Genomic DNA, 112525 nt, shown 5'->3' on the forward strand with positions numbered 1-112525 from the left:
CTCGCGCTTCGTCTCGCGCATCGACCCGCTCACGTCGCGGATGTTGACGACGACGACGTTCTTCTGCTTCCTCTCGATCACCTCCGGCTGTCGGTAGCGCTCGTCCTCGCGGCGGAACGGCACCTGCTGGAGCCCCTCGCGGCGGATGCGTTCGTCGACCGGGTCGCGCTCGACGCGCGCGACGAAGTCGTCGAAGTCCGCGTACTCGTCGAGGTCGACGCCCTCGTCCTCCAGGTCCGCGATCGCCTCGCGGATCCACGCCAGCGAGACCAGCACGTTCTCCTCGCGACAGAACTCGAAGACGGCGCGCGCGTCGGCGCCGGCGACCCGGCACGCCTCCCGGACGTACCCCTCGTCGAAGTCGGTGGCGAGCTTCCGCTTGAGGCCGCGCTTGAACAGCTGCTCGAAGTCGAGCGTCGAGTTGGGTCCCGCCCGCGTCAGCTCGGTGAAGTCGCCCTCCACCTCCTCGACGACGCGTTTGCCCTTCGGCTCCAGATCGAGCCCGAGCTCCTCGTCGAGCTCCCGGGCGAACTCCTCGGGGTCCATCTCGTAGTAGCCGTGCTCGCCGCCGTCCTCGCCCGGCTCGCCCTCCTCGTCGCCGTCGCCGTCCGCGTCGCCGGGGTCGCCGGGCACGTCGACGGGCTGGCCCGGCTGGGGCGTGCCGTCCCCGCCCTGTCCGACGCCGCCCATGTCGCGCTGGTCGTACTCGAACGACGGGAGGTCGACCAGCTTCACCGGGATCCGAACGGCGTCCCGCGAGGAGCCGGAGAGGTCGCCCTCGCGGATGAACTCCGCGAGGTCCGGGCGACGCTGTTCGCCGATCTCCCGGAACCGCTCGAGGTCCTCCCTCAGTCCCATCGGCCCTTCACCTCGCGCATCACGTGTCTGCTGGCGAGCTCGGCCGACGCCTCGCTGTAGCCCTGTTCGGTCGTCATGTGGTCGATCGTGGCCTCCTTGATCCGGGCGGTCTCCGTGTTCGCGGGCGGGTCGTCCCACTGGGCGGGGTCGAGGTCGTCGTGGATGCGGCGGACGTCCTCCCACGAGTGGGCCTCCAACACCGCACGGATCACCGGGACCGTCGAGAGGTCCACGTCCTCGACGGCGAACTCGTCGTCGCGGTTCTCCCAGGCGTAGCGGTTCAGCGCGGTGATCACCGTGTCCCGGCGGAACGCCTCGACGGCCTCGCTCGGCTCGTTGCCCGCGTAGTCGTCCTCGTCGAACCGGCCGAGGTGCTCGGTCTCGAACACCTTCAACAGGAGCGGGTCCGGGTCGACGGCGCCGCGGTCGGTGTCCACCTGCTCGCCGGCGTCCCACGCGAACACGTGCTCGACGTACTCGGCGACCGTCTCCTCGGCGACGCCCTTGTCGGAGAGCACGGCGTCGAGCACGTCCGCCTCCTGCAGTTCGAACGCGTGCTCCTTCACCGTCGCCAGCCGGCCCTCGTACTCGGCGATCTCCGCGCGCGAGAACACGGGCGCCGTCGACAGGTCCTCGGCCATCGCGTGGAGGACGTCCTCGGGCGTGAGCACGTCCTCGACCGGGAGGTCCGGGTGGGCGCGGCCCGTCTCGCCGTGGAGCAGGTCGGCGATCGTGTCCCGCGTGTACGTGACGGGGACCCCGTGGGCGCCGTCCTCCCCGTCGAACTCGTACTCGTCGGCGTCGACGCGCTCGTCGCCGTCGCGGACGAACCCACGGTCGAACAGCAACGCCTTGTCGATCAGGCCGATCGACGCGGGCAGGTCCTCGGCGTCCAGTCGGGTGACGACGGCGTACATCGCGGCCGCCTCCAGCGCGTGGGGCGCGAGTTCGCGCTCGCGGACGCGACCGCGGTCGTCGCGCAGCCGGACGGTCAGCGGCTCGGCCATCCGCTCGCGGAGCCGCTCGTGGGCGGCCTCCGGGTCGGCCGCGTCGATCTCGGCGTCCCAGACCGCCGTCTCGTCGGTCAGCTCGCGGTGGATCAGCTCCGTCTCCAGACTGACGCTCGTGAGATAGCGGAACTCGTGCCGGTCGAGCCGGCGCTTGAGCGCCTTCAGCGGGTCGCGGTCGTTGCGGTCGGCGAACTGCTCCAGCTCGGCGTCCAGGTCCGGGTTCGAGATGACGACCAACTGCGTATCCAGATCCATCCCGATGCCCTTGTCGAGCTTCACCCGCTTCTCGTCGGGCACGTTCAACAGCTTCCGCAGCAGGTCGGCGTGCTGGCTGGCGTCCTCGACGACCGTGAGCAGGCCGTTGCCCTGCGAGAGCACGCCGTCGTAGCTGAACGCGCGCGGGTCCTTGCGCCCGCGGGCGTTGAGCTCGCGGAGCATCCCCGGCATCCACGAGCCGACCAGCCGCTCCTTCGGGGAGCCGTCGTCCTCCGCGTGGAGGACGCCCACACCCCTGCCCACGTCGACGACGTAGTTCTTCACGCGGAGGTGTCGGCGGTCGGTCACCGCCGAGAACAGGTCGGGGCGGCCGGCCCGCCGGTAGCGCTCCTCGAGGATCTCGAACGCCTCCCGGCTGAACGGGTCGAGTTCGGAGTCGGCACGGATCGGGATGTGGTCGTCGTGGGCGCCGTTGAGCGCGTCCACGAGATCGGCGCGGACCGCCGGCGGAAACACCGACAGCGGGTTCGCCTGCACCGGCGACTCGTACCAGTCGTCCTCGGCGTCGTCGCCGGCGGCGTAGCTGAGGCTCCGATCCTCGTCGCGGGCGGCGATGTTCCACTCGACGGTGTATCGGCGCCCCTCCTCGGTCTTCGAGTACGCGCGCAACCCGTTGATCAGGCACCGCTTCAGCTCCGACTTGCCCGTCGCCGTCGGCCCGTCGAACCAGTGGATCTTCTCCTCCTTCCCTCGTCCGGCGGCGACGGTGCGGAGGTCGTCGACGAACGCGTTGAGCACGCCGGTGTTGCCGAGGACGGCGTGCTCGCCGTCGTTTTCGGGGTCGTCGAAGAAGCGGTAGCGCTCGCGCTCGACGCCCTCCTCGACGACGGTGCGGGTGCCCATCGACTCGACCGCCGAGAGGAGGTATCTGGCCGCGTGGCTGGCTACCCCGGGTCGCTCGAACGCCAGATCGACGAACTCCGCGAGCGAGCGCGGCGGCTCGTAGGCGCCCTCGAGCGCCTCGTCGGCCCGCGCGAGGTAGTCCGTCGACTCGGTCATCTCGGTCATCTCAGTCCTCGAGCTCGCTCTTGGCGACCTCCGCGCCGGCGAACTCCAGCACCTCGCGGGCGCCCTCGGCGGAGTAGCCCTGTTCGGTCAGGGCGTCGACCCACGCGGCGCGCTCGTCGTCGTCGAGCTCCCCGGCCGACACCAGCGCGGAGAAGTTGATGTTGTGCTTCTTGTCCTCCCACAGCTTCCGCTCCAGGGCGCGCCGGAGCCGGTCGTTCTCCTGCGGGTCGAAGCTCGACCCCTCGCGGGCGCGGCGACTGACCCAGTTCGCGACCTCCTGTCTGAAGTCGTCCTTCCGGTCGCCGGGGATCTCCAGCTTCTCCTCGACGGAGCGGAGGAACGTCTCGTCGGGCTCCTGCTCGCGGCCGGTGAGGTCGTCCTCGACGGTCGTGTCGTCGATGTACGCCATCACGTGGTCCATGTACTTCTCGCCCTGCCGACGGATCTCGTCGACGTCGTACGCCAGCGCGTGGCGCACGTCCTCGATGGCGCGCTCCTTGTACTCCTCGCGCACGAGTTCGAGGTAGCGGTGGTACGTGTCGAGCTTCTCCTCGGGGATCGACCCGTGGTTCTCGAGGTTGTGCTCGAAGTGTTTGAACACCGCAAGCGGCGAGAGGTACCCCCGGTCCCTGTGCCGGGAGTCCATGATCGCCTCGGCGATCTCGTCGCCGATGAACCGGGCGGAGACGCCCTCCATCCCCTCGGCGATGTCGGCCGCGCGGTCGCCGTTCTCCCTGAGCTTGCGCTCGTCGATCTCGTCGGTCTCGTCGATCTCGCCGTTGTACGCCTTCGCCTTCTGGACCAGCGAGACGGACTCGTCGGTCGGCTCCTCGACGCGGGTGAGCACGCCGAAGAGGCCGGCCATCTCCATCGCGTGCGGCTCGATGTGGATGTCGGGCACGTCGGCGTTGCGGAGCATCTTCCGGTAGATCTCCGCCTCCTCGGTGTACTCGAGGACGTACGGGTAGTCGATCCGCTTGGTGCGGTCGTTGAACGCCTCCATCTTCTCGTCGCCCTTCTTGTCCCGGTACTCGGGCATGTTCGTCCGGCCGACGATCACCTGGTCGATGTCGATCCGCGGGTTGTTGCGCGGCTTGATCGTCTGCTCCTGGCTGGCGTGCAGGAAGTCGTAGAGGAACTCCCGCTGGAGCTTCAACAGCTCCTCGCCGGAGAAGATGCCGCGGTTGGCGTTGCAGAACGCCCCCGCGTAGTCGAACGCCCGCGGGTCGTTCTCACCGTACACCGCGAGCTTCGAGTAGTTGACGTCGCCGGTGAGCTCCGTCTCGTCCTGGTTCTTCTTGTCCTTGGGCTCGAACGTCTCGATGGACCGGCGCTGGTTCTCGTCGGCAACGAGCCGGATCACCTCGACGTGGTTCTCCAACACCGCCTGCAGGTCGTCCTCGTAGTGCGCGAGCAGCTCGTCCATGTAGAAGCCCGACGCGGGGTCGAGGCTCTGCTCGTTGCGGATCGTGTACGGCGCGTCGAGCGCCCCGTTCAGCTCCTCGATCACCCCGTCGCGTTGCTCCTGCGGGAGCAACACGAGCGGGTCCTGGTTCATCGCCGAGCGGACGGTGTCGTCGGCGGGGTCCTGGTCCTCGATCACCGAACAGAGGTCGGTCCACCTGAACGTGTACATCCGCCCCTCGTCGCGGCGGGTGTAGTCCTCGAAGTAGCGTCGGACGAGCCAGTCGAAGTGGCTCTTCCCCGAGCCGACCGGACCCAACAGCAGCTTGATCCGCTTCTCCGGTCCGAGCCCGCGCGCTCCGGACTTCACCTTGTTGACGAACTCGTGGATCGACTCGTGGACCTCCCGGCCGTAGAAGGTGTTCTCGCCGTCGTGGATCGGGTCCTCCGAGGCGAGCAGGTACTCCACGACGCCCGCGTCCTCGTCGTAGCGCGTGCCGTAGTGGTCGAACATGTCGGCGACGCGCTGGTGGGCGTTGCGTGCGATCCGGGGGTCGGCTGTGACCTCCCGGAGATACCACTCGAAGGGCTTCGCCTCCCGGAGGTCCGCGGGAACCGACCGCTTGTACTCCCGGCTGAGCTCCTCGAGCGTGTGCGTTCTCGATGCCTCCCCCGGCGTCCGATCGTTCGCGTTGTCGGTCTGTTCACTCATGTGTGGGGCCACGTGCGCGGGGACGACCGCGACGGTCCCGCCTGCTGGCACCCGGTGTCGACGCCGACGCCCGCACCGCCGGCTGACACCGGTCCGGGCGCCGCCGGACCGCCGTGTCCGCTCGTGCCACTCGACCGCACGGGGATCCGGCGTGGACAGCGTCTCCAACAGAACTCGTCGTGGGGGCGGTCGGTGGGGGTCGTTGCCTCCGTCCCGTGGTCGGACCGAGACTATATGATTTGGTAGGTGTTAACACGGATAAGTCTGTCGGCAATTACGGCCGCTACCGTCCCGCCCTCGATCGGTTGTCGGATCGACCAGCCGGCCGAATACCACCGAACGACTTCGCTGCGTCGGATCGGTCGATCGCCGCCGTCTCCGTCACGGACGCCGAGCGTGTCGCCTAAGCCGTCGGACCGGCAACGCCCACCATGACCGACGACAGCGACGGGCGGGCCGAGGACGAGGACGGCGTCGGCCCGACCACGGCCGGCGACACCGAGATCGGCGGCGGAGACGAGGGGACGGACGGGGCCGCCGGGGGAGTGGGCGGGACCGGCTCCGAGAAGGCCGGGGAGGCGGCGGTCGATTCGGGGATCGACGCCGACGTGCTCGCCGACGGCTGGCGGCTGTGGAACGAGGAGCCGAGCGGTCGCGCGATCGTCGTCTTCCGACCGGACGTGTTCGACGCCGACCGCTTCCCCGCGCCGTGTCTCCCGACGGTGTACCTCACGAACGGCTCGCGGAACGCTCGGCCGGGCGCCGGACAGCGGCGAACCGACGAGTGGCACGTGACGCTGTTCCTCGAACCCGAGGTGGAGGCCGAGTCGACGACGTTCGACGACCGCGCGGCCGCGTTGGAGGGCGTCCGCGACGTGACCGAGCGGTTCGTCGCCGGCGCGATCGACTACCGCGGGGCCTATCAGGTCCCGCGGGAGGCGTACCTCGACGAACTCGACGACCTGATCGGCGGCGAGTGAGGGGGCGCCGGCGGCGGTCGTCGAGCAGCCCGGTGGCTGCGGAGTCGCTGGGGATCAGTCGACCCGCCCGGTCGCCGGGGAGTCGGGCGGCGACGCCGTTATCAGCGGCGCGCGGGATACTCCGATCGTGTCCACCGTCACGCTCATCGGAACACGGCTCGCCGCCGAGGGAACCGAGTTCGTCTACCGGGGGGAGTCCGGCGCCTGCGAGGGCTGTCCGTATCGCGGGCAGTGTCTCAACCTCGTCGAGGGACGCCGATACCGGGTGACCGGCGTCCGCGACGGGACGCAGGCGCTCGACTGTGCGGTCCACGCCGACGCGAGCGTGCGCGCCGTCGAGGTCGAGCCCGCGACCGTCACCGCGAACGTCCCCTCCCGCGGCGCGTACGCGGGCTCGAAGTCGTCGCTGGAGGGGCCCTGTCCGCACGTCGAGTGTCCGAGCCACGGACTGTGCGAACCGCTGGGCGCCGACTTCGACGAGGAGTACCGCATCGCGGAGGTCGACGGCGATCCGCCCCACGAGGTGTGCCATCTCGACCGGGATCTGACGACGGTGACGTTCGAGGCGCCGGAGAACGAGTAGGACCGCGCGACTGCGGACGGACCGCTCGGAGAACCGACTACTCCTCTCCCTCGGGCGTTCGCGTTCCGCTGGCGTTGACCGCCGCCAGCTCCTCGCTGTCGAGCTCCTGCATCGGGTCGGGGAGGTGTTCGGCCGCGGCGTCGAGGTCGGCCATGGCCTCGCGAACCGCAGCGGACTGCGGTCCGTCGCCGAGGTTGAGTTGGCGGAGGTACCCCCGTGCGAGCGCGACGTACACGCCGGCCTCCGCGAGATACGAGCAGCCGAGCATGTTCGCCCAGACGTGGCCCGGCCGGTTCACGGTCCGGTGGAACACGTACGACTCCCCGAGCGACCCCTCGATCGCGTCGACCGCGAGCGTCGACAGCCGTGACTTCGCCTCGACCCACAGGTCCAACTGCTCGCCCCAGTACCCCCGGAGGCGCTCGGCGTCGTACGCGAGGTCCACGTCGAACCGCTCCGCCGCGACGCCGCGGGCGGCGAGCGCGTCCGCGACGGCCGCGCCGGCGCTCGCGGGGTCGACGCCGTCGTCGACGCCGCAGACGACGCGGAGGGTCGGCACCTCGTAACGGCCGGCGGCGTCCCAGAAGGAGTGGAACCACAGCGCCACCTCCCCGTCCGCCGTCGCCTCCCGCATCGCGGGGGCGACGGTCCTCGTGAGCACGCGGTGCTTGCCGGCCAGCGAACCGTCGGAGTCGGCCGCGAGGTCGCGCCAGCGCACCGCGGCGGCGAGGTAGTCCATACGTCCACGTGTGTGTCCGGGGCCGATAAACACCGATGGGAGCGTCGCAACGTCGGCCGGCACGGCCCGGGCTCAGTCGTCGCGCGTGAGTCCCCCGACGAACTCGCGGAGCTCCCGTCCGTACCGCTCGGGCTCCTCGAGGAAGGGCGAGTGACCGGAGTCGGGATACACCGACAGGTCGGCGTCGGGGAGCCGCCGGTCGACCGCACGGGCGGCCTCGACGTCGACGACGGCGTCGTGTGTGCCGTGGGTGAGCATGACCGGCACGTCGAGGTCGTCCAGGAAGTCGAGGTGCGAGATCGTGCGGTCGCGCATCGCGTCGCGGACGCGGGGCGGAACCACCGCGCCGTAGCCGAGCATCCGGTAGCGGTCCTCGGGATCGAGCCGGCCGCGGACGCACAGCTCGACGAACCGGTCGAGCGCCCGGGCGCTCGTCTCGGCGTCCGTCGACGTGATCTCCGGGAACAGGTCGACGTACTCGTGTCCGAGCCAGCCGTTCGTGGTCTCGGTGCCGATCCCGGCGACGACCCCCACGAGGTTCACCCCGGCGACGCGGTCGGTCCCGCGGACGGCGAGGTAGTCGAGCGCCACGAGCGACCCGTAGGACCACCCGACGAGGACGAACGAGTCGAGGCCGAGCGCGTCGGCGACGGCGTCAACGTCGTCGGCCCACGCCTCCGGGTCGTCGTACCCGTCGCGCGGCTTCCCCGAGTCGCCGTGGCCGCGCAGGTCCATCGCGACGAGGCGGTGGTCGTCGGCAAGTCCGGACCGGAACTGCTCGCGCCACGAGCGGTGACACTGCAGGTAGCCGTGGAGGAACAGGACCGGCGGCCCGTCCCGCGGTCCCGCCTCGGCGACGTGGATGTCCGGTTCGCCCGATCGCGCGACCGTCTGTGAGCGCATCGTGGATCCGTCTCCGTCCCGTGCCGTGAGTGTTCCCCCGGATCGACGACCGCCGCGTCGACCGGCCGGGCGTCCCTTGTGATGTCGGATCGAGCTTCTGCTGTCAGCAGAACTATGTCTGTCCGGGGCCCTGTGATGGTAGACCACACCATGCCGAAAGTAGACGGGATCCACCACGTGACGGCGTTCTGTGACGAACCGCAGGTGAACTACGACTTCTTCACGAACGTCCTCGGGCTACGGTTCGTCAAGCGGACCGTCCGATTCGACGTTCCCGAGAAGATCTATCACCTGTACTACGGCGACGAGATGGGAACCCCCGGGACCATCATCACCTACTTCCCGATGACGAACATGCCGATGGAGGACGGAATGGTCGGGAAGGGGATGATGCGCTCGGTCGGGCTGACGATCCCCGAGGGGTCGATCGGGTACTGGCAGGACCGGTTCGACGACCACGGCGTCGAGTACACGATGGACGAGCGATTCGCGGAGACGGCGATCCAGTTCGAGGACCCCGACGGCCTCCCCTACGAACTCGTCACCGGCGAGTCCGACATCGAGCCGTGGACCGAGGGCAGCGACGTGCCCGCCGAGCACGCGATCCGCGGGATGCACGACGTGACGATCCACTCGTCGGACCCGGCGGGGACGATGGACGTCCTCGAGGTGATGGGCTGGGACCGCATCGGCGAGGCGACCCACCCACAGGCCGGGGACCGCGTTCGGTACAAGGCGCCGGAGGGGGCACCCTGCGGCGACCTCGTGGACGTGTTGATCCGGCCGAACGCGCCGGACGGGGTGATGGGCGTCGGGACGTTCCTCCACGTCGCCTTCCGGGTGAAGAACAACTGGGAGCAGGACGAGGTCAGCGACGCCCTGCGCGAGAACGGCTACTGGACCACCTCCCGGAAGGACCGCGACTACTTCCAGTCGCGGTACATCACCGAGCCCGGCGGAGCCGTCTTCGAGTACGCGACGATGGACCGCGGGTTCGACTACGACCAGGACCCCGACGCCTTCGGCGAGGAGATGCGGGTTCCGGACTGGCTGGACGTGGACGTCGAGCGGATCGAGGAGATACTGCCGCCGCTCGAAACGAACTGACCGGGCGCACGCGAGCACAACCCGGCGACCGTGCCGCGCCGGGGCGGATCGCACCGACACCGTTTTTCCCGAGCGCCCGTCCCCTCCGGTAGTGAACGTTCGCGGTCCGCTCCTGGAGGTCGGCGAGGTCAGAGAGGTGAGCACGCGCTACGGCGAGCGCGACCTCGTGGAGTTGACGGTCCGGCCCGACGGCGGGGCCCGCGAGGGCGAGAGGAGCGAGCCCTCGACGCGGACGGGGAGCGGAGCGACCCGTGAGCACGCCGACCCCGTCACCGTCACCCTCTGGGGGAAGTGGACCCACACCGCGGAGCACGCCGAGGAGGGCATGGAACTGCTCGTCACCGACGCCGAGCGCGACGACTACGGCGACCGCGAGGGGTACACCACCTCCTCGGAGTCGTACGTCGTGCTCGAACCGGACTTCCTCGTCGACGTGACCGACGTCCGGTCGTGGGTGCAGTGCCCGCGGATGTACTACCTGAACAAGCTCTCTGGGATCCCGCTGAACTACCCCGTCGTGAAGGGGACGGTCGTCCACGAGGTGTTCGGCGACCTCCTCAGGGGGGTGAATCTCGAGGAATCGATCGACGACCGCGTCGCGGAGGCCGGCCTCGAACTCGGGCTGCTCGGGATGGAGCGCGAGGAGGTCGCCGACGAGGTGCGGCGAAACGCCGCCGCGATCCAGGGATGGCTCAATCAGGGGACGCTCGCCACGGACGACGACACATCGGCGGGGGGCGAGAACGCGGCGGAGAGGGACGAGAGCGGGTCTGCGGACGCCGGCGACGGCGCGAACGCCTCGCTCTCGGAGTGGGACGGCGGTCCCGACGAGTCGGAGTGGCGCTCGGAGTACACCCTCATCTCGCCGACCTTCGGCATCAAGGGTCGCGCCGACGCGCTGCGCCGCGGACAGCCCGTCGAACTGAAGACGGGCAAGAACACGAAGCGCGACCCGCGCTTTCAGGACAAGATCCAGGCCGCCTGCTACGCCCTCCTCCTTCGCGAGCGCGGCGTCGACGTGGACACGGGAACGCTGCTGTACACGAAGAACACCGCACTCGACCGCGGAGAGGAGTCCGGCGACCTCTCGCCGGCCAAGGAGTTCTCGGTCGGGAAGGGCCTGCTGGAGTTCGTCGTCCGCCAGCGCAACGAGATCGCCGCCGCGGAGTTCGACGTGTCCGTCCCGACGGGGTACGAGGCCGACGCGACCTGCGAGTACTGCTTCGAGCAGGACACGTGCATGGTCGTTTCGGGCCGCCTCGATCAGGAGTCGAAGGCCGGGCAGATCGGCACGGCGCTTCCCGAGGAGGAGCGCGAGTACTTCGATCGGACCTACCGCGCCTTGGAGGAGGAGCGCCGCGAGACTCACGCCGAGTACCGAAAGCTGTGGGAACAAACCGCCGAGGAGCGCGCGGCCGACGACCGGGCGCTGATCGATCTGGTGCCCGTCTCCGAGGAGCCGATCGGCGACGGCCGCTGGCGACTCACCGCCCGCAAGGAGACCGACGCCGTCTCGAAGCTCCGCGAGGGCGACGTGGCGCTGGCGTCCGACGGCGACCCGGCGTCGGGACACGCCGAGTTGGGGCGAATCCGGAAACTGGGTGACGAGGTCGTCGTCGAGACGGACGAACCCGTGGAGCTGCACCGCCTCGACGTGTACCCCTCCGAACTCTCCGTCTCACGCATGCACACGGCGGTCCACGACTTCGTGCTCAAGGGCGACCCCGACCGGAAGGACGTGCTGTTCGGGCGGCGCGATCCGGCGTTCGCCGACCGCAGTTCCGCCGGGGGGCCGTACATCGACAACAACGACGCGCAGAACGCCGCCGTCGAGCGCGCGGTCGACGCGGAGGACTTCGCGCTCGTCCACGGGCCGCCGGGGACGGGCAAGACGTACACCATCGCCCGCATCGTCCGCGCGCTGGTGGAGCGGGGCGACCGGGTGCTCCTCTCGGCGTTCACGAACCGCGCGGTCGACAACGCCGTCGAGGCGCTGCGGGAGCAGGGGTTCGAGGACGTCCTGCGCGTCGGCACCGAGACGGGCGTCCGCGGCGACATGCAGGACCTCCGCCTCGTCACCCGGGGCGAGCCGAACGACCGCGCGGCGAAACTGAACTCGGCGCCGGTCGTCGCCGCGACCACCTCCTCCTGTGGCTCGCGGACGATGCGCGAACAGGAGTTCGACGTGGCGATCGTCGACGAGGCCTCCCAGCTCACCGAGCCGGGTACGCTCGCGGCGGTGAACCGCGCCGACCGGTTCGTCCTCGTGGGCGACCACGAGCAGCTCCCGCCGGTCGTGCGCGCCGAGAACCACCTCCGAGAGTCCCTGTTCCAGCGGCTCATCGAGGACCACCCCGACGCGGGCGTGATGCTCGACCGCCAGTACCGCATGAGCCAGCGCATCCAGGCGTTCTCCTCGCGGGAGTTCTACGACGGAAAACTCCGTCCGGCGACGCCGGAAGTCGCCGGCCAGACGCTCGCGGATCTGGGCGTCGACACCGCAGACCTCCCGCCGGAACTGCGCGATTCCGTGTCGTTCGTCGATCCCAACGGGACCCGCGAGGGCAACGCGAACCCGGTGGAGGCCGACCGCGTCGCCGAGGTCGTCGACGCCTACGTCGCCGCCGGCGTCGACCCCGACGACATCGGCGTGATCGCGCCGTTCCGCGCGCAGGTCGCCGAGATCGGTCGTCGGACCGACGTGACCGTCGACACCGTCGACCGGTTCCAAGGGTCGAGCGAGGAGGTGATCGTCGTCTCGTTCGTCGCGACGGGCGACCTCTCCTCGCCCATCTTCGAGGACACTCGCCGCGTCAACGTCGCGTTGACCCGGGCGAAGAAGGCGCTGTGTCTCGTCGGCGACGCGGAGGCGCTCGCCACCGAGCCCTTCTACGAGCGGATGCTCGAGTGGGCTCGGCGGTAGCGTCCCGGGAGGGCGTTCGTCCGCGTGGGCTGTCGTCCGCCGGTCGTGTCCCGGACGCACGCCGCTTCAGCGGGCGTCGTCGCCGTCGCCGGTGTCGGCGTCGGTGCTGTCGTCGCGTTCGCCGGTGTCGGTCGTGCGTTCGTCCCGGTCGGCGCTCTCGCCGCGACGGTCCGATCCGTCCCCGGTGTCGCCGTCCCGATCGCCGTCGGAACCAGCTCCGTTCGTCGCGACGGGGTCGACCCCGCCAGTCGACTCATCGGTCCCGCTGTCGGTCGCGGAGGCGTCCTCGGCGGCGCTCGACGGCCCCTCCGACCTTCGGTGGCGACGTTCGCGCCGCGCGCGTCGCCGGGCCACGAGATCCCCGCGCAGAGCGTCGAGCAGTTGCTCGCGAACCCCGTCGGCGGCGTCGGCGTCCAGGTCGTGGGCCACCGCGTCGCCGCCGAGCAGTCCCGAGGAGGACGCGGAGTCGCCGACGACGGACGCCAGGCGCCGCCGCCGCTGGAAGACCGTCCGCGAGACGAACACCGTCTGTAGCCGGAAGTACGGCACCAGTCGGGTGTGGCGACGGAGCACGCCCGTCCGGGTGACGAACCCGTCGGAGGCGGTCGCGTGCCCGCGGTGTGTCCACGTCAGGTGTCCCGCGAGCGGCGCCAGCGCGACGCCGACAAGCGGCGCGAACGGGAGGAGCCGCGGCAGGTCGAACGCGAGCCTGTCGACGCCGACCGCGACGGCGGTCAGCGCGAGCGCCGCGATCGCGTAGCGCGCGACGTAGCGTCGACGGGCGCGGGTCGGCGGCCGTTCGACGGTGTCGACCCCGAACGCGTCGTCGGTGGGAGCCGTGTCCGTCCCGGCGTCCGCGCCCAACTCCGCTCGGACGTCGTCGGCGAGCGCGACGACCCGCTCGCGGGTGTCGAGCGGGACCGCCGTCTCGACGCCGCCGCCGCCTCCGCCGCTCGAGCCGGGCGCGTAGCCGGCGGTGTCGACCGCCAGGCTGGCGTAGCCGAGGCGACGCATGGCGGCGTTCTCCGAGACGGTGAGCGTCTGCACCTTCGAGAGCGGGACCGTTCCGCTGTAGCGACCGAGCAGGCCGCGCTCGTATCTGAGTTCGTCGCCGACGCGCTCCAGCCGGAAGCCGTAGTAGCGGACGAACGTCAGCGCGGCGCTGACGACCCAGACGACCAGCAGGAACCCGAGGACGCCGAGCAGCCCCAGCGACACCAAGTCGCCCGGCCCCAGCGAGGGGACGTCCCCGGGCCCCACCTCGACGTCGATGATCCCGTAGCGCACGAGGAGCCGCCCGCCGTCGAACAGCAGGTCGTCGAAGAGGCTGGCGCCGACGAACGGCGCGATCACCGCGCCCGGCCGAAAGGACACCGCACACAGCGTTGCGAACCGTCGGCCAGTGAGTTCGTACAGCGTCTCCGACGCCGGTTCGGAGCGACGCGGCTCCGTCGTCGCCTCCGCGTCGCGGTCGGCGGCGACGCCGGCATCATCAGCACCCGCCGTACCGGTACCGGTTGCACTGGCACCGGTGGTGTCCGTGGTACCCTCAGCTTCGTCTCCCGGATCGCGTTCGTCCCGGTGGTCGCTCCGGCGACCGTGGCGACCCAGTTCCTCGCGGAGCCGGTCGGCTTCCTCGCGTCCGACGGCGTCGAGGGTCGCCTCCGTCGACCCCCCACCGGCCGTCTCGACGGTGACGGTCGAGAGCCCGAGCGCGCGCTGGAGGAGGCTCCGGCGCACGTCCACGTTCTGGACGCGGTGGAGCGGGATCTCCCGGTCCTGACGGGAGACGACGCCGGAGCGGACGACCAGCCGGTCCGGGAGCGTCTCGTACTCGAAGCGGTACCACCGCGCCAGCGCGATACCGCCCCCGAGGACGAACGCCGCGGGGATCGCCAGCGGCGCGATCGGGGCGGCGCCGTCGCCGCTCATCCCCAGAAACGCGGTGCTCGCGAACACCGCGAACAGCGCCAGTTGGCCGCCGGAGCGGAGCGCGCTCACGGCGGCCGAGGCGGGATGGAGTCTGGGCATCAGACGGCGTCGAACTCCGATTCGGTCGCGAGCTCGCGCAGGCGCTCGCGGAGGTCGCTCGCCCGCGCCGGCGTCAGCCCGGGGATCGTGATGTCGGCGCCGCGGGAGCCGGCCGTGTAGACGACGACCGAGGCCAGCCCCAGCGTGCGTTCGATCGGCCCGCGCCGGGTGTCGACGTGTTGGACGCGCACGTACGGTACCGAGGTGTCGACCCGGGTGAGGACCCCGCGAACCAGATACAGCGAGTCGTCGCGAACCTCGAAGCGCCACACCCGATAGCGCACGAACGCGGCGGCGACGCCCAGCGCGACGACGACCACCGCGACGCCCGCGGCCGCCGTGGGCGGTATCGGGGCGCCGATCCGACCGGCGACGACGCCGATCGCGAGGATCACGGCGCCGGGGACGAGCGCCCCGACGACCCACGCGAGGCGGACCCGCGAGTTGAGTGATTCCATACCCGGCGTTCGGACGCCTCCGGTAAACGATGTGGGGTCGCGAGGCGGTCGACCGGGGGCCGGTGGAGCGGTCCGTCGGCGAGACGCCGGTCAGTCCGGATCCGAGTCGACCGGAGTCCCCGAGTCGGCGAGCACGCCACCGACCGTCTCGGTCCCGTCGCGCCCGTCGCCGGTTCCGGACCCGTCGTCCAACTCCTCCAGCACGCGTGCGTGAAACTCCTCGAGTGCGGCGTCCTCGTCCTCGGCGATCACCGTGTCGCTGGCCGACAGCGTCGCCAGTCCGAACGCCCGCGGCGACGGCGCGTCGACCTCGTGACGGACCACCTCGACGTCACCAGCGCGGACAGATTCGAGTACCTCGCGGATCCCCGAGAGGTTGAGTTTGTCCTCGACTATCTCGCGGTACGTCTCCTCCAGCACCGCGAAGGAGTCGAGGTCCGCGGCGAAGGAGACGAGCATCTCGGCGGACACCTGCTGTTGGGCGGCCGACTTCTCGTACCCCTTGTACCGCTTCAGGATCATCAGCGACCGCGTGGCGTTGATCCGGAAGTAGCGCTGCAACAGGTCCGTCCCCTCCAGCGCCGCCCGGAACTCCGAGTACACGGACTCGGGGTCGATCGAGGCGATCACGTCGGCGACGTCGACCTTCCGGTTCAGCGGCATCGTGACCGTGAAGCCGTTGTCGGCGACGGCGACCTGCACGTTCGCGTTCGCCCGTTGGGTACAGCGATACGCCACCAGCCGCGAGAGGCCGTCGTTGAACTCGCGGCCGTAGGCGCTGTGGACGTGGTAGTGACGGCGGTACTCCGCGCGGTCGAGCACCTGCTCGACGACGAGCCGGTCGGGCGTGGAGACGCCGTCGGGCCCGAGGTACCGACGCTGCTCGTCGAACATCCGGGTGATCGCGCGCACGGCGTTCTCGCCGAGCGGGAGTCGCCTGAGCCAGCGTCGGGCGTTCGCGGGGCCGCCGGCCGCGAGCCGGTCCATCAGTTCGCCCTGGAACGCGAGGATCTCCCGCCCGAGGTCGTAGCTGAGCGGGAGCCGTTCGGAGAACCACGAGGGCACCGTCGGACGCTGGCTCGACGGGTCGACGTACACCTTCGAGCCGCGGCGGTAGCTGTACTGGTACGTCGAGCCGCCGAGCTGGAACACGTCGCCGGACTCCAGCGTGTCGAGGTACTCCTCGTCGAGCTGGCCGACCCACTCGTCGCCGCCGCGGACGTACACGTCGATCGTGAACGAGTCGGGGATCGTGCCGATGTTCGTCATGTAGATGACCCGCGCCAGCCGGCCCCGCTTGCCGATCAGCGGCTCGCCCACGTCGAACTCCTCGTAGTGGTGCTCCCCGTCGGGCGCGTCGTTGGTGTCGCGCCACACCTTCGCGTACGCGTTCTTCTCCTCCATGCCCTCGTGGTCGGCCGTCAGATACCGCATGAGCTGCTCCCACTCGGCCCCGGAGTAGTTCCGGTACGGGTACGCCGAGGCGAGCGTGTCGCGAACGTCGGCCTCCCGCTTCACGCTGTTGATCGCCATCCCGTACACCTGCTGTGCGGCCACGTCCTGTGCGTTCTCGGGGACGAACACGCGGTCGACGAACCCCTCCTCCGCGCGCTGGAGCATCACCGCACACTCGACCAGCTCGTCGCGGTCGAGCGCGATCACCCGGCCCTCGACCGTCCGCCCGAGGCGGTGGCCCGCGCGGCCGACGCGCTGGAGCAGCGAGGCGACGGACTTCGGCGAGCCGACCTGCACGACGAGGTCGACGTGGGGCATGTCGATCCCCAGCTCCAGCGAGGTCGAGGTCGTGACCACGTCCACGTCCCCCGACTTCAGCTTCTCCTCGATCGCCTCGCGGTGCTCCCTCGACATCGAGCCGTGGTGACAGCCCGAGTCGGTCTCGTCGTAGCCGTAGCGCTCGCGCAGCGTCGTCAGGACGCGCTCGGCGCCCGAGCGGGTGTTCGTGAACACGAGCGTGTTCTCGTGGTCGTCGATCAGTTCGTGGAGGCGGTCGTGGAAGCGCTCGTTCACCACGTCGCGGGGCGTGTCGATCAGGTCGTCGGTCGGGCACTCCAGCCGGAGGTCGAAGTCGCGGACGAACCGGGTGTCGACGATCTCGCAGTCTCGGGGCGTCCACGCCCCGTCGTTTTCGGCTCCGTCCTCCGCGTCGATCGTGTCGTCGCCGCCGGCGCCCGTGCTGACCTCGCCGTCTCCGGCCTCCCCTCCCACCAGGAACTTCGCCATCGTCGACAGCGGCTCGACCGTCGCCGAACAGCCGATCCGCGTCGGCGACCCGTCACAGAGGCGTTCGAGCCGCTCCAGCGAGACCGAGAGGTGGGTCCCCCGCTTGTTGTCCGCGAGCGAGTGGATCTCGTCGACGACGACGTACTCGACGCTCCGAAGCGTCTCCTTGAACTTCGGCGAGTTGAGCAGGATGGCGAGCGTCTCCGGCGTCGTGTTCAGGACGTGCGGCGGCGATTCGAGCATCGCCCGGCGCTCGCTGTCGGGGGTGTCGCCGTGGCGGATCGCCTGTCGGATCTCGGTGTCGTGGCCGCGGTCGGCCAGCTTCTCGGTGATCCCGTCGATCGGCTCCGCGAGGTTGCGCGTGATGTCGTTCGCGAGCGACTTGAGCGGCGAGACGTACAGGCAGCGGACGCCGTCGTCGAGCCCGCCGTCCGCCGCCCGCTCGCGCTCGCGTCGAAAGAGGTCGTTGAGGATCGCGGTGAACGCCGACAGGGTCTTGCCCGATCCGGTCGGCGAGGCGACGAGGCAGTTCTCCCCCTCGTCGATGAGCGGGATCGCCTCGCGCTGGGGCGGCGTGAAGAAGCCGCCGTTGTCCCCGACGTACTCGCCGAACTGCTCGACCCACCACTCGCGGACGGAGGGTTCCAGTCGGTCGAGCACGTCGCCGTCGGCGATGTCGACGGTCGCGGGGTCGAAGTCGTGGTCGGCGTCGGTCGCGGCGAGGAGGTCCCGACCGTCGGTCATTGCGATCGCAAGGGGTCGCGACGGTAAGTCGGTTGTGGGGGTCGCACGCGGGTGCCGACTTCCGGTCTCGGGACGACGCTCGAACCGCAACCACTTCCCCGCCCGACGCGGACGCACCACCATGCGCGTCACGTTTCTCGGGACGGGGTCGGCGATGCCCGTCGCCGACCGCGTCCAGACCGGGCTGCTCGTCGAGGCCGCCCCGGGCGACCGGGCCCCGCTGCTGGTCGACTGCGGCGCCGGGGTCCTCCACCGGCTCTCCCAGACCGACCCCGGCTACGAGGCCGTCTCGACGGTCCTCCTGACGCATCACCACCTCGATCACGTCTCCGACCTGCTCGCGCTGCTCAAGGCCCGCTGGCTCGCGGGCGAGGAGCGCCTCCACGTCGTCGGCCCGCCCGGGACGAAGGCGCTGCTCGACGACCTGCTGTCGGTCGGGGAGTTCGAGTACCTCGACGGCCGCGCGGACCTGAGCGTCCGCGAGGTCCACCCCGGCGCCGAGTTCTCGCTCGCCGGCCTGGATATCGAGGCGTTCGAGACGCGCCACTCGAAGCAGTGTCTCGCCTACCGGTTCGCCGATCGGGGCGACGAAGGCGGCGGTGTGGCCGACGTGAAAGCCGAAGACGGCGGCGGCACCGAGGCCGACGGCAACGATGGCGGGGACGCCGACGGCACGGCCGGCGGCGACTTCGTCTTCTCGGGCGACTCCGAGGCGTTCGCGGGGCTCGCGAACTTCGCCGAGGGGGCGCGCGTGCTCGCCCACGACTGCTCGTTCCCCGACGAGGTCGACGTGGACAACCACCCGACGCCGTCGCAACTGGGCGAGGCGTTGGCCGGCCGCGACATCGACCGGGTGTACCTCACGCACCTGTACCCGCACACCGAGGGGCGCCACGACGAGATGATCGAGGCCGTCGGCCGTCGCTTCGACGGCGACGTGCGGGTCGCCCGCGACGGGCTCCGGTTCGAGCCGTGAGCGGGGGCGACCGGGGGGAGGTCCCGTCACGAACGGGGAGGAACGACCCGTGAGCGGGAGCAACGGCCGGCCGGTGTCGCGGCCGATACGAGCACCGGAGCCCGCCGAGTTCCCTCCGTGAACCGCGACGCCCTCGGCTTCCTCACGCTCGCGGCCGTGTGGGGAACCGCCTTCGTCGCGACGAAGGCGGCGCTGGCGACGTTCCCGCCGGTGTTGTTGGCGGCGCTCCGCTTCGACATCGCCGCCGTGGCGCTGTTCGCCGTCGCGGCCGTCGCCGGCGACGGGCACCTCCGGCCCGGCGGTCGGGGCGACCTCGCGCCGATCCTCGCGGGCGGCACGTTCAGCATCGGGCTCCACCACGCCCTGCTGTTCACCGGCCAGCAGTACGTCCCCAGCGCGGTCGCCGCCACGCTGCTCGGGCTCATTCCGGTGCTCACGCCCGTCGCGGCGCGGGTGGTCCGACCCGAGGAGCGCCTCGACGCCGTCGGCGCCGCGGGCGTCCTCGTTGGGTTCGGGGGGCTCGTCCTGATCGTGGATCCGGACCTGGGGAACCTCTCCGCGAACCTCGGAGCCGTCTTCGTGTTCGGCTCCGCGGTCGCGTGGGTCGCCGGCGCGGTGACGACGCGGGAGGACGACACGACGCTCGGGCCGCTGGCGCTCCAGGCGTGGATGGCCGCGGTCGGGGCGCTTCTGCTCCACGTCGCCGCCGCGGTCCTCGGACAGTCGCCCGCCGCGGTCGACCCGACGATGGACGGGGTGGCGTGGCTCGTGTACCTCGCGGTCGTTCCCGGCGCCGGTGGCTTCCTCCTGTACTTCCGGCTGCTCGACCGGCTCGGCCCGATCCGCGCGGGCCTGCTGGAGTACGCCATCCCGCCGTTCGCCGCGCTGTTCGGGTTCCTCGTGTTGGGCGAGACGCTCGGGACGAACACCGCCTGGGGGTTCGCGTGCATCCTCGGCGCGTTCCTCCTGGTTCAGCGAGCGCCGATACGGGCGGCGCTCCGGCGACGGATCGGGTGACCGCGACGGATCGGACCGCGTGGCCACGCCGTCCCTCGAATCGTCCGTTCAGCGGGCGCTCGTGCCAACTCGGTGGGTTAATGGGTCTGAGCGACCAGCTAATCGGTATGTACGTGACGCCCACCGATCGGGCGCTCGCGATCCTCGCGGTCGGCTTCGACGACGCCCGACCGTGTTCGCCGGGGGGGCTCGAACGTGCGCTCCCCGAGTCGTCGTCGGTCACCGCGGTCGGATCGATCGCCGCGGCCCTCGAGCGCGATCTCGACGCGCTGGACTGCGTCGTCGCGGCGTTCCGGCTGCCGGACGGCACGGCGGCGGATCTCCAGCGACGACTGTCGGAACTGGAGGCTCCGCCGCCGGTCGTGCTCGTCGTCGACGCGAGCGGCGGATCGGTGCCCGCCGCGGCCGTCTCGACCCCGTTCGACGAGGTCGTCGCCGCCGGCTGCGACGACCGGGACGAGCCCCTGCCGGCACGAGTCGCGACGGCGATCGCGACCGTCGTTCCCGACGACGAGGGGCCGACGGTCGCGGACGGGTGTCCGCGGGACAGACGGTCGCTCGACGCCTGGAAGTCGACGCTGTTCGACCGGCTCCTGACCGACATCCCGATGCACGCGTTCGTCAAGGACCGTGACGCGCGACACGTGATGGTGAGCGAGGCCGCCGTCGACGAACGGATCGACCGGCTCGGCGGGGACTTCCTCGGCCGACGAGACATCGACGGCCTCCTTCCGGAAGCGGAGGCGCGCAAGTCCTACGAGGACGACCGACGGGTGATCGAGACCGGAGAGGCGATCGTGGACAAGGAGGAGTACTACTCGTCGGCGGACCGGTGGTTCCGGACCTCGAAGGTGCCGTGGACGGACGGCGACGGCGAGGTCGCGGGCCTGATCGGCGTCGCTCAGGAGATCACCGCCCGGAAGGACCGAGAGCGCCAACTGGAGATCACCCACCACGTCGTCCGTCACACGCTCCGCAACAAGCTGAACGTCATCATCGGCCGATGCGACCGCATCCGCCAGGGGGGGCGCGTCGCGGGCAACCTCGAGCGGATCGCGGACGCCGCGAGGTCGCTGACCGACACCGTCGATAACCAGCAGACGATCCTCGAGATGATGCTCGGGGAACCGGAGCAGGCCCCGACGAACCTCACCGATCTCGTTCGTCATCGGATCGAGGCCGCCGAGGCACGCCGACCCGACGCCGCCATCGACGCCGTCCTCGAGAACGACGTCGTCGGGCTCGCCACCGACAGCGCCGGCCGGGCCGTCGACCAGTTGCTCCGCAACGCGCTCGAACACGCCGACGGAACCCCTCGGCTGACGGTCACCCTCGAACGGGCGGACGACGAGGTGCGGCTGTGCGTCCGCGACGGTCCCCCGGGGATCCCGCCGTTCGAGGTCGAGGTGCTGACCGGCCGCCGGTCGATCGACCACCTCAACCACACGACGGGGCTCGGGCTGTGGATCGTTCAGTGGGCGATGAAACACGCCGGGGGCGAGGTCTCGTTCGACCGCACCGACGACGGCGGCAACGCGGTCACCCTGCGGTTCCCGCGTCCGGACGAGGAGGTGGACCTCGACCAGGTCGCGGACCCCGCCGAGCGTGATGACGTTCGAGGGCCGGCCGACAGCTAACTCGGACACCTCGCCGTCGCCGTGGGGCCGAGTCTCTCGTCCCGTTCGGTCGGCCACCGTTCCACCCGGCGGCCTCCCGCCCCGTTCCTCGCACCCGGTCCCTCACCCGATCCGCGTTCCGGGCTCCTCGCCCGCGAGGAACGCGTCCACGTCGTCCGGCCCGAACACGTACGCCGGCGATCCGAGCGCGAGGAGTTCGCGGACCTTCGCGGCCATCCCCCCGGTCACGTCCGTCGCGTCGCTGACGCCGAGCACGTCGGCTACCTCGTCGAACGCGTCGATCCGGGGGATCACCTCGTCGTCGCCGTCGAGCACGCCCGGGACCGTCGAACAGAGGCCGACCCGGTCGGCGTCGAGGGCGTCCCCGAGCGCGGCCACGATCTCGTCGCCAGAGAGGACGGTGACGCCCTCCCCGGCGTGGACGACCCCGTCGCCGTGAAGGACGGGGACGAACCCCTCGTCGAGCATCGTCGCGACCTGATCGGTCATCAGCGAGAGCTCGCCCTCGGCGTCGCGGGCGGCCGCCGAGAACGGATGAACCGGCAGGGCAGGAACGTCCTCGGCGTGCAGCCGGGAGAGAACGAACCGGTTCAGCGTCGTCATCGCGCCGTGGACCGCCATGACCCCGTCGACGTCGCGGATACCCTCGGTCGAGCTCACGCCGCGTTCGGCGGCGTGGTGGTGACCGAACGAGCCGCCGCCGTGAACGACCACCAGATCCTCCACGTCGGCGGCGGCGATCGCGGCCGAAAGCGACGCCAGCGTGTCGTCGTCGAGGGTCTCGGGGCGGTCCTTCTCGGTGACGACGGAGCCGCCGAGCTTCAACACGGTGACCATCTACGCGACCTCCACGCGGACGCCCTCGGTCGCCAACTCGGCCCGGAACGACTGCTCGCACTCGGCGGTGTAGCCGAGCGCGTGTTCGGTCTCCGGACTCGGGTCGAGCGCGACGACGCAGCCCCCGCCGCCCGCGCCCGTGAGCTTCGCGCCGTGGGCACCCGCCTCGCGGGCGGCCCACACCATCGCGTCCAGCGACCGCGCGGACACGCCAAGCGCCTCCAGCAGCCCGTGATTGAAGTCCATCAGTCCACCCAGCTCAGCGAGGAGCTCGTCGCTCGGTTCGCTCCCGGGATCGGCGTCCGCGAGGAGCCGCTCCCCCTCCCGGGTGAGGTCGCCGACCGTCTCGACGGTGTCGGCGGCGAACGCGTGCTCCTCGCGGAGCGCGCGCACCCCCGCGACGAGTTCGCCGGTGTCGCCGGCGCCGCCGTCGTAGCCGACGACGAACGGCAGCGGGGGCGCGTCGATCGTCCGGGTGTCGTCGCCCTCGACGCGCACGGCCCCACCCATCGCCGAGCAGAACGTGTCCGCCCGCGACGCCTGCCCCTCCTGCACCTCGTACTCGGCCTCGTAGGCGCGTCGGGCGACCTCCTCGGGCTCCAGTTCCGTCCCGAGCGCGCGCGTCGCCGCGTCGATCCCGGCGACGACGACGGCCGCCGACGACCCCAGCCCCGCGCCCAGGGGGATCGCGGACTCGACGGCGATGTCGAAACCGGCGCCTGGCGCGTCGGCCGCGTCGCGGGCCTGTTGGACCGCCGCCTCGATGTACTCCATCGCCGCCTCGACCAGCGACGCGGGCACGTCGACGTCCGGACGGTCGTCGATGCTGTCGCCCCAGGTGACGGTGAAGCCGTCCAACGAGAGGTCCGCCGCGTCGACGCGGATCCGACCGTCGTCGCGGGGGTCGACGGTCACCCGCGCGCGGCGCTCGACCGCGCAGGGAACCGCCGGCTCGCCGTACACGACCGCGTGCTCGCCGAAGAGGTACACCTTCCCCGGCGCGCTGCAGGTGGTCATACCCGCGACCAACACCCCCCGCCTAACAGCCGTTTCGACTCCGCGAGCCGAGCCTCGGTCTCGGCTTCGATACGTGCTGCGATACCATTATGTGAAGGGCTCTCCCGTGTCGGGCTGTGGTGTATGGCCACCGCACTACCGCGGGGGCGACGGCACCACGCTCGACGCCGCGGATCGGCGACCCGGGGAAAGAGGGACGCACGCTGTCGCGACCGGTCACCGGTCGGGTCGGCTCCGCGGTGTGATTTCGGCGCTCGGAGTCGCGTCTCACGGCGTGTCGCCGCCGTCACTCCCGAATTATCTTGTTTGATAACTCGGTCGGTGGAATTATGTCGGTCGATGTGCGACCCGTTACCATGAGTTCGACGACGCCGAACGCCGCCCCGAACGTCGATCGAAGTCGGGACGGCACGCGCTTGCGGGTCGAACTCTCGGGTGAGTTCGAGACGGCGGACGTCGTCACGGCAATGGCGCGTGCACGCCACGTCGCCGAGGAGTGTGACGCCGAGTTCGCCGTCCTCGTCGACGTTCGGGAGTTCACTCCGCGCGGAAACGCCCTCGCCGCGCTCGGCGAGTGGGAGACGTTCCTCCGGATGGCCGGCGCGACCGCGGTGGTCCGCGTCGGCCACGAGCAGGCCGTCGGCGGCGCGGACCGCCGTGCCTCGTCGATCGAGGAGGCCGAGCGGTTGATCTCCCGGTAATCGTCGTCGCCGCGACGCGCGTCCCCCGCTCACCGTCTTCCGTTCCACGTCCTCCGCCCCCCGCCCTCTGTGTCCCCTCCTCCGTCGCCGCCGTCTGCGTCCACGGCGCCGCCGACAGGACGCGTCCGACACGCGTGGATCCGGTTGCCGTGAACGAGACTCCACGGCGACCGGCGGCGCCGCCGCTGGCGACGTGATGACAAAGGAGTGATCGCGAGATCCAGCGGCCGGCTTACAGTTCGTCCTCGAAGTCCTCGAGGGCGTAGCCGGGTTCGGCGCCGCGGCGGTCGAGCGTCTCGTTGGCCAGCAGCCAGTAGACGACCGACAGGGCGCGGCGACCCTTGTTGTTCGTCGGGATGACGAGGTCGACGTTGCTCACCTGGTTGTTCGAGTCGCACATCGCGATGACGGGGATGCCGACCGTGATGGCCTCCTTGACCGCCTGCGCGTCGCCGATGGGGTCGGTGACGACCACCACGTCCGGCTCGATGTAGCCGGCGTACTCGGGGTTCGTCAGCGTCCCCGGGATGAAGCGCCCGGTGCGGGCGCGCGCCCCGATGGCGTCGGCGAACTTCTCGGCCGGGAAGCGGCCGTACTGGCGCGAGGAGGTGACGAGCACCTGCTCGGGGTCGTAGTTGGCCAGGAACGAGGCCGCCGTCCGGATGCGGCCGTCCGTCTCGCTCACGTCGAGCACGTACAGGCCGTCGTCGCGGACGCGGTGGATGAACCGCTCCATGTCCTTGGTCTTCTGCTGGGTCCCGATGTGGACCCCGGCGGAGAGGTAGTCCTCGACCGGGATGAGGAGGTCCGCCTCGTCGTCGGGCATGACGTCCTCGTCGAAGCGCGGACCCTCGTCCGCCTCCTCGTCGGCGACCGCCTCGGTCGCCTCGGTCTCCTCGGGCTGTGCCTCAGTCTCGTCGGGCGAATCCTCGGCCGCGGGCTGGGTCTCCTCGACCTCCTCCTCGGCGTCGGCCGCCTCTTCGGTGTCTGCGTCGTTCTCGCTTTCGCTCATACTGCCTCCTCCGCGATGCGGATGAGTTCGTTCAGCTTTGCGGTGCGCTCGCCGCCGACCGTGCCCGTCTTGATGAACGAGGCGCCGGTCGCGACGGCGAGGTGTGCGATGGTGGTGTCCTCGGTCTCGCCCGAGCGGTGGGAGACGACCGCGTCCAGCCCGTTGCGCTGGGCCAGCTCCACGGCGTCGAACGCGTCCGACAGCGTCCCGATCTGGTTCGGCTTGATCAGGATGCTGTTGGCCGCCCCCTCGTCGATGCCTCGCGAGAGACGCTCGACGTTCGTGACGAACAGGTCGTCGCCGCAGATCAGCGTGCGGTCGCCCACCCGGTCGGTCAGGTCGGCGAACCCGTCGTAGTCGTCCTCGTCGAGGGGGTCCTCGACGTACGCGAGGTCGTACTCGTCGACCAGCTCGGCCATGTACTCGACCTGCTCGGTCGAGGTGCGCTCGACGTCCCCGTAGCGGTAGACGCCGGCGTCGGCGTCGTACAGCTCCGAGGCGGCCACGTCGAGACCGAACCGGATCTCGAAGCCGACCGCGTCCTCGACGCGCGAGGTCGCCTCGTCGACGATCTCGAACGCCTCCGCGTCGGAGACCGCGGGCGCCCACGCGCCCTCGTCGCCCTTCGCGGCGGCGATGCCGCGGTCGGCGAGTATCTCCGCGACCGCGGCGTGCACGTCGGCGTTCGCGAAGACCGCCTCCGCGACCGACGGCGCGCCCACGGGCGCCGAGAGGAACTCCTGGATGTGGGTCGCGTCGGCGGCGTGCTCGCCGCCGCCGACGACGTTCCCCAGCGGGACCGGGAACGACCGGTCAGCGTCACGGAACGTGCCCCCGAGGTGCTGGAACAGCGGCGCGCCCAGCACGTCGGCGCCGGCCTTCGACGCCGCCATGCTGATCGCGACCGCGCTGTTCGCGCCGATCTCCGAGAAGTCCTCGGTCCCGTCGGCCGCGTGCAGCGCGGCGTCGACGTCGCGCTGGTTGCCGGCGTGGACCGAGCCCTCGAGGCGCGGCACCGCGTGCTCGCGGGCGGCCGCGATGGCCTCCATCGGCGGCAGTTCGAGCGCCTCGTACTCCCCCGTCGACGCCCCGGAGGGCGCCGCCGCGCGGCCGAAGCCGCCCGACTGGGTGAGCACGTCCGCCTCGACGGTCGGGTTGCCCCGCGAGTCGAGCACGCGACGCAGCGACACCGACTCGATCAGGGTCATCTACTTCCCCTCCCGGCGGACCGTGAACGGAAGCACTCCGGCGTCGTACTCCTCGGCCGCGATGAGGATCGGCTCGGACTGCTCGCTTTCGATCAGCGCCGGCGCGCCGTACGCCAGCTGCAGCGCTCGCGCGCCCAGGATGCGGGCCTTCTCGTACCGGTTGTACTGTAGGTTCCCGCTCATTGGTACGGGGAGACGACGTCGACCAGGTCGGTGTGACTCACCATCATCCGCCGACAGCAGTGGCGGTCCACGCCGAGCTCGTCGAGGACCTTCGACGGGTCCTCCTCGCCCTCCTTGGCGCGAGCCTTGAACTCCTCCCAGTGTTCACCGATGACGTTGCCGCACGTGAAACACCGGACAGGGATCATCATGGGTGGACCACCTCAGCGGTAGGACTTCTGGTAGCGGGCGCGCGCGCCGGGCCCGCCCCACTTCTTCGGTTCGCTCTGCCGGGAGTCGTTGACCAGCAGGGAGCGGTCGAACTCCATGAACGCGTCGCGGAGCTCGGCGTCGTTTCGGTACTGCACCAGTCCGCGCGCGATGGCCGTGCGGACCGCGTCGGCCTGCCCGGCGAAGCCGCCGCCGTTGACGGTCACGTCGATGTCGACCTCCGCGCGGAGGTCGTCGCCGGCGACGCGGAACGGCTCCAGCATCTTCAGGCGTGCCATCTCCGGTTCGACCAGCTCGACGGGCTGGGAGTCGATACGCACTCGCCCCTCGCCGTCCGTGACGGTGGCGCGGGCGACGGCGGTCTTCTTCTTTCCGGACGTGTTCGTTACCATGTGACGTTGGCCCCCAGGTCCTCGGCGACCTCGCCGAGGGTGGTGAACTTGATGTTCGACAGGCGATCGAGGGAGGTGCCGTCGAGCACCTCCGGCTCCGGCGCGCCCTCGTCGGGCGAGGTCGTCTCGGACTCGAACGGGTTGCCGATGTACACGCGGACGTTCTCGAACGCCTCGCGACCCTTCGTGGTCTTGTACGGCAGCATCCCGCGGACCGACCGCTTGAAGATGCGGTCCGGCCGCTTCGGGTAGTACGGGCCCGAGTCGGAGCCGAGGTTCGCGCGCTTGCGGTACTTCTCGAGCGTCGCCTCGGTGTTGCCGGTGATGACCGTTCGCTCGGCGTTGACGATCGCGACGCGCTCGCCGTCGAGCGCCTTCTGTGCGACCTTCGACGCGACGCGACCCATGATGGCGTCGCGTCCGTCGACGACGACGTCGGCCTCGAACTCTGCGAGACTCATCGGATCACCCGGACGTTCGTCGCTTCGGGGTTGTTCGACAGCGCTTCCTCCAGCCGGACGGCGTCGCCGGCCTGGTCGATCTTCGTCTCGGCGGTGCCGGAGAAGTCGACGGCGGCGACGGTGACGTTCTTACGGAGCACGCCCGAGCCGAGCACTTTGCCCGGCACGACGACGGTCTCGTCCTCGTTCGCGTACCGCTCGATGCGGCCGAGGTTGACCTCCGCGTGCGTGCGCCGCGGCTTTTCGAGCCGGTCGGCGACGTCCTGCCAGACGCTGGCATCGGACGACCGCGCGACCGACTTCAATTCGGCGATGAGGTTTTGAAGTCTCGGATTAGTCTTGCTACTACTCATACGGATACCTCCTGAGTGGGAGTTGTCGACTCGGTCGGTGACCGAGTCGTCGTGAGAGAACGGGAGTGCAGGGGGCAGGATTTGAACCTGCGAACCCCTAAAGGACAGCGCCCTGAACGCTGCGCCGTTGGCCAGACTGGGCTACCCCTGCTCGCGTCCCGTCGTTTGCCGTCCCACCGGATAACCCCTTCGGTCCACCCCGTCCGCGCATTGCGGTGACGGCGGATCCGCTGGCCGGTCGGACCCGACGCGGGGACGAACGTTCGGTCGGTGTGGTGGGACGACATCATCTGTTGATTAGACTGCGACCTTGTCTGCCAGTTCGTCCGCGCGGTCACGCAACGACTCGACCGCGCGGAGGGTGAGTTCCTCGACGCTCATCGACCCGTCCGTCTCGATGTGGAAGACGAACGCGCCGGGCACGTCCTCGATCTCCAGCTCCTTGCCGGGATAGCGGTTCGTGAGGTCGGAATCGAACTCCTCGGTGTGGACGAGTTCCCCGTCCTCGGTCTCGATGACGCCGCGGAGGATGTTCGGCTCCTCGTCGTCGAACTCGTCGGCGTCGCCGACGACGGACACGCGCTGCAGGTGGCGGTAGCCGACGGCCACGCCGCCCTGGTGTTTCGCGTGTTCCTTGCCGGTGTCGAGCACCGCGTCGGCCTCGAACTCCAGCCGCTGTCCCTCCTTCAGTTCGATGATGGGGACGTTCTCGTCGGCGGGCTGGACGAGGTCGTCGGACGTCTCGATGTCGCCCGAGTACGCCGTCGCCGGCCCCTCGACGTCGAGCGCGAGGGTGGCGCTCTCGCCGACCTCGTAGTCGTCGAGCGGCGTCGTCAGGGGGACGAGCCCCAGTCGGAGTCCGACCATCTCGTCGAACATCACCGACGAGTTCTCGACGAACCGGACGGTGTCGATCGAGAACGTCGGAACCTCCGAGAGGATCGTCCGGCGCAAGCCGTTCGCGACCGCGGGGGTGAGCCCGCGGACGAGCAGCCGCGCGGATCGGTCGCCTCGGGTGACTACCTCGACGTCGAAGTCATCCGCCATGGGTTACAGGCGGTTCTTCTTGGGCGCTCGAGTGCCGTCGTGCGGGATCGGGGTCACGTCCTCGATGCGACCGATCTCGATCCCGGCGCGGGCGAGCGCGCGGATCGTCGGCTGCGCGCCCGGCCCGGGGGACTTCTGGGCGTTGCCGCCGGGACCGCGGATGCGGACGTGGACGCCCTCGATACCCTGCGCCTTGAGCTGCTCGGCGACGCCCTCGGCCATCTGCATGGCCGCGTACGGCGACGCCTCGTCTCGGTTCTGCTTCACCACGGCGCCGCCCGAGGACTTGATCAGCGTCTCCGCCCCGGTGATGTCGGTGACCGTGATGAGCGTGTTGTTGAACGACGCGAACACGTTCGCGATCGCCCAGCGACTCTCGGTGTTCTCGGATTCGCTCATTTACTGACCCTCCGCGCGTTCGGGGTGGAGTTCGTCGGCGAGCGGGGACAGCTCGTCGAAGTCGACGAGGTCCTCCTCGACGGTCTCGACCTTGTACGACGGGCGAGTGACGCGGGCCTCCCCGACGACCACGTGGCCGTGGAGGATGAATTGCCGCGCCTGCTTCGTCGAGTTACCGACGCCGTTGCGGTACGCGACCGTCTGGAGCCGGCGCTCGAGCACGTCGGTCACGTCGAGCGACAGGACGTCCGTGATGGCGTCCGTGTCGTCGAGGATGCCGAGGCGCTGGAGGCGCGCGACGAAGTCGGCGCCGGCCTCGTTGGCCGCCTCGACGTCGCCCTGCGCCTCGCCGATGAGGCGTCGCGCCTCGCGGCGGTAGCGGCGCAGTTCCGACTGCGCGCGCCACAGCTCCTCCTTGTTCTTCAGGCCGTAGCGGGAGAGCAGGTCCGACTCCTCGTCGATGCGCTCGCCCTGGTACGGGTGGTTCGGCGTCTCGTAGCGCTTGGTAGAGGTTCCGGTGCTCATTCGTCGTCATCCTCCGCGGCGGCCGCTTCCTCCTCGGCCTGCTCCTCGCGGATCTCCTCGACGTTGACCCCGATGGTGCCCTCGGTCCGGCCCGTGGACTTGGTCCGCTGTCCGCGGACCTTCTGCCCGCGCTTGTGGCGGACACCCTTGTAGGAGTCGATCATCTTCATCCGGTTGATGTCGTGGCGGCGCTTCTCGTTGAGGTCCCCGCCCACGATGTGGTCGGTCTCGCCGGTGAAGAAGTCCTTCTGCCGGTTGACCATCCACTCGGGCACGTGCTCCGAGAAGTTCTCGACGACGTCGACGATGGCGTCGATGTCGTCCTGATCGAGGCGACCGATCGTGGCCGTTCGGTCCACGTCAGCCGTCTCGGCCACCAGGCGCGCCGTGCGCTGGCCGATACCCTTCATGTCACTGAGACTGCGCTCGACGGCCTTCGTCCCGTCCAGGTCCGTCTGGCCGATTCGGACGAAGTACTGGAGGTCCTCGTCGTCCTCCTCCGCGTCGGGCGCGTTCTCTGGTTCTTCTGCACTCATGTCTTGGTGTGTGGTCAGCGTTGCGGCGGGGATTCGAACCCCGGAGGCTTGCGCCACTGAGTTAGCAACCCAGCGCCTTGGGCCAGGCTTGGCTACCGCAACACCGTGTGCTGTATCGTCGCCTCGCGAGCCATCGCGGCTCCGGACTCGGGACTCGATGCCCCTACAGTGTCTGCGTTCGGTCTAACTCGGACGCCGTACTTAAGCGTCACGAAAGGGAGAACGCCCGTGTGACCTCGTCACGACCGTGTGAACGACGGGCACGGGAACGACGCGGCAGCGGAGGGCTCCCGGTCGATCAGTTCGCGTCGATGAACTCGAAGCGCGCGCCGCCCGACGCGGACTCAGTCAGCGACACCGTCCAGCCGTGCGCCTCGGCGATGGTCCGAACGATGCTCAGGCCGAACCCGGTGCCGTCGTCTCGCGAGGAGAAGCCGTGTTCGAACGCGTCCTCGCGGTCCTCGGGCGGCACTCCCGGTCCGTCGTCGGCGACGGCGAACCCGCCGGGGATCGACTCGACGACGACGTGTACGTCGGCCCCGCCGTGTTCGACCGCGTTGCGAAAGAGGTTCTCCAGCAACTGGAGCAGACGGCCCATATCCGCCGTGACCGTCGGCGCCTCGGAGGCGTCGAGCGTCGCCTCGGCGGTGTCGACGCTCGACCACGCCTCCGTGGCGACCTCCGTCAGGTCGACCGGCTCCGGGTCCTCGACGGCGGTCCCCGTCTGGGCCATCGTCAGCACGTCAGTGACGATCCGGTCCATCCGATCGTGGGCGCGTCGTGCCTTCTCCAGGTGCTCGTTGTCGCACTCCTCGGCGGCCAGCTCCGCCTGGCCCTTCGCGATCGCCAACGGGTTGCGGAGGTCGTGGCTCACGATCGCCGCGAACTCCTCCAGGCGATCGTTCTGGCGGCGCAGGTCCTCCTCGACCACCTGTCGCTCCAGCGCCGAGGACACCCACTCGGCCATGAGTTCGACGATGGTCACTTGCCACTCCGCGAACGGCTCCGTCCGGGGCTCGAGGTCGTAGAAGCAGAACGTCCCGTACACCGATCCGTTCACCCGGACCGGTGCCCCGAGGTAACAGGAGATCCCCCAGTCGGCGTTGCCGGCGCGGTCGGCCAGTTCGTCGTCCTCGCTCGTGTCGTTGAGCACGAGCGACTCCTCGGTGACGACGACCCGCTCGCAGTTGGTCGTCGACAGGTCGACCTCGTCGCCGGCGGCGACGCTGTCGTCGGGCGCGTACACGACCTCGAACACGTATCGGTCGTCCCGGATCCGTGAGAGCGTCCCGTACTTGGTGTCCAGCATCTCCGACCCGACCTCCAAGAGCCGCGACACGCGTTCCTCGAAGGAGCGGTCGGAGTCGGCGATCGCCTCGGTGATCGCACGCAGCGTCTCCTCGCGTTCCTCCAGTTCGTTCAGGTGCTGCCGCTCCGCCGTCACGTCGCGGAAGAACACGGACAGTCCGGACTCCGAGGGGTACGCGCGGACCTCGAACCAGGTGTCGAGCGGCCCGTAGTACTCGTCGAACTCGACCGGCTCCTGCGTCCGCATCGCCTCCCGATACCGCTCGTGGAACACGGTGCCGACGATGTCGGGGATCGCCTCCCAGATGTTCACTCCGATGAGGTCGTCCGCGATGGACCCCTCGGCCGCCTCGCGGATCACCTCCCTGCCGCTCTCGTTGAGATACGTGAACCGCCACTCCTCGTCCACCGCGAAGAACGCGTCCGTCATCCGGTCGAGGAGGGCGGGATCGAGTACCGCGTCCACGTCGCTCCCCGGCGACGGGGTCTTCCGCGGGGACTGGTCCCCGTCCTCGTTCATTGGTGTATCGGGAACACCTACCACCGTAAACCGTTCGCCACATGTCGGAACGAACGACTGTGATCGACCGTTCGGTCGTCAGTTGTCGGGCCAGCGCTCGATGTACACCGTCTCGTCGGTGTAGAAGCGCACGGCGTCGTCGCCCTGCGCGTGGAGGTCGCCGAAGAACGAGTCCTTGTCGCCGCCGAAGTGGAAGAACGCCATCGCGGCGGCGGTGCCGACGTTCACGCCGACGTTGCCGGCGTCGATCTCCAGGCGGAACCGCCGTGCCTCGCCGCCGTCGCTCGTGAACAGCGACGCCGCGTTGCCGAACTGCGAGCGGTTCACGAGCGAGAGGGCGTCGTCGAAGTCCTCCGCCCGGATCAGCGCCAGCACCGGCCCGAAGATCTCCTCGCGGGCGATCGTCGCGTCGGGGTCCACGTCGCCGAACACGGTCGGGCCGAGGTGATATCCGGCCTCGGGCACCTCCTGGTCGCGGCCGTCGAGGAGGAGTTCGCCCCCCTCCTCGACGCCGGTCTCGACGTACTCGAGCACCGAATCGCGGTGTGGGCCGGACACGAGCGGGCCCATGTCGGTGCCCTCCTCCAGCCCGGGACCGATCTCCATCGACTCGGCCTCCGCAACGAGCAGCTCGGCGAACTCGTCGTACACCTCGTCCTCGACGACGGCGACGGGGTTCGCGAGACAGCGCTGGCCGGCGTTGGCGAACGCCGACGAGCAGGTCTGCTCGGCGGCGAACTGCAGGTCCGAGTTCGCACTCACGACGACGTGGTTCTTCGCGCCGCCCTGCGCCTGCACGCGCTTTCCGGCGCCCGCGGCCGTCTCGTACACGTGCTGTGCGATCGGCGTCGACCCGACGAACGACACCGCCTCGATCCCGTCGTGGGTGATGAGCCGGTTCACCGTGTCCGGGCCGCCGTGGACGACGTTGACGACGCCGTCCGGGAAGCCCGCCTCGTCGACCAGCGCGGCGATCCGGTTGGCCGTGAACGGGTCGCGCTCGCTCGGCTTGAGAACGAACGTGTTGCCCGTCGCGACCGCGTACGGCAGGAACCACAGCGGGATCATCGCGGGGAAGTTGAACGGCGTCACCGCGACGACCGTCCCGAGCGGCTGGCGGACCGCCGTCTCGTCGATGTTCGGCGCGGCGTGCGGGAGGTGGCCCGCCTGCATCATCGTCGGGATGCCGCAGGCGACCTCGACGTTCTCGATGCCGCGGCGGATCTCGCCCATCGCCTCCGCCTTCGTTTTTCCGTGCTCGGTCACCAGCACCTCCGCGAGCGACTCTTGGTGCTCCTCCAGCAGTTGCTTGAAGCGGAACAACGGCTGGATGCGCTCCTCGACGGCCGTGCTCGACCACGTCTCGAACGCCTCGTTCGCGAGCGCGACCGCCTCGTCCTCGTCGTCGGCTGAGGAGAACGAGACGGAGGCGATCTCCTCGCCCGTCGCCGGGTTCGTTACCGCCTGTGACTCACCGCCGCCGGCCTCTCGCCACTCGCCGGCCACGTAGTTGTGCGCCACCTCGCCGTCCGCGATCGGCTCTACCATAGTGATCGTTCACATACGTCGCGGCAAAGAGCTACCGTCCGCGGCAGAACGGACGCGGGACGCGTCGGCCGACGACGGGAGCCCACGTCACGCGGTACGACCGGGGAGACCCGTCGACACCGGCGCGGTTCGAACGGGTCGGGCCCGTCGCTACGGGTGCGCGTAGAAGGCGAGGAACTCCCCGGGCTCCGCCTCCTCGGCGCCGTCATCGGGTGCGGCGTCCAACCGGGCGAAGCCGACGCGCTCGAACTGCACCAGGTCGTCCACGTCGTAGTCCGCGTAGCCGGGCTCGGCGTACCCGACAACGTCGCCGTCCATCGTCCGGAGCCGGACGCGGACGTGCTCGTCGTCGCCGGCCCCGACCCAGTGGACGACCGGGACTCCGTCCTCGCGCACGTCGCTGATGTCGGTGCCCGACCAGACCAACTCGTCGCCCTCGCGAAGGAAGCAGCCGAACCCCTTGAGCCAGACGCGTTCGCCGTCCGCGGGCACGTCCTCCGACTCCAGCAGGACACCCTCGGTGGCGGGAACGTCGCGGTCGCCGCGGTCCTCGTGATTGGGGTGGAGGGGCGGATGGCCCGTGTCGGGCGCGTCGCCGGCGAGGTCGAACGCCTCGGCGGTGTCGGCGGGGAGGCGGTCGCGGTCGGTCGCGTCGGAGGCGGCGCCGTCGCGGACGAGGAACCGTCGGTCGGTGTCGTCGTCGATCAGGTCGCGGTTGTTCGCGTAGATGCTGGACATCGCGAGGTCGACGTTGCTCGTGGAGACGCCCAACTCGGCCATCGCGTCGACGATGGCCTGCCCGCGGATCCCGCGGCGCTTCACCGACGCGAGCGTCGGCGCGCGCGGGTCGTCCCAGCCGGTCAGCTCGCCCGAGTCGACCTTCTCCTTGATCGTCGAGGTCGACATCGGCACGTCGTAGGCGTCGATCTGGACGTGGCCCCAGTGGACGACCTCGGGGTACTCCCAGTCGAAGTACTCGTAGACGAACCGCTGGCGCTTGGCGGAGTCCTGGAGGTCGATACCACGGATGATGTGGGTGACGCCCGTGAGGTGGTCGTCGATCCCCGACTGGAAGTCGAGCATCGGCCACGCACGGTAGTCGGCGGCCTCCTCGCGCGGGTGCGGCGTGTCGACCATCCGGAAGGCGACGAAGTCGCGCAGCGCGGGGTTCTTGTGCTCGATGTCGGTCTTCACGCGAAGCACCATCTCGCCGGCGGAGTACTCGCCGTCGACCATCGCCTCGAACTCCTCGCGCACCGTCTCCACGTCCTTGTCGCGGTGCTCACAGGGCTCGGCGTCGGCCTTCAGCCCCCGGAAGTGGTCGGCCGGGCACGAGCAGGTGTAGGCGCCGCCCTTTCCGATGAGCTCGCGCGCGTGGTCGTAGTACGTCTTGACGCGATCGCTGGCCTTCAGTACCTCGTCGGGCTCGAACCCGAGGTAGTCGATGGCGTCGAGGATCTCGTCGTAGGCGTCGAGATCCGGACGCTTCGTCTCGGGGTCGGTGTCGTCGAACCGGCAGAGCATCCAGCCGTCGTATAGCTCCTTGTACGTCCCGATGACCGCCGGCATCCGCGCGGAGCCGAGGTGCCACGGGCCGTTCGGGTTCGGAGCGAGGCGCATCCGGATCTGGTCGTACTCGTCGGCGTTCGGGAGCTCGGGGAGCACCCGATCGTCCTCCTCCTCCTCGGCCTCCAGCTCCTCGACCAGTTCGGGGTCGAGTTCGAGCAGGCGCTCGCGACGCTCGTCGTCGCTCATCCCCGAGACCTCCGCGACCGCCGGCGCGACGACGCCGGGCACCTCGTCGCCGTGCGGTCGGAAGTCGGGGTTCTCGCCCATCAACGGGCCCATGATGGCGCCCACCTCGGGATCGGAACCGTGCTTCAGGGCGTTGTAGAGGGCGTGCGTCTCCGCCTCGGCGCGCACACGCGCTCTGAGATCGTCATCCATTACGGCAGGATTCTCCCCGCGCGCCCAAAACGGGTCCGGATCGCGCTCGGGACGGACCGGGCGACGGCGGTCGTGGCGGCGGCTCCACGTCGGTGAGAGACCGATCGAGCCGCCGGATCCGCCGCACGACGGGTCCACGATCCGACGACACGATCGACGGCATGCGAATAGCACACCGGGGTAGGGGCGTCCCGATCCACGGCGCTCACCGATATATGGGCGTCGACCGTTCACGTCGTTTCACGGCCGGTGCGAACACGCGGGGGCCGGTAGTCGACGCGTACTACACCGCCCACACCGGGTTTCATGTGCTCGCGAACGGATCGCCGGCCATGCCGGTGTACTACGAGGACGTCGAGGTCGGAACGGTCGAGACCAACGGCGACTACGACGTGACTCGCGAGGAGGTGCTGTCGTTCGCCGAGCGGTACGACCCGCAGTGGTTCCACACCGAGCCCGACCGTGCGGCCGAGGAGTCGCCGTACGGCGGGGTGATCGCCTCCGGCTGGCACACCGCCGCGATGACGATGCGCCTGCTCGTCGAGGGAACCCTCGCCGACGCCGCGACCGTCGGCGCGAAGGGCGTCGACGAGCTCCGGTGGCCGGTGCCGGTGCGGCCGGGCGACAGCCTCCACATCGAGAACGAGGTGCTGGAGAAGGTCCCTGAGCGGCCCGAACGCGGGCTGATCCGTGCGCGGACGAGAACGTTCAATCAGGACGACGAGCGGGTGTTCTCGATGATCGGGAACGTGATGTACCTCCGCCGGAGCGACGAGTAGGGACTGGTAGGGACGAACCGGCGACGGTACCCGGTCGCAGTCGGCTCACGCGCCCCCAGCAGCGAGCGCATCGATCTCCGTCAGCGGGCCCGCGGTTCGCCGTCGCGTTCGTCGGTGCGGTCGCCGGTGCGTTCGCGCTCGCTGTGGTCGGCGTGTTCCATGAGATCCGTCGCCCGCCGGAACACGCCCGTCAACGTCGTCACCTCCTTGCTGGTCGGGTGGGCGCGCCCGACCAGTCGGCGGATCAGACGCTCGCTGCGCTCGCGCTTGTGATCGCGCGACTCCGCCTCCGCGAGGAACGAGCCGAACTGCTCGTAGAAGCGTTCGATCTCCGGCTCGGCGGCCCGCTCGTGCTCGACGTCCGGAAGCTGGTACTCGTCGAGGAACAGCGAGCGAAGCTCGTACAGCGTCACGGTCGCCGCCTGACCGAGGTTCATCACCGGGTAGTCGGGGTTCGCGGGGATGGAGATCAGTTCGTCCAGTTGCGCCAACTCCTCGTTGTTCAGCCCGGTCCCCTCGCGGCCGAACACCAGCGCCGTATCGGTGTCGACCGTCGCCAGCGACTCGCGAAGCTCGGCGGGGGTCTTGAACGGGTATCGAACGTGGCGTCGGGCGTCCTCGCCGGTGATCGCGGTGGTGCCGACGGTGTGGTAGTTCTCGATTATCTCCTCCAACGTCACCGTGTCGGCGTTCGGGAGGACGTCCTCGCGGGCGTGGCCGGCGAACCCGTACGCCTCGCTGTCGCGGTCGATCTCCGGCGGGTCGACCAGCTTCAGGTCCGTCAGCCCGAAGTTCTTCATCGCCCGGGCGATGGTGCCGACGTTGCCCGGCGTCTCCGGCTCCACGACGACGACGACGAACTCGCGGTCGTCGTGGCCGCCTTCGCGCTCGTCCGCGTCGCTCATGTCGGGTACTCGCGGTCGAGATCGAGGTCGAAGTCGTCCTCTTCGTCGCCGGGGGTCGAGCCGTCGGCCTCCTCCACGGCGTCGGCGGAGTCGGCGTCGCCTCCGCTTCCCCCCTCGAAGTCCGGTCGCTCGTCCGCGAGCAGGTCGTCGTCCTCGTAGAGGTCCTCGGGGTCGCGCAGGTCGGGCAGCTCCTCGGGCGCCTCCTCGACGTGCTCCATCCCGCCGTAGCCGTCGGGGGCGCGGCCGCCGTCGTCGAACCACTCGTGGAAGGCGTCGCGGAACGTCTCCTCCCCGGCGATCGAGGCGCCGCCGCGCTCGCGGAACCAGAACAGGAAGTCCGCCTCGTGTTCGTCACACAACACCAGCTCGTCGAGGGGCTCGCCGTAGACGATGCTCGCGACCCGGCACCGCTCCTTGTCCTCCTCCCCGTGGATCAGGTAGCAGGCGTCGCAGGGCTTGTTCATGACCACCTGGAGCCGCACGAGCCGATGACGGGGCTCCTTCGGGATCTCCTCCAGCGGTCGCCACCCGCCGGCGTCGGTGAAGATCTCGTCCTCCTCGAAGCGCCAGCCGCGCAGGCCGATGCTCACCTTACCCATTTCCCTCGCCTTGCCGCGCGCAGGGGATAAGCGGCGCGCTCTGCGCCCAGCGACCCCCGGCCGTTCGTCGTCGATCCGACCGGCCGCACGTCGTCGATCCAGCCGTCCGTCCGTCATCGGCTGAGGGTGTCGCCTCCGCGATCACAACACCGAAACGCGAGGATCCCCTGTCACGGTTCATGCGAACTGTCGACGCCGCCGGCCTCCCGATCGGCGACGATCACCCGCCGCGGATCATGGGCGTGTTGAACGTCTCGAAGGAGTCGCCGTACGACCCCAGCGTGTACGACGACCCCGGCGACGCGGCGGCGTACGTCGACGAGGAACTCATCGGCGAGGGCGCCGACATCGTCGACGTCGGGCTGGAGTCGGCGAACAAGCGCTTCGAGGTGCTCTCGGCCGAGGAGGAACTGGAGCGGCTCGACACCGCGATCGAGACGATCGAGAGCGTCTCCGGCGACGCCGTCTTCTCCATCGAGACGCGGTATCACGAGGTCGCCGAGGCGGCGCTGAACCGCGGCTTCGACATGGTGAACGACATCTGCGGGTTCGCGGATCCGGAGATGCCCCGGGTCTGTGCGGAACACGACGTCGCCGTCGCGAAGATGGCGTCGCCGCCGGACCTGGAGCGACCGGGTGCAGTCGAGGAGGTGGACGACATCTACGAGGCGCTGTCGCTCAACGGCTTCACCGACAAGACGATGATCGACCCCGCCTTCGGCGGCTGGTCCGAGGAGAAAACCCTCGAGGACGACCGGGAGACGTTCCACCGACTTCGAGAGTTCCGCGGCTACGGTCGCCCGATCCTCGTGTCGATCAACCGGAAGAACTTCCTCCGGAGCGTCGCCGGCCGCGACACGGAGGGGGCGCTGCCCGTCTCGCTGGCGGCCACCTCGATGGCCGTCGAGCGCGGTGCTCACATCGTCCGTACGCACGACGTGGCCGAGACGCGCGACGCCGCGCTCATCGGGAAGGAGTTCGCTCGCGACCGGGCGGAACGGGGCGGTGAGGTCGCCGTCGAGGAGCTCGACGTGGCGACGATCGGAGACGCCCGCCGACACGTCGACCGGTTCGGCGGCGACCCCGCCGTCGCCGCCGACGCCGTCGCTCGCGTGTACGAGTTCGACGGACTCGGCGCCGAAGAGATCGGGGCGCTGCGCGCCGCAACCGCCGACGCGTCGGCGGTACTGGTCTCGGATGGGACGGAGTCGTCCGCACTTTTGGTCGGGACCGTCGCCGAAACCGCTGCCGCCGCAGCGGCCGCGAGCGGGGCTACGGAGTCGTTGGACGCCGCGCTGTCGTGCGTCGCACGTCCGACAGAGTAAGAAAACTTATACCCGATCGGTCGATAGCTGACGGTGGAAGCCGGAAGGACACCGCGGGTAGGGGTACTCTGGTGTGCTTTCGGCCCGATCCCGTATTACTACGCGTCGCTACGTCGCTAGTCACAACCATGGAGTTCACCGAGTGGGAGCCGATCTACGAGGCGATCCTCGCCGACTTCGGGTTCGACCGTGCCGCCGACGAGGCGGTCAGGGACCGCGCCGCCGTCCACGCCGAGCCGTTCGACCTCGACAGGCTGGACTGCTCGGATGCGACCGTCGCCGTCGCCGGAGCGGGGCCGTCGCTGGAGGCCGACGCCGACCTCGCACGGGAGGCGGACCTCGTGTTCGCGGCCTCGACCGCCGCCGACCGCCTCGCCGCCGCGGGCGTCGACGCCGACGCGATGGTGACCGACCTGGACAAGAACCCCGAGGCCGGCCTCGCGCGGACCGAGCGCGGCGCGGTCGTCGTCGCTCACGCCCACGGCGACAACGGCGATCTGGTCGACGAGTGGCTCCCCCGTTACGACGCCGCGCACACGCTCGTCACGACGCAGGCGGCCCCGGTCGACGCCGTCGCCAACTACGGCGGATTCACCGACGGCGACCGGGCGGCGTTCCTCGCCGACCGCTGCGGCGCCGAACGGCTCGTCTTCCCCGGCTGGGACTTCGACGACCCCGACGTGGACGGGATGAAGGCCCGGAAGCTGGACTGGGCCGAGCGCCTGCTGCGCTTGTTGGAGCGACGGCGTGGGGAACGGTTCGCCGTCCTCGACGGCCGCCGAGACGGGATCGACCCGCCGTGAACGCGGCACGGTTCGCCCGCCACTAACGTTACTATCGTCGCGCCCCTGTCCGATTTCATGCGCCTGTTCTGGCACCGGCGGGACCTGCGAGTCGCCGACAACCGCGGCCTTGCGGCCGCGGCCGAGGCGACCGCCGACGGCGACGCGGTCGTTCCGGTGTTCGTCTTCGACGACGACGTGTTGGATCACGCCGCGAGCCCGAGGGTGCGGTTCATGCTCGACGCGCTCGCGGAACTGCGCGACGACTACCGCGAGCGCGGCTCGGACCTCGTCGTCGCCCGCGGCGACCCCGCGGAGGTGCTCCCGACGCTCGCGGCGGATCACGACGCCGAGGCGGTCGTCTGGAACGAGGACTACTCCGGCCTCGCCCGCGAGCGCGACGCCCGCGTCCGGATGGCGCTCGACGACGCCGGCGTCGCCCGCGAGACCCACCACGACGCCGTCCACCACGAGCCCGGCACGATCACGACCAACGACGGGGACCCGTACTCGGTGTTCACCTACTTCGGGAGGAAGTGGCACGACCGGGAGAAGACCGACCCGTTCGACGTGCCCGCCGGTGACGACCTCGTCGACGCCGACGCCGTCGCCGACGATCCGCTCCCGGACATCGCGGACCTCAGCTTCTCGGAGCCCGAGGCGGACGTGCAGGCGGCGGGGACCGAAGCGGCCCGCGACCGACTCGCCGACTTCTGCGAGGACGCCGTCTACCGATACGACGACGACCGCGACTACCCGGCGAGGGAGGCGACCTCCCGGCTCTCGACGGACCTCAAGTGGGGAACGATCGGCGTGCGGGAGGTGTACGCCGCCACCGAAGAGGCGATGAGGGATGCGGAGGCGATGGCCGATGACGACGGCGTCGCCGCCGAGGAGCACGACGCCGTCGCGTCCGTCGAGGAGTTCCGCTCCCAGCTCGCGTGGCGGGAGTTCTACACACAGGTGTTGTGGGCGAACCCGGAGGTAGTGACGGAGAACTACAAGGAGTACGAGCACCCCATCGACTGGCGCGAGAGCGAGGAGGCGATGGCGGACCTGCAGGCGTGGAAGGACGGCGAGACCGGATACCCGATCGTCGACGCGGGCATGCGCCAACTACGCGAGGAGGCGTACATGCACAACCGCGTGCGGATGATCGTCGCGTCGTTCCTCACGAAGGACCTCCTGCTGGACTGGCGCCACGGCTACGAGCACTTCAAGCGACACCTCGCGGACCACGACACCGCCAACGACAACGGCGGCTGGCAGTGGGCCGCCTCGACGGGGACGGACGCCCAGCCCTACTTCCGGATCTTCAACCCCATGACGCAGGGGGAGCGCTACGATCCCGACGCCGAGTATATCTCCGAGTACGTCCCGGAGCTTTCCGGCGTCTCAGCCGACAACGTCCACTCGTGGCACGAGCTGTCGGTCGGTCGGCGGCGACAGCTCGCGCCCGACTACCCCGATCCGATCGTCGAGCACTCCGAGATGCGCGAGCGGGCCCTCTCGATGTACAAGCGCGCCCGCGGCGAGGACGAGGAGGAGGCGAGCGCGGACTGAGACGGCGCCCTCGCCGCCGTGGCCGATGGCCTTGCCGTCCGCGATACGACTTTGCCCCCGGCGCTTCAGTGTCGGATATGGACATCGCCGTGCTGCTGTACGAGGGGTTCGACGAGTTGGACGCGGTCGGTCCGTTCGAGGTGTTCAAGAACGCCGAGGGCGCCGGCGCCGACTTCGACACCGAGCTCGTGGCGCTCGACGGCCCCGGGTTCGTCACCGCGAGCCATGGAATGCGTGTCGAGGCCGAGGCCGAACTGCCCGAGGCGGGCGAGGTGGACCTGCTCGTGGTGCCGGGCGGCGGCTGGAACGACCGCAGCGAGGCGGGCGCGCGAGCCGAGTACGACCGCGGCGCGATCCCAGAGGCGGTCGCGGCCCACCACGACGCCGGCGCGACCGTCGCGTCCGTCTGTACCGGCGGCATGCTCCTCTCGAAGGCGGGCGTCTTCGACGGCCGACCCGCGGTCACCCACGCCGGCGCGTTGGACGACCTCCGAGACACAGCCGCCGAGGTCCGCGAGGAGCGCGTCGTCGACGACGGCGACGTGCTCTCGGCGGGGGGTGTCACCTCGGGGATCGACCTCGCGTTGCACATCGTCGAGCGCGAGGCCGGCGCGGAGATCGCCGAGTCGGTGGCGACGACGATGGAGTACACCCGCCAGCACGACGCCTACGAGCCGGGCGCGATCGCCGGCGCGGAGTAGGCCCGGTCGCGACTCCTCGTCTCCCCTACTCCCTGACGAGCGGCACGAGCGCGACCGCCGCCAGCGCCGCACAGCCCGCCAGTAAGTACCACCCGAGCGCGTAGCCACCGGTGTCGGCGAGGTACCCGAAGGCGGGAGGTGCGACGAGGCCGCCGAGGTTGATCGCCGTCTGGCCGCCCGCCGTGGCCGCCCCGACCTCGTCGTCGTCGACGATGGCGGTGAGACAGCCGTAGTACATCCCCGGGAACCCGAGCACGAAGAAGCCCAACAGCGCGAACGCGGCGGCGGCGACCAGCGGCCCGCCGACGAGCGTGACGCCGACGAAGCCGACGACGCTGACGAGCGCTTGCACGAGGAGCACGCGGGCGTTCGCGACCGACGCCGACAGCGGGAGGCGGTCGGCGACGGCGCCGCCGCCGAGGCGTCCGAGGCTTCCCGTCACCTGCACGGCCGCGAGCGTCCCCCCGGCGACGGTGGCGGAGGCGAGCACGGCGTCGGTCATGTGGAGGACGACGTAGCCGGTGGTGGTGAACACCGCCGCGCCGAGAAAGAAGCCGGCGACGAGCAGACCGCGGTACCCCCGCCCCGAGAGCAGGCCGCGCATGTCGGGCGCCGAGAGGGTGCCCGAACCTGCTCGTCCCTCGTAGTCGCGGGCGAACGCCAGCGCGACGACGACGGCGACCGCGGCGGCGACGAGGAACCCCGTCTCCCAGTCGTCGCCGGCGCCGGCGACGGTGATCAGGCCCGCCGAGAGCCCGGATCCGGCGGTCACGCCGACCTGTTTCACGTTCATCGCGAGGTTGCGACGGCCGGCCGGTGCGACGACCAGGACCGCGCGGTTGGTCGCCGGCATCGCCGTCGCGTAGGCGACGCCGAGCAGCACGAGCGACGCGAGCACGAGCGGGTAGGAGGGTGCCACAGCGACGGCGACGCAGCCGACGCCCATCGCGAGGAGGCCGCCGACCATCGGGAGTCGTTCGCCGTAGGCGTCGACGACCGCCCCCGCGGCGAACAGCGACAGCGTGTACCCCGCGATCACCGCCGTCACGGCCAATCCTGTCCGGAACCGCGTGAGGCCGAAGTCCTCACGGAGGAACGCCGTCGTCGCGAACACCGCGTAGAAGCAGACGCTCGCCGACACCTGCCAGCCGCCGACAAGCCCGACGCCGCGCCACTCCCGCATGCCCGCCACTACCGCGTCCCGGAGGCCTCCCTCCGTCGGTACCGGCGAGGCGGACCGCGACCCGAGGGTCCGGCCCTTGTCATGTGGTACCAGTCAGCTTCTCAACCTTTAACAGCTATTACGCCGTTGTAGTAGTCGGAGGAATACTATCATGAGCTACGAACTCGATCCGCTGCCGTACGACTACGACGCACTCGAACCGCACATTTCCGAGCAGGTGCTGACGTGGCATCACGACACCCATCACCAGGGCTACGTCAACGGCTGGAACAGCGCCGAGGAGACCCTCGAAGAGAATCGCGAGAACGGCGAGTTCGGCTCCTCGCCGGGCGCGATCCGCAATGTCACGCACAACTCGTCGGGACACATCCTGCACGACCTGTTCTGGCAGAACATGAGCCCCGAGGGCGGCGACGAGCCCGAGGGTGCGCTCGCGGACCGCATCGCCGAGGACTTCGGCTCCTATGAAGCGTGGAAGGGCGAGTTCGAGGCGGCCGCCGGCAACGCCAGCGGCTGGGCGCTGCTCGTGTACGACACGTTCTCGAACCAACTCCGCAACGTCGTGGTCGACAAGCACGACCAGGGCGCGATCTGGGGCGGCCACCCGATCCTCGCGCTGGACGTGTGGGAGCACTCCTACTACTACGACTACGGCCCCGCCCGCGGCGACTTCGTCAGCGCGTTCTTCGAAGTCGTCGACTGGGACGAGCCCGCGACGCGCTACGAACAGGCCGTCGAACTCTTCGAGTAACCTCGCGTTCGAGCGGCGACAGCGCCGTCGAACGGGAAGAGCCGCACCCGGCGAACGGACGACGCGACCGTGGGCACGGCCGTCGTCGCCGGGCGCGGTCGCGGACGTCGAACCCCTCCGTTTTGCGAACCTGGCCGCGATCGATCGCGGCGATCCGACCGATCGGCCGATCGCAGAGCAGCTACCGTTGCCGGCGGCCGTCCGCAGCGTCGGTGAGCGTTTCGAGGCTGATCGTGTCCGGCAGCAGTTCTCCAAGCGTGTACGTCGTCACGCCGTCACCCTCGTCGCAGACGATCTCCATGTCGGCGTCGCAGAACTCCGCGAGCGTCTGGCGGCACATCCCGCAGGGGGTGACGCCGTCGCGGGCGTCGGAGGCGACTGCGAGGCGGTCGAACTCGGCGTGGCCGTCCTTCACCGCCTCCGCGACCGCGACCTCCTCGGCGTGCAGGGAGTTGGAGTAGTTGGCGTTCTCGATGTTACAGCCCACGTAAACGGTGCCGTCGGCGGTTCGGAGCGCCGCGCCGACCGGGTAATCCGAGTAGGGAACGTACGCGTCGGCGAAGGCGTCGCGGGCGGCGGCGATCAGCGGGTCGTCGGCGGGATCGGCTGGCATGCTCGGGGCGACCGCCCGCTCGCACTTAACGGTGTGTCGTCGCGGCGACGCCTCCTCGGGAGCGGAACCCGACCGCGCCGTACCGCACCCGACAGCGCCTTGACGCCGGCGACCCAAGCGGGCGCGTGAGCGACCGAGCGCCCGCCGACGGCGTCGACGACGGCGAGGACCGAACCGGCGAAGACCGACTCGGCGGCCAAGGGAACCTGATCGAGGGGGAGACGACCGTCATCGAGGCGTCGGGCCGGCCGTACCTGCTCGGGGCGGCCGCGGTCGTGACGCTGTTCGCGGCCGCCGCGGGCTACGTCGTCGCCGCGAACAACGCCGTCAGCTCAGTCGCGATGTTCGGCGTGGTCACCGTCCCGGGAACGCCGGCGGCCGTCGCGGTGTACGGCGCCGTGCTCTCGATAGCGGTGCTCGCCGCGCTGTTCGGCCTCGTGACCGTCGCCTCACGGTTCGACGACGACGCGGTGAACTGACCCGACTCGAACCGAACTGACCCGACCCGCCCGGACTCGAACCGAGCGGATCGCTCCGATCCGGTCGGGTGGGACCGAACGTGTGCGAGGGCGGCGGCGGCGACGAGCGGGGCGCTTTTGTGGGCGTAGGTCCGACTCGGAGTATGGCCACGAGTACGGGCGAGGCGGCCGACGCCGCCGATACGTCGGACGGGTCCGACGCGCCCGAGGCGGGCGGCGACGCTCCCGACGATCCGACGGCCGAGTCGTCCGGGCGCAACAGGCGACGGGCCGCGCTCGCCGTGTTGCCGTTCCTCGTGATCGGCGTCGGCAACGTGGTGTTGATCCTGCTCCAGGGGCTCGAACCGCTGTGGGGCTTTCTCCTCCTCCCGCCGGTCCTGTTCTGCTCGATGCTCGCGTACCTCGTGTTCTCCACGGACTTCCTCGAGGGGCGGACCTGATCGCCGGAGGCGGGTCCGTTCGCCGGGTCGCGGTCAGCTCCCGGTGTCGTACTTGTAGGTCGCCTCGTCGGGGTCGATGCCGAAGTCCTCGGCGGTCTCCGTCACCTCCGGCTCCGCGCCGCCGCCGTCGGCGGTGGCGGCCTTGAACCGCTCGCGGAACCGCTCGGGCAGCACGAACTCCTCGCGTTCGAGTCGCAGCGGCGTCGCGTCCTCGCCCTCGTCGGCGCGGACCTGTTCGAGTCGGTCGACGAGCGCGTCGGGGACCTCGTCGTCGTCGAGCGCCTCGAAGCCGAACCGCTCGAGGTACGGCGCCGTCGGCGTGAAGCAGTACACCGCCTCGAACTCCTGGTCGCCCGCCTCCTCGACCAGCCGCTCGATGACGTGCGCGCCGATCCCCTGCCCCCGCCACGACTCCAACACTCCGATCCCGGTCAGCTCCACGAACTCGCCGTCGTCGGTCTTGTGGACCCGTAGGCGGCCGAACCCGGCGCGGGTGTTCGACCCCTCCTCGACCGCGATCACGTAGTCGCGCGACCGGAACGCGCGTTCGTCGAGGCCCATCTCCTCGATGTGCTCGAGCAGCCACGCCTCGTCACGGTTCTTGGCGTCGCGGACGTACATGGGCGACAGTACGCGGCCCGGTGTGTTACCAGTTGTGGAGGGTCCTCGCCGGCGACGCGGTCCGGTTCGGGACGACCGCCTCACCGCGCGGTCCACCCGCCGTCGACCGCGAGACACGCGCCCGTCACGTAGCTCGCGGCGTCGCTCGCGAGGAACACGACGGGGCCGGCGACCTCGGCGGGGTCGGCGAACCGGCCGAGGGGCGTCCGGTCGCGGATCGACTCCACCAACCGCTCGTTCCCCTCGATGTCGGCCGTGAGATCGGTGAGGACGTAGCCGGGGGCGACCGCGTTCACGCGCACCTCGGGCGCCCAGTCGAGCGCCATCGACCTCGTCGCGCCGACGAGGCCGTGCTTCGAGGCGACGTACGGATGCTGTCTGGGGAGGCCGACCACCCCTCCCACGGAGGCGACGTTGATCAGGCTCCCGCCGTCGCTCGCGTGGAGCGACTCGGCGGCCGCACGGGCACACCGGAGCGCGCCGCGGAGGTTCACGTCGAGCACGAACTCCTCGGCGTCCTCCGTTGTCGCCTCCGGCGGTCCGAGCGCGCCGTCGGGGTTGACGCCCGCGTTGTTGACGACGACGTCCGGGCCGCCGAGTTCCGCTCGGACGGTCGCCATCAGCGCGGTCACATCGTCCGTGTCGGTCACGTCGGTCGGACACGCCAGCGAGTCGACGCCGCGGGACTCGACCGCCGCGACGGCGTCGTCCACGTCCGCGGCGGTTCGGCTCGTCGGCACCACGTCGGCGCCCGCGTTCGCCAGGCCGAGCGCGATCGCGCGGCCGATCCCCCGCGTGCCGCCCGTGACGACGGCGACGCGGTCGGAGAGGTCGAGGGCGGTCGCGGGGTCGAACTCGCCGGCGGTGTCGTCGGTCATGGGGTCGACTACTCCCCCACAGTACTTCGCTCTTGGCTCGGACGGTCCCGAGGGAGCCGTCCATCGTGTAAAGCTACTTGCCCTCCCCGCAAAAACGGCCGACCATGAACGAGGATCCGGACCGGGCGGTCGGCATCGACACCGTGGTCCACGAGCCCGACGAGGCGGTCGCCGAGGCGACCAACGTCCGCGCGTTCATGCGCGAGTACGGCATCGACGACTACGAGTCGCTGATCGAGCGCACGACGACCGACATCGAGGGCGAGCCGGACTCCGGCGTCGACTGGTTCTGGGACGAGGTCGTCGACTACCTCGGGATCGACTTCTACGAGGAGTACGACGAGGTGCGTGACGACGCGGACGGGCCGCAGTTCACCGACTGGTACCCCGGCGGCGAGATCAACCTCGCGCACAACGTCCTCGACCGCCACGCGGAGGGCGACGCCCGCGACGACGTCGCCTGCGTCTGGGAGGGCGAGCCCGGCGACGTGCGCGAGGTGACGTTCGGCGACCTCCACGAGCAGTCGAACCGCGTCGCGAACTACCTCGAATCGCGGGGCGTCGAGACGGGCGACACCGTCGGCCTCTACATGGCGATGGTGCCGGAGGTGATGAGCATCCTCTACGGCTGCTTCAAGGTCGGCGCGATCGCGGTGCCGATCTTCTCCGGCTTCGGCGTCGACGCGACCGCGACCCGGATCGACGACTCCGAGTGCTCGGTGCTGTTCACCGGCGACGGCTTCTACCGCCGCGGCAGCGAGGTGCTCCTGAAGGACACCGCAGACGAGGCGATCGAGGAGGCCGGTCACGTCGAGGACGTGGTCGTGTACGACCGACTCGGCGCCGGCAGTCCCGATTCAGACACCGAGATCCCGTGGGACGACGGCCGCGACGAGTGGTGGAGCGAGTCGGTCGGCGAGCGGTCGAGCGAGTACGAGACGAAGTCGCTGCCCAGCGATCAGGAGTCGATGCTGCTGTACTCCTCGGGGACGACGGGGACGCCGAAGGGGATCGTCCACACCCACGCCGGCGTGCAGCTGCAGTGCGCGAAGGAGATCCACTTCGGCTTCGACCGGAAGCCCGACGACGTGTTCTGGTGGGTCTCGGACATCGGCTGGATGATGGGGCCGTGGACCCTCATCGGGAACCACACGTTCGGCGGGACGGTCCTGATGTACGAGGGCGCGCCCGACCATCCCGGTCCGGACCGGTTCTGGGAGACCATCGATCGCCACGACGTGACCCAGTTCGGCATCTCGCCGACGGCGATCCGCGCGCTGCGCAAGCACGGCGACGAGCACGTCGAGGGCCACGAGCTCTCCAGCCTGCGGATCCTCGGGTCGACCGGCGAGCCGTGGGACCCCGAGAGCTGGCTGTGGTTCCACGAGCACGTCGGCGGCGGCGAGCTCCCGATAATCAACATCTCCGGCGGCACGGAGATCTGCGGCTGCTTCCTCATGCCGATGCCCGACCAGCCGCTCAAGCCGTGTACGCTCGGCGGTCCGGGACTGGGGATGGACATCGACATCGTCGACGAGGACGGCGAGTCGATCGCCGACACCCACGAGCGTGGCTACCTCGTCGCGCGCGACTCCTGTCCCTCGATGACGAAGAGCCTCTGGTCGGGCGACGAGCGCTACCTCGAGGAGTACTGGTCGAAGTTCACCGACCCGCCGATGTGGAACCACGGCGACTGGGCGCAGAAGGACGAGGGCGGCTTCTGGTTCCTCCACGGCCGCGCCGACGACGCGCTCAACGTCGCCGGCCGGAAGGTCGGTCCCGCCGAGATAGAGGGCGTGCTCATCGACCACGAGGCGGTGAACCAGGCCGCGGCCGTCGGCGTCGACGACGACACCACCGGCACCGCCGTCGTCGCGTACGTGGTCCTCGAATCCGGGGTCGACCCGTCCGACGACCTTCGGGAGGAACTCCGCGGCCTCGTCGGCGAGGAGCACGGCAAGCCGTTTCGCCCCCGCGAGATCCTGTTCGTCGGGGAGTTCCCGAAGACGCAGTCGGGGAAGATCATCCGGCGGGCCATCTCGGCCGTCCATCAGGACGAGGACCCCGGCGACCTCTCCTCGATGGAGAACCCCGAGGCGCTGGAGGCGCTGCGGGAGGCGAGCTAGAGCGTCACGTCGGCGGCGTCCAGCACCCGTTCCTCGGGGACGCTCCCGTCGCCCGCGACGACCGCCGCCGTGGCGTCCTCCGCGTCGTCACCCGCCGGAAGCACGATCGAGCACCCCGTCACGAGCGGCGCGAGGACGCCCGCCGCGACCGTCCGCGGGTCCGAGAGCGACGCCCGCACGGCAACCCGGGTGTCCGTGTCGAGGTCGAGCGCGTCGGCCGCGTCGCGGGCGGCCGCGAGCAGGTCGGCGTGGGAGTACGTTCGGTCCGCCTCCGGGTCGCGGATCACGGGGTCGGCGGGATCGTGAACGGTCGGCGGGAACGCGGGGTTCTCGCTCCACACCTCCTCCTCCCAATGGGTCGTGTCCGGCCGCTCGGGATCGCCGCCGAAGGCGACGAGCTTCGAGCCGCCGGGCAGGTCGAACTCGGGCTCCCGTTCGACCGGCACGACGACCCCGCGGGCGTCGCACCCGGGATCGATGTCCGACCCGAACTCCGTGACGGCGCCCAGCAGCGCGGCGCCGAGGAAGGTGAACACCGCCTGCGGGTGCGGCGCGGCGTCGACGACGAGTCGGTCCCCCTCCCGGACGCCGACGTGGCTGAGGACGTTCCCGGCCTTGGCGGCGGTGTTGCACAGGTCGAAGTAGCTGTACGTCCGGTCGAGTTCCGCGGCGTGAAGCGCGGGGCGGTCGCTCCGGCGGTCGCGGTCGACGAGGTCGCCGACGAGCGAGAACTCCTCGGTCATGTCGAGGCCTTGGGCCGGAGCGACCAAGAGGAACCCGGCTGGTATCCGGCGATCACGGCCGCGTCGTTACAACTCCAACCCGCGGATCGCGACGCCCTCGCCCTCCCCGACCGTGCCGATCACGCGGCCGTCGGTCTCGGCCGCCAGCGACTCGGCGTCGTCGGGGTCGAGCGCGGCGACGAAGCCGGTGCCCATGTTGAACGTTCGGTGCATCTCCCCGTCGGCGACGTTGCCCTGCTCCTGCACGAACTCGAACACCGGCTGGACCGGCCACGGGTCGGTGATCTCGTAGCGGTTCTCCCCCAGTCGCTCCAGATTGGTCCACCCGCCGCCGGTGACGTGGGCCGCGCCGCGGACGCCGTGCTCGCGCATCGGCCCCAACAGGTCCGCGTAGATGCGCGTCGGCTCCAGCAGCGCCTCGCCGACGGTGTCGTACCCCCCGAACGGGCACGGGTCGGTGTACTCGTGCTCGCGAGTCGCGGCCTCGCGGGCGAGCGTGAGGCCGTTCGAGTGGATGCCCGACGACTCCCAGCCGACGAGCGCGTCGCCCGGCTCCGCGTGGCCGTCGAAGACGGCGTCCTTGGCGACGAGGCCGGCGCAGGTGCCGGCCAGGTCCAGCCCCTTGATCACCTCGGGCATCACCGCGGTCTCGCCGCCGACGAGCGCGACGCCCGCGCGCTCGGCGCCCTCGCGGAGACCGGCGCCGACCTGTTCGGAGAACGTCTCGTCGGGCTCGTCGACCGCGAGGTAGTCGACGAACGCGACGGGGTCGACGCCGGCGGCGACCAGATCGTTGGCGTTCATCGCGATGCAGTCGATGCCGACCGTCGAGTAGTCCCCCAGCGCCTCGGCGACGATGAGCTTCGTCCCGACGCCGTCGGTCGCGAGCGCGAGGTAGCGGTCGCCGATGTCGAGCAGGCCCGCGTAGTCGCTTCCCTCGGCGCCGGCGTCGCCGACGGCGGACACGAGCGCCGCGGTCGCGGCCTCGCTGGCGTCGATGTCGACCCCCGCGTCGGCGTAGGTGAGTTCCTCGTCGGCGTCCGCGTCGTCCCCGGCGTCGTCGGTCATGCTCGTGAGGGGTTCGGGCGGAAGCAAAAGCGCACCGACAGCGCGGCCGAACGAAGTGCGGCCGCGAGAGACGGCGGCGAGCTTGCGGGCGAGCCGCCCACAAAGACAGCGCGGCCGAGCGCGAGGTCGACCGAAGGGAGACCTCGACGTGAACGGCGTGAGCCGTGAGCGGAGCGAGGCCGCCGCCCGCGGCGTTCACAAATCGCAACGCGATTTGTGAGCTCACGAGACCGAAGGTCTCGTGAACGGCGAGGTGCATGCGGCGGAACCGCGCGGCCCGAGCCGCCCACGAAGACAGCGCGGCGACGCACGCGGCCGTTCTCCGGAGACCCACGCGCGAACCCGACCGGTTACCCGTCCAACACAACGTCGATCAGCGTCAGGTCGTCGCCCCCGACCGCCCCGTCGATCGCGTCCTCGAACGCCGTGAGCGACTCGGCGCGGATCCCCTCGACGCCGAAGCTCTCCGCGAACGTCACCAGGTCCGGGTTGCCGAGCTCCGTCCCGAACGCCTCCCCGCGGTGGGCCTCCTGTTTCTCGGAGATGAGGCCGTAGTCGTCGTCGCGGAACACGACCGTCGTGAACGAACAGTCGAGCCGGCACGCGGTCTCCAGTTCCGCGGCGTTCATCAGGAACCCCCCGTCGCCGGTGCCGACGACGACGTTCGCGTCGACAGCGAGGTCGGCGGCGAGTCCCCCCGGCACGCCGATCCCCATGCTCGCGAGCCCGTTGGATATCACACACCGCCCCGCCTCGTACACGGGGAACTTCCGGGCGATCGCGGCCTTGTGGCTGCCCACGTCGGAGACGAGCACGTCCTCGTCGGCCATCGCCGCCCGGAGGCACGGGAGGGCGTTCGCGACCGTGAGGGGCTCGTCCGGGTCGGGCCGGCGGGTCGCGTGCTCGTACACCCGGTCGTGGGCGGCCGTACACCACGCCCCGGACGGACGGTCGACCGCGTCGGCGAGGCGAGCGAGTCCGGTCGACGGATCGCCGATCACCTCAACGTCGGGGTTGTAGTGGGCGTACACCTCCGCCGGCTCGCTGTCGAGGTGAACCACGGTCTTCTCGCGGTCGGGGTTCCACCCCGCCGGGTCGTGTTCGGCGATGTCGTAGCCGACCGCGAGCACGCAGTCGGCCGACTCGACGGCGCCGCCGGCGGCCTCCTCCGCCCCCGAATCGAGCGTCATCAGCGACCGTTCGTCGCGGTCGGGGAGCGCGCCCTTCCCCATGTACGTCGAGACGACCGGCACGTCGGTCGCGTCGACGAACGTCGACAGCGCCGCGGCCGCGTCCGCACGGACCGCGCCGTTGCCCGCGAGCACGAGCGGCCGGTCGGCGTCCTCGACCGCGGCGGCCGCCTCCCGAAGCGCCTCCTCGGCGGGCGCCGGTCGCGAGACGGGTCGACGGACCGGCACCGGCTCGTCCTCGGTCTCCTCGGCGGCCACGTCCTCCGGGAGTTCGAGGTGGGTCGCGCCCGGCTTCTCGTACTCGGCGAGCTTGAACGCCTTCCGCATCGACTCCGCGACGCCCTCGGGGTCCGACAGTTGCGCGTTCCACTTCACCACCGGCTCGAACGTGTGAACGACGTCCAGCTTCTGGTGGCTCTCCTTGTTCAGCCGCTCGCGACCGCCCTGTCCGGTGATCGCGACCAGCGGCGCCTTGTCGAGGTGTGCGTCCGCGACGCCGGTGATCAGGTTCGTCGCGCCCGGCCCGAGGGTCGCGAGACAGACGCCGGCGTCGCCGGTGAGTCTGCCGTGCACGTCGGCCATGAACGCCGCCCCCTGTTCGTGGCGCACCGGGATGAACGTCACCTCGGAGTCTCGGAGCGAGAAGAGGAGTTCCTCCAGTTCCTCCCCGGGCAGGCCGAACACGTACTCCACGTCCTCCGCGAGGAGACAGTCGACGACCAGATCGGAGACCTGCATGGTCACACCACGCTCCCGTCGTCGTCCGGGTCGCCGGCGCCGAGCTCCTTCTCCTCCTCCTCATGGAACCCGTGTTGGACCCAGATCGTCTTCCGGTTCACGAACTCGCGGATCCCGTCCCGAGAGAGCTCCCGGCCGTATCCGGAGTTCTTGACGCCGCCGAAGGGGAGCCGCGGGTCCGACTTCACGGGTTCGTTCACGAAACAACACCCCGCCTCGAACTCCCGGGCGAAGCGCTCGCCGCGCTCCGGGTCGCCGGTCCAGACGCTCGCGCCCAGACCGAAGTCGGTGTCGTTGGCGAGCGCGAGCGCCTCCCCCCCGTCGTCGACCTCGAACACCGCGGCGACGGGGCCGAACGTCTCCTCGGTCGCGGCGGCGGCGTCGGTGGGCACGTCCGTCAGCAGCGTCGGCGGGTAGTACGGCCCCTCCCGATCGAGGGGCTCGCCGCCGAGCGCGAGCGTCGCGCCCGCCTCGACGCTGCGCTCGACCTGGTCGTGCAGGTCCTCCATGAGGTCCTCGCGCGCCTGCGGCCCCACGTCGACGTCCTCGTCGATGGGGTCGCCGACGGTCAGCGCCTCCAGCTCCCGGCGGAAGGCGTCGACGAACGAGTCGTACACGTCGGTATGGACGACGAACCGCTTCGCCGCGATGCACGACTGGCCGTTGTTCTTGATGCGGGCGTCGGCCGCCTTCCCCGCGGTCGCCTCGACCGGGGCGTCGTCGAGGACGACGAACGGGTCCGAGCCGCCGAGTTCCAGCACCGACGGCTTCACCTCGCCCCCGGCGCGCTCGCCGACGGCGCGGCCGGCGCCCTCGCTTCCGGTGATCGTCACCGCCCTGACGCGGTCGTCGCTGATCAGCCCGTCGACGCGGTCCGAGCCGATCAGGAGCGTCCGAAACGCGCCCTCGGGGACGCCGGCGTCCCGCAGCACCTCCTCGATGGCGAGCGCACAGCCGGGCACGTTCGAGGCGTGTTTCAGGAGGGCGACGTTGCCGGCCGCGAGCGCCGGCGCGATGAACCGGAACGCCTGCCAGAACGGGAAGTTCCACGGCATCACCGCGAGCACGGGTCCGAGCGGCTCGTGGCTGACGAGCGTCCGCGCGTCCGGCTCCGTCCCGATCACCTCGTCGGAGAGGTGGTCGGGCGCGCGCTCGGCGTAGTAGTCGCACACCCACGCGCACTTCTCGGCCTCGGCGCGCGCGGCCGCCACGGGCTTCCCCATCTCCCGCGTCATGAGCCGCCCGTACTCGTCGGCCCGCTCCGACAACAGCTCCGCCGCCCGTGACAGCACCCGACACCGGTCCTGAATCGGCCGCTCGGCCCACGCGGGGAACGCCTCGGCCGCGGCATCGAGGGCCTCGTTCACCTCGGCCTCGGTGTGCTCGTCGTAGCGTTCCAGCGACTCACCGGTCGCCGGGTTGCTGCTCTCCATACGGGCCGGCACGCGAACCGAACGGATAGATGTGAGACACCATCGCACTGTCGCGGGAACGCGAGTCGCCGGAACATGGCGGGACCGCGAGACGCCGAACCGTCACGGGAGCACGGGCGGCGACGGTCCGTCGACGCCCGAGGTCAGAACAGCAGCGTGAGCGCGAACCCGACCGCGAGCGCCGCGCTCGGGAGGAACGCCGCGAGCCACACCGGCGTCGACCACGCCCGGACGGTCGCGCCGTCGAGCGGCCCGAACGGGATCAGGTTGAACGCCGCGAGCAGGAGGTTCACCGCGACGCCGTAGGTCCCGACCGTCAGCGCGAGCGACGAGAACCCCGCGAACCCGACCAGCAGCAACGGCGCGAACAGGGCCGCGAGCACGAGGTTCACGACGGGGCCCGCGAGCGCGATGAGTCCGTTCTGGCGCTTCGTGATCCGACCGACGTGGTGGACCGCGCCGGGGGCGGCGAACAGGAAGCCCGCCGTGGCGGCGACGATTGCGAGGAACAGCATGCCGTAGTCCGCGCGAAAGGCCGCCCGCTGGCCGTATCGCACCGCGACGACCTTGTGTCCGAGCTCGTGCAACAGGAACGCGATGCCGGCGGTGACGAGGCTCACGACGAACAGTCCGCCCAGCGAGCCGATCGCGCCCGCCGCCAGCGTGTTGATCACGACCCTTCCGCCGCCCGCGAAGAACACCGCGAACGCGACCGACAGGGCGATCCACGCCAGCGCGAGGTCGCGGAGCTCACGGGTCGAGAAGGAGAGCCCGCCGGCGACGAGAGCGCCCCCGGACGAACTCGACGCAGCGCCCCTCCTCCCGCCGTCGCCGGGGCGGCTCACGCGACGGCCCCCCAGACGATCCGCGCCGACTCGCGTGCACCCTGGATCATCAGGTCGGTGATGCTCGCGTCGAGCGACCCGGCGAACACCGGGACGACGTACGCGGCGAACAGCAGCGAGGCGATGATGCTCCCGACGTTCGTCGCCGCGACGACGACGATCAGCCGGAACAGCGGCACGTCGAGCATGTCGGAGAAGATGTCGCGGATCGGTCGCGACTCGTCGGACAACAGCTCGTTCAGCGTGCCGATGTCGGAGACGTTCACGGTGAGGTGGCGCAGCTCCATGTACCCCGTGAACCACCCCGGCGCCAGCAGCGGGTTGACCGAGGTCATCCACGCGACGGCGCCGCCGACGCCCGCCGAGCGCCACCGCGCGCCCGCGAGCTTCGCCAGCCCGGCCGCGAAGGCGCCGTTGATGAGGAACCACGCGGCGAACAGCGTGAGCAGCTGCTCGTTGCGCACGCCCGCCATCGCCAGCAGGACGAAGAAGGCGATGAACGCCGCAGAGATGCCGAACGCGGCGATCTTCCCCCACGGGATCCCGCCGGAGTCGGCTTGGCCGACCAGCGAGTCCATCGGCGGCAGCGACTCGGGGGTCGCGAGATACGACTCGATACCCGCGCGGTGACCCGCGCCGACGACGGCGACCACGTCGTACCCCTCGTTTCGGAGCCCCACGAGCTGGTGGGCGATATACGCGTCGCGCTCGTCGATGAGCGCCTCGGCGCCGCCGGGGGAGAACTCCCGGAACTCCTCCATCATCGCCGTCACCACGTCGGTGTCGGTCAGGTCGTCCGGATCGAACCCCTCGAGGTCGTCGGCGTCGTCGTCGGGCGCGAGGTCGAGCGCGCCGATGGCGACGGCCGCGAGCGCGCCGACGAACAGTCCCGCAACGAGTCCCAGCGCGAGACTCCCGGCCGCGCGAACGAGGGTACCCGAGAGCAGTCCGGCGACCGAATCGACGCCGGCACCGGTGACCGTCACCGCGGCGGCGACGGCGACCGCGACGATCGCGCCGGCGCCGAGCGTGGTCGCGCCCCCGGACCCGTCAGCGTCACCGCCCCCCACCGACAGCGACGCGGCGCGGTAGCCGAGATATCCCGCGACGACGCCGGCAAGCGCGCCGACGCCGACGCGGGTGAGCACGGCGTCGGTGATCCCGACGGCGCCGCCGAACAGTCCGATCGCCGGGCCGAGCAGGACGCCCACGAGCAGCCCGAACGTGATGCCGGCGACGCGCGGGTCGGTCACGCCGAACGCGAGCGCGCCGACCATGCGCAGTTTCTCGATCAGCGAGAGGCGCGCCCAGAAGCGCTGGATCGTCGTCTGGATGTCGCGGTCGACGAGCGCGACAGAGATGCCGAGGTCCTCGGCGGTCTCGACGGCCGCCAGCAGCTCGGCGCCGGGCTCGATGTCGAACCGGTCGCCCATCCGCGTCTGGACGTACGAGAGCATCCAGTACGCGAGGAACTGGAAGACGGTGTTGCCCCGGAGCAGGTCCCCCGGCTCGAGGTCGTCGGGCGTTTCGCCCTTCATCTGACGGTAGCGTCCCTCGTCGAGCTCGACGGCGACGATGTCGGGGTCCTCCTCGGCGACGGTCTCCTCGACCTCGCGGACGGACGCCTCCGAGACGTGGGCCGTGCCGACGACGCGGACGCTGCCCTCGCCGCGCTCGTTGGAGGGCCGCGGCGCGGTGCCGGGGGCGGGGCCGTCGGCCGACGGTGCGGACGCTGTGGCGTCGCCCGCGTCGGACGTGTGGTCGCCGACCGTGTCGGAGGCGGGTGTGTCCGCAGCGTCAGGGTCGCGGCTCACGCCCGCCACCCTGCGTGCGGTCCGATTCCGGTACTCATTGGGGGCGTTTTTCCGTCCGGTCGGTATACGCCTGTCGGAGTCTCACCTTCCGTGGTGCGGACGGCCGCGACAGTGACCGGCCGCCTCGGCTCGGGGCGCCGCGGTAGGTATTCATGCTCGGCGCGCGTGGTGTCCGTATGAACCACGAGGCCGAGGTCGCCGGCATCGGCGTGGGGTCCGGGCCGGACGGCGAGGAGGTTCCGGCGGTCGTGCTCCGGGCCCGCGGGGAGTTCCTCCCGATCTTCGTGACGCCGGACCAGGCGCGATCCATCCGCGACGCGCTCTCGGGCGAGCCGTTCGACCGGCCGCTCACCCACGATCTGCTCGTCGAGATGGTGACGGAGTTCGGCGGCGCGATCGACTCCGTCCGCATCGACGACATCGCGGGGGGAACGTTCTACGGCAAGCTCACCGCCGAGCGCTACGTGGACGGGGAACCGGACCAGTTCGTCTTCGACGCGCGCCCCAGCGACGCTATCGCCGTCGCCGTCCGGCTCGAGTGCCCGATCCACGTGAGCGACGAGGTGGTCGACGCCGCCGGACAGCCGCTGGACTCGTTCGACGTCGACGGCGATGCCGACGGCGGCCACCGAGGGCCTCCCGGGTCCGGTGCCCGCGATCGTGACCGCGGACCCTCGGAGTCGGACACGGACGACGACTTCCGCTATCGGTGAGCGTCGTTCGGATCAGCTCCCCTCCTCGATCTCCACTCCGTCGTTCGCTCCGTCCGCAGTCCCCGACGCTTCGTTCCCCCCGTTCTCCCCGTTCTCTCCGTTCGCTCCGTCCGCCGTCCGAGTCGCTCGAACGCGCAGCGCCGCCGCGATCTCGTCGTCGGCGACGCCGTTCTCCCGTGCGGAGTCGACCAGTTCGTCGAGGGCCTCGTCGAGCAGTTCACGCGACGCGATCTCGCGGTTCGTTATCACGGATCCCGCTTCGGTCGATCTCGGTATAACGGTTCGGCCGGCCGACCGCTCACCCCGCCCGCCGAGCCTCCCGGTGCGACATCGCGGGGGTTGATACCGACGCCGTCGCAAGGACCGGGTATGACCGACGCGGACGACGCCGTCGACGGACGCCTCGACGGAGCGGGGAGCGACGCGGTCGATGGAGACACGCCGGGCGACGGGGAGGGGACCCTCGCCGCCTCGTACACGGAGATGACCGAGCTCCTGCTCCCCAACGACACGAACAACCTCGGGCGGGCGCTGGGGGGCGCGGTGCTCCACTGGATGGACATCTGCGGCGCCATCGCGGCGATGCGCTTCTCGCGGCGCCAGTGCGTCACGGCGTCGATGGACCACGTTGACTTCATCGCGCCGATCGACCTGGGCGAGGTCGCGGTGCTGGAGGCGTACGTGTTCAACACCGGCCGCACCAGCGTCGACGTGAAGGTCGACGTCCGCGCGGAGAACCCCCGGACGGGCGAGGAGCGGCGGACGACCACGTCGTTTCTCACGTTCGTCGCGCTCGACGAGGACGGCACGCCGACGCCCGTGCCCGACCTCGAGTGCCCGACGCCCGAGGAGGCGGCGCTGCGCGAGGAGGCCGTCGGGGAACGCCGGGCACAGTTGACCGACGTGAGCGAACGCCTCGGGTGAGCTCCGCCGCCGGCGTTCGATACCGGTCCCGCGCCGAGCTCGTTCGAGGCTCCCCGAGACCTTCCGCCGCCTCCGGTGGTTCGCGGTAACACGGGTCGGCCGAGACCGTTTTCTGGAGTGATATCTGGGGAGTTGATCGTAAGTACCGCTTCCCGATACGGTGGTACATGAGTCGCATTCCAGACGTTCTCAGGCGAACGTACCTCCGGAAGTTCACGGCGCTCACGCTGGCGACGCTGCTCGTCGTCACGGCCGCCGGGTTCGCGCTGCAGGGGCAGGTCGCCGCGACGCTGACCGATCAGACGCACGACGACCTCAGCTCGAACGCGGAGACGACCGCCAGCGAGGTGTCGAACTGGGTCGACAACAACGAACAGACGGTCAGACTCGTCTCCCAACAGCTGAAGGCGGACGCCGGCGACGGGGAGGCGGTGCAGACGACGATCGAACTCGAGTTCAGGCGGCTGTCGGAGGGAGTCGTCGCCCTCCATTACGTCGACATGAACTCGATGGAGGTCGACCGCAGCACGACCGACGACGCCGTCGGCACGACGCTGAGCGGGATCGAGTGGGAGACCGGCGAGACGGACCTCTCGGCGCTCCCGCCGACCGGCGCCGTCGTCTCGTCGACGTACGAGTCCGACGGCGCTCACCGGATGGCGTTCGCGAGCTGGGTTCCCGGAACCGACCGCGCGCTCGTGATGACCGTCGACGCCGCCGCCGTTGCGGGTGACGCGACGGCCAGGACCGGCGGGAACCTCCAGATCGTCGACGCCGAGAGCGCCGTTGTCATGTTCAGCTCGGACGCCGAAGCGATGGGCGAACAGTTCGGCGGGGGCGAGGACTCACACGCGCTCAACCACGGCACCGAGATGGCTGGTGCCCACGACATGGCGGGAATGAACACGGTGATGGCGTACGCGCCGGTCGACGGAACCGACTGGGTCGTCATCAGATCGGTGCCGCAGTCGGCCGCGTACGCGGTCGTGTCGCAGGTCCGGCTCGCCCTCGGCGCAGTCATCGGTATCGCCGCGCTGGGGTTCATCGTTATCGGCGTGACCATGGGCCGGTCGACCTCGCGGAACCTGCGGGACCTCGCGGCCCGCGCCGAGGCGCTCGCGGCCGGCGACACCGGCTCGGCCGCCGGCGAGACCGACGACCGGATCGACGAGGTCGGCGCCGTCCAGGAGTCGTTCGAGGAGGTCCGACGCTACCTCGCGACCGCGACCGCGCAGGCGACTGTCGTCGCCGACGGCGAGTTCGACGCGCCCGTGCTCGACCGGGACGTCCCCGGGGAGCTGGGCGAGGCGCTCGCGGAGATGCGCGACGACCTCGAGTCGCTGATCGAGGAGATGCGGGCGACGAACGAGGCGCTCGCGACCGCCGCCGAGTCGTACGGCGAGACCATGGAGCGGGCGGCCGAGGGCGACCTCACCGCCCGGATGGACGCCGACGTGGACGACGAGGCGATGGCGCGGATCGCCGCGGAGTTCAACGAGATGATGGACGAGCTGTCGGCGACCGTCGGGGAGGTCGACCGCGTCGCCGCCGTGGTCGCGGACGCCAGCGAGGAGGCGGACGCCGGCGTCGCCGAGGCGGAGCGCGCCGCCGGCGAGGTGGCCGACTCGACCGACGAGATCGCCGCGGGCGTCGACAAGCAGGTGAGCCACCTGCAGGAGGTGACCGGCGAGATGTCCGACCTCTCGGCGGCCGTCGAGGAGGTCGCCGCCACGGCCGACCAGGTCGCGGACGTGAGCGAGGAGGCCGCCGAGCGGGGCGACCGCGGCGCCGAGCTGGCGGACGAGGCCGTCGATGAGATGGCCGCCATCGAGGAACAGACGGAGTCGACCGCCGAGGTCGTTCGCGGCCTCGAGTCCGAGGTGACGGCGATCGGCGACATCGTCGACTTGATCGACGACATCGCCGAGCAGACGAACACGTTGGCGCTCAACGCCTCCATCGAGGCCGCCCGCGCCGGCGCCGACGGCGACGGCTTCGCCGTCGTCGCCGAGGAGGTCAAGACCCTCGCCACCGAGACCCGCGAGGCGACCGGCCGGATCGAGGACCGGATCGAGGCGGTCCAGTCGTCGACCGCCGACGCCGTCGAGGACATCGAGGAGACCACCGAGCGCGTCGAGGAGGGCGCCGAGACGATCGAGGCGGGGCTGGACGCGCTGGGCGACGTGGTCGATGCCGTCGAGGAGGCCAACGACGGCGTCCAGTCCATCTCCACCGCGGCCGACGATCAGGCCGCAAGCGCCGAGGAGGTCGTCGCCATGGCCGACGAGGTCGCGAGCGTGAGCGAGGAGGCCGCCGCGGAGGCCGACAGCGTGTCGGCGGCGGCCGCCGAACAGTCCGCGTCGCTGAACCAGGTGAGCGGCGAGGTCGAGCGACTCGCCCGGCGGGCGGCCGACCTGCGGGAGTTGGCGGGGAGCTTCGAGACGGACGAGGGGGCGGACGCCGAGGGCGGCGTCGAGCCTCGGCAGGCCGACGGCACGGTCGACGGACGCGGCGACTTCGAGTTCGGCGACGGCGAGGCGGTCGCCGACGGCGGCGCACCCGACGAGCCGGCCCACGACGCCGCCGAGACGGGGAGCGACGAGAACTGAACGAACAGAACCGACTGAACCGCACGGAACGGAGCCGAATCGAACCGCGACGACGGGAGTCGACCGAGGTTCAGATGCCGGGGTCGGGTCGCTCCCCGAGTTCGAACGAGACGGTCGTCTCCGACCCGTCACGGAGCACGGTGAACTCCACGGCATCGCCGGGATCGGTCTCCAGGGCGAGGTAGTTCGAGAGGTCGGCCTGCACCTCCACGTCGGTGCCGCCGATCCCGACGACCACGTCGCCGCCGGTGGGGACGCTGACGCCGTCGACGGTGGTTTCGCCGTCGGTCCCGCGGAGCGTCCCGGCGGCGGGCCCGTCCTCGAGCACCTCGACGATGAGCACGCCGCCCACGTCGTCGATGTCGTACGCCTCCGCGATGACGGGTGTCACCTCGAGGAGACGAACGCCCATGTAGGAGTGTCGGTACTCGCCGTCCGCCGCGAGCGCGGGGACGACCTGCTTCGACAGCTCGGCGGAGACGCCGAACCCGAGGTTGTCGCCGCCGCCGCGGGCGGCGACCGCCGCGACGTCCCCGCCGAAGGTGACGACGGGACCGCCCGAGTTGCCGGGGTTGAGCGCGGCGTCGGTCTGTACGGAGTCGGCGACGGTGAAGTTGTTCGGCGCCGACAGCACCCGGTCGATCCCGGAGATGACGCCGGTGGAGGCGGAGCCGCTGAAGCCGTACGGCGATCCGATCGCCATCACCGGGGTCCCGACCGGCGGCTCGGGGTCGGTGTCGACCCACGACAGCGGCGTCGCGAACTCGGGGCGGTCCTCGGCGCGCAACACAGCGAGGTCCGAGTAGGCGTCCGTGCCGACGATCTCGGCGTCTCGCCACGTGTTGCCCTGAAAGCGGAGCTTCACTTCGGTCGCGCCGGCGACGACGTGCTGGTTCGTGACGACGTAGCCGTCGCCCGCGACGAAGCCGGAGCCGCTGCCCTGCGGGCCGTTCGGGCCGTAGTTGAGGACGCCGACGACCGACTGGATGGTCGACCGGTACACCTCGGTCTCGGTCGCCGCGGCGTCGCCGCGGCTCCCGGCACCGGAGTCCGCCGTCCCGTTCGAGTCGCCCGCCTGCGGAGCGGCGTCCGAGGAGCCCACCTGCACGCAGCCTGCGGCGCCGACGGCGCCCGCGCTCGCGAGTCCCGCCAGAACGTCGCGTCGTGTTGGCATGAACCACGGTACGGCCCTGACCCGAATAACTCCGGCGCTCTCCGCACATGCGTCACGCGATCCCGCCGGGTCCGTCGTCCGCTCCGGCAGGCATTTGCCCCGTCCGGCGGTACGGACGGGTATGAGCCTCGACGCCGACACCCCGCCGACGCCGACCCTCTCGACGGTCGACCCGAGCCAGTACGACGACACGGAGGTCGCCGGCGACGAGTACCACCGCGAGGAGCTGGAGTCGTTCCTCCAGGAGGGCGCGTGGGAGGCGGCGTTCGATCGGTGGGCCGCGGACGCCGACATCGACGCCGACACGTGGCGCATCGCCGGCGAACTGGCGTTGTTCGAGCGGTTCGACTTCTTCTGGGACGACTTCGCCGACCGCGTCGGCTACCACGCGCCCGGGCTCCCGGAGGACTGGAAGGAGCGCGACCTCCACCCGGATCTCCGGAGCTGGGAGCAGGTGTCGGCGATCAACGCCGCGTTGACCGAGTTCGGACAGGTCGTCTGCGAGGTGCTGAAGGAGGAGTACGTCGACTGGGAGAGCGAGTTCGAGGCCCCCGACGACCTCCCCGACTTCTGACTCGGCGACCGCGTCGTCCCCGACGCCGATGACCGCACGGCGCCGGTAGCGATTTACCCTCGGCGCGCCGAATGCTACCTATGGTCACGGCAACGGAGCGTGACGACATGACTTGGTACCAGTGTGACGCCTGCGGCCTGCTGTTCGACGATCCCGACGACGCCGAACAGCACGAGGAGCACTGTGACGCGGAGGACCCCTCCTACCTTCAGTAGGGCCCGCTGGCCGAGCCATCGCGCCGTGGGCGGTCCGACGGGCGATCAGAAGCGATCGTCCGCGAGGCGTTCCGCGTGGTCGCGCGACTCCGCGACGAGCCATCGGACCCTCGCGGCGTCGCCGTAGGCCACCGCCTCCTTCACCTCGTCGCGGAGGACGCCGACGCCGTATCCGACCGACTCCCCGTCGCCATCGCCCAGTTCGTAGACGCCGTAGCGATCGGGCGCCGCGGCGGCCGCCGACCGGTCGAGATCGCGCCACGGTTTCCGAAGGCTCATCGCTCGTCCTCGTCCCCCTCGCCGTTCGCGTCGCTGACGTCGTCGCCCGCGACGAACTCGTAGCTCTCCTCGCCCCAGTCGTCCTCGACGAACGCGAACACGCGGCCGCCGGCGACCTCGGGGTCGGCCTCGATCTCGGTGCGCTGACCACCCGGGCGCCGGGCGGTGACGCCCGGGAACAGCTCCTCCTCGTCGCCCTCGCCGAGGATGACGCGACCGACGCCGGTCTGTTCGAGGATGTCGTCGTGGGTCTTCAGGTCGTTCACGTACAGCAGGACCCCCTCCGTCTCGGTGGGGTCGGTAACGAGCACGTGGGTCTCCTTACCGGGGGCGGTCGTGAGAGTGTCCTCGACGACCTGCGGCACGCCGCGGTAGAAGGTGACGCGGCCGTCGAGGTACTCGACCTCGACGCCCTCCTCCCGGAGGGCGACCGAGACGCTCGCGGGCGCGATGTCGTTGCGGTGCGGGGCGCTCATGGTTCCGAATGGGTGGCGGACGCGAATAAGCGCGGCGAGAGCGAGGCCGACCGGAGGGAGGACCCGGGACGGCGGCGGAGCGGTCCTGTGCCGCTCCGGCTATTCCCTGCGTCTGCTGGGAGCGAACCGAGCGCCCGGAACGGCGACCGGCGTCCGAACGCCCAGCCTCGCGAACGCGGCGTTGACGCGACCGCCACGCTTTACCCCGGCGAACGCACGCCTCGACGCATGGAAGAACGCGCCGCCGCGCCGGGCGCCGGGACCGTCGTCAACGCGCTCGCGACGGGCCGCGGCGCCGCGTTCGCGCTGGATCTGGAGACGACCGCGACGGTCGCGCTCGACCCCGACGCCGAGGGCGTGACCGGCACCATCGCCGGCGCGCCCGACGGGGACACGACGCTGATCGAGCGGTGCGTCGAGCGCGTCGTCGACCGCTACGGCGCGGACGAGGGCGGGGCCGTCGAGACCGAAAGCGAGGTGCCGACCGCGGCGGGGCTGAAGAGCTCGAGCGCGGCCGCGAACGCGACCGTCGTGGCGACGCTGTCGGCGCTCGGGCTGGAGGTGGCGGACGACCCCGACGCCGACGTGACGAGGACCGAGGCGTGCCGCGTCGGCGTCCGCGCCGCGCGCGACGCCGGCGTCACCGTCACCGGCGCGTTCGACGACGCCTCGGCCTCGATGCTCGGCGGGGTCACCGTCACCGACAACGGGGCGGACGAACTCCTCGCCAGCGACGACCCGTTCGCCGAGCACGCGCTCGTGTGGACGCCGCCGGAGCGAGCGTACTCCGCGGACGCGGACGTCTCCGCGTGCGAACGCGTCGCGCCGATGGCGGAACTGGCGACCGAGTTGGCGCTCGATGGCGACCACGCCCGAGCGATGACGGTGAACGGCCTCGCCTTCTCGGCGGCGCTGGGGTTCCCGACGGACCCGGCCGTCGAGGCGATGGCCGACTGCGCCGGCGTCTCGCTGTCGGGCACCGGCCCGAGCGTCGTCGCGGTCGGCGAGCGCGAGGCGCTGGCGACGGTGCGCGAGCGGTGGGACGAACGGGACGGAGAGACGCGACTGACCGAGACTCGCGAGACCGGCGTCCGGGTGCTGTGACCGGACGACGAACGCACGACATCACACAATGAGCTACGACGACACGAGCCAACCCCCCGAGGAACTCGAGGAGATGAGTCTGGACGAACTGCGCGAGGAGATCGCCGACATCGACCGCGAGTTGGTCGAACTCATCGCCCGGCGGACGTACGTCGCCGACACCATCGCGGGCGTGAAGGAGCGCCGTGACCTCCCGACGACCGACGAGACGCAGGAGCAGGCGGTGATGGACCGCGCCGGCGAGAACGCCGAGCGGTTCGACGTCGACGCGAACCTCGTGAAGGCGATCTTCCGACTGTTGATCGAGCTGAACAAGGTCGAACAGCGGGAGAGCCGGTAGCCGCACGTCGGCCGGTCTCCCTCCCTCTCGCCCTCGGGTGACCGGTGTGGCCTCGGTCAGGATCCGCGCTCGGGTCACTCGACGATGCCGATCCCGCCCTCGTTCCTCGTGAGGTGGTAGCATACGAACGAGGAGAGCCAGTGCGACCCGTCGTAGTCGTCGGTGAACGCCTCGTCGACGCCGCGGCGTGCGTGTTCGACCGCGCTCTCGCGGAGGGCGGTCGCGCGCGATCCGGCCGGGAGCGCGTCGGCGACGCCGGCGAGCATCCACGCCCGCGAGACGTTCAACCCGACCAGGTGGAGCGCGACGCCGGACTCCCCGTCCGCGACCGAGACGGGCGCGGGAAGCGCGTCGACCTCCGGGAGGAACTCCGAGAACCACGCGGCGAACTCGTCGGCGTCGAGGACGCGTCGCATGAGGTCCGCCTCCGCGAGCGCGGGCGAGAGGAAGTCCCAGCCCCGCGGCTCGTCGCCGACGGGCGCGTCGGCGTCGTCGCGGTAGAACGCCAGCGCCGTCTCGACGACGCTCCGTTCGAGGGCGTCGTCGTCGACCGACCGTGCGTGATCGAGGACCAGCGAGAGCGAGAACGCGGAGTTCCCGTGCGTCCCGACGCGGAACGGACGATCCATCGGGAGGAAGCGCTCGCGGACGAGCGAACGGATCCGCTCCTCCAGCGGGCGGAGCGTGTCCCCCCATCGGGCGGCCCGCGGGTCGTCCCACCGGTCCAGTTCGGCGGCGAGCGCGAGCAGCCACGCCCAGCCGTACGGCCGCTCGAACGTTCCGTGCTCCTCGAACCACGCGACCTCGCCGGCGACGCGCTCGGACGTCAGTCGCTCGTCGATCCCGGCGGCGATCTCGTCGCGGTCGGGATGGTCGGGGAACAGCCGCAGCGCGCGCACCAGACACCAGTGGCTGTGGACCGCCGAGTGCCAGTCGAAGCAGCCGTAGAAGACGGGATGCCGCTCACGCGGCGGCGTCACGTCCTCGGGACCGTCGATCGCGCCGGTCGCGTGCGGGTACTCGGTGTCGACGCCGTCGAGCGGATGGGCGGTCAGGCGCGCGGCCGCGTCGTCGCCGATCCAGTCGGATCGGCCGGCGATCAACGCCGCGTCGTCGGAGGGAGGGAGCTCGTTCATGTACGGGGGTGCGTCCGGGCCGTGTTCAATCGGTCGGGTCCGTGACTTTCGGTCACGTTCCACGTGGGACGGAACGGAGTGGAGCAGACTGAAGCGGAGCGGAGTAGCCCGGAGTGGATTGGAATGGAATGAGTCAGTACGTCCAGAGTCGGCCGATCCGGTCGGCGACCTCCGCGTGCTCCGTCCGCAGCGCATCGGGGTCGCGTTCGCCGTCGACGTTGATCACGTGGACCTCGCCGCGCTCGGCGCCGTAGACGTCCTGGAAGTCGTAAACGACGCCGACCACGCTCGCGTCGTCGGGCACGTCGTCGCTGCCGACGAGGTGGTCGACCTGCCGGTCGACGTTGTACTCGACGAGCCGGTTCACGGCCTCGGTGCGGTCGAGCCCCTCGGGAAGCAGTCCGACGCCCGGTTCGAGGTGGGGAGCGAGCAGCCCGACGCAGTGGCGGATCCCCGGCGGCTCGCTGTCCGCGTCGATGTCGCCCGTGAGCACGCCGTACGTCGCCGTCACGGCGCCGCACCCGGTGTGGCCGACGACGATGGCCGTGCGAGTGCCCGTGTGCGCCAGCGGGTACAACACGTCGCCGGAGACGACCTCGCCGGCGTCGGTGCGCTGGACGACGCGGTTGCCGATGTTGCTGCAGGTGAACAGTCGCCCGGGCGTGTCGTTGCCGAACAGCTGGTCCTGCAACACTCGCGAGTCCGAGCAGCAGACCGTCACCGCCTCGGGATGTTGTCCGTCCTGCACCTCGTCGAACCGACCGGCGAAGGCGTCGGCGTGTTCGGCGTTGTCGGCCAGCAACTCGACCACCGTCCGGTTCATGGCGGCACGGTTCGCGTCCGGCTACAAATATGTGCCTCGTCGCGGGTTGAGCGCGTTCGCCACCGGCTGAATCGAGGGACGGGAGGGCACGCTCGTCCCCGGCCGACCCGTCGGCGCCGAGAAGGTACGCTCGATCCGGCGAGGCTGGACACCGTCGGGGGATCCCGGCCGATCGACCTCCCGGATCTGATCGGACGTGTGGTCGTCTCTCGAATGTATATTATCTTCCTAATATGGTATGGTGTGTCTAAGGGAGATTCATGCAACGCTCAAATACCGGGAGACGCTTTTCAGAGCCACGATGACAGAACGAACCATGGCAGACGTCAGCCACACCGCACCGCACGGTGCCTCCGCCGACCGAGTCTGGGAGCGAGGCAACGAGAAACCCGAACCCCGAGCGGACGGCGGCGACCGCGACGACCGCGACGACGACTGAGTTCTCACGGCGACTGATCGGCCTCCTCGCGACTACTTGCACCGGAGCGGCCGCCACGTCGTATCGGCCGATCGAAGCGCTCCGGTCGGCGAAACGCGACGACCGCGGACGCGAGACGACCGCGACGCGTTCTCACGCCCGATAGGCGCGGCGACGGCCTCTTGTCGCCGCATGCGAATCGGACGGTGTGATAACCGTCGACGGCCTGCGGAAGGTGTACGGCGACTTCGTCGCCGTACAGGGGAGTACCTTCGACGTGGAGCCGGGGGAGATATTCGGCGTCGTCGGCCCGAACGGGGCCGGGAAGACGACGACGCTCAAGACGCTCGCGGGGCTCATCGAGCCGACGGCCGGCGCAGTCCGGGTCGCCGGCGAGCCCGCGGGCGACCCTGAGACGCGCACCGCGTTGGGCTTTCTCCCGGAGGAATCGCCGCTGTACGAGGACATGACCGCGCGGAGCTACCTCCGCTTCTTCGCCGACCTGTACGACGTGCCGCGGGAGACCGCGAACCAGCGGATCGAGACCGCGCTCGACGACCTCGAACTTGAACACCGCGACCGACGGCTCGGGGACGTCTCGAAGGGGATGAAGCGGAAGGTCGCGATCGCGCGATCGCTGGTCAACGACCCGGACGTGCTCATCTACGACGAGCCGGCCTCCGGGCTCGACCCGCTCACGACCAACTACGTGCTGGAGTACGTGCGCGAGCTCGCCGACGCCGGCAAGACCGTACTGTTCTCGGCGCACAACCTCTATCACGTCGAGTCGGTGTGCGACCGCGTCGTGATCATGAACGAGGGCGAGATCGTCGCACGCGGCACGGTCGAGGAGATCCGCGCGGAACACGGCGAGACGACCTATCGCGTGTTCACGACGGTCCCCGTCGACGGCAGCGAGCCCGACGGCGACCGCCACGTGTCGACCGTCGACTCGATGGACGCCGTCGAGGGGATTCGCGAGGCGGCCGCCGACGCCGGCGGCGAGGTCGTCGACATCCGCACCCGCGAGTCGACGCTGGAGGAGATATTCCTCGACGTGGCCGGCCAGCCGATGCCCGGGAGCCGGCGTGTCTCCCCCGGCGCGACCGACGGTGACCGGAGGCGCGAGCCGTCGGAGCCGCCCGAGCCGCCGGAGGCCGCGGAGTGAGCGTCTCTCCCCGGAAGCTGCTCCGGGTCGCACGCTGGGAGGTGTCCCGGGCGACCGGCAGCCTCGACCGGAGGACGGCGGTCCTCGGCGCCGTCGCGCTCCTGTTGACCCTCGGCGTCGCCGCGGGCGGCGTGCTCGCCGGCGGCGTCGCGCTCGACGAGGACATCTACGCGGTCGCGGTCAGCCCGGACAGCCCGTACCACGAGCCGGTCAGCGACTCGACCCCGCTGGAGGCGGTACCGGCGGGCGCGCCGAACGCCGACGTGTACGTCGACGACAGGGACCCGTCGGACCGGGAGGCGACCGTCTCGGTGGCGAACACGCGCAAGGGACAGGCCGCACTCGGCGCCTTCCGGTCGGCCGTCGAGCGGCACAACAACCGGCTGTTGCTCGCGGAGGAGAACCAGTCGGCCGCCTTCCCCGTCGGCGTCACCCTCAGCTACGTCGAGCGCGCGACCCAGCGGGTCGGCGCCAACGACGGGACGGCAGGGGCGGGCGGAGACGACGCGACCGGCGACGACGGAACCGGTGACGCCGGCGGGGGCGACGCGGGCGAGGCGGGCGACGGAGCGGACGGGTCGGGGACCGGTGACGGTGGCGCCGGGAGCGGGCTCGGCGTCCCGGACCTCGGCGGCGCGGCTGGGTCGCTGTTCGGCGGCCAGCCGACCGGGTCGCCGGCGGAGATATCGCCGCCGTTCCCGTTCTCCTCGCTCGTGCTCGCGTTCGCGTTTCTCGTGCCGATGAACTTCGTCATCCAGGCGTACGGGTCGACGATCCTCAACGAGCGGATCAACCGACGGGGCGAGCTGCTGCTCGTCGCGCCGCTGTCGCGGACCGACATCGTCGCGGGCAAGACGCTCCCGTACGCCGGGATCGCGCTCGCGGCGACGACGATCATCGCCGTCGCCGTCGGGGGCGGGCCCCTCTCGGTGGCGGCGGTGTTCCCGATCGCGCTCGTGTTCCTCGCGGCAACGTTCGTCGGCGCGATGTTCGCGCGGTCGTTCAAGGAGCTCACCTTCGTCACGGTCACGGTCTCGGTGGCGCTGACGACGTACGCGTTCGTTCCCGCGATCTTCGCGACCGTGACGCCCGTCGCGCTCATCTCGCCGCTCACGCTCGTCGTCCGCGACCTGCAGGGCGAGGCGGTGTCGATCGCGGAGTACCTGTTCTCGACGGGGCCGTTCTACCTCGTCGCGGGCACCCTGTTCGCCATGGGGGTCGGCGTCTACCGCGAGGAGGACATGTTCACCCAGCGGGCGGTGCCGCTGAAGTTCCTCGACGCGCTCGCGGTGCACCTGCACCGCCCCCGCGACGTGGCGCTGCTTGCGGCGCTGTCGATCCCGTTCGTGTTCGTCGCCGAGCTGCTCGGGATCGCCGTGTTGTTCGCGCTCCCGGAGGGCGCCGCGATCGTCGCGCTGCTCGTCGTCGTCGCGGTCGTCGAGGAGGTCGCGAAGGGCGTCGGCGTGTACGCCGGGTTCCACCAGTCGCGCTTCGAGCGCGACCTCCCCACGGCGCTGAAACTGGGCGCGCTGTCGGGCGCGGGCTTCTTCGTCGCGGAGAAGGCGACCGCCGTCGTACAGGTCGTCGGGCTCGGCTCGCTCCCGTTGGGTCAGGCAGCCTTCGGAACTTCGGGCGTCGGGTCCGGCCTGGGCCCGGCCGCCGGCCTCGCGCTGTTGGCGCTCCCGCTCGCGCTCCACGTCGTCACGGCGGCGATCGGCGCCGTCGGCGCGACGCGAGGGCGGCGCGCGTGGGCCGGGACCCTGCTCGTCGCGATGGCGATCCACTTCGGCTACGACCTCACGGTGGTGAGCACCCTTGGATAGCGATCGCGGGGACGACGCGGGGGACGCTCCCCGGGACGCCCCGAACCCGATCCCGGGAACCGTCGCCGCGGGCGACCGTGCGAACCGGGACCCGCGCTGGACGATCGCGAAGCGGGAGCTGGCGTCGTTGCGCTCGGAGAAGACGATCCTGCTGGCGCTGCTGATCCAACTGTTCGTGGCGGCGTTCTCGTCGTTCCTCGTGGTCGGGCTCGTCTCGCTGTACGATCCCGGCGCCGCGGCGGGCTACTCGGTCGAGACGGCCGTCGCCGGCGACGACGCCGGCGATCTCGCGGCCGCGGTCGGGGGAACCGACGGGATGGAGGCCCGGCGGTACCCGACCCGGGAAGCCGCCGTCGACGCCTTCTCCGAGGGCCGGGTCGACGCGGCGATGCTGTCGACGGCGACCGAGCGCGGCACCGTGGAGGTCCGCGTGCTCGTTCCCGACGGCAACGTCGGGACGACGCTGGTCGTCGTCCGCGCCCGCGAGGCGCTGCGGGCGTTCGAGCGACTGGAGCGCGACCAGCGCTCCGCCTCGCTGACCGCGGAGACGCTTGAACTGCCGCCGCGGGCCGGCTCGTCGCCGTACTTCGGCTTCACCTACACCGTGCTCGTCCCGCTGCTGTTGTTCCTCCCGGTGTTCATCGCCGGCTCGGTGACGGTCGACTCGCTCACCGAGGAACTGGAGCGCGGGACGCTGGAACTGCTCCGGGTCGCCCCCGTCACGATGACAGACATCGTCGAGGGGAAGCTGCTGGCGGCCGCCGGCCTCGCCCCGATCCAGGCGGCGCTGTGGCTCGCGCTGCTGTCGGTCAACGGCACCGCCATCGCGCCCTCGCCGAGCGCGCTCGCGACCGTCGCGGGCGTGCTGGGGCTGCTCGGGCTGACCGCGGGGCTGGCGGCGCTGGTGACGGCGCTGGGTGCCGCGCTGGCGCTCACCGCGCCCGACAGGCGGGCCGCACAGACCGTGTACTCGCTGGGCGTGCTCGGGCTGTTCGGCGCGGCTGCGCTGTCGCCCGTGAACCCCGCGAACGTCGCCGCCAAGCTGGCCGTCGGCAGCGCCGACCCGGCGTCGTACCTCGCGGTCGTCGCCGTGCTCGTCGCCGGCGGCGTCGCCGTCGCGGTCGCACGCGTCGGGGTCTCCCGCTACGGCCCGGCCTGAACCGACCGGGCGACCGACCCGATCCGCCGGCGACTCGCCGCCAGAACGCTCCGTCTCAGACCGCGACCACGTCCACGACCGTCTCCTTCCCGCACACGAGGTTGTACGCGCCCTCGTCGTCGTTCCAGAGGATCAGGACGTTCTCGACCGAGAGGATCGCGCCGTACGGCGCCTCCCTGAGGTCGCGGTTGAGCGACGACTCGCCGGTGAGCACGAGGTAGTGCTCCAGCCGCTCGCTGCCGTCGCCGACCTTGAACAGCGGGTTCGCGTCGTCGTCGGGCGCGAGGTCGTCCGACAGCTTCACCGCGAGGAGGTTCACCCGGTCGGTGACGTGGTCCTCGGAGTCGGCCATCCGGTGGTGGCGCTCCGCGCCGGCGACGACCGGGTGGCGGCGCTCGCCGTCCGGACGGAGAATCGCCCACGAGAACTTCACGTCCGTGTTGACGTACGTGCCCGGCTCCTCGTCGTAGGCTCGCGCCGCCGCGTCGTCGAGCTTCCGCTGGAACGAGGGAACGGCCAGATCCGGGCGCTCCTCGAAGGACCACCCGCGGTCGTCGGGGGCGTCACCGGGCCACAGTCGCAGGTCGGGCGCGTACACGCTCACGTCGCCGTCGGGCGGGGTGAGCGCGCGCTCGACGCGGCGAAGCTCCGTCGAGGTGTTCAGGTCAGCCGGCGCCAGCAGGACGCACGAGCCGTCATCTGCGAGGGCATCGAGATACCGGGAGGCGACCGCCTCTGGGTCGTCCAGCTCCGAGATGACGTTGCCGAAGAGGACGAGGTCGACCTCGCCGGCCGTCTCCGGATCGAACGCCTCGCCGGTCTCGCGGTGGACCGAGGTGTGGAAGTTCGGTCGGGTGTCGTCGAGCACCTCGTCGAGCACGTCCGCGTTCTCGCTCGGTTCGATCGCGTGGTAGTCGACGAGCGCGTCGTCGGGGAGGTAGTCGTGGAGCGCCAGCGCTGGGCCGCCGGTGCCCGCACCCACGTCGAGCACGCGGAGCGTCCGGGGGAGCAACCCACGGTCGGCGAGCCGGTCGAGGACGTAGCCGACGGCGGCGTAGAAGTCCGGCTGGTGATAGATCGCGTACGCGAGGGCGGCGTCGGCGTCGTACTCGACGGGTCTGCCGCGGTAGTAGTCCTCCTTCAGCCGGTCGATCGTCTCCCGGAGCGCGTCGCCGGAGTCGCCCTCGTGCCAGTCGAGGCCGTATCGGTCGAACAGCAGGTCCTCGATCGCCTCGGCGTGGTCGTCGGGGAACGCCTCCGGCGACCAGCCCGGGGGATCGACCGGCTCCCCGTTCGCGGGGACGAACGTGCCGTCCCCGCGCTCGAACAGTCCCAGATCGAACGCCTCCTCCCGGAGGGCGGTGCGCACGACCGCCGGATGCGGTCGGTCGGGGAGGTACTCGTACACCTCCTCGGGGTCGATCGGCCGGACGTTCCGGAGGTACTTCGCGGTGTCGCGCAGCGCCTCGCGGTCGACGCTCACGGCGACCACCTCGCGGTCGTCGACGACGGGGGCGACAGGGTCGACCGCGGGGGCAGGGGTGACAGCTGCGGCAGGGGTGACCGCGGCGACTTCGACGCCGAGGAGCCTCCGCGGGCCGCGTACGGTCGCGGCCGCGGACGCCGGTGCGGCGGGTGACTCATTGCTCGCGGCTACTCGGTCGTCGGGGGTAACGGTTCTGTCTCGGTCGCCTCAGTCGTCGGGCTCGGACGACGCCGGCGGGTCGGCGGTCCCCTCGGACTCGTCGCGGTCGGCGCTCCCGTCGGGTCCGTCGCCGTCGGCGTCCACCCTCGACTCGGCGCCGAGCGCGTCGCCGGCGCGCTCGAAGAGGGCCGCGAACTCGTCGCGGTCTGCGGCCGAGAGCGCCCGCGCCGCCTCCGCGACCGCGTCGGCGCCGTCGAACGTCTCGCGGATGTCGGCGTACACGCGCGGCTCGCCCTCGGTGACGGTGCGTGCCAGCTCGGAGAGCGGTTCGGAGACTGGCGTGTGGAAGCGCTCGTCCACGTCGCCGGCGGCGAGGGCGTACGCGAGGACGGCGGTGTGGGCGCCCGTCTGGACCTTCTCCATCGCCTCGTCGTGCTCGCCCGCGGTCGTCTCGAACACCTCGTTCCCGACCGCGGCGAACCGGTCGCGGACGCGCTCGACGATCGGTCCCGGTTCGCCGGGGACGTACGCGATGCGACCCGGGCCGCGCGGCGGGGCGAACAGGGGGTGGAAGCTGGCGTACTCGCCGGCGGCGTGCTCGTCCATCGCGGCCAGCGAGTCGCCCATGACGCCCGACACGTCGACGATCGCCCCGTCGGCGGCGTTGTCCGCGTAGCGGGCGACCGCCTCGCCGACGACGGGAATGGGGACCGCCAGGGCGACGCAGTCGAACGGCTCGTCGGTGTCGAGCGGGACGACCCGGCCGTCGACGACCGCCTCGGCGGCGTCCATCGCGGCCTGCGGGTTCGTGTCCGCGAGGGCGACCCGGTCGACGGCCGGCCTGAGGGTGTGTGCGACCCACCGACCCATCTCGCCCGCGCCGACGACGAGCAGCTTCATGCCTCCCGCTATCGGTGTGGCGACCGAAAGGGTATCGGTCGGGGCGGCGAGGGCGGCGGGGGAGGTCGCGCCGACGCCGGGCGGGTAAACGGCGTCGGTCGCCGACCGCTACTTCACGGCCGAGATCCGGAACCACTCCGACGGGAGGGTGTCGCCGCCGTGGTCCTCGGCGCCGAGGAGGCGCATCCGCACGTCCGACAGCGATACCGGCTCGGCGAACCGAACGCCGACGAGCGTCTCCGCCTCGACCGTCCGCGCCTCGCCGCGGAAGTCGACCGCGCGAACCGTGACGTGGTCCGTGCCGACGCCGCCCTCGACGACCTCGAAGTGCGCCTCCAGCAACCCGGGTGCGACCTCCGTGATCTCAGCGCCATCGGCGTCCCCGGCGTCGATCTCGATGGTGTAGGTTCGAACGCCGTCGGGGGCCTGCTGGCAGACCGCGACGACGGCGGCGGTTCGTTCGTCCGCGTCGCGCGCTGCCGGCTCGTACGCCGGATCGTCTCCCGACCCGACTGCGTCGTCCGGGTCAGTCACGTCGGCCTCCGGTTCGTCGTCCGCTCCCGGCTCGCGGAACGCGTCGGCGACGCGTTCGAACAGGCTCATGGCCAATGGATTGGCCGCGTCGACCAAAGCCCCGTCGGGGGTCGCTCGCGGGTCGGTCCCCCGTCGAGCGCCGGGGAGCACGGTTCGTCGGCGTGGTGTACGAGCGGACGATCACTCGACCACCAGCTCCACGGGGTAGTCCGCCGTGAGGTTCTCGTAGCCGTCCTCCGTGACGATCACGATGTCCTCGATGCGAACGCCGCCGACCTCGGGGTCGTACAGGCCGGGCTCGACCGTGATCACCTGTCCCGGCTCCAGTTCCTCCCCGCGGGGGTTGAGTCCCGGCCGTTCGTGCACGTCGAGGCCGACACCGTGCCCGGTCGAGTGGATGAACCCGGTTTCGGTGTCGGGGTCCGAGCGGAGGGTCGGGTGGCCCGCCTCCTCGTACACGTCGCAGGCGGCCGCGTGCACCTCGGCGCCGGTGGCGCCCGGCTCGACCGCCTCCAGCGCGGCCGAGAGCGCCTCCTCGGTCAGCTCGAACCACTCGGCGACCGTGTCGCTCGCCCCGCCCTTCGCGAACGTGCGGGTCATGTCGGAGTGGTACTTGCTCGCCTTCTCGCGCGGGAAGATGTCGACGATGACGCTCTCGCCGGCTTCGAGGGGTCCCGACCCGCGGTCGTGGGGGTCGGCGGCGTCGGCGCCGCAGGCGACGATCGTCTCGTCGAGCGCGCAGCCGTGTCGGAGGAGGGTGACTTCGATCTCCTCCTTGACGCGCTCGCTCGTGAGCGGCGTCTCCTCCCCGTCCTCCTCGATCACGAGCGTGCCGTCGTCGGCCACGTCGGCGGCGGCGATCAGGTCCTCGGCGGCCGCCATCGCGGCCTCGTTGGCGTCGGTCGCCCGGCGGACCGCCTCCAACTCCTCGTCGGTCTTGGTCGCCCTGACCGACTCGACCACGTCGTCGCGGTCCACCTCGACCGCGATCCCGGCCTCGCGAAGCCCGTCCGCGATCCCGACGGGGAACCGCTCGGGGACGAGCGCCGACTCGACGCCGAGGTCGGCGAGGAAGTCGGCGTACACGCCGGCGAGGGCGGTCGCGCGTCCCTCCTCGTCGGCGCGGTCGGCGTAGTCGTACGTGGAGAGCCGGGCGACGGTGTCGGCGTGCGACTCCTTCCTCGCGCGACCGTACTCGAGCCCGGAGACGAGGACCGCGAGTTCCTCGCCGGTGTACGCGGTGAGGAACGGGTCGGGGGCGTCGAACCCCGAGAGGTACAGCTGGTTCGAGTCGTCGCTCCCGGCCTCGATGCAGTACGCGTCGGCGTCCGCCGCCGCGAGGCGGTCGTCGAGGGCGTCGAGCGTGCGTGTCATACCGGACGATGCGGCGACGGACGGGATAGTCGTTTTCGTCGCGGGGAATCGGCCGAGCGAGCCGCGCTCGGATCCGGCGGTCGCCTCCGACCGTCAGACGATCTCGACTGCAGGTCGCCACGGGTCGCTGATCTCGCCCTTCAGCGCGTACTCGAGCGCCACCCAGATCTCCCCGGCGTCGCGGAGCCGTTCCACCTCTTCGATGCGCTCGTCGGGAACCAGGCCCCGGTCGAGAAGCTCCTCGAGGAGACGTTCTGCGTGCGTTTCGTCCATGTACTAATACTTACTACAATAGTTGTATTGTTTTTGCCAAACTAATACGGTGTGACACATGCGCTCGTGAGGCTCCCCGACGAGGGTGGCGGCAGGAGAACACACGCCGCAACGGGTGTCGCGTTCGGTACACACTTGCCCGGCCGCCCGCATCCCCGGCGTATGGACGCACACGTCTCCCCGTCCCGGATCGCCGGGCGAACGCGCGCCCCGCCGTCGAAGAGCTACACCCACCGCGCGATCCTCGCGGCCGGCTACGGGTCGGGCACGACCGTCACGGACCCGCTCGACTCCGCGGACCCGCGAGCCACCGGCCGCGCGGTCGAGGCGTTCGGCGGGGAGGTCGTGTGGACGGGCGAGGGCGATGCGGACGACGGGAGCGAGGGCGGCGCCGGAGCCATCGAGGTCGAGGGGTTCGGCGGCCGACCCGACACCCCCGACGACGTGATCGACTGCGCGAACTCGGGGACGACGATGCGGCTCGTCACGGCCGCCGCGGGGCTGACCGACGGCCTCGCGGTTCTCACCGGCGACGGATCGCTTCGTTCGCGTCCCCAGGGGCCGCTCCTCGACGCCGTCGAGTCCCTCGGGGGACGCGCCGAGTCGACCCGACGCAACGGACAGGCGCCGCTGGTCGTCGGCGAGGCGATGGCCGGCGGGACGGTCGCCATCCCCGGCGACGTGTCCTCGCAGTTCGTCACCGCCCTGTTGATGGCTGGCGCGGTCACCGAGGAGGGGATCGAGATCGACCTGAAGACCGAACTCAAGTCCGCGCCGTACGTCGAGATCACGCGCGAGGTGCTCGCCGATTTCGGCGTCGACACCGAGCGCACGGAGACCGGCTTTCGAGTGCCGGGTGGGCAGTCGTACGGGGCCGACGAGTACGCCGTCCCCGGCGACTTCTCCTCGATGTCGTACCTGCTCGCGGCGGGCGCCGTCGCCGCCGCCGACGGCGAGGGGGTCGTCGTCGAGGGCGCCCGTCCGAGCGCGCAGGGCGACTCCGCCATCGTCGACGTGCTCGACCGGATGGGCGCCGAGATCGACTGGGACCGGGACGCCGGCGAGATCGCCGTCCGCGCGTCGTCGCTCTCGGGCGTCGAGGTCGACGTTGGGGACACGCCCGACCTGCTCCCGACGATCGCCGTGTTGGGCGCCGTCGCGGACGGGGAAACGCGGATCGTGAACGCCGAGCACGTCCGCTACAAGGAGACCGACCGCGTCGCCGCGATGGCCGAGTCGCTGGAGAAGCTGGGCGCCGAAGTGACCGAGAAGCAGGACTCGCTGACGGTCCACGGCGGCGACACCGAACTGTCGGGTGCGACGGTCCACGGCCGCGGCGACCACCGGCTCGTGATGGCACTGACGGTCGCCGGCCTCGTCGCCGAGGGGGAGACGACCGTCACCGGGGCGGAACACGTCGACGTGTCGTTCCCGGGCTTCTTCGAGACGATGGCGTCGCTGGGGGCGAGCGTGTCGACGGAGTAGGGGAGCGGAGCGGGGGCGGACAGCGGCGAACAGTGGTGAAGAGGGGTGCAACAGCGGTACGGTGAGAGCGGGTCGACGCTCCGCCGACTCACCGAAGCCGACGGAGGACCCGAGAGAGTATCGAGACCGCGGTTCCGATCCCCGGGACGCGCGAGGAGAGCGCGGCCGCACCGAGAAGGACGAGCCCCTCCGTTCTCCGTCCGCGTGCGAAGGCCATCGCCGCGTCGATCCCCGTCGATATCATGCTGATCTTGCTGGCCGTGCGTCTGTTGAATCCGACCATGGCTGGAGACGGATCCACGGGCGGTACGGCCATAGGCGTATTCCCGACCGGGTTGCAACCCTCGGTATCGTCCACGGATCCGATACGGAGGGGATCAGTAGTCGGGGAGTGAACGACGGAGCGGACGAGGCCAGCAGCCCGTTCGAACGCCCTCGGTTCCGCCGTGCGACCGTACGGCCTCGGACACGTCTCGACGATCCCCCACCCGGAGGCCGCAGGAGTCGTTCCCCCCTTCCGCCGCCGATGCCGTTTTCGCCCGGGCGGCCGACTCTCGACGACATGACCTCGCTCGACACGCCGCCGTTCGCCTTCGACTACGACCCCGGCGCGATCCACTACGGTCGCGGGTGTATCGACGACATCGGCGACGCGCTCGCCGAACGCGACCGCGAGGCCGCGCTCGTCGTCTGCGGCTCCAACGTCGCCGGCAACGCGGCCCTGATGGACGCCGTCGACGAGGGCCTCGGCGACCGCCTCGCGGAGGTGTTCGCGGGCACGACCCCGGACAAGCGCCTCCGCGAGGCGGCCCGCGCGGTCGAACGCGCGGACGACCTCGGCGCCGACGCGTTCGTACCCGTGGGGGGCGGCTCCAGCCTCGACGTGGCGACGGTCGCGTCGGTGCTTCGTGCCCGCGACCTCTCGCTCGACGACGCCCGCGCGGAGGTGGCCGAAACGGGCGGGATCGCGACCCCCGAGGACACGACCTCACTCACGCCGCTGTTCCCGGTCCCGACGACGCTCGCGGGCGCGGACCTGTCAGTCATCGCCGGCATCGCCGCCGAGGTCGACGACGATGCCGGAGGGACCGAGGTGGTCTCGACGGGCGTCGGCGGCCGCGAACTGATGCCGGAGGCGCTGTTCTACGACCCGGCGCTGTTCGAGACGACGCCGGCTGGCGTGCTCGCGGGGTCGGCGATGAACGGCTTCGACAAGGCGATCGAGTCGCTGTACGCCCGCGATCGAACCGCGGTCACGGACGCGACCGCGACGCGAGCGGTTCGGCTGCTCGCGGACGGACTCCCCGGGATGACCGACGACGGGAGCGCGATGGACCGCGCGGTCGCGGGGATCGTGCTCGCACAGTACGGTATCTCGCGGCCCGGCGAGATGACGATCAACGTGATCCACGCGTTCGGCCACGGCCTGCGCGACGCGTTCGGGGTTCAGCAGGGACTCGCGCACGCGACGGTCGCGCCCCACGCGCTCCGGGCGATGGCCGACGCCGGCGTCGACCTCTCGATGCTCACGTCGGCGTTCGAGGTCGAGACCGTCGAGGAGGCGATCCACGAGGTCGAACGCATCCGCGACGCCCTCGGCCTGCCGGCGTCGCTGTCGGCGATCGACGGCGTCGACGAGGCCGGGCTCAACGAGGCGGCGCGGGTGACCGCCGGCGACTCGCTGCTCGCGTACGCCCCCCAGGGATACGAACTGACGGAGGCGGACGTGCGGGCGGTGCTGGAGGCGGCGTTCTGAGCGCCCGGGACGGGAGGAGCCCGATCACGAGTCCCGCATCGCCCGCCACACCCGCGGCGGCGTAACCGGCATGTCGACGTGGTCGACGCCGTACGGCGCGAGCGCGTCCACGACGGCGTTCACGACCGCGGGCGGGGCGGCGATGGTCCCCGCCTCGCCGATCCCCTTCGCCCCGAGCGGGTTCGTCGGGCTCGGCGTCACCGTATGTTCGGTGTGGATCTCGGGGACGTGTCCGGCGTCGGGGACCTTGTAGTCGGCCATCGTCCCCGACGCGAGGGTGCCGTCCTCGTCGTACACCGCCCGCTCGTGGAGCGCCTGTCGGATCCCCTGGGCGACCCCGCCGTGGATCTGCCCCTCGACGAGCGTCGGGTTCACCCGGACGCCGCAGTCGTCGACCGCGACGTAGCGGTCGACCTCGACCTCGCCGGTCTCCGGGTCGACGGCGACGACCGCCGCGTGCGTCCCGAACGCGTACGCGGACCGCTCGGGCTCGAAGAAGGAGGTCGCCTCCAGCCCGGCGTCCATTCCCTCCGGACGGTCGGAGCCGTGGGCCGCCGCAGCGACCGCCGCGAACGACACGCTCCGCTCGGGCGCGCCCGCGATCCGGAACTCGCCGTCCGCGAGTTCGACGTCCCCGGGGTCGGCCTCCAGTTCGTCCGCCGCGATCCGGGCGGCCTTCTCGCGCACTTCGCGCGCGCTCTCGACGATCGCGCCGCCGCCCACGACGACGCTTCGGCTCCCGAACGTGCCCGTCCCCCGCGGGATGCGGTCGGTGTCGCCCTCGACCACGTCCACGTCGTCGGGGTTCATCCCGAGCTCGTCCGCGACGACCTGCGCGTACGTCGTCGCGTGGCCCTGCCCGTGGGAGTGCGTCCCCGCGAACGCGGTGACGCCGCCGTCCGGGTGGACGCGCACCACGCCGCTCTCGAAGCCGCCGCCCGTCGACTCGACGAAGCTCGCCAGCCCGACGCCGACGAGGCGGCCGTCGTCCCGGGTCTCCGTTTCGCGGAGCGTCTCGTAGTCGACCGCGTCGAGCGCCCTCTCCAGTGCTGGCTCGTAGTCGCCGGAGTCGTACGTCGCCCCCGCGGCCGTCTCGACGGGGAACGCGTCCGGCGGCAGGAGGTTCCGCCGGCGGAACTCCGCGGGGTCCATGCCGAGGTCGTCCGCGGCCCGCCGCACGAGGCGTTCGAGTACGTAGATCGCCTCGGGGCGACCAGCGCCCCGGTAGGAGTGGACGGGCGCCGTGGTGGTGAACACGCTCCGGGTCACGCAGTGGATCGCGGGCACGTCGTACTGCCCCGCGAGGAGGCGGCCGTACCACAGCGGAAGGAGGGGGGAGGAGCCGAGGGGGTAGCCGCCGACGTTCGCGTCCGTCTCCGCGCGCAGCCCCCGGATGCGCCCGTCGTCGTCGAAGGCGAGCGCACAGGTCGTGACGTGGTCGCGGCCGTGGGCGCCGGCCAGGTAGTTCTCGGACCGCGTCGCCGTCCACTTCACGGGACGGTCGAGGCGGCGGGCGGCCCACGCGGCCATCGTCTCGCCGGGGTGATGGTGGCCCTTGTGGCCGAACCCGCCGCCGACGTCCGGCGCCACGACGCGCAGGTCGCGCTCGGGGACGTCGAGCGCGTCCGCGAGGTCGCTCCGGTGGCCGTGCGGACTCTGGGAGGTCATGTCGACCCGGAGCCGGTCGCCCTCAGGACGCGCCAGCGCCGCGCGCGGTTCCAGCGCGTTCGGGATGAGCCGGTTGTTCACGAGGTCGAGGTCGACGACGCGGTCGGCGTCCGCGAACGCCGCGTCGGTGGCCGCCTCGTCGCCGAGTTCGCCGCTGGCGGCGACGTTGTCGGGGCACCCCTCGAACACCGTCGGGGCGTCGTCGCCGCGAGCCGCGGCGGCGTCGGTGACGGCGTCGAGCCGGTCGTACTCGACGGCCACGGCCTCCGCGGCGTCGGCCGCCAGGTAGGGGGACTCGGCGACCACAGCGGCGACCGGCTGCCCCTGGTAGCGGACGCGACCGTCCGCGAGGACGGGATGGCCGGGGACGTCGCCGTTCAGCCGCTCGGTCGGGGCGCCCATCCGTCCGTGCGCGTCCGACGCCTCGACGTCCGCCCAGGTGTACGCCGCGACGACGCCGTCCATCCCCTCGGCCCGTGCCGTCTCCACCTCGACGACGTCGGCGTGAGCGTGCGGACTCCGCACGAACACGAGGTGGCTCGCGTCCGGCGCATCGATGTCGTCAGTGAACTGTCCCTCCCCGCGGAGGAGCGCGGGGTCCTCCCGGCGCTCGCGCGCGCTGCCGACGAACCGCGCGTCGCGTGCCTGTTCCTCGGTGGGTGACTCCTCCCGCTCGGTCATACGATCCCCTCTCGAACCGGCTGCGACGACAGCATGGGGACCGCCACGGCGACGCGAGTAATAACGTTGGGCCGTCCCCACCGCCTCCCGCCGCGCCCCGCCATCGGGTCATCCCACCGACTGGAGCGTCGCCGCTGACGGACAAACCTCGCCCAACCGACTGGGCGTTCACCAACTGCTATGAGCGACTGGCGCATGTCGTTCGACATGAGCGATACGAACCCCTCCTCCGCACGCCCTCCGGAGGCGGCGCCCGGTCCCGACGGGCTGCCCTTCCTCGGATCCTTCCTCGAGAACCGGCGGGACTTCTTCGCGTTTCGCGACCGCGTCGCCGCCGAGCACGGCGGCGTCGCACGCTACGAGATCCTCGGGCAGGACGTGTTCCTGCTGACCGACCCGGACGCGATCCGGCGGGTCCTCGTCACGGAGAACGAACGGTACGTGAAGGGAGAGCTGTTCCAGCAGCAGCTCCGTCCCGTGCTCGGCAACGGCCTGCTCAACAGCGAGGGCGACTTCTGGCGCCGGCAGCGACACCTGATCCAGCCGGCGTTCACGCCCGACCGCATCGCGGGGTACGCCGACATGATGGTCGGCGTGACCGAGCGGACGAGCGGCCGCTGGCGCGACGGCGAGGTCCGCGACGTCCACCGAGACATGATGGGGCTGACCCTCGACATCGTCGCCCGCGCGCTGATGGGCGTCGACATCCGCGACCGGACGCCCGCGATCGGCGGCGCGCTCGACACCGTGATGGAGCAGTCCGCGGGCGGCAGCCTGCTCGATCTCCTCCCGCCGTCGGTGCCGACGCCCGGGCGTGAGAAACTCCGCGAGGCGGTCGCCTCGCTCGACCGCATCGTCGACGAACTGGTCGAGGAGAAGCGGCGCGCGCTGCGTGACGGCGAGATCGGGCCCGACGCCGACGTGGTCTCCGCACTGCTCACCGCCGAGGACGACGACGGCGAGCGGATGGCCGCGGAGCAGGTCCGCGACGAGGTGAAGACGCTGCTGCTGGCTGGTCACGAGACGACGGCGCTGTCGCTGACGTTCACGCTTCACCTGCTCGCACGTCACCCCGAGATCGAACAACGGCTGCTCGACGAACTGGAGACCGAACTCGGCGATGAACCCGCCGGATTCGACACGGTTCGGGATCTGAAGTACCTCGACAAGGTCGTCACCGAGTCGATGCGGCTGCTCCCGCCGGTGCACGGGATCCTCCGGGAGCCGACCGAGGACGTGGAACTCGGCGGCTACCGGGTCCCGGAGGGCACGCCGCTGGCGATCAGTCAGTGGATCGTCCACCGGGACTCCGACCACTACGACGACCCGCTCGCGTTCCGGCCCGAGCGGTGGACCGACGACATGGAGCGGGAACTGCATCCCCTCGCGTACTTCCCGTTCTCCTCGGGGCCGCGTCGGTGCGTCGGCGACCGCTTCGCGCTGCTGGAGGCGAAGCTGATCCTCGCGACGCTGCTGCGGCGGTTCGCGTTCGAGGTGGTCGACCCGGTCGACCTCGAGGCGAACCTGGAGGCGAGCATCACCACGCGCCCGACGGGCCCGGTCAGGATGCGGCTCCACGAGCGCTGACCCGGCGGAGTCGAGCCGGGTCGCTCCCGCCGCACCCCGCCGGCGGTTCTTCGCACCTTCGCCGCATTTTATACCGCCGAACCACCGAACACGGGCATGAACGGCAACGAGTTCGGCCGGCTGTTCCGGCTGACCACCTACGGGGAGAGCCACGGCGAGGCCATGGGCTGTACGGTCTCGGGAGTCCCGGCCGGCGTGGAACTGGACGAGGAGCGCATCCAACGCGAACTCGACCGCCGAAAGCCGGGCCAGTCGATGATCACGACCAGCCGCGGCGAACCCGACGAGGTGGCGATCAACTCCGGGCTTCAGGACGGCTACACCACGGGAACGCCGATCGGGATGGTGATCCAGAACAAGGACGCCCGCTCCGGCAAGTACGAACCCTTCGTCACCGCGCCCCGCCCGAGCCACGGCGACTACACCTACTCCGCGAAGTTCGGCACGCGCAACTGGGGCGGCGGCGGCCGCTCCTCGGCGCGCGAGACGGTGAACTGGGTCGCCGCCGGCGCCGTCGCCAAGGCGGTGCTCGACCAGAGCGACTACGACGTGCAGATCAAAGCCCACGTCAATCAGATCGGCGACATCGTCGCCCCCGACGTGAGCTTCGAGGAGATGCTCGAACACAGCGAGGAGAACGAGGTCCGCTGCGCGCACCCGGAGACGGCCGCGGAGATGCGCGAAGCGATCGACGAGTATCAGCAGGCCGGCGACTCCATCGGCGGGTCCATCGAGTTCGAGGCGCGCGGCGTCCCGCGCGGCCTCGGCGCGCCGCGGTTCGACTCCGTCCCCGCGCGTCTCGGGCAGGCGATGATGTCCATCCCCGCGACGACGGGTTTCGAGTTCGGCCTCGGTCGCGACGCCCGCGAGGTCACGGGCCACGACCGCAACGAGGACTGGGAGTTCGACGAGGGCGACCACCCCGAGACGGTCAGCGAGGAGGGCGACCCGGTGCCCGTCGGCAACGACCACGGCGGCCTGCAGGGGGGCATCACGACCGGCGAGCCGATCTACGGCGAGGTGACGTGGCACGCGCCGACCTCCATCCCGAAGGAACAGACGACGGCCGACTGGGAGACCGGCGAGCAGAAGCAGGTCCAGGTCGTCGGGCGCCACGATCCCGTGCTTCCGCCCCGGGCTGTACCGGTCGTCGAGGCGATGCTGTACTGCACCGTGTTGGACTTCATGCTGCTGGGCGGGCGGATCAATCCCGATCGGCTGGACGGACAGGTGGGGCAGTACGACACGGAATACCACCCGAGCAGTCCCGAGAACGAGGAGTAGAGGGCTGGCGGGGAAGTCATCGACCGCGTCCGTCTGGTCGACTCAGTTTCGCGATTCGACGAACTCCCTGATATCGGCGGCGGAGGACCCTTCGATCGGGTCGGCTCCCCAACGGAACGCCGGGATCGAATCGGCGTCGACGCCGCTGTCGCGGCCGAACTCGCGATCGGACAGCGTCTGGTTCCGGCGCCGGCGGGTCTCTGCCGCCTCGACCACCGCGTCGCCATCGACGGAGACCGCCGCGGCCGACTCCCGCAGTAGCTCGAACGAGTAGTCGGGGGCCGCCTCGACGAGCAGTTCGTGGAACCGCCACGCGTCGGCGCGGGTGCCGCGGGCGCGGACCTCGAACACCGCGCTCGGGAGCAGCATCGACCATTCGTTCACCGGAAGCGGATACATGAGCAGCGTCGGTCGAAAGGAGCCGTCAGCGAGCAGGTCCGACAGCTTCGGGAACTCCTCGCGCCACCATCGGATCGAGGGCTCGTGGGCGTAATCGAAGCAGACGAGCACGAGCGTGCCGCCGCCCGCGTAGATCTGCTTCACGCCGGGATAGGGCGTACGGGTCCCCTCGCGATGGCTGAAGGTCTCGGTGGCCGCCGCGGTCGTGAACTCCTCGGTGTGCCAGCCGCCGCGGGGTTCGTCGCTCTCCGAGCCTCCGCGCAGCCAGCCGAGGCAGCCGGACGATCCGGCGAGTGCCGCGGTACCTGTGGCCGTGAGGAGTTGTCTGCGTGACGAGCGAACGTTCCTGTCGGCGTCCATCATTTTTCACCCTCGTTCGTGGGATCGGCGTCACAGAGATTCATCGTGACGTAGGCACGGCCGTCTTTTGCGACGTAGATGCCGATTCCGACAGTAGTCATGTCGGGATTGACCATCGCGGTATTGTGCTCAGGGGAGTGAATGAATCCGCGAAGGAATGCTTCCGCGAGTTCTTCCTCTGTTTGAGTATTTTCAGCCTTCCAATATCTTCCGGCGATATTCTCTCGGCTGCTGAGACAATCGTAATTTGCGTTCAGAAGCCTGTCACCAAAAGTCACCCCGTCCGGAGATGTATGATTAATATATTCTCTGTTCGCCATATCGTACGAGTGATGGCGAGCAATGCGTGCAAGACGGGGATCTGAAACCAGTCTTGAGAGATCATTATTCCTTCTATGGGAGTTCAATTTCTGATTTAGTAAAATCTCAACAGTTGTCACATTTAGATCGCTTCGTGTAGTCTTATTATCTAATTTTTTCGGGGTGGTTATCTCATCATTAGTTTGATTATGGCCGAAATTTGGGAGTTCTGATTCGGCATCAACCATCGGGGATGGAGTATAAGTACGGACAACCGGTTCCGAATTCGAACCGACCGGCGAGAGGCATCCACTCAACAAGAGTAACGCGATTAGAGCGACAATGAGATTGTACTTGTGGCTCATGATAGCACCTCATGGGAGTATACTTCAATTTGAATCCTTGTAATTATCATAGATATAGTGCTAATTTGTTCTATAAATATATTTGCATTCAATATCAGCACATGACGGAATCGTGATGGCTATCATCGGACCCGCAGCGGACTTCCACGACGTGGAGCGATCCAGAAACATATGAGTTCGGAGCTGGCTTCTTGATCGAGTACTCTTGTCGAATCGTACTACCTTCCCGCTCCCACAGCCACTCGGTCCACGAGTCGGTTTTCGCGAAGGTCTCCGTCGTGACCGTAAACTCGCGCTCGCTCGCGTACTCGTGATACTGAACCATCCGCGTCCGCTCGATTTCGGTCTTGTACCGGTAGTCCGTGTCGTAGTACGTGGAACCACTGTGGTCGTGCCCGGTGTACCAGACGTCGGTGTCGTATCTCCAGTTGGAACACTCGCGTGAGAACCCGCCGTACGGACTCGGCTCGAGATCCCAGTTCGTACACGTCCTCGTGGTTCGCGTGTGTCGCTCGCGGTCGTGGTCGTGTCCATCGCCGACGACCACGCGCTCGGTCCTGGTCTCGCCGGTGTAACTCCACCCCGGGCGCTGGAACTTGCTTGAGAGCCATCGGTACTTGTCTTCGTAATACGTCCGCTCCTCGGTCCGAACGTTCCGTTCCACGAGCTGCCAGTCGTCCCCTGCTCCGTCAGGATCCGACTGTCTGACCCGAGTGATCCGACGCGAACGTTTCTCGACGGTCGTGCCTATCGATACCCAATCGTCTCCGAGCATCGAGGGACGACCCTGGTCAACTCTAACGGTAACTGATTCTCCAGTAAAATCCGTTCCAGAATCGTGAACTGATTTTTTCTGCCAACCGATTCCATTCGGTTTCTCCTTCGAAACGACCTGATTTATCGTAGTCCCTGTAACTTTGTACCAGTACTCAGTATACGATTTTGGCTGGACCGTGACATCGACAGTCTTCAACGCCTCACCGCTCGAACCCTGTGTCGAGATCAGTCTGGCCTTGTACGTTCCAGGGTCGTCGTACGTGTGAGCAATTTCGACGTTTCGCAGTACCGAGGTCCCCGATCCGCGCGCAGTACTCCCGTCACCGAACGCGAGACGGTAGTTCTGGTTCGACCCGACGATGAACTCGACCTGCTCACCGGGTTCAGTCTCTAGGCTGGTCTTCCGTGAGGAACTCTCTGACCCCCGCGCATAGAATAAGATATCGTCGTGCGTCTGCACAGAGTGGACGCGGCTCACCCATTTCTGTTCACTACGGTCGCCGTCCGCATCGACCGCCGTGAGCGAGACTTCTCTCGTAACCTTCCCGCCGTAGTCAGAGACGAACATGTGACGGATCTCCGTGTCGCGGGTACCGGAGAACCGACCGAGCGTATCGACGGTTACCGCTTGGTTCGTATCGTTTACTCGCCAAGTCGCGCGGACAATCTTTGATTCCTCGTGTGTGACTGTAGCTGAGAATTTGTAAGAACTGAGTTCTACGGTATCTGTTTCGCTTGTTTGCGAACTATCATCCGGCGTGTACTCTGAGGAGATCTCGGAAATATGTGGAACCGATTTGCCGGGTAAAGCTTCGATCGAATTCACCACACTCGTCTCCTTCACTGCGGTCACCGTGTTCCCTTCATCGTCCGTAACCGTCGCCGAGACCTCCACCGTCTCGCCCAGGGCGCCATCGATCCCGACGTAGTTCACGAACCGATCCGACTCTCGCTCTAACCGCGTCTGATCTGGGTCCCAACTGATCGTCAACTCTCCGCCGTCCGGGTCGTACGCCTCCAGCGTGTACTCCTGCGTACTCCCCGCCGACGCGGTATCGGGGCCGTCGATCGAGACCACCGGGGGGCCCTCGTCGTACACCTCCACGGTCTTCGTCGCCGTCGCCCGCGCACCGTCGTCGTCGACGACGACGCCGCGCAGCGCGTACGTTCCTGTCCGTGTGAACGTGCGCTCAACGACCGCGCCAGTCGTGGAGCGATCGGGCCACAGTCGTCGAACGACGGTCCCGTCCGGGTCGTTCCCTCGAAGGACGAACGTCGCGTCGTGGCCGACGGCGACGCGATCCGGTCCCTCGATCCGGGCGGTCGGATCCTCGTTATTCGGATCGGCGGAGGCGTCCTCGGTGTCACTGCCCGGTGCCAACACGCGAACGGACTTCCGGAACGTCGCCGTCGCTCCGTCGTCGTCGGTGACGCGAACGCTGAACGAGAACGTCTCGCCCGCCGGAAGGTCGACGGTGCGCTCGATCTCGCGGGTCGATCGGCCGTCGGACCAAGCGTACGACGTGACCGATCCGTCGGGATCGTACACGTCCGCGGTGAACGTCGCTCGCTCGCCGCGGACGATACTGTCCGGTCCGTCGATACCGCCGGTCGGCGGTTGGTTCTGCTGTGCGGTCGCGGTCGAGTTCGTCGGGGACTCGGACCCGTCAGGATCGCCGACGTCGACGTACAGCGTGTCGCTTCGGGCGACACCGTGATCGTCCGTTACCGTCAAGGTGACCTCGTATCGACCGACCGTTGACGCGGTGAACGTCGTCGAGACCGCGGTCGGGTCGTCGGGTTCGATCTCCCGGCCGTCGGGGGTCCGGATCGACCACTCGTGGGCGACGAGTTCGCCGTCGGGGTCGACCGATCCGCCGCCGTCCAGCCACACTACGGTACCACGCTCGACGCGTTGATCGAGACCGGCGTCTGCCAGCGGCGGATCGTTCTCCGCCACCTCGTGTGCGGCGACCGACGCGGGGGCGGCCGCCACGACGAGGAGTGCCGCGACGGCCCAGGGAACGCATCTCATGTCCTGACCCGAGATGTATCGGAATCCGTTATAAGATTTTAGAATTTATTGGAATAAATTACGGCCCAGGTGACGGAACTCTTCTCCCGGTGTCTCGCGACGGTCGAGCTCGATAGGGGGCGACCCCAGTCGATGTCGGCGGCGGCCAGCGAATCGAATCGACCGCGGCGGTCTCGAATCGACCGGACGGTCGGTCCTTCGTTGGCGCGATCGATCTCCGAAACCCTCACGATCGACCCTTTGCGAACCTATAGCAAGGCATTTGTCCCGGGCAGAACAATCTTCGGACACTGCCCATCGGAGGGCCTATCAGTACCTATGTCAGACGACGAACTCATCTGGCGGATCGCTGGCGGGTCGGGCGACGGTATCGCCTCGACCAGTCAGAACTTCGCCAAGGCCCTGATGCGGTCGGGGCTACACGTATTCACGCATCGACACTACCCCTCGCGCATCCGGGGCGGCCACACCTACGTCGAGGTACGCGCCTCCGCAGACCCCGTCAAGTCACGGGGCGACGGCTACAACTTCCTGCTGGCGCTGGGCGACTCCTTCGCTCGCAACCCCCAGGAGGAGGCCTACTACGGGAACGAGGAGGCCAAACCGCTCGCGGAGAACCTCGACGAGCTCCGCGAGGGCGGCGTCATCGTCTACGACTCGGGCCTGCTCGACCCCTCGGAGGTCCCGAACTTCGACGAGCGCGTCGAGGAGAACGACTGGCACGTGTACGACATCGACCTCCGCTCGCTCGCGCGCGAGCAGGGTCGGGAGGTCATGCGCAACACCGCGGGCGTCGGCGTCACCTGTGCCATCACGGGTATCCCGCTGTCGGCGATCGAGGAGCTGATGCGCGACGCGATGCCCGAGAAGATCCTCGAGCCGAACCTCGAGATCCTCCAGACGGGATACGACATCGTCAACGAGGAGTACGACGTGGACGCACCCGACATCTCCGTTCCGACGGGTGAACACGACGAGGAGCAGCTGCTCATGTCCGGCTCCGACGCCATCGCCTACGGCGCTATCGACGAGGGGTGCCGCTTCATCGCGGGCTACCCCATGACCCCGTGGACGGAGGTGTTCACCATCATGAGTCAGAACCTGCCCGAACTGGGCGGGATCTCCGAGCAGGTCGAGGACGAGATCGCGGCGGCCGCGCTCGCCATCGGCGCCTCCCACATGGGCGTCAAGGCGATGTCCGGTTCCTCCGGCGGCGGGTTCGCCCTGATGGGCGAGCCGCTGGGCCTCGCGGAGATGACCGAGACGCCGCTGGTGCTCATCGAGGCGATGCGCGCCGGCCCCTCGACCGGGATGCCGACGAAGCCCGAGCAGGCCGACCTGGAGCACGTCCTGTACACGTCGCAGGGTGACTCCCAACGCGTCGTGCTCGCGCCCGGCACCGTCGCCGAGGCGTACGAGGCGTCGCGGCGGGCGTTCCAGCTCGCCTACGAGTACCAGATCCCGACGATGCTCCTCTACGATCAGAAGCTGTCGGGCGAGCTGACGAACGTCCCCGCCTCGCACTTCGACCGCGAGCCCAACGGCGACATCGGCATGACGCTCACCGAGGACGAGCTGGCCGACCAGCCGCACACGGGCGACGGCAAGTTCCACCGCTTCCAGCACGAGGGCGAGAACGGTGTCTCGCCGCGCTCTGTGCCCGGTCAGAAGGGCGGTCGCTTCCTCGCGACCGGCAACGAACACAACCCGGCCGGCCACATCGACGAGGACCCCGACAACCGCGTCGCACAGATGAACCGTCGCCAGCGCAAGCTCGACGCCATCCGCGCGGACCTCGACGACGACGGCCTGCTCGTCGAACACGGGCCCGAGAACGCGGAGTACGGCATCCTCACGTTCGGCTCCCAGCAGGGGACCGTCGAGGAGGCGGTCGACCGCCTCAACGAGGACGGCACGTCGGTCAAGGTGCTGACGGTCTCCGAGCTCGCACCGTACCCCGTCAAGGCGGTACGTACGTTCCTCGACTCGGTCGAGGAGGCGCTCGTCGTCGAGATGAACGCGTCCGCGCAGTTCCGCGGCCTGACGCAGAAGGAGCTCGGCACGCACGGGGAGAAGCTCTCCTCGCTGCTGAAGTACAACGGCAACCCCTTCGAGCCCGCGGAGATCGTCGAAGGGTTCTCCACGAAGATCGTCGACGACGGGGAGCTCCCCGGCAACGAGACGAAGTTCGTGCCCGCGGCAGGTGACTGACAATGAGCGCATTCAGTGCAATCGGCGAGGAACGCGAGGTCGACCGCGACGAGTACACCCCCGAGATCGAACCGCAGCCGACGTGGTGTCCGGGCTGTGGCGACTTCGGCGTCCTGAAGTCCCTGAAGGGTGCGCTGCCCGAGGTCGGTCGCACGCCCGAGGAGACGCTGCTGGTCACCGGGATCGGCTGTTCGGGGAAGCTGAACAGCTACCTCGACAGCTACGGGTTCCACACGATCCACGGCCGCTCGCTGCCGGTCGCCCGCGCGGCGAAGCTCGCCAACCCCGACGTCGAAGTGATCGCCGCCGGCGGCGACGGCGACGGCTACGGCATCGGCGGGAACCACTTCATGCACACCGCCCGGGAGAACCACGATATGACGTACATCGTGTTCAACAACGAGATCTTCGGGCTGACGAAGGGGCAGACCTCCCCGACGAGCCCGAAGGGGCACAAGTCGAAGACGCAGCCCCACGGGTCGGCGAAGACGCCGATCCGCCCGCTGTCGATGTCGCTGACCTCGGGCGCGTCGTTCGTCGCCCGGACGGCCGCAGTCAACCCGAACCAGGCCCAGCGCATCCTGAAGGAGGCGATGGAGCACGACGGGTTCGCGCACATCGACTTCCTGACGCAGTGTCCGACCTGGAACAAGGACGCCAAGCAGTACGTCCCGTACACGGACATCAACGAGTCCGACGACTACGACTTCGATCCGACGAACCGCGCGGAGGCCCAGGAGCTGATGCGCGAGACCGAGGACAAGCTGTACGAGGGCGAGGTGCTCACCGGCGTGTACTACCGCGACGACGACCGCCCCTCCTACCAGCAGGAGAAGCAGGAGATCGGCGAGATGCCCGACGAGCCGCTCGCGGAGCGGTACTTCGACGACGATTACGAGTGGGAGCGCTCGTACGACCGGTTCATCGACAAGCACAAGTGAGAAAGCGGCGGGGGTGAGCGGCCGAACCGCACGACTGCGGCACGGTCGTTCCGTTCACCCGACCGGGTTGTCGGCTACGCGACTCCCGTTTTCTCATTCGCAAGGTATTTTTTCTGCGGCGCGAAATACATGGCAATGAGTACCTCCTCGACGGCCGACCGCATCCTCGAAGCACTCGAGGAGGATGCGCAGGCATCATACTCCGAGATCGCCGACCGCGCCGGCGTCTCGAAGCCGACGGTGCGCAAGTACATCAACCAGCTCGAGGACGAGGGCGTCATCGTCGGGTACTCCGCCGAGATCGACCCGAAGAAGCTCTCCGGGCAAACGATCGCGCTCGTCGGGATCGACGTGGACAGCGAGCGCTACGTCGAGGCGACGCGTGCGTTGAAGGAGCTCGAGTCGGTCGTCTCGCTGTACACGTCCTCGGGCGACCACATGTTCATGGCGGAGGTCCGTGCGGCCGACGGCGAGGAGCTCGGCGACGTGATATCCGAGGAGATAGGCGGCGTCGAGGGCGTCACCGCGGCCCACCCGTCGGTGCTCCAGGAGCGGCTGAAGTAACTGGCGGACGGTCGGGGGGACGGTCCGGAACGAGGGGCCCGATCGCCGACCCGACGTCCCCGCTCCATTCGCGGGCCTTGACTCCCCGGCCGACCACGGCGGACCCGACGCCTCACCCGGACCCCGTTCGGAGACGGATCGAGACCCGCGTGCCGCCGTACTCGCTTTCCTCGACGGCTATCGACCCGCCGGAGCTCCGGACGATCCACCGTGTGAGCCACAACCCCACGCCGCTGCTGTGGTCGAGTTGTGTCTCGGTCTCGGACGTGAGCACCTTCCGCTCGGTGGCCGGGAGCCCCGGTCCGTCGTCCACGACGCTCACGACGGCGTGGTTCCGTTCGGCGTCACGGTTCGTGGTGACCTCGACGACCGGAACGTCGGAGTCGTTGTGTTCGACCGCGTTATCTAGGACGTTGTCGAGCGCGTGTGGCAACAGCTCGTGAGCCACGACGGGGAGCGAGTCCGGCACGTCGCTCCTGACGCGGGCGTCGCACGAGTCGGAGCGGAGCCGTTCCACCCGCTCGTGGAGCGTTTCGGCCACGTCGATCGTCGTCCGTTCCGCCGCATCCTCACCCCGGAGTCGTTCGATCTTCCGTGCCGTCTCGCTCAGTTCGACCATCCGCGAGAGCCGGTCGTCGATCACGCGGACGTGCTCCTCGCCGCCGGGACATTCCTCGGCCAGCATTTCCAAGTGTCCGCGAACGACGTTCACGTCGTTGCGAACGTTGTGCCGGAGAACGCGGTTGAGAACGGCGAGTCGCTGTTCCCGTTGTTTCCGTTCGGAGACGTCGCTGGCGACGAACACCGCGCCGCTGAACGACCCGTCCCCCGTTCGAATCGGAGCGCCCCAGACACGCACGTCGAGCACGCGTCCGTCCCTGTGCGTACACCGGACGGTGACGCCGTGGAACCGCTCGCCGTCCCGGAGCCGATCCAGCAACCCCTCGACGCGTTCGGACGACTGAGCGAGCAGCCGGTCGTAGGGCCGTCGGCGCGCCTCGGAGTCGCTCCACCCGAAGATCCGCTCGGCACCGTCGTTCCAGACCTGTACGTCGCCGTCGCGTCCGACGGTGAGGATCGCCACGGGAGCGGTCTCGATCACGGTCGTGAACCGGTCTAGGAGTCGACCCACCGCCGTACCGAGCACGTCGACCTGCGTCGCGGTGTCGACCCGTTCGTGCAGAACGGTGATCAGCTCCGAAAAGAGGTCGTCGGTCAGCTCCTCCCGATCGGTGGTCGCGTGGGAGTGATACGAACGCAGCAACGTCTCCCGCACCTCAGGGTGCCCCTCCTCGGAGAGGACGCGAAACAGGGTCCCGACGAGCTGCTCGGCGTGGTCCGACATTTTAGGCCGACCTAACTCGCTGCGCATGATAAGCCCTGCTCTTCTTCCACGCTAAGTATCAACTGGAGTACCGGCCTTCGGCCGGGTGGCCGGCGAGACCGGGTCGGCTTCAGTTCCGCCGCGCGGGGCGAAGGTTTTCGACGGCCGGCCACCCACAGACGAGTATGGAGGAGACGCTCCCGGGGGCGCCGACGCCGGACGACGGCGGCGAACGCGTCGTCCTCCACGTCGACATGGACTGCTTTTACGCCTCCTGCGAGCGGCTGAGAGAGCCCGACCTCGCGGGCGACCCCGTCGTCGTCGGGATGGGGTACGAGCCGGGCGAGACGATCGGGGCGGTCGCGACGGCGAGCTACGAGGCGCGCGAGTTCGGCGTCGAGTCGGCACAACCGATCTCGCAGGCGCTGGATCGACTCCCCCGAGTCGCCGATGCGGATCCCGCCGACCCGGACGCGCCGGACCCCGCGGAGTCGGGTCACTACCGCTCCGTCGACATGGCGTTCTACGAGGAGGTCGCCTCGACGGTGAAGGGCGTCCTCCACGACGCGGCCGACACCGTCCGGGAGGTGAGCATCGACGAGGCGTACCTCGACGTGACCGACCGGACCTCCTGGGAGACCGGGAACGGACCCAGCGACGCCCCGCTCGCGGAGGGACTCGCCCGCCACGTCCGCGAGCGTATCGAACGCGAGGCGGGCGTGCCCGCCAGCGTCGGCGTCGCGCCGAACATGGCGACCGCGAAGGTCGCCTCCGACTACGACAAACCCGAGGGGCTCACCGTCGTCGAACCGGGCGAGGTAGCCGACTTCCTCGCGCCGCTGCCGGTCTCCGACATCCACGGCGTCGGTCCGGTCACCGCGAGCGAGCTCTCGGACATGGGGATCGAGACGGCCGGCGACCTCGCGGCGGCGGACCCGGCGGAGCTCGAGGCGCGGTTCGGCTCGCGCGGCAGGGAGTTCCACGACCGCGCGAACGGCCGCGACGACCGCGAGGTGACGCCGGCGGGGCGTCCGAAGTCGCTGTCGCGGGAGTCGGCCGGCCGGACCGCCGACGCGGCGGCCCAGCGCGAGCGGGTTCGCGCCCTCGCGGCCGACGTGGCGGAGCGTGCACGCTCGCGCGGCGCGATGTACCGCACGATCGGCGTGAAGGTCGTCCGCCCGCCGTTCGACGTGAACACGCGCGCCGACTCGCTGCCGGGGCCGGTCGACGATCCGGACCTCGTCGAGGAGGTGGCGCTCGACCTCCTCGAGGAGTTCGCGGGCGAGGACGTTCGGAAGCTCGGCGTTCGGGTGTCGAACCTCTCGTTCGCCGCCGAGGAGCAGGCGACCCTCGGCGGGTACGGGGGCGCCGCCGGCGACGACGCGGGCGCCGCACCCGCCGCCGGAACCACAGCCGAGGGGGAACGAGACGGCGCCGACGGGCGCACACACACCGGCGACGCGACCCTCGACGAGTGGGCCGACGAGGGCGACCCGGACGCGACCCGCGAGCGTCGCAGGCGACGGCGGCGCGGGCAGGTCGACCTCGGGGAGTTCGAGTAGTTCGCGTCGGAAGCGGGCCCTCGGCGCGGCGACTACAGTCGGCGCCGTCCGGTCGCGCCGACGCTGTCGGCGAACAGCGGCAGCGCGGGGATGACCGTCTCGACCGGCCCGCCGTTGAACTCGGCGAACAGCCCGGCGATGTCGTCGACCGCGTCCCCGTCGAATCCGGCCGCCAGCGCCGCCTCCCGCGAGAGCGACGGGCGGTAGGCGAACCCCTCGACGTACTCGTCGACGACCGTCGACGCGTCGGCGAGCGCGGTCTCGAAGTCCTGCGAGCGTAGTTCCGGATCCAAGTCGTCCCACACGCGGTTGAGGAAGCCGGGCCACTGGGCGAGACAGCGGTAGACGCTCGGGAGGCTGTCGTCGTCGAAGCCGTGGAACTCCCGGATCGACGAGACTGTCTCGGCGGCCGACTCCGGGACCGCGTCGACGGCGACCATCGACGGGTCGAGCCCGCGTCCGGCGTCAAGTCCCTCGGGGTACGGCTCGGTCGCGCTTCGGTCGTCGGGCACCGTCGTCCCGACGTCGCCGCCGTTCATCGACCGGTCGACCAGCTCGAACAGCACCGCCAGCCGCGGCGCGACGGCATCGAAGGTGGCGATCTGGCCGCGAAGCTCCCGCGCCTCAGCCGGCGCCAGGTCGAGTTCACCCGGGCGGTAGCGCGGGCCGTCGACGGCCGTGAGAACGGCGTCGCGATACGCCACCGAGGCCTCCGCGAACGCGCGCGTCTCGAATGCGGGCTTCAGTTGGCCCCACAGGTACCGGACGAGCTCGGGGTGGTTCGCGGTCGCCGTCCGCCAGATCCAGTTGACCACCGGCGCGCGGAAGGTGTGTCTGATGTCGTCGTACAGGCCGGCCCGCCAGCCGGTCGCGTCGCTCGCGTGGAGTTCCAGACTCGTGTCCATGCGGCCAGTTCGCAGGGAGGGATTGTAATCGAACCGGCGCGGGTTCCGGCGACGGGGGCAGTCGCCCGCCGCCCGGACCTCCGCTGGGATCCGACGGGAATCAGGCCGTCGATAACTGGACGGGGAGCCTCGCCGCGATCCGGTCTGCGTTGCGCATCAGGACCGTCCCGAGGACGCTGGTGACGAGCACGTAGCCGACGGTGAACGCCGGGATCGTCTCCCGGAGCGCCGGGGTCGTCCCGGCGGCGACGAGGAACGCCGCGATGACGAGCGAGAACTCCCCGCGGGGCGTCAGCGCACAGCCGACGCGGACCGACCGTCCGTGGTCGAGCCCGTACGCCCGTCCGGCGGCGTAGCCGCTGACGAGCTGGCCGACAGTGGTGACGACGGCCGCGGCGAGCACGAGGCCGAGCGTCGCCGTCAGCAGCCGCGGATCCGTCTGTAGTCCGATGACGAAGAAGAAGACGGCGGCGAAGAGGTCGCGGCTCGGCGCGATGAGTCGCTGTATCCGGGCGGCGTGGCCGGTCCGACCGAAGGCGGTTCCGACGAGGAACGCGGCGACGGCCTCGCTCACGCCGACGAGCAGGCCGGCGCCCGAGACGAGTGCGCCGACGCCGAGCACCCCCAGCACGAACAGCTCGGTGGAATCGACGTCGAAGGTACGGTCGAGCAGGCTCGCTCCGTAGTAGGCCGCCGCGAGGAGGGCGAGCAGGAACGCGAACGATCGGCCGACCGATCCGACGACGGTCGACACGTCGTTTCCGCCGACGAGGAGGACCGACAGCACCGCGAACCCGAGGGCGGTCAACACGTCCTCGATCACGACCACGCCGAGGATCGCCTGGCTCTCCCGGTCGGCGATCCACCCGAGGTCGACGAGCGACTTCGCGATGATCACCGTCGAGGAGTTGAAGACGACGAGCGCGAGGAAGGCCGCCTCCAGCCACGTGAACCCGAACGCGAGGCCGAGCACGAACCCGAGCGGGAGGCTGATCCCGACGTCGGCCGCGCCGGCGCGGAGGAACCGAACCCGGTTCGCGAACAACTGGTCGAGGCTCAGTTCCAGACCGACGAAGAACAACAGCAGGACGACACCGAGATCGGCGAGCAGCCGCATCGTCTCGGGCCCCTCCAGGAGCGTGAGCGAGACTCCCGCGATCGACGGCGCGGCCGGGCCGACGAGGATCCCGACGAGGATGTACGCCGGGATAACCGACTGGCCTATTCGGAGCGAGAGCGCGCCGGCGACGGCCAACGCCGAGAGGACGACGCCCGCCGTGAGGAGGACGGTGAACTCGACCACGTGGGCGCGACGACAGACCCGGGCGTAATAGAGGTTGCCCGACGCGCCGACCCGACCGCCCCCCCTGCCTGCGCCCGATCCTATCGGCCGAGAACGCGATCGAGCTCGTCGTACGCCTCCTCGGTACCGACCACGACGAGGGTGTCGCCGGTGCGGATCTCGGTGTCGGGGTCGGGGTTCGAGACGGTCCGGTCGTCGCGGCGTATCGCGAGGATCGACACGCCGGTCTCGCTTCGCAGGCGCGTCTCCCGGATCGACGCGCCGGCGACCGGCGAATTCCCGTCGATATCGATCCACCGGATCGGAGCGTCGTCGAAGGCGTCCTCGAGGTCCTCGGAGACCGGGGTGAAGTAGCTGCCGTCGAACACCTCGGCGAGCCGCTCCGCCTGCGGCTCGGTGAGCTCGAACAGCGGTTCACTGTCGTCGTCTGCCGACCCTCGCCAGTACGTCCGCCGCCGCCCGTCGTTGTGGATCACGACCACGAACTGCCCGCCCCCGGGGAACGACGCCGTGTACCGCCGACCGACCCCGGGGAGCTCGGTCTCGGAGATCTTCATGGCACGGCGTTCGGCAGCGGGTCTTATCGCTGTTCGGGGTCCGACGGAGCGGCGTCGCCGCCGGCAACTCCTCGTCAGACACATGTCGGACGAGACTACAGAAGTTTAAGCCCGGTGGGGAGTCAGGGTTCGGTAATGAGTGACGAGACCATCACCGTCGCGGACGTGAGCGACGGAACCGGCGGGGAGTCGGAGCTGTCGGCCGGAACCCCGATCTCGCTTCCGGTGGTCGAGATCCTGACGGGTCGCGGGTTCATCACGGGGAAGTCCGGCTCCGGGAAGTCGAACACGGCCTCGGTCGTCATCGAGAAGCTCCTCGACGGCGGATACCCCTGTCTCATCGTCGACAGCGACGGGGAGTACTACGGCCTGAAGGAGGAGTACGAGATACTCCACGCCGGCGCGGACGACGAGTGTGACATCCAGGTCTCGGCCGAGCACGCCGAGAAGCTCGCCGCGCTCGCGCTCGAGGAGAACGTCCCGATCATCCTCGACGTGTCGGGCTACCTCGACGAGGACGAGGCGTCCGAGCTGATCCGCGAGACCGCCAGACAGCTGTTCGCCAAGGAGAAGAAGCTGAAGAAGCCGTTCCTGATGCTCGTCGAGGAGTGTCACGAGTACATTCCCGAGGGCGCCGGGATGGACAAGACGGGCAAGACGCTGATCAAGATCGGGAAGCGGGGACGCAAACACGGCCTCGGAATCGTCGGCATCTCCCAGCGCCCGGCCGACGTGAAGAAGGACTTCATCACCCAGTGCGACTGGCTGTGCTGGCACCGGCTCACGTGGGACAACGACACCAAGGTCGTCTCGCGCATCCTCGGCAGCGAGTACGGCGACGCGATCGAGGACATGGGCGACGGGGAGGCGTTCCTGATGACCGACTGGGCCGAGTCCATCCGACGTGTGCAGTTCCACCGCAAGCAGACGTTCGACGCGGGCGCCACGCCCGGCCTCGACGACTTCGAGCGCCCGGACCTCAAGTCGGTGTCCGGGGACCTCGTCTCGGAGCTGCAGTCGATCACCGACGAGCGCGAGCGCACGGAATCGGAGCTCGCCGACCTCCGGCAGGAGCTCGACAAGAAGAGGCAGCGGATCACCCAGCTCGAACGGGAGCTGGAGGAGGCGCGCGACATGTCGGAGATGGCCGACACCTTCGCGCAGGCGCTGTTGCAGAAGGCGGACGCGCCGTATCGCGGCGGGAACGGGCGGTCACCCGGCGGGGGACCGGCCGCCACGGCACCGGGGTCGCACAACGGCTCCGCGCCAGAACCGCAGCGTCGAGACGGGGACGCCGCGTTCGGGGGACGGCCGGCCGACGATCAGGCCGAGCTTCACGACTACGAGGACCCGGAGGCCGCCTCGGCCGACGCTCGCGGCGACGACGGGGTCGACCGCGCCGGGGACGACCGGAAACGACCGGCCGCCGCGCCCGCCGGGAACGGCGCGGCGGCACCCGCGGCCGCCGACCACGACCACGAGAGCTCGGAGACGACCGAGTCCTCGGCCGAGCGGACGGAAGAGGCCGCGAACGGCGACGGGGGTGTGGAGACGGGCGCGAGCCACGAGCGCGTCGCGAACGCGGTGCCGCCGACGGACGAGGTCGACATCTCCCCGGCGCGCTCGCGTTCGGGGTTCGACGGCGTCGAGGACGCGTCGGCGATCCTCGACGGCGACGAGCTTCGCCACCGCGAGGCCGTCGTCGCGGGGTTCGCCCGTGCGGTGGAGTCGCTGGAGGACGTGACCCGGGAGATGCTCGGCGCGTACCGGCGCGAGGGACGCGCGACGCCCGTCGAGGCCCACCGCGCCGCCGACGGCTCCGGGGACCGCCGGTACGCGTACGCCCGGAACAAGGTGCTCCGCCGCGCCGGCTTCGTTGAGCACCGCAGTCGCGGCGAGTACGCCTACGCGCTCCCGGCCCTCGTCCGGCGCGTGTACGGCGAGCACACCGACGAACAGGACCTCGTAGAAGTGATCGCGGAGATCGAGGCACGCGCCGGCCTCGACCCGGACGTGGCGCCGTGACGCTGAAGCTGCCTCCCAGCGGCGAGAACCGCTGGCGACTCGCGACGCACGCCCGAGTGATCGTCTACGAGACCGAGGACGGTAACGAGCTCCTGACGGTGTACGACTGCGGCGCCGCCCAGAAGCCCCCCTCGGCACAGCTCATCGGCAACCTCGTCCGGGTGAACGCCGAACACGAGCTCGAACGCGGGCCGACCGGCTACGCCGTCAGCATGCGTGAGTCCGCGGACCTGGTGAAACAGGACGAGCACCACTACGTGATCGAGGCCGTGGAGGAGTGACCCCCACCCCGGACTGACGGGGTCGCTACTTTCCGTTGCCCTTGCCGCCCTTGCCGCTGGCAGCGCGCACGAGCGCCTCCAGGTCGAGGTGACCAGAGCCGTGATACCGTTCGCCCTCCTCGGGCATCGAGGCGGTCTCCCGGATGAGTCCTTCGACCTCGTCGGGGGTGGCGTCCGGGCGCAGTGACTTGACGAGCGCGACCGCGCCCGTCACCTGCGGGGCCGCCATCGACGTGCCGGCCTTCCAGCCGTAGCCGGGGACGACCTCCCCGTCCTCGGTGGTCTCGTTGACGGTCGAGTACACGAGGTCGTTGTACGCCCTCGGGTTCGACGCGATCGCGTCGAGGTCGGCGTTGCCGCCCGCGGCGCTCACGTCGACGGCGCTCCCGTAGTTGGTGTAGAAGGCGGGTTCGGTCGTCGGCTCCTCCAGACGGTTGCCCGTCAGCCACTTCGCCTCGTTGTCGCTGTGCTTCCCACCCCAGCCGTAGCCGATCGGACCGGTCGCGCTGACGCCGAAGACGTCGTCGGCCTCCGTCGGGAGGCTGAGGATGTTCTCGGCGTCCATGTCCAGCGACGAGTTGCCCGCGGAGTTGACGATGACCGTCCCCTGGTCGCGGACCGACGTCGCGACTTGGCTGATGATCTGCTCAAGGGCGATCAGGCTCGGATACTCGACGGTGTCGGCGACCGTGTAGCCGACGCTGTAGTTGATCGCGTCACAACCGACCCGTGCGGCGTACTCCCAGCCGGCGAGACCGTCGCCCGCGTACCCCTCCTGACCGGAGAACATCCGGACCGCGACGATCTCCGTGTCCGGCGCCGTCCCGAGCACACCGCCGGCGGGACCGTCGTTGTCGTTCGTCGCGGCGATCGTGCCCGCGACGTGGGTGCCGTGGCTGCCCGCGCCGTTGGGACGGAAGTCGAAGCCGTCGCCGGTGATATTCATCGAGAGCTCCTCGTTGACGACGCCCTCGAGGTCCGGGTGGCCGTCGTAGACGCCGGAGTCGACGACGGCGACGCGCGTCCCCTCGCCCGTCGTCGTGTCGTGGATCGACCGGCCGCCGCCGGGCTTGTCGGTGAGTTCGTTGCTCACGTCCTGTACGCGCTTGTCCCACTGGTACTCCGAATTGCTCGGTGCCCCGTCGTGGTTGTGGCTCGCGCTCTTCCCGGAGGCGGAGGGACCCTTCTCCTCCACGATCGCGCCGGTTTCGTCGTCACTGAGGTCGATCCGGAGGTCCGGAGCGGTCGCGGTCGCCCCGCCCACCGCCGACTGGTCACCGCGTGCGACGAGCACGTCCGCCCGCGAGAGGTCGTGGATTATCTCCACGTCGTCGGGGATCTCGCCCCGCGAGACCTTTCGGAGATTGATCAGGAACCGTTCGTCGGCGGCCGACGCGCTGGCCGATCCGACACCGAACGACAGACCGGCCGCGGTCGCCCCGATACCCTTCAGGACGGTCCGCCTGTTATGGTTTGACATTGCGAATATACGAAACAAGTAGGCTGTAATAATAGTACATTGAACTGAAAGGAACCCATCGAACATTTATTCGCTGCGATCGGTACGCTGGTCGTGACCATACCACACATCGGGAGAACGCTCATACTCGGGCCCGGACATCGGACTGTATGGAGCCCTCCTACTCGTCCCGCTGACCGCCGCGTCGGCGAGGACGCGTCGGTCGGCACGGCGGGGTGACGCCAACCCCGAGACGGACGGCCGATCGAACGACCGACCGCGGGCCTGAGTCGTCGGGACTCCCCTCCCGAGGACGACGGGCGCGCGGTCACGACACACAGTGAACGTACGAGACAGACTCGAGAGCGGGCGAGCGGTCGTCGCCGCCCGCGACGCGGACGAGACGCCCGACACGACGGAGATCCGACGCCTCGCGGAGGCGGCTGGCTACGAGGTGGCCGGCGAGGTGACACAGCGGCGCACGGAGGACCTGCGGTACAACCTCGGCGGCGGGAAAGCGCGGGAACTGGCGGACGTGGTCGCCGAGCGCGACGCCGACGCCGTCGTCTTCGACGGCGAGCTCTCGCCGGGGCAGTACACCGACCTGTTGGAGCTGTTCCCGTCGGGGACGACGCTGACGGATCGCTACCGACTGGTTCTGGAGATATTCGCCGACGGCGCCGGATCGACCGCCGCGACGACGCAGGTCGAGCTGGCGACGCTGCGGTATGAGCTTCCGAGGGTGCGCCGCGCGACCGAGCGGTCGCTGTTGAACGCGGCGACCGAGAAGGGTTCGCCCGTCCTCGACATGGAGAAGCGTATCGACGCGATGGAGGCGAAGCTGGACGAGCTGACCGACGCGGCCGCCGACCGCCGGGCGCGACGACGCGCGGAGGGGTTCGACCTGGTCGCGCTCGCGGGCTACACGAACGCGGGGAAGTCGACGCTGCTGCGCCGGCTGGCGGACGACTTCGACGCGGAGTCATCGGCGCCCTCGGCCCCCTCGGGCGACGACTCGTCCGGCGAGGTGTCCGGCGACGAGAACCGGACCGACGACCTCGCGGAGTCGGTGACGGTCGAGGATCGCCCCTTCGAGACGCTGGAGACGACGACGCGGCGGGCGACGCTGGGCGGGCGCCGTGTGCTCCTCACCGACACGGTCGGACTGGTGGCGGACCTCCCGCACGACCTCGTGCGCTCGTTCTCGGCGACGCTCGACGAGATCGGCGCCGCCGACGCCGTGCTCGCGGTGGTCGACGCCGGCGCCGACGAGGAGCGGCTCCGCCGGCGCGTCGAGACGACCGTCGAGGTGCTCGCGGCCGACGCGACGGGTCCCGTGATCCCCGTGATGAACAAGGTGGATCGACTGGACGCCGCAGGTCGCGAGGCCGCGCTCGAGATCGTCTCGGACGTGCTCGCCGAGGCCGACGTGGAAACCCGCGAGCCTGTGGCGATCAGTGCGCTCGATGGGACCGGGACCGACGACCTCCGCGAGTCGGTTGTCGGGGCGCTGCCGGGCTCGACGGCGACGTTCGAACTGCCACCGTCGGGAGAGTCACAGGCGTTCGTCTCGTGGCTCCACGAGCGCGGCGACGCCGACGTGACCTACGGGCCCGAATCGATCGAGGTCGCGTTCGCGGGCAAGCCGTCCGTCGTCGACGAGGTGGAGCGACGGGCGGCCGATCTTCGGACGGACGATATCCGCCCGGACAGCACCGAGGAGTAGCCGAAGGCACATCAGCGTCGAGCGCCTTCCAGCGATATGGACGCGACGCTCCAACTTCCGACGGGCGAGACGGTCGGAACGGACGAGGTGTTCGAGTTCAACGGCTACCCGTACCGGTTCCGACCGCTCGATCACGCGGAGTACGCGTTCGCGCTCTCGCCGCTGGTGTGGGGCGGCGGGGACATGGACGTGCCCTTCGAGGACCGCGCGGAGCTTCGCGAACAGTGGGGCCCCGAGTCGCGCGGGGTCCGCTCCGACGAGGAGTGGCGCGACTGGCTGGTCGAGGCCCGGTCGGACGACCGCTTCGGCGACGACGAACTCGACGCGGTGGAACGGGAACTGTTCGGCGGCGGCGGTCGTGATGGAAGCGACGGTGTTCTCGGTCGTGTCCTGCGAGCGCTCGGCCGGTAGCGACCTCTACTTCTCTCGCATCCGTACGTCGCAGTCGAGACACACCTCGATACCCGCGATCCAGTTCACCTCCGAGCGTCCGCAATCGGGGCAGACGTACACCGCGTTGTTGTGCTCGGTCGTGCCCCGCGGCGGCGCGAGGAAGCCGGTCTCCGACACCGTCTCGGCGACCTTCGGCATCCGCGAGCGCTTGACCCGGGCGCGACGGGCGAGGTAGTCGCCGGAACTCGGGTCCGACCCGTGGAGGTCGTCCCAGTCGAAGGCGTGAGTCGTGTTCCGGGCGGCCTGCTGTGCGCCCAGACGGACGGCCTCGAACAGCGGTTCGGTCGCCCGCGAGAGCGGATCGGGGTCGTCGGCCTCACGGTACAGCTCCGTCGCCCGTTCGTACGCGTCCGCGCCGTCGTCGCCGAGCCCGCCGGCGGCGCCGAAGTCGCCCATCGCCTCGAAACAGCACGCGCGCTCGGCCTCGGAGTCGAGGAGGCTCGCGTAGTCCGCCGCGACGGCGTTGCCCTCGCGAGCGCGCAGGCTCGCACGTCGGTCGGCACCGGCGGCGCGATACGCGAACGTCGCGAGGAGGAGATATCTGAGGCCGTACCCGCCGTACGTCGCGTCGGCCCCGAGTACCTCGCGGTCTGTCGCTTCCGCCTCGAGGCCGGCGAGGGCGCCGCGCCCGACAACCGTGTACAGGTCGGCCGCCCCGGCGGGGTCCCGATCGACGAGCGCCCGCACCGCCTCGGATCGCCGGGCCGTCGGATCCGTGTCCGTCATTGTGTTCGGTAGGGACTGCAGGATGGTGAATTCGGGGGCGGTCGGGCGGTCGCTCCCGGGGCCGACCGCGGCGTCGGGTCGCCCGGTGTGGGCACGCTTATGAAGCGTCCACCACTTCTCTCGCGCATGAACACGCGCGACCTCTCGGCGAACGCGCCGTACGTCCCCGGCCGCGGCGTCGAGGAGGTGGCCCGCGATCTCGGGCTCGACCCGGAGGAACTGGTGAAGCTCTCCTCGAACGAGAACCCGTTCGGTCCCTCGCCGAAGGCCGTCGAGGCAGCGAGGGAGGCCGCCGAGTCCGCCCACGTCTACCCGAAGGCGGCCCACGCCGACCTCACGGAGGCGCTGGCCGAGCGGTGGGACCTCGCTCCCGAGCAGGTGTGGGTGAGTCCGGGCGCCGACGGCGCGCTCGACTACCTCGCGCGGGCGATGCTCTCGCCCGGCGACCGAGTGCTCGTTCCCGAGCCGGGGTTCGCGTACTACCCGATGAGCGCCCGCTACCACCACGGCGAGGTGGCGACGTACCCCGTCGAGAAGGCCGACGGGTTCGCGCAGACCGCCGACGCGATCCTCGACGCCTACGACGGCGAGCGGATCGTCTACGTGACGACTCCGCACAACCCCGCCGGAACCGAACTCCCGCGCGAGGAGCTCGTCGCGCTGCTCGAGGCGGTCGACGAGGAGACGCTCGTCGTCGCCGACGAGGCGTACGGCGAGTACACCGACACGCCCTCCGCGGCGGGCCTGCTCGATGAGTACGAGAACGTCGCCGTCACGCGGACGTTCTCGAAGGCGTTCGGCCTCGCGGGCCTCCGCATCGGCTACGCGCTCGTGCCGGAGGCGTGGGCCGACGCGTACGCCCGCGTGAACACGCCGTTCGCGGCCAACGCCGTCGCGCTCGACGCCGCGCTCGCGGCACTCGACGACGACGAACACGTCGAACGGAGCGTCGAGTCGGCGAAGTGGGCCCGCGAGTACATCGCCGACGAGTTGGACGCGCCCACGTTCGAGAGCGCCGGCAACTTCGTCCTCGCGGAGGTGGGCGACGGAAGCGCCGTCGCCGAGCGCGCACAACAGCGGGGCGTTATCGTCCGCGACACCGGCTCGTTCGGCCTTCCCGAGTGCGTCCGGGTCTCCTGTGGAACCGAGGAGGACACGCGCGAGGCGGTCGAGACGCTCAACGAGGTGCTCGCGGATCTGGAGCCCGGGGTCGAAGCGTGACCGACGGCGTCGACCGCCTCGTCGTCACGGGTACGCCCGGGACGGGCAAGACGACGGCGACGGATCTGCTCGCCGAGGAGCGCGGCGTCCGGGTCGTCCACCTCAACGACCTGATCCGCGAGGAGGGGCTGTACACCGAGCGCGACGAGGAGCGCGACTCGCTCGTCGCCGACCTGGATGCGGCGGCGGAGCACCTCGGCGAGTGGACCGGCGTCGTCGACTCCCACCTGGCCCACTACCTCGACGCCGACCGCGTCGCGGTGTTGCGGTGCCGGCCCGACGTGCTCGAACGACGGCTCGTCGAGCGCGGGGAGGGCGAGGCGAGCGCCCGGGAGAACCGAGAGAGCGAGGCGCTCGACGTGATCCTCGGCGAGGCGGTCGAGCGCTTCGGCGAGGACCGGGTGTACGAGATCGACACGACGGACTCGGATCCCGACGAGGTCGCGACCGAACTCGGGCGGGTGCTCGACGGCGAGCGCGAGCCCTCAGCAGGGGAGGTCGACTTCGTGGAGTACCTATGACGCTGGACCAGTTCAGGCCCCTCGCGGAGAAGGGACTGTCGCCGTTCGTCCGCGCGGCCAACGCGCTCGGCCTCTCGCCGGACGGCGTGAGCGTGATCGCGTTCGCGTGCGCGGTCGCCGCGGGCGTGGCGTTCGGCCTCGCGCCGCCCTCGGAGGCGCCGTTGTCGTACGTCGCCGGGTCCGCGTTCGTGCTCGCGAACGGCTGGCTCGACCTCGTCGACGGCGCGCTCGCGCGGGCCCAGGGAACCGACTCCTCCGGCGGCGACCTGCTGGACCACGTGCTCGACCGCTACGCCGACATCGCGGTCCTCGTGGGGCTCGCCGCCGGGATCGGTCGCTACGGACTCGGGCTCGCCGCCGTGACGGGCGTGCTGATGACGTCGTACCTCGGCACGCAGATCCAGGCCGTCGGCATCGGTCGGGAGTACGGCGGGCTGCTGGGTCGTGCGGACCGGCTCGCCCTCGTCGGGATCGTGGGCGTCGTCGCCGCGGCGGTTCCGGACCCGCTGGTCGGCGGACTCGGCGTGGTCGGCCTGCTGCTCGTCGTGTTCGCGATCGTCGGTCACCTCACCGCGCTCCAGCGCTTCCGGGGCGCGTGGGCGGATATCGGGTGACCGCCATCCGAGCGCCGAGAGTACCCACCTCCCTGTGGACACGCATGTGATCGCGCGCCGGCGGGTCCAAACAGGGCGGGACGTGTGCGTGGACGAATACTTTTATCCTCCGAACGGAATGGCGAAGGCATGACCGGCACGACGGACGACCCCGGCTCCGACGGAGCGACCATCCGCGGACCGGAGTCCACGCTCTCGGCGGCCCTGGCCGAACTCGACGACGGGTGTTCCGTGCTCGTCACCGGGGACGTCTCGGACGAGGCCTACCGCGTCGCGTCGTCGCGGTACTTCGGCGCGCCGCACCGACGCCGCCAGCGGGTGCTCGCGCTCACGACCGGCGGCGCCGAGGCGCCGGACGCGTGGCTCCCCGACGGCGTCGACGCCGCGGACGACGACGCCGCGGTCGTTCGACTCGACGGCGCCGTCCGGGACCCGACCGTCGCCTCCGGATCGGACGCGAGCGCCACTGACGCGGTCGACCCGACCTCCGACGTGACCGACCTGACCTCCGACGTGACCGACCCGACGAGTGCGGCCTCCGGAACCGAGCCCGACGCCGGACCGGACCGCATCGACCTCGACGGAGCCGCCGGCGAGGGCGGAACGGCCGACGGGGACGCCGCTGCAGTCCGAGCGGAGCTGTTGGACGCCATCGACGAGGTCGACGAGGACCGGCCGGCTCGGCTGGGGCTTCGTGTGGGCGTCTTCCGGGTCGACATGCTCTGTGCGACGCTGGGCGCCGACGCGACGGGGTCGCTGCTGCGCGAGGTGTCGAGGGCGACCCACGACCGCGGCGGAATGGCGCACTTCCACCTCCCTCGTCCCGTCGGCGGGGACCCCCGTTCCGACTCCGTGGTCGCCGAGTTCGTCGAACTGCTCGACGACGACCTCGACGTGATCGTCGAGCTTCGGTGTCGTGAGACCGCGTCCGCTCCCGAGGAGCGCTGGCACATCATCGGCTGGGGAACGACCGAATGGAACGCCCTCCGGTGACCGCATGACGGCACGAGACTCCCCCTCGCCGACCGCGTCGGACGCAGCCGTCGACGCCGAAGCCGACGCCGACCCGACGGCGGTCCAACTCGTTCCGGCGCGGGGCCGTGGTCCGGGGTCGTTCGAACTCGTCGACGCGATCGAGGAGGTCCGTCTCCCGGTCGCCACGGGAGATCCCGGCGTCGACTCCGGTCCCACGGCGACGCGGCTCGCGACGACCGATCGGTTTCGCGCGCCGGTCGACGGCTGTTGGGCCGTCGAGGCAACGTCGGTGACGCCGCTCTGTACGGCGGACGTGTACGTCCGGGACGACGAGAACACCCTCGTCGCCACCGCGACGGCCGAGGCGCCCGCACGGATCCCCCCGGGGCCGCACGTCCTCGAGCTGTCGACGGCCCCCGTGAAGACGTACGTCGCCGTCGACGGACCGGCGCGCGTCTCCTACGAGGACCGATACCCCCGGGTCTCGCTCGACGTCCCGGAGCGCGACGTCGGTTCCGCCGTCGGCGCCGTCGCTACTGACGCTGTCGCCGCCGACCGCGGTCGCCACGACGGCACGGGGCGGATCCTCCTCGGCGCGCGGTCGCGGCGCACGTCGCCGGCGGGAACCGTGACGGTGCCCGAGTCGCCGACGGGGCTCGCGCGGGCGATCTCGACGTTCGGGTCGGCGCTTGCGACCACCTCCCCGGAGCGCTCGTTCCCGACCCTGCGCGGCCACCCGCCGCTGATCGAGCGCGGCGAGACGTTCGAGACGCCGCGGTTCGTCGAGCGCGCCGACACGGGCGTCACCCTCGGACTGCCGTTCGAGTACGACGCGCTGTTCTCCGCGACGCCGCTCGCGTTCTACCTCGCGGCGACGGTCGAGGAGAGCGCCGACCCGTACCTCCGTGCGGGCGAGTACCGACACGACCTGCCGCGGGACCCGGACGCGCTCGCCGCCGAACTGGGGGAACTCCTGCGCCACTGCTTCACCCTCGATTGCGCGACGCGGGCCTGCGCAGTGGGCCTGTACGACGTGAACCTCCACGTCCACGACGTGCTCACGGAACGGCTCGACCCGCCGTGGACGGAGTGGTACGAGGCCGACCTCGCCGGGCGGACCGCCGCCTACCTCGAGGTGCCGACGGAGGCGACGCTCGACTGTCTCGAGTGGCCCCACACGACGGACGTGGTGCCCGCCGCCGAGAACGACTCGGCGCTGCCGTTCCTCGCCGCCGACCTGTCGGTGGTTCGCTCCCCGCCGCCACGGACCGCGCCGACGAGCGACGGCGGCGTGACCGAACTGGACGACTTCGTCCGCGCCTCGCGGGAGGCGGTCCGCGGGGCGACGCTGACGCGGAGCGCAGGGTCCGAACCCCCCGCGACGCGGACACGACAGACGTACCGCGGCCCGACTCAGAACCTCCTCGACGACTCGGAGTCGATCGTGACGCCAGAGCCGGCGGACAGCATCGCGCAGGCGTGGATCGGCCCGGGCTTCCCGATGCGGGCGGCCAAGCCGACCGTCGAGACGTACCGCCGGCGCCTCGACCGCACGCCGGCGGAGGACCTCACCATCAGCGTCACCGTCGTCTGCAACGACGAGGCGATGATCGACGAGCTGGGCGACACCTACGGCTTCCGCGATCACGTCACCTTCGACATCCGGGAGGAGCGCGATCTCGACTGCGACGAGCTCCGCGACCTGCTCGCCGAGGAGCACGACTTCTTCCACTACGTCGGCCACGTCGACGAGCGCGGGATGGAGTGTTCGGACGGCTTCCTCGACCTCCGGTCGCTCGAGACGACCGGCGTCGACGCGTTCCTCCTCAACGCCTGCACGTCCTACCAGCAGGGGATGGGGCTGGTCGAGGCGGGCGCGCTCGGCGGCGTGGTGTCGCTGACGGACCTGCCGAACTCGCTTGCGACGCGCGTCGGCCGCGACCTGGCGCGGCTGTTCGACGCGGGCTTCCCCCTGTACGCCGCGCTCGACGTGGTCGGAACGGGACCGTTCGCCGAGAGCGCGTACAGCATCGCTGGGGACCCGATGGTGCAGTTGTGTCAGTGCTCGACCGGGGTTGGATTCTTATTAGAAATAATTAATATTGACCTGTCTGACGAATCGGTATCGTTGATTCCTCGTTGGTACCCGACAGGTCGCCACAAATTAGGTGGAATGGCTAGACCGACGATGTTGGGTCTGAGTTGTCAGTGGATCGCTAGCGGAAGTGGATCAGAGATAACAACCTCTGTGGACTCATTGTTAGATTGTCTGGCGTCTGATCGCTTCCCAATTCAGATTGAGAAGGAACTCCTCTGGAACTGGGATATCACAAGAGAAGATCTGCTGTCTACGGACCTGACGTAACAACATTTCCTGCGGCTGCACTGCCCGCACTCGACAGAAGCAGCACGAGCGAGAACAGGGCGCCCATCATCCGCGGGTGGTCGGCGAGCCAGTGCGACATCGTTGCGTCACTTTCGGACATTGTATTTCCAGCAACAGTTGGTTTCAAAATCAAGATATCGGAAATATTCTGATACCAAACAGCTCCAACCAACGTCTGATATTTCGGGTACTTATACCCCCCGTGAGCGACGACGGTGGCACACGTTTTATACCGGCCACCACGCTAGGACGGAGTATGCCCCAGTGTGAGATGTGCGGCGCGGAGAAGGCGTCGCTCACCACCACGAAAGTCGAGGGCGCGGAGCTGGAGCTGTGCTCGGACTGCTCGGACTTCGGCACCGAGGTCCGCACGGAGAGCTCCTCCTCGGCCTCCACGAAGTACTCCACCTCCTCATCCTCCTCCTCGTCCTCGTCGAGTTCCGGGAGCGGGGGCTCCTCTTCGTCCTCGTCGTCGTCCTCACAGCGCCGACGCGACATGTTCGACGACATGGAGACGGTCACGGGCGACTACGACGACCTGATCCGGGAGGCCCGCGAGTCGGCCGGGCTGAGCCAGGAGGACCTCGCGAGCGACATCAACGAGAAGGCCTCCGTCATCCGAAAGCTCGAGCGCGGGGACATCCTCCCCTCCGACGGCGTCCAGCAGAAGCTCGAGAAGAAGCTCGGGATCTCGCTGATCGAGGGCGAGGACGTCGACGACGCCGACTGGGAGAGCTCCTCGTCGGGAAGCATGACCCTCGGCGACGTGGTCAAGCGCAACGACGAGTAGTCGTCCTCGACGCCAGCGCCGAGCCCGCCACCGAGGCCGACACGGACGCCGCCGCGGGACGACGCGGCGTGTGGCCTCCGCCAATCGCAACCGCTGTCGCGACCGAAGCGACTTTTCACGCGTCCGCACGAGAGTGACCCCGTGAGCGACTCCGACACCCTGATCCTCGTCAACCTGAAGGCGTACCCGTGTGACCCCGTCGAGATCGCCGAGGCGTGCGCGACCGTCGCCGACGA

106 protein-coding genes and 2 tRNA genes (2 of these 108 cut by a window edge) are annotated in these 112525 nt (G+C 70.2%); 47 read left to right on the forward strand and 61 right to left on the reverse strand.

Translation table 11 applies throughout. The annotated features are described in order from the left end of the window. The 3 genes in view from GRX01_RS13035 to GRX01_RS13045 are tightly spaced (at most 10 nt apart) and all read right to left on the reverse strand, a layout consistent with a single transcriptional unit that may run on beyond the window. Positions 1–858: the 5' portion of a DUF444 family protein gene (locus tag GRX01_RS13035; protein ID WP_159668197.1), read on the reverse strand. The gene continues 480 nt to the left of window position 1, outside the view; 858 of the gene's 1338 nt are visible here — the first part of the coding sequence; it begins with the start codon at positions 856–858; the stop codon falls past the left edge of the window. Beyond that, entirely contained in the window at positions 849–3143 is a 2295-nt protein-coding gene (locus GRX01_RS13040; RefSeq protein ID WP_159668607.1) for a PrkA family serine protein kinase, read from the reverse strand. The genes GRX01_RS13035 and GRX01_RS13040 overlap by 10 nt, the downstream gene beginning before the upstream one ends. Before the next feature lie 10 nt (positions 3144–3153). Then, positions 3154–5268 carry a PrkA family serine protein kinase gene (locus GRX01_RS13045; RefSeq protein WP_159668201.1) on the reverse strand — a complete coding sequence of 705 codons (2115 nt, stop codon included), beginning with the start codon at positions 5266–5268 and terminating at the stop codon, positions 3154–3156. A 596-nt stretch (positions 5269–5864) separates the two neighbouring features. Here GRX01_RS13045 and GRX01_RS13050 point away from each other — a divergent pair. After that, positions 5865–6248, forward strand: coding sequence for a DUF5820 family protein (locus GRX01_RS13050; protein WP_321168115.1), 384 nt, complete (start codon positions 5865–5867; stop codon positions 6246–6248). A 127-nt stretch (positions 6249–6375) separates the two neighbouring features. Further along, positions 6376–6831: a UPF0179 family protein gene (locus GRX01_RS13055; protein WP_321168097.1), complete on the forward strand. Its 456-nt coding sequence runs from the start codon at positions 6376–6378 to the stop codon at positions 6829–6831. 37 nt (positions 6832–6868) lie between these two features. On the opposite strand, the gene GRX01_RS13060 is transcribed toward GRX01_RS13055, so the two are convergent. Next, positions 6869–7570, reverse strand: coding sequence for a hypothetical protein (locus GRX01_RS13060; RefSeq protein WP_159668205.1), 702 nt, complete (start codon positions 7568–7570; stop codon positions 6869–6871). Positions 7571–7642: 72 nt separating this feature from the next. Continuing rightward, positions 7643–8473: an alpha/beta fold hydrolase gene (locus tag GRX01_RS13065; RefSeq protein ID WP_159668209.1), complete on the reverse strand. Its 831-nt coding sequence runs from the start codon at positions 8471–8473 to the stop codon at positions 7643–7645. A 150-nt stretch (positions 8474–8623) separates the two neighbouring features. Here GRX01_RS13065 and GRX01_RS13070 point away from each other — a divergent pair, with 150 nt between their 5' ends. Then, entirely contained in the window at positions 8624–9580 is a 957-nt protein-coding gene (locus GRX01_RS13070; RefSeq protein WP_201289600.1) for a VOC family protein, read from the forward strand. Positions 9581–9671: 91 nt separating this feature from the next. Then, positions 9672–12503, forward strand: coding sequence for an AAA domain-containing protein (locus tag GRX01_RS13075; RefSeq protein ID WP_321168098.1), 2832 nt, complete (start codon positions 9672–9674; stop codon positions 12501–12503). A gap of 66 nt (positions 12504–12569) precedes the next feature. On the opposite strand, the gene GRX01_RS13080 is transcribed toward GRX01_RS13075, so the two are convergent. From GRX01_RS13080 to GRX01_RS13090, 3 genes are all read right to left on the reverse strand, one after another. Further along, a complete protein-coding gene (locus GRX01_RS13080) occupies positions 12570–14534 on the reverse strand; it encodes a PH domain-containing protein (protein WP_159668216.1) in 1965 nt (654 codons plus the stop codon). Continuing rightward, positions 14534–14992: a PH domain-containing protein gene (locus GRX01_RS13085; RefSeq protein ID WP_159668220.1), complete on the reverse strand. Its 459-nt coding sequence runs from the start codon at positions 14990–14992 to the stop codon at positions 14534–14536. Before GRX01_RS13085 ends, GRX01_RS13080 begins: the two co-directional genes overlap by 1 nt. 90 nt (positions 14993–15082) lie before the next feature. Further along, positions 15083–17977: an ATP-dependent helicase gene (locus GRX01_RS13090; protein ID WP_159668223.1), complete on the reverse strand. Its 2895-nt coding sequence runs from the start codon at positions 17975–17977 to the stop codon at positions 15083–15085. 121 nt (positions 17978–18098) lie between these two features. On the opposite strand from GRX01_RS13090, the gene GRX01_RS13095 reads away from it, so the two are divergent. From GRX01_RS13095 to GRX01_RS13105, 3 genes are all read left to right on the forward strand, one after another. After that, entirely contained in the window at positions 18099–18953 is an 855-nt protein-coding gene (locus tag GRX01_RS13095; protein WP_159668226.1) for an MBL fold metallo-hydrolase, read from the forward strand. Positions 18954–19070: 117 nt separating this feature from the next. Beyond that, positions 19071–19970 carry a DMT family transporter gene (locus GRX01_RS13100; RefSeq protein ID WP_321168099.1) on the forward strand — a complete coding sequence of 300 codons (900 nt, stop codon included), beginning with the start codon at positions 19071–19073 and terminating at the stop codon, positions 19968–19970. A 107-nt stretch (positions 19971–20077) separates the two neighbouring features. Next, positions 20078–21607, forward strand: coding sequence for a receiver/sensor box histidine kinase (locus tag GRX01_RS13105; RefSeq protein ID WP_159668229.1), 1530 nt, complete (start codon positions 20078–20080; stop codon positions 21605–21607). A gap of 102 nt (positions 21608–21709) precedes the next feature. On the opposite strand, the gene GRX01_RS13110 is transcribed toward GRX01_RS13105, so the two are convergent. Together GRX01_RS13110 and mvk are read right to left on the reverse strand one after the other, a co-directional pair. Next, complete coding sequence (locus tag GRX01_RS13110) at positions 21710–22444, reverse strand: isopentenyl phosphate kinase (RefSeq protein ID WP_159668232.1); 735 nt, start codon at positions 22442–22444, stop codon at positions 21710–21712. Further along, positions 22445–23461 (reverse strand): mevalonate kinase, encoded by a 1017-nt coding sequence (mvk, locus tag GRX01_RS13115; RefSeq protein ID WP_159668235.1) that lies wholly within the window; start codon positions 23459–23461, stop codon positions 22445–22447. Between the two features lie 356 nt (positions 23462–23817). On the opposite strand from mvk, the gene GRX01_RS13120 reads away from it, so the two are divergent. Continuing rightward, positions 23818–24162: a hypothetical protein gene (locus GRX01_RS13120; protein WP_159668237.1), complete on the forward strand. Its 345-nt coding sequence runs from the start codon at positions 23818–23820 to the stop codon at positions 24160–24162. Positions 24163–24394: 232 nt separating this feature from the next. Here GRX01_RS13120 and rpsB read toward each other — a convergent pair whose 3' ends face one another. From rpsB to GRX01_RS13200, 16 genes are all read right to left on the reverse strand, one after another. Next, entirely contained in the window at positions 24395–25174 is a 780-nt protein-coding gene (gene rpsB, locus GRX01_RS13125) for a 30S ribosomal protein S2 (RefSeq protein WP_159668240.1), read from the reverse strand. Beyond that, positions 25171–26382 (reverse strand): phosphopyruvate hydratase, encoded by a 1212-nt coding sequence (gene eno / locus GRX01_RS13130; RefSeq protein ID WP_159668243.1) that lies wholly within the window; start codon positions 26380–26382, stop codon positions 25171–25173. The genes rpsB and eno overlap by 4 nt, the downstream gene beginning before the upstream one ends. Beyond that, a complete protein-coding gene (locus GRX01_RS13135) occupies positions 26383–26565 on the reverse strand; it encodes a DNA-directed RNA polymerase subunit K (protein ID WP_159668246.1) in 183 nt (60 codons plus the stop codon). After that, positions 26562–26756 carry a DNA-directed RNA polymerase subunit N gene (locus tag GRX01_RS13140; protein ID WP_159668249.1) on the reverse strand — a complete coding sequence of 65 codons (195 nt, stop codon included), beginning with the start codon at positions 26754–26756 and terminating at the stop codon, positions 26562–26564. Before GRX01_RS13140 ends, GRX01_RS13135 begins: the two co-directional genes overlap by 4 nt. A 12-nt stretch (positions 26757–26768) precedes the next feature. Beyond that, positions 26769–27167, reverse strand: coding sequence for a 30S ribosomal protein S9 (locus GRX01_RS13145; protein WP_159668252.1), 399 nt, complete (start codon positions 27165–27167; stop codon positions 26769–26771). Continuing rightward, positions 27161–27628 (reverse strand): 50S ribosomal protein L13, encoded by a 468-nt coding sequence (locus GRX01_RS13150; RefSeq protein WP_159668255.1) that lies wholly within the window; start codon positions 27626–27628, stop codon positions 27161–27163. The genes GRX01_RS13145 and GRX01_RS13150 overlap by 7 nt, the downstream gene beginning before the upstream one ends. After that, complete coding sequence (locus GRX01_RS13155; protein WP_159668258.1) at positions 27625–27981, reverse strand: 50S ribosomal protein L18e; 357 nt, start codon at positions 27979–27981, stop codon at positions 27625–27627. Before GRX01_RS13155 ends, GRX01_RS13150 begins: the two co-directional genes overlap by 4 nt. 66 nt (positions 27982–28047) lie before the next feature. Continuing rightward, positions 28048–28132: transfer RNA gene (locus GRX01_RS13160), tRNA-Leu, on the reverse strand. Between the two features lie 146 nt (positions 28133–28278). Continuing rightward, entirely contained in the window at positions 28279–29028 is a 750-nt protein-coding gene (locus tag GRX01_RS13165; RefSeq protein WP_159668261.1) for a DNA-directed RNA polymerase subunit D, read from the reverse strand. Positions 29029–29031: 3 nt separating this feature from the next. Next, positions 29032–29427 carry a 30S ribosomal protein S11 gene (locus tag GRX01_RS13170; protein WP_159668264.1) on the reverse strand — a complete coding sequence of 132 codons (396 nt, stop codon included), beginning with the start codon at positions 29425–29427 and terminating at the stop codon, positions 29032–29034. Next, complete coding sequence (locus tag GRX01_RS13175; RefSeq protein WP_159668267.1) at positions 29428–29952, reverse strand: 30S ribosomal protein S4; 525 nt, start codon at positions 29950–29952, stop codon at positions 29428–29430. Beyond that, the gene (locus tag GRX01_RS13180) at positions 29949–30488 is read right to left on the reverse strand and encodes a 30S ribosomal protein S13 (RefSeq protein ID WP_159668270.1); all 540 of its coding nucleotides are present in this window, start codon (positions 30486–30488) and stop codon (positions 29949–29951) included. Before GRX01_RS13180 ends, GRX01_RS13175 begins: the two co-directional genes overlap by 4 nt. Before the next feature lie 18 nt (positions 30489–30506). After that, positions 30507–30590 (reverse strand) — tRNA-Ser (locus GRX01_RS13185). A 196-nt stretch (positions 30591–30786) separates the two neighbouring features. Then, positions 30787–32316 (reverse strand): sensor histidine kinase, encoded by a 1530-nt coding sequence (locus tag GRX01_RS13190; RefSeq protein ID WP_159668273.1) that lies wholly within the window; start codon positions 32314–32316, stop codon positions 30787–30789. A 78-nt stretch (positions 32317–32394) separates the two neighbouring features. Next, on the reverse strand, positions 32395–33864 hold the full coding sequence (locus GRX01_RS13195; protein ID WP_159668276.1) for a CoA-acylating methylmalonate-semialdehyde dehydrogenase: 1470 nt from the start codon (positions 33862–33864) through the stop codon (positions 32395–32397). A gap of 150 nt (positions 33865–34014) precedes the next feature. Next, positions 34015–35811 (reverse strand): glutamate--tRNA ligase, encoded by a 1797-nt coding sequence (locus tag GRX01_RS13200; protein ID WP_159668279.1) that lies wholly within the window; start codon positions 35809–35811, stop codon positions 34015–34017. Positions 35812–36143: 332 nt separating this feature from the next. Between GRX01_RS13200 and GRX01_RS13205 the strand changes: the two genes are divergently transcribed. Then, the gene (locus GRX01_RS13205) at positions 36144–36590 is read left to right on the forward strand and encodes a MaoC family dehydratase (protein ID WP_159668282.1); all 447 of its coding nucleotides are present in this window, start codon (positions 36144–36146) and stop codon (positions 36588–36590) included. Between the two features lie 80 nt (positions 36591–36670). On the opposite strand, the gene GRX01_RS13210 is transcribed toward GRX01_RS13205, so the two are convergent. Together GRX01_RS13210 and GRX01_RS13215 are read right to left on the reverse strand one after the other, a co-directional pair. Next, the gene (locus tag GRX01_RS13210) at positions 36671–37495 is read right to left on the reverse strand and encodes an RNA methyltransferase (RefSeq protein WP_159668285.1); all 825 of its coding nucleotides are present in this window, start codon (positions 37493–37495) and stop codon (positions 36671–36673) included. Further along, positions 37492–38094, reverse strand: a complete 603-nt coding sequence (locus GRX01_RS13215) for a hypothetical protein (RefSeq protein ID WP_159668288.1) — start codon at positions 38092–38094, stop codon at positions 37492–37494. Before GRX01_RS13215 ends, GRX01_RS13210 begins: the two co-directional genes overlap by 4 nt. Positions 38095–38273: 179 nt before the next feature. On the opposite strand from GRX01_RS13215, the gene folP reads away from it, so the two are divergent. The 4 genes from folP (at position 38274) to GRX01_RS13235 (ending at position 42465) form a co-directional block, all read left to right on the forward strand. Then, positions 38274–39419: a dihydropteroate synthase gene (gene folP / locus GRX01_RS13220; protein WP_159668291.1), complete on the forward strand. Its 1146-nt coding sequence runs from the start codon at positions 38274–38276 to the stop codon at positions 39417–39419. A gap of 128 nt (positions 39420–39547) precedes the next feature. After that, the gene (locus GRX01_RS13225) at positions 39548–40222 is read left to right on the forward strand and encodes a 6-hydroxymethylpterin diphosphokinase MptE-like protein (RefSeq protein WP_159668295.1); all 675 of its coding nucleotides are present in this window, start codon (positions 39548–39550) and stop codon (positions 40220–40222) included. A 57-nt stretch (positions 40223–40279) separates the two neighbouring features. After that, on the forward strand, positions 40280–41764 hold the full coding sequence (locus GRX01_RS13230; protein ID WP_159668299.1) for a cryptochrome/photolyase family protein: 1485 nt from the start codon (positions 40280–40282) through the stop codon (positions 41762–41764). A gap of 77 nt (positions 41765–41841) precedes the next feature. Then, positions 41842–42465, forward strand: coding sequence for a DJ-1/PfpI family protein (locus GRX01_RS13235; protein WP_159668302.1), 624 nt, complete (start codon positions 41842–41844; stop codon positions 42463–42465). A 25-nt stretch (positions 42466–42490) separates the two neighbouring features. Here the strand turns inward: GRX01_RS13235 and GRX01_RS13240 are convergent, their stop codons facing one another. Continuing rightward, a complete protein-coding gene (locus tag GRX01_RS13240) occupies positions 42491–43648 on the reverse strand; it encodes an MFS transporter (protein WP_159668618.1) in 1158 nt (385 codons plus the stop codon). A gap of 151 nt (positions 43649–43799) precedes the next feature. On the opposite strand from GRX01_RS13240, the gene sod reads away from it, so the two are divergent. Next, positions 43800–44399: a superoxide dismutase gene (gene sod / locus GRX01_RS13245; RefSeq protein WP_159668305.1), complete on the forward strand. Its 600-nt coding sequence runs from the start codon at positions 43800–43802 to the stop codon at positions 44397–44399. 181 nt (positions 44400–44580) lie between these two features. Here sod and cdd read toward each other — a convergent pair whose 3' ends face one another. Beyond that, a complete protein-coding gene (gene cdd, locus GRX01_RS13250) occupies positions 44581–45129 on the reverse strand; it encodes a cytidine deaminase (RefSeq protein ID WP_267903212.1) in 549 nt (182 codons plus the stop codon). Positions 45130–45137: 8 nt separating this feature from the next. Here cdd and GRX01_RS13255 point away from each other — a divergent pair, with 8 nt between their 5' ends. Then, positions 45138–45491, forward strand: a complete 354-nt coding sequence (locus GRX01_RS13255) for a DUF7520 family protein (RefSeq protein ID WP_159668311.1) — start codon at positions 45138–45140, stop codon at positions 45489–45491. Positions 45492–45634: 143 nt separating this feature from the next. Then, a complete protein-coding gene (locus GRX01_RS13260; protein ID WP_159668314.1) occupies positions 45635–45931 on the forward strand; it encodes a hypothetical protein in 297 nt (98 codons plus the stop codon). A 33-nt stretch (positions 45932–45964) separates the two neighbouring features. On the opposite strand, the gene GRX01_RS13265 is transcribed toward GRX01_RS13260, so the two are convergent. Continuing rightward, positions 45965–46552: a GNAT family N-acetyltransferase gene (locus GRX01_RS13265; protein ID WP_159668317.1), complete on the reverse strand. Its 588-nt coding sequence runs from the start codon at positions 46550–46552 to the stop codon at positions 45965–45967. A gap of 80 nt (positions 46553–46632) precedes the next feature. Then, on the reverse strand, positions 46633–47430 hold the full coding sequence (locus GRX01_RS13270; protein ID WP_159668320.1) for an SDR family NAD(P)-dependent oxidoreductase: 798 nt from the start codon (positions 47428–47430) through the stop codon (positions 46633–46635). Between the two features lie 104 nt (positions 47431–47534). On the opposite strand from GRX01_RS13270, the gene GRX01_RS13275 reads away from it, so the two are divergent. Beyond that, on the forward strand, positions 47535–49556 hold the full coding sequence (locus GRX01_RS13275) for an AMP-binding protein (RefSeq protein WP_159668323.1): 2022 nt from the start codon (positions 47535–47537) through the stop codon (positions 49554–49556). Here GRX01_RS13275 and GRX01_RS13280 read toward each other — a convergent pair. The 6 genes from GRX01_RS13280 to GRX01_RS13305 form a co-directional block, all read right to left on the reverse strand. Next, on the reverse strand, positions 49553–50299 hold the full coding sequence (locus tag GRX01_RS13280) for an AMP-binding protein (RefSeq protein ID WP_159668326.1): 747 nt from the start codon (positions 50297–50299) through the stop codon (positions 49553–49555). The genes GRX01_RS13275 and GRX01_RS13280 overlap by 4 nt on opposite strands. 66 nt (positions 50300–50365) lie before the next feature. Beyond that, on the reverse strand, positions 50366–51367 hold the full coding sequence (gene purM, locus GRX01_RS13285) for a phosphoribosylformylglycinamidine cyclo-ligase (protein WP_159668329.1): 1002 nt from the start codon (positions 51365–51367) through the stop codon (positions 50366–50368). 350 nt (positions 51368–51717) lie between these two features. Then, the gene (locus GRX01_RS13290) at positions 51718–53295 is read right to left on the reverse strand and encodes an acetolactate synthase large subunit (RefSeq protein ID WP_159668332.1); all 1578 of its coding nucleotides are present in this window, start codon (positions 53293–53295) and stop codon (positions 51718–51720) included. A gap of 2 nt (positions 53296–53297) precedes the next feature. After that, positions 53298–54728 carry an NAD-dependent succinate-semialdehyde dehydrogenase gene (locus GRX01_RS13295; RefSeq protein ID WP_159668335.1) on the reverse strand — a complete coding sequence of 477 codons (1431 nt, stop codon included), beginning with the start codon at positions 54726–54728 and terminating at the stop codon, positions 53298–53300. A gap of 143 nt (positions 54729–54871) precedes the next feature. Next, on the reverse strand, positions 54872–55462 hold the full coding sequence (locus GRX01_RS13300) for a metalloprotease (RefSeq protein WP_159668621.1): 591 nt from the start codon (positions 55460–55462) through the stop codon (positions 54872–54874). A 107-nt stretch (positions 55463–55569) separates the two neighbouring features. Then, positions 55570–57387 (reverse strand): TraB/GumN family protein, encoded by a 1818-nt coding sequence (locus tag GRX01_RS13305; RefSeq protein ID WP_321168100.1) that lies wholly within the window; start codon positions 57385–57387, stop codon positions 55570–55572. 176 nt (positions 57388–57563) lie between these two features. Here GRX01_RS13305 and GRX01_RS13310 point away from each other — a divergent pair, with 176 nt between their 5' ends. Beyond that, positions 57564–58100, forward strand: a complete 537-nt coding sequence (locus tag GRX01_RS13310) for a bifunctional nuclease family protein (RefSeq protein ID WP_159668338.1) — start codon at positions 57564–57566, stop codon at positions 58098–58100. Positions 58101–58112: 12 nt separating this feature from the next. On the opposite strand, the gene GRX01_RS13315 is transcribed toward GRX01_RS13310, so the two are convergent. Beyond that, complete coding sequence (locus GRX01_RS13315) at positions 58113–58349, reverse strand: hypothetical protein (protein ID WP_159668341.1); 237 nt, start codon at positions 58347–58349, stop codon at positions 58113–58115. Between the two features lie 234 nt (positions 58350–58583). Between GRX01_RS13315 and GRX01_RS13320 the strand changes: the two genes are divergently transcribed. Next, positions 58584–59024, forward strand: coding sequence for an acyl-CoA thioesterase (locus tag GRX01_RS13320; RefSeq protein ID WP_233741040.1), 441 nt, complete (start codon positions 58584–58586; stop codon positions 59022–59024). A 167-nt stretch (positions 59025–59191) separates the two neighbouring features. Beyond that, entirely contained in the window at positions 59192–61633 is a 2442-nt protein-coding gene (locus GRX01_RS13325) for a methyl-accepting chemotaxis protein (RefSeq protein WP_159668347.1), read from the forward strand. A gap of 70 nt (positions 61634–61703) precedes the next feature. On the opposite strand, the gene GRX01_RS13330 is transcribed toward GRX01_RS13325, so the two are convergent. Beyond that, a complete protein-coding gene (locus GRX01_RS13330; RefSeq protein WP_159668350.1) occupies positions 61704–62807 on the reverse strand; it encodes a S1C family serine protease in 1104 nt (367 codons plus the stop codon). A gap of 121 nt (positions 62808–62928) precedes the next feature. On the opposite strand from GRX01_RS13330, the gene GRX01_RS13335 reads away from it, so the two are divergent. Next, positions 62929–63381 carry a hypothetical protein gene (locus GRX01_RS13335; protein ID WP_159668353.1) on the forward strand — a complete coding sequence of 151 codons (453 nt, stop codon included), beginning with the start codon at positions 62929–62931 and terminating at the stop codon, positions 63379–63381. Positions 63382–63461: 80 nt separating this feature from the next. Continuing rightward, a complete protein-coding gene (locus GRX01_RS19395; protein WP_264084001.1) occupies positions 63462–63596 on the forward strand; it encodes a DUF7128 family protein in 135 nt (44 codons plus the stop codon). Between the two features lie 45 nt (positions 63597–63641). On the opposite strand, the gene GRX01_RS13340 is transcribed toward GRX01_RS19395, so the two are convergent. Further along, positions 63642–63875 carry a DUF7508 domain-containing protein gene (locus GRX01_RS13340; protein WP_159668356.1) on the reverse strand — a complete coding sequence of 78 codons (234 nt, stop codon included), beginning with the start codon at positions 63873–63875 and terminating at the stop codon, positions 63642–63644. Continuing rightward, positions 63872–64351 (reverse strand): DUF5796 family protein, encoded by a 480-nt coding sequence (locus GRX01_RS13345; protein ID WP_159668359.1) that lies wholly within the window; start codon positions 64349–64351, stop codon positions 63872–63874. The genes GRX01_RS13340 and GRX01_RS13345 overlap by 4 nt, the downstream gene beginning before the upstream one ends. Before the next feature lie 228 nt (positions 64352–64579). On the opposite strand from GRX01_RS13345, the gene GRX01_RS13350 reads away from it, so the two are divergent. Together GRX01_RS13350 and GRX01_RS13355 are read left to right on the forward strand one after the other, a co-directional pair. Then, entirely contained in the window at positions 64580–65455 is an 876-nt protein-coding gene (locus tag GRX01_RS13350) for a shikimate kinase (RefSeq protein ID WP_159668362.1), read from the forward strand. Between the two features lie 28 nt (positions 65456–65483). Further along, entirely contained in the window at positions 65484–65795 is a 312-nt protein-coding gene (locus GRX01_RS13355) for a chorismate mutase (protein WP_159668365.1), read from the forward strand. A 74-nt stretch (positions 65796–65869) separates the two neighbouring features. On the opposite strand, the gene GRX01_RS13360 is transcribed toward GRX01_RS13355, so the two are convergent. Together GRX01_RS13360 and GRX01_RS13365 are read right to left on the reverse strand one after the other, a co-directional pair. Continuing rightward, complete coding sequence (locus GRX01_RS13360; protein ID WP_159668368.1) at positions 65870–66931, reverse strand: DUF2891 domain-containing protein; 1062 nt, start codon at positions 66929–66931, stop codon at positions 65870–65872. Between the two features lie 133 nt (positions 66932–67064). Then, positions 67065–67754: a carbonic anhydrase gene (locus tag GRX01_RS13365; protein ID WP_159668371.1), complete on the reverse strand. Its 690-nt coding sequence runs from the start codon at positions 67752–67754 to the stop codon at positions 67065–67067. A gap of 316 nt (positions 67755–68070) precedes the next feature. Between GRX01_RS13365 and GRX01_RS19400 the strand changes: the two genes are divergently transcribed. The 4 genes from GRX01_RS19400 to GRX01_RS13380 all read left to right on the forward strand — a co-directional run bounded on the left by GRX01_RS19400 (position 68071) and on the right by GRX01_RS13380 (position 72322). Continuing rightward, a complete protein-coding gene (locus GRX01_RS19400) occupies positions 68071–68193 on the forward strand; it encodes a hypothetical protein (protein WP_267903213.1) in 123 nt (40 codons plus the stop codon). A gap of 187 nt (positions 68194–68380) precedes the next feature. After that, positions 68381–69340 (forward strand): ABC transporter ATP-binding protein, encoded by a 960-nt coding sequence (locus tag GRX01_RS13370; RefSeq protein ID WP_321168101.1) that lies wholly within the window; start codon positions 68381–68383, stop codon positions 69338–69340. Beyond that, a complete protein-coding gene (locus GRX01_RS13375; RefSeq protein WP_321168102.1) occupies positions 69337–71163 on the forward strand; it encodes an ABC transporter permease in 1827 nt (608 codons plus the stop codon). Before GRX01_RS13370 ends, GRX01_RS13375 begins: the two co-directional genes overlap by 4 nt. Before the next feature lie 49 nt (positions 71164–71212). Then, positions 71213–72322, forward strand: coding sequence for an ABC transporter permease (locus tag GRX01_RS13380; protein ID WP_394351390.1), 1110 nt, complete (start codon positions 71213–71215; stop codon positions 72320–72322). A gap of 55 nt (positions 72323–72377) precedes the next feature. On the opposite strand, the gene GRX01_RS13385 is transcribed toward GRX01_RS13380, so the two are convergent. The 5 genes from GRX01_RS13385 to GRX01_RS13405 all read right to left on the reverse strand — a co-directional run bounded on the left by GRX01_RS13385 (position 72378) and on the right by GRX01_RS13405 (position 77048). Further along, entirely contained in the window at positions 72378–73805 is a 1428-nt protein-coding gene (locus GRX01_RS13385) for a small ribosomal subunit Rsm22 family protein (RefSeq protein ID WP_321168103.1), read from the reverse strand. A gap of 210 nt (positions 73806–74015) precedes the next feature. Further along, a complete protein-coding gene (locus tag GRX01_RS13390) occupies positions 74016–74867 on the reverse strand; it encodes a prephenate dehydrogenase/arogenate dehydrogenase family protein (RefSeq protein WP_159668377.1) in 852 nt (283 codons plus the stop codon). A gap of 108 nt (positions 74868–74975) precedes the next feature. After that, complete coding sequence (locus GRX01_RS13395) at positions 74976–75470, reverse strand: hypothetical protein (protein WP_159668380.1); 495 nt, start codon at positions 75468–75470, stop codon at positions 74976–74978. A gap of 111 nt (positions 75471–75581) precedes the next feature. Further along, a complete protein-coding gene (locus tag GRX01_RS13400) occupies positions 75582–76775 on the reverse strand; it encodes a M24 family metallopeptidase (protein ID WP_159668382.1) in 1194 nt (397 codons plus the stop codon). A 93-nt stretch (positions 76776–76868) separates the two neighbouring features. Next, entirely contained in the window at positions 76869–77048 is a 180-nt protein-coding gene (locus GRX01_RS13405) for a hypothetical protein (protein WP_159668383.1), read from the reverse strand. Positions 77049–77210: 162 nt separating this feature from the next. Between GRX01_RS13405 and aroA the strand changes: the two genes are divergently transcribed. Continuing rightward, positions 77211–78533: a 3-phosphoshikimate 1-carboxyvinyltransferase gene (aroA, locus tag GRX01_RS13410; RefSeq protein WP_159668386.1), complete on the forward strand. Its 1323-nt coding sequence runs from the start codon at positions 77211–77213 to the stop codon at positions 78531–78533. Positions 78534–78621: 88 nt separating this feature from the next. On the opposite strand, the gene GRX01_RS13415 is transcribed toward aroA, so the two are convergent. Then, positions 78622–78816 carry a hypothetical protein gene (locus tag GRX01_RS13415; protein ID WP_159668388.1) on the reverse strand — a complete coding sequence of 65 codons (195 nt, stop codon included), beginning with the start codon at positions 78814–78816 and terminating at the stop codon, positions 78622–78624. 279 nt (positions 78817–79095) lie between these two features. Between GRX01_RS13415 and GRX01_RS13420 the strand changes: the two genes are divergently transcribed. Next, the gene (locus GRX01_RS13420; protein WP_159668391.1) at positions 79096–80289 is read left to right on the forward strand and encodes an iron-containing alcohol dehydrogenase family protein; all 1194 of its coding nucleotides are present in this window, start codon (positions 79096–79098) and stop codon (positions 80287–80289) included. 24 nt (positions 80290–80313) lie between these two features. Here the strand turns inward: GRX01_RS13420 and GRX01_RS13425 are convergent, their stop codons facing one another. Beyond that, positions 80314–82638, reverse strand: a complete 2325-nt coding sequence (locus tag GRX01_RS13425; RefSeq protein ID WP_159668393.1) for a xanthine dehydrogenase family protein molybdopterin-binding subunit — start codon at positions 82636–82638, stop codon at positions 80314–80316. Positions 82639–82845: 207 nt separating this feature from the next. Here GRX01_RS13425 and GRX01_RS13430 point away from each other — a divergent pair, with 207 nt between their 5' ends. Then, the gene (locus GRX01_RS13430) at positions 82846–84225 is read left to right on the forward strand and encodes a cytochrome P450 (protein WP_159668396.1); all 1380 of its coding nucleotides are present in this window, start codon (positions 82846–82848) and stop codon (positions 84223–84225) included. Positions 84226–84321: 96 nt separating this feature from the next. After that, entirely contained in the window at positions 84322–85509 is a 1188-nt protein-coding gene (gene aroC / locus GRX01_RS13435; RefSeq protein WP_159668398.1) for a chorismate synthase, read from the forward strand. 42 nt (positions 85510–85551) lie between these two features. Here aroC and GRX01_RS13440 read toward each other — a convergent pair whose 3' ends face one another. The 3 genes from GRX01_RS13440 to GRX01_RS13450 all read right to left on the reverse strand — a co-directional run bounded on the left by GRX01_RS13440 (position 85552) and on the right by GRX01_RS13450 (position 89670). Continuing rightward, positions 85552–86268, reverse strand: a complete 717-nt coding sequence (locus GRX01_RS13440) for a hypothetical protein (protein WP_159668401.1) — start codon at positions 86266–86268, stop codon at positions 85552–85554. Further along, positions 86268–86933: a CAP domain-containing protein gene (locus GRX01_RS13445; protein WP_159668404.1), complete on the reverse strand. Its 666-nt coding sequence runs from the start codon at positions 86931–86933 to the stop codon at positions 86268–86270. The genes GRX01_RS13440 and GRX01_RS13445 overlap by 1 nt, the downstream gene beginning before the upstream one ends. 94 nt (positions 86934–87027) lie before the next feature. Further along, a complete protein-coding gene (locus GRX01_RS13450) occupies positions 87028–89670 on the reverse strand; it encodes a PKD domain-containing protein (protein ID WP_159668406.1) in 2643 nt (880 codons plus the stop codon). Positions 89671–90063: 393 nt separating this feature from the next. On the opposite strand from GRX01_RS13450, the gene GRX01_RS13455 reads away from it, so the two are divergent. The 3 genes from GRX01_RS13455 to lrpA1 all read left to right on the forward strand — a co-directional run bounded on the left by GRX01_RS13455 (position 90064) and on the right by lrpA1 (position 93461). Then, positions 90064–91956: a 2-oxoacid:acceptor oxidoreductase subunit alpha gene (locus tag GRX01_RS13455; protein WP_159668409.1), complete on the forward strand. Its 1893-nt coding sequence runs from the start codon at positions 90064–90066 to the stop codon at positions 91954–91956. 2 nt (positions 91957–91958) lie between these two features. Further along, positions 91959–92897, forward strand: a complete 939-nt coding sequence (locus tag GRX01_RS13460) for a thiamine pyrophosphate-dependent enzyme (RefSeq protein ID WP_159668411.1) — start codon at positions 91959–91961, stop codon at positions 92895–92897. 135 nt (positions 92898–93032) lie between these two features. Continuing rightward, a complete protein-coding gene (lrpA1, locus tag GRX01_RS13465) occupies positions 93033–93461 on the forward strand; it encodes an HTH-type transcriptional regulator LrpA1 (RefSeq protein ID WP_159668414.1) in 429 nt (142 codons plus the stop codon). A gap of 112 nt (positions 93462–93573) precedes the next feature. On the opposite strand, the gene GRX01_RS13470 is transcribed toward lrpA1, so the two are convergent. Beyond that, a complete protein-coding gene (locus tag GRX01_RS13470; protein ID WP_159668416.1) occupies positions 93574–94806 on the reverse strand; it encodes a PAS domain S-box protein in 1233 nt (410 codons plus the stop codon). Between the two features lie 164 nt (positions 94807–94970). On the opposite strand from GRX01_RS13470, the gene dinB reads away from it, so the two are divergent. Then, complete coding sequence (gene dinB / locus GRX01_RS13475; RefSeq protein WP_159668419.1) at positions 94971–96347, forward strand: DNA polymerase IV; 1377 nt, start codon at positions 94971–94973, stop codon at positions 96345–96347. A gap of 32 nt (positions 96348–96379) precedes the next feature. Here dinB and GRX01_RS13480 read toward each other — a convergent pair whose 3' ends face one another. The 3 genes from GRX01_RS13480 to GRX01_RS13490 form a co-directional block, all read right to left on the reverse strand. Beyond that, positions 96380–97252: a halocarboxylic acid dehydrogenase DehI family protein gene (locus tag GRX01_RS13480; RefSeq protein WP_159668421.1), complete on the reverse strand. Its 873-nt coding sequence runs from the start codon at positions 97250–97252 to the stop codon at positions 96380–96382. 100 nt (positions 97253–97352) lie between these two features. Beyond that, positions 97353–98555: a cation:proton antiporter gene (locus GRX01_RS13485; RefSeq protein WP_321168104.1), complete on the reverse strand. Its 1203-nt coding sequence runs from the start codon at positions 98553–98555 to the stop codon at positions 97353–97355. Positions 98556–98635: 80 nt separating this feature from the next. Beyond that, a complete protein-coding gene (locus GRX01_RS13490) occupies positions 98636–99112 on the reverse strand; it encodes a cation:proton antiporter regulatory subunit (RefSeq protein WP_159668424.1) in 477 nt (158 codons plus the stop codon). Positions 99113–99247: 135 nt separating this feature from the next. Here GRX01_RS13490 and GRX01_RS13495 point away from each other — a divergent pair, with 135 nt between their 5' ends. Further along, positions 99248–101137, forward strand: coding sequence for a helicase HerA domain-containing protein (locus GRX01_RS13495; protein WP_159668426.1), 1890 nt, complete (start codon positions 99248–99250; stop codon positions 101135–101137). Next, the gene (locus GRX01_RS13500; RefSeq protein ID WP_321168105.1) at positions 101134–101418 is read left to right on the forward strand and encodes a hypothetical protein; all 285 of its coding nucleotides are present in this window, start codon (positions 101134–101136) and stop codon (positions 101416–101418) included. Before GRX01_RS13495 ends, GRX01_RS13500 begins: the two co-directional genes overlap by 4 nt. A gap of 25 nt (positions 101419–101443) precedes the next feature. On the opposite strand, the gene GRX01_RS13505 is transcribed toward GRX01_RS13500, so the two are convergent. Beyond that, positions 101444–102898 carry a S8 family peptidase gene (locus GRX01_RS13505; protein WP_159668429.1) on the reverse strand — a complete coding sequence of 485 codons (1455 nt, stop codon included), beginning with the start codon at positions 102896–102898 and terminating at the stop codon, positions 101444–101446. A 319-nt stretch (positions 102899–103217) separates the two neighbouring features. Here GRX01_RS13505 and hflX point away from each other — a divergent pair, with 319 nt between their 5' ends. Beyond that, a complete protein-coding gene (gene hflX, locus GRX01_RS13510; protein WP_201289601.1) occupies positions 103218–104603 on the forward strand; it encodes a GTPase HflX in 1386 nt (461 codons plus the stop codon). A 36-nt stretch (positions 104604–104639) separates the two neighbouring features. Then, positions 104640–105014, forward strand: coding sequence for a hypothetical protein (locus GRX01_RS13515; protein ID WP_159668431.1), 375 nt, complete (start codon positions 104640–104642; stop codon positions 105012–105014). Positions 105015–105020: 6 nt separating this feature from the next. Here GRX01_RS13515 and GRX01_RS13520 read toward each other — a convergent pair whose 3' ends face one another. Next, on the reverse strand, positions 105021–105782 hold the full coding sequence (locus GRX01_RS13520) for a hypothetical protein (RefSeq protein ID WP_159668434.1): 762 nt from the start codon (positions 105780–105782) through the stop codon (positions 105021–105023). Between the two features lie 126 nt (positions 105783–105908). Between GRX01_RS13520 and hisC the strand changes: the two genes are divergently transcribed. From hisC to GRX01_RS13545, 5 genes are all read left to right on the forward strand, one after another. Continuing rightward, the gene (gene hisC, locus GRX01_RS13525) at positions 105909–107003 is read left to right on the forward strand and encodes a histidinol-phosphate transaminase (RefSeq protein WP_159668436.1); all 1095 of its coding nucleotides are present in this window, start codon (positions 105909–105911) and stop codon (positions 107001–107003) included. Further along, a complete protein-coding gene (locus tag GRX01_RS13530) occupies positions 107000–107524 on the forward strand; it encodes an adenylate kinase family protein (RefSeq protein ID WP_321168106.1) in 525 nt (174 codons plus the stop codon). The genes hisC and GRX01_RS13530 overlap by 4 nt, the downstream gene beginning before the upstream one ends. Beyond that, entirely contained in the window at positions 107521–108138 is a 618-nt protein-coding gene (locus GRX01_RS13535; RefSeq protein ID WP_159668439.1) for a CDP-alcohol phosphatidyltransferase family protein, read from the forward strand. The genes GRX01_RS13530 and GRX01_RS13535 overlap by 4 nt, the downstream gene beginning before the upstream one ends. 129 nt (positions 108139–108267) lie before the next feature. Further along, complete coding sequence (locus tag GRX01_RS13540) at positions 108268–109131, forward strand: DUF7504 family protein (protein WP_159668442.1); 864 nt, start codon at positions 108268–108270, stop codon at positions 109129–109131. A gap of 4 nt (positions 109132–109135) precedes the next feature. Further along, positions 109136–111478, forward strand: a complete 2343-nt coding sequence (locus tag GRX01_RS13545; RefSeq protein ID WP_159668445.1) for a hypothetical protein — start codon at positions 109136–109138, stop codon at positions 111476–111478. Here the strand turns inward: GRX01_RS13545 and GRX01_RS19710 are convergent. After that, entirely contained in the window at positions 111462–111599 is a 138-nt protein-coding gene (locus GRX01_RS19710) for a DUF7503 family protein (protein ID WP_449271452.1), read from the reverse strand. The genes GRX01_RS13545 and GRX01_RS19710 overlap by 17 nt on opposite strands. Positions 111600–111755: 156 nt before the next feature. Between GRX01_RS19710 and GRX01_RS13550 the strand changes: the two genes are divergently transcribed. Together GRX01_RS13550 and tpiA are read left to right on the forward strand one after the other, a co-directional pair. Beyond that, positions 111756–112289, forward strand: a complete 534-nt coding sequence (locus GRX01_RS13550) for a multiprotein bridging factor aMBF1 (protein ID WP_159668448.1) — start codon at positions 111756–111758, stop codon at positions 112287–112289. A gap of 141 nt (positions 112290–112430) precedes the next feature. Then, positions 112431–112525 carry the 5' end (the start) of a triose-phosphate isomerase gene (gene tpiA / locus GRX01_RS13555; RefSeq protein ID WP_321168107.1) on the forward strand. It continues 565 nt past the right edge of the window, so the window shows 95 of its 660 coding nt (coding positions 1–95); its start codon is at positions 112431–112433; its stop codon lies beyond the right edge, outside the window.

This window comes from Halobaculum saliterrae (assembly GCF_009831625.1).
Taxonomy (GTDB): Archaea; Halobacteriota; Halobacteria; order Halobacteriales; family Haloferacaceae; genus Halobaculum; species Halobaculum saliterrae.

Bases quoted from the DNA above. Each gene is read 5' to 3' on its own strand.
- GRX01_RS13215 (WP_159668288.1), bottom strand. From the start codon at position 38,094: ATGGGTAAGGTGAGCATCGGCCTGCGCGGCTGGCGCTTCGAGGAGGAC.
- GRX01_RS13240 (WP_159668618.1), bottom strand. From the start codon at position 43,648: ATGCGGGAGTGGCGCGGCGTCGGGCTTGTCGGCGGCTGGCAGGTGTCG.
- GRX01_RS13395 (WP_159668380.1), bottom strand. From the start codon at position 75,470: ATGAGCCTGTTCGAACGCGTCGCCGACGCGTTCCGCGAGCCGGGAGCG.
- GRX01_RS13430 (WP_159668396.1), top strand. From the start codon at position 82,846: ATGAGCGATACGAACCCCTCCTCCGCACGCCCTCCGGAGGCGGCGCCC.
- GRX01_RS13425 (WP_159668393.1), bottom strand. From the start codon at position 82,638: ATGACCGAGCGGGAGGAGTCACCCACCGAGGAACAGGCACGCGACGCG.
- GRX01_RS13455 (WP_159668409.1), top strand. From the start codon at position 90,064: ATGTCAGACGACGAACTCATCTGGCGGATCGCTGGCGGGTCGGGCGAC.
- GRX01_RS13090 (WP_159668223.1), bottom strand. From the start codon at position 17,977: ATGACCGACGGTCGGGACCTCCTCGCCGCGACCGACGCCGACCACGAC.
- GRX01_RS13150 (WP_159668255.1), bottom strand. From the start codon at position 27,628: ATGAGTCTCGCAGAGTTCGAGGCCGACGTCGTCGTCGACGGACGCGAC.
- lrpA1 (WP_159668414.1), top strand. From the start codon at position 93,033: ATGAGTACCTCCTCGACGGCCGACCGCATCCTCGAAGCACTCGAGGAG.
- GRX01_RS13445 (WP_159668404.1), bottom strand. From the start codon at position 86,933: ATGAGCCACAAGTACAATCTCATTGTCGCTCTAATCGCGTTACTCTTG.
- GRX01_RS13230 (WP_159668299.1), top strand. From the start codon at position 40,280: ATGCGCCTGTTCTGGCACCGGCGGGACCTGCGAGTCGCCGACAACCGC.
- GRX01_RS13265 (WP_159668317.1), bottom strand. From the start codon at position 46,552: ATGTACGTCCGCGACGCCAAGAACCGTGACGAGGCGTGGCTGCTCGAG.
- GRX01_RS13415 (WP_159668388.1), bottom strand. From the start codon at position 78,816: ATGGTCGGATTCAACAGACGCACGGCCAGCAAGATCAGCATGATATCG.
- GRX01_RS13205 (WP_159668282.1), top strand. From the start codon at position 36,144: ATGCCGGTGTACTACGAGGACGTCGAGGTCGGAACGGTCGAGACCAAC.
- GRX01_RS13295 (WP_159668335.1), bottom strand. From the start codon at position 54,728: ATGGAGAGCAGCAACCCGGCGACCGGTGAGTCGCTGGAACGCTACGAC.
- GRX01_RS13320 (WP_233741040.1), top strand. From the start codon at position 58,584: ATGACCGAGCTCCTGCTCCCCAACGACACGAACAACCTCGGGCGGGCG.
- GRX01_RS13290 (WP_159668332.1), bottom strand. From the start codon at position 53,295: ATGCAGGTCTCCGATCTGGTCGTCGACTGTCTCCTCGCGGAGGACGTG.
- GRX01_RS13210 (WP_159668285.1), bottom strand. From the start codon at position 37,495: ATGAGCGACGCGGACGAGCGCGAAGGCGGCCACGACGACCGCGAGTTC.
- GRX01_RS13195 (WP_159668276.1), bottom strand. From the start codon at position 33,864: ATGGTAGAGCCGATCGCGGACGGCGAGGTGGCGCACAACTACGTGGCC.
- GRX01_RS13325 (WP_159668347.1), top strand. From the start codon at position 59,192: ATGAGTCGCATTCCAGACGTTCTCAGGCGAACGTACCTCCGGAAGTTC.
- GRX01_RS13040 (WP_159668607.1), bottom strand. From the start codon at position 3,143: ATGACCGAGTCGACGGACTACCTCGCGCGGGCCGACGAGGCGCTCGAG.
- rpsB (WP_159668240.1), bottom strand. From the start codon at position 25,174: ATGAGCGAAAGCGAGAACGACGCAGACACCGAAGAGGCGGCCGACGCC.
- GRX01_RS13045 (WP_159668201.1), bottom strand. From the start codon at position 5,268: ATGAGTGAACAGACCGACAACGCGAACGATCGGACGCCGGGGGAGGCA.
- GRX01_RS13200 (WP_159668279.1), bottom strand. From the start codon at position 35,811: ATGGATGACGATCTCAGAGCGCGTGTGCGCGCCGAGGCGGAGACGCAC.
- GRX01_RS19710 (WP_449271452.1), bottom strand. From the start codon at position 111,599: ATGTCCGAAAGTGACGCAACGATGTCGCACTGGCTCGCCGACCACCCG.
- GRX01_RS13360 (WP_159668368.1), bottom strand. From the start codon at position 66,931: ATGAACGAGCTCCCTCCCTCCGACGACGCGGCGTTGATCGCCGGCCGA.
- GRX01_RS19395 (WP_264084001.1), top strand. From the start codon at position 63,462: ATGGTCACGGCAACGGAGCGTGACGACATGACTTGGTACCAGTGTGAC.
- GRX01_RS13365 (WP_159668371.1), bottom strand. From the start codon at position 67,754: ATGAACCGGACGGTGGTCGAGTTGCTGGCCGACAACGCCGAACACGCC.
- GRX01_RS13180 (WP_159668270.1), bottom strand. From the start codon at position 30,488: ATGAGTGCAGAAGAACCAGAGAACGCGCCCGACGCGGAGGAGGACGAC.
- GRX01_RS13480 (WP_159668421.1), bottom strand. From the start codon at position 97,252: ATGGACACGAGTCTGGAACTCCACGCGAGCGACGCGACCGGCTGGCGG.
- GRX01_RS13275 (WP_159668323.1), top strand. From the start codon at position 47,535: ATGAACGAGGATCCGGACCGGGCGGTCGGCATCGACACCGTGGTCCAC.
- GRX01_RS13545 (WP_159668445.1), top strand. From the start codon at position 109,136: ATGACGGCACGAGACTCCCCCTCGCCGACCGCGTCGGACGCAGCCGTC.
- dinB (WP_159668419.1), top strand. From the start codon at position 94,971: ATGGAGGAGACGCTCCCGGGGGCGCCGACGCCGGACGACGGCGGCGAA.
- GRX01_RS13260 (WP_159668314.1), top strand. From the start codon at position 45,635: ATGGCCACGAGTACGGGCGAGGCGGCCGACGCCGCCGATACGTCGGAC.
- GRX01_RS13310 (WP_159668338.1), top strand. From the start codon at position 57,564: ATGAACCACGAGGCCGAGGTCGCCGGCATCGGCGTGGGGTCCGGGCCG.
- GRX01_RS13065 (WP_159668209.1), bottom strand. From the start codon at position 8,473: ATGCGCTCACAGACGGTCGCGCGATCGGGCGAACCGGACATCCACGTC.
- GRX01_RS13080 (WP_159668216.1), bottom strand. From the start codon at position 14,534: ATGCCCAGACTCCATCCCGCCTCGGCCGCCGTGAGCGCGCTCCGCTCC.
- GRX01_RS13390 (WP_159668377.1), bottom strand. From the start codon at position 74,867: ATGAAGCTGCTCGTCGTCGGCGCGGGCGAGATGGGTCGGTGGGTCGCA.
- GRX01_RS13190 (WP_159668273.1), bottom strand. From the start codon at position 32,316: ATGAACGAGGACGGGGACCAGTCCCCGCGGAAGACCCCGTCGCCGGGG.
- sod (WP_159668305.1), top strand. From the start codon at position 43,800: ATGAGCTACGAACTCGATCCGCTGCCGTACGACTACGACGCACTCGAA.
- GRX01_RS13085 (WP_159668220.1), bottom strand. From the start codon at position 14,992: ATGGAATCACTCAACTCGCGGGTCCGCCTCGCGTGGGTCGTCGGGGCG.
- aroA (WP_159668386.1), top strand. From the start codon at position 77,211: ATGGACGCACACGTCTCCCCGTCCCGGATCGCCGGGCGAACGCGCGCC.
- GRX01_RS13550 (WP_159668448.1), top strand. From the start codon at position 111,756: ATGCCCCAGTGTGAGATGTGCGGCGCGGAGAAGGCGTCGCTCACCACC.
- GRX01_RS13405 (WP_159668383.1), bottom strand. From the start codon at position 77,048: ATGGACGAAACGCACGCAGAACGTCTCCTCGAGGAGCTTCTCGACCGG.
- GRX01_RS13350 (WP_159668362.1), top strand. From the start codon at position 64,580: ATGGAAGAACGCGCCGCCGCGCCGGGCGCCGGGACCGTCGTCAACGCG.
- GRX01_RS13340 (WP_159668356.1), bottom strand. From the start codon at position 63,875: ATGAGCCTTCGGAAACCGTGGCGCGATCTCGACCGGTCGGCGGCCGCC.
- GRX01_RS13155 (WP_159668258.1), bottom strand. From the start codon at position 27,981: ATGAGTAGTAGCAAGACTAATCCGAGACTTCAAAACCTCATCGCCGAA.
- GRX01_RS13420 (WP_159668391.1), top strand. From the start codon at position 79,096: ATGACCTCGCTCGACACGCCGCCGTTCGCCTTCGACTACGACCCCGGC.
- GRX01_RS13505 (WP_159668429.1), bottom strand. From the start codon at position 102,898: ATGTCAAACCATAACAGGCGGACCGTCCTGAAGGGTATCGGGGCGACC.
- GRX01_RS13440 (WP_159668401.1), bottom strand. From the start codon at position 86,268: ATGGACGCCGACAGGAACGTTCGCTCGTCACGCAGACAACTCCTCACG.
- GRX01_RS13460 (WP_159668411.1), top strand. From the start codon at position 91,959: ATGAGCGCATTCAGTGCAATCGGCGAGGAACGCGAGGTCGACCGCGAC.
- GRX01_RS13135 (WP_159668246.1), bottom strand. From the start codon at position 26,565: ATGAGCGGGAACCTACAGTACAACCGGTACGAGAAGGCCCGCATCCTG.
- GRX01_RS13140 (WP_159668249.1), bottom strand. From the start codon at position 26,756: ATGATGATCCCTGTCCGGTGTTTCACGTGCGGCAACGTCATCGGTGAA.
- folP (WP_159668291.1), top strand. From the start codon at position 38,274: ATGCGAACTGTCGACGCCGCCGGCCTCCCGATCGGCGACGATCACCCG.
- GRX01_RS13175 (WP_159668267.1), bottom strand. From the start codon at position 29,952: ATGAGCACCGGAACCTCTACCAAGCGCTACGAGACGCCGAACCACCCG.
- GRX01_RS13060 (WP_159668205.1), bottom strand. From the start codon at position 7,570: ATGGACTACCTCGCCGCCGCGGTGCGCTGGCGCGACCTCGCGGCCGAC.
- GRX01_RS13490 (WP_159668424.1), bottom strand. From the start codon at position 99,112: ATGAAGATCTCCGAGACCGAGCTCCCCGGGGTCGGTCGGCGGTACACG.
- GRX01_RS13235 (WP_159668302.1), top strand. From the start codon at position 41,842: ATGGACATCGCCGTGCTGCTGTACGAGGGGTTCGACGAGTTGGACGCG.
- GRX01_RS13145 (WP_159668252.1), bottom strand. From the start codon at position 27,167: ATGGTAACGAACACGTCCGGAAAGAAGAAGACCGCCGTCGCCCGCGCC.
- GRX01_RS13335 (WP_159668353.1), top strand. From the start codon at position 62,929: ATGAGCCTCGACGCCGACACCCCGCCGACGCCGACCCTCTCGACGGTC.
- mvk (WP_159668235.1), bottom strand. From the start codon at position 23,461: ATGACCACCTGCAGCGCGCCGGGGAAGGTGTACCTCTTCGGCGAGCAC.
- GRX01_RS13270 (WP_159668320.1), bottom strand. From the start codon at position 47,430: ATGACCGACGACACCGCCGGCGAGTTCGACCCCGCGACCGCCCTCGAC.
- GRX01_RS13520 (WP_159668434.1), bottom strand. From the start codon at position 105,782: ATGACGGACACGGATCCGACGGCCCGGCGATCCGAGGCGGTGCGGGCG.
- GRX01_RS13120 (WP_159668237.1), top strand. From the start codon at position 23,818: ATGAGTTCGACGACGCCGAACGCCGCCCCGAACGTCGATCGAAGTCGG.
- hisC (WP_159668436.1), top strand. From the start codon at position 105,909: ATGAACACGCGCGACCTCTCGGCGAACGCGCCGTACGTCCCCGGCCGC.
- eno (WP_159668243.1), bottom strand. From the start codon at position 26,382: ATGACCCTGATCGAGTCGGTGTCGCTGCGTCGCGTGCTCGACTCGCGG.
- purM (WP_159668329.1), bottom strand. From the start codon at position 51,367: ATGACCGACGACGCCGGGGACGACGCGGACGCCGACGAGGAACTCACC.
- GRX01_RS13280 (WP_159668326.1), bottom strand. From the start codon at position 50,299: ATGACCGAGGAGTTCTCGCTCGTCGGCGACCTCGTCGACCGCGACCGC.
- GRX01_RS13495 (WP_159668426.1), top strand. From the start codon at position 99,248: ATGAGTGACGAGACCATCACCGTCGCGGACGTGAGCGACGGAACCGGC.
- GRX01_RS13070 (WP_201289600.1), top strand. From the start codon at position 8,624: ATGCCGAAAGTAGACGGGATCCACCACGTGACGGCGTTCTGTGACGAA.
- GRX01_RS13110 (WP_159668232.1), bottom strand. From the start codon at position 22,444: ATGGTCACCGTGTTGAAGCTCGGCGGCTCCGTCGTCACCGAGAAGGAC.
- GRX01_RS13330 (WP_159668350.1), bottom strand. From the start codon at position 62,807: ATGCCAACACGACGCGACGTTCTGGCGGGACTCGCGAGCGCGGGCGCC.
- GRX01_RS13345 (WP_159668359.1), bottom strand. From the start codon at position 64,351: ATGAGCGCCCCGCACCGCAACGACATCGCGCCCGCGAGCGTCTCGGTC.
- GRX01_RS13105 (WP_159668229.1), top strand. From the start codon at position 20,078: ATGTACGTGACGCCCACCGATCGGGCGCTCGCGATCCTCGCGGTCGGC.
- GRX01_RS13095 (WP_159668226.1), top strand. From the start codon at position 18,099: ATGCGCGTCACGTTTCTCGGGACGGGGTCGGCGATGCCCGTCGCCGAC.
- GRX01_RS13170 (WP_159668264.1), bottom strand. From the start codon at position 29,427: ATGAGCGAATCCGAGAACACCGAGAGTCGCTGGGCGATCGCGAACGTG.
- GRX01_RS13355 (WP_159668365.1), top strand. From the start codon at position 65,484: ATGAGCTACGACGACACGAGCCAACCCCCCGAGGAACTCGAGGAGATG.
- GRX01_RS13540 (WP_159668442.1), top strand. From the start codon at position 108,268: ATGACCGGCACGACGGACGACCCCGGCTCCGACGGAGCGACCATCCGC.
- GRX01_RS13470 (WP_159668416.1), bottom strand. From the start codon at position 94,806: ATGTCGGACCACGCCGAGCAGCTCGTCGGGACCCTGTTTCGCGTCCTC.
- GRX01_RS13400 (WP_159668382.1), bottom strand. From the start codon at position 76,775: ATGACACGCACGCTCGACGCCCTCGACGACCGCCTCGCGGCGGCGGAC.
- GRX01_RS13225 (WP_159668295.1), top strand. From the start codon at position 39,548: ATGGAGTTCACCGAGTGGGAGCCGATCTACGAGGCGATCCTCGCCGAC.
- GRX01_RS19400 (WP_267903213.1), top strand. From the start codon at position 68,071: ATGGCAGACGTCAGCCACACCGCACCGCACGGTGCCTCCGCCGACCGA.
- GRX01_RS13165 (WP_159668261.1), bottom strand. From the start codon at position 29,028: ATGGCGGATGACTTCGACGTCGAGGTAGTCACCCGAGGCGACCGATCC.
- GRX01_RS13515 (WP_159668431.1), top strand. From the start codon at position 104,640: ATGGACGCGACGCTCCAACTTCCGACGGGCGAGACGGTCGGAACGGAC.
- aroC (WP_159668398.1), top strand. From the start codon at position 84,322: ATGAACGGCAACGAGTTCGGCCGGCTGTTCCGGCTGACCACCTACGGG.
- GRX01_RS13535 (WP_159668439.1), top strand. From the start codon at position 107,521: ATGACGCTGGACCAGTTCAGGCCCCTCGCGGAGAAGGGACTGTCGCCG.